Source organism: Pseudomonas sp. IC_126 (genome assembly GCF_004331835.1).
Taxonomy (GTDB): Bacteria; Pseudomonadota; Gammaproteobacteria; order Pseudomonadales; family Pseudomonadaceae; genus Stutzerimonas.
Genome location: NZ_SJSS01000002.1, coordinates 1 through 115,343 on the forward strand (window position 1 = coordinate 1; position 115,343 = coordinate 115,343).

General features: G+C 62.5%; 95 protein-coding genes and 1 tRNA gene (1 of these 96 running past the window's edge). 56 read left to right on the forward strand and 40 right to left on the reverse strand.

Going from position 1 to position 115,343, the window contains the following annotated elements:
* Positions 1-44: 44 nt before the first annotated feature.
* Positions 45-1,835, reverse strand: a complete 1,791-nt coding sequence (locus tag E0D86_RS05495) for an acyl-CoA dehydrogenase C-terminal domain-containing protein (protein WP_131648998.1) — start codon at positions 1,833-1,835, stop codon at positions 45-47.
* 2 nt (positions 1,836-1,837) lie between these two features.
* Positions 1,838-3,076 (reverse strand): 3-hydroxyacyl-CoA dehydrogenase, encoded by a 1,239-nt coding sequence (locus E0D86_RS05500; protein ID WP_131648999.1) that lies wholly within the window; start codon positions 3,074-3,076, stop codon positions 1,838-1,840.
* A gap of 101 nt (positions 3,077-3,177) precedes the next feature.
* Between E0D86_RS05500 and E0D86_RS05505 the strand changes: the two genes are divergently transcribed.
* From E0D86_RS05505 to E0D86_RS05515, 3 genes are all read left to right on the forward strand, one after another.
* The gene (locus E0D86_RS05505; protein ID WP_131649000.1) at positions 3,178-4,077 is read left to right on the forward strand and encodes a LysR family transcriptional regulator; all 900 of its coding nucleotides are present in this window, start codon (positions 3,178-3,180) and stop codon (positions 4,075-4,077) included.
* A 475-nt stretch (positions 4,078-4,552) separates the two neighbouring features.
* Positions 4,553-5,071, forward strand: a complete 519-nt coding sequence (locus E0D86_RS05510) for a hypothetical protein (protein WP_131649001.1) — start codon at positions 4,553-4,555, stop codon at positions 5,069-5,071.
* Positions 5,072-5,080: 9 nt separating this feature from the next.
* Entirely contained in the window at positions 5,081-5,521 is a 441-nt protein-coding gene (locus E0D86_RS05515) for a DUF421 domain-containing protein (protein WP_131649002.1), read from the forward strand.
* Here E0D86_RS05515 and E0D86_RS05520 read toward each other — a convergent pair.
* From E0D86_RS05520 to E0D86_RS05540, 5 genes are all read right to left on the reverse strand, one after another.
* Positions 5,508-6,620 carry an FUSC family protein gene (locus E0D86_RS05520; protein ID WP_131649003.1) on the reverse strand — a complete coding sequence of 371 codons (1,113 nt, stop codon included), beginning with the start codon at positions 6,618-6,620 and terminating at the stop codon, positions 5,508-5,510. The genes E0D86_RS05515 and E0D86_RS05520 overlap by 14 nt on opposite strands.
* Before the next feature lie 77 nt (positions 6,621-6,697).
* Positions 6,698-7,123 (reverse strand): HPF/RaiA family ribosome-associated protein, encoded by a 426-nt coding sequence (locus E0D86_RS05525; protein WP_131649004.1) that lies wholly within the window; start codon positions 7,121-7,123, stop codon positions 6,698-6,700.
* Positions 7,124-7,525: 402 nt separating this feature from the next.
* Positions 7,526-8,113: an Sbal_3080 family lipoprotein gene (locus E0D86_RS05530; RefSeq protein WP_131649005.1), complete on the reverse strand. Its 588-nt coding sequence runs from the start codon at positions 8,111-8,113 to the stop codon at positions 7,526-7,528.
* Positions 8,114-8,161: 48 nt separating this feature from the next.
* Positions 8,162-9,472 (reverse strand): NTP/NDP exchange transporter, encoded by a 1,311-nt coding sequence (locus E0D86_RS05535; RefSeq protein WP_131649995.1) that lies wholly within the window; start codon positions 9,470-9,472, stop codon positions 8,162-8,164.
* A 15-nt stretch (positions 9,473-9,487) separates the two neighbouring features.
* Positions 9,488-10,405, reverse strand: a complete 918-nt coding sequence (locus E0D86_RS05540; protein ID WP_131649006.1) for an aldo/keto reductase — start codon at positions 10,403-10,405, stop codon at positions 9,488-9,490.
* 283 nt (positions 10,406-10,688) lie between these two features.
* Here E0D86_RS05540 and E0D86_RS05545 point away from each other — a divergent pair, with 283 nt between their 5' ends.
* On the forward strand, positions 10,689-10,928 hold the full coding sequence (locus tag E0D86_RS05545) for a hypothetical protein (protein WP_131649007.1): 240 nt from the start codon (positions 10,689-10,691) through the stop codon (positions 10,926-10,928).
* Positions 10,929-10,967: 39 nt separating this feature from the next.
* Here the strand turns inward: E0D86_RS05545 and E0D86_RS05550 are convergent, their stop codons facing one another.
* Positions 10,968-12,896 (reverse strand): ATP-dependent DNA helicase RecQ, encoded by a 1,929-nt coding sequence (locus E0D86_RS05550; protein WP_131649008.1) that lies wholly within the window; start codon positions 12,894-12,896, stop codon positions 10,968-10,970.
* A 308-nt stretch (positions 12,897-13,204) separates the two neighbouring features.
* On the opposite strand from E0D86_RS05550, the gene E0D86_RS05555 reads away from it, so the two are divergent.
* Positions 13,205-13,456, forward strand: a complete 252-nt coding sequence (locus E0D86_RS05555; RefSeq protein WP_131649009.1) for a DUF2790 domain-containing protein — start codon at positions 13,205-13,207, stop codon at positions 13,454-13,456.
* Between the two features lie 317 nt (positions 13,457-13,773).
* Here E0D86_RS05555 and E0D86_RS05560 read toward each other — a convergent pair whose 3' ends face one another.
* The 4 genes from E0D86_RS05560 to E0D86_RS05575 all read right to left on the reverse strand — a co-directional run bounded on the left by E0D86_RS05560 (position 13,774) and on the right by E0D86_RS05575 (position 17,899).
* Positions 13,774-14,376, reverse strand: coding sequence for a nitroreductase family protein (locus E0D86_RS05560; protein ID WP_131649010.1), 603 nt, complete (start codon positions 14,374-14,376; stop codon positions 13,774-13,776).
* Positions 14,377-14,776: 400 nt separating this feature from the next.
* Positions 14,777-16,318, reverse strand: coding sequence for a phosphoenolpyruvate carboxykinase (locus E0D86_RS05565; RefSeq protein WP_131649011.1), 1,542 nt, complete (start codon positions 16,316-16,318; stop codon positions 14,777-14,779).
* A gap of 155 nt (positions 16,319-16,473) precedes the next feature.
* Positions 16,474-17,367 (reverse strand): Hsp33 family molecular chaperone HslO, encoded by an 894-nt coding sequence (gene hslO, locus E0D86_RS05570; protein WP_165914219.1) that lies wholly within the window; start codon positions 17,365-17,367, stop codon positions 16,474-16,476.
* Between the two features lie 136 nt (positions 17,368-17,503).
* Positions 17,504-17,899, reverse strand: a complete 396-nt coding sequence (locus tag E0D86_RS05575; protein ID WP_131649012.1) for an RNA-binding S4 domain-containing protein — start codon at positions 17,897-17,899, stop codon at positions 17,504-17,506.
* Positions 17,900-18,269: 370 nt separating this feature from the next.
* Here E0D86_RS05575 and E0D86_RS05580 point away from each other — a divergent pair, with 370 nt between their 5' ends.
* On the forward strand, positions 18,270-18,671 hold the full coding sequence (locus tag E0D86_RS05580; RefSeq protein ID WP_371924054.1) for an ATP-dependent zinc protease: 402 nt from the start codon (positions 18,270-18,272) through the stop codon (positions 18,669-18,671).
* Complete coding sequence (gene rimK, locus E0D86_RS05585; protein WP_131649014.1) at positions 18,668-19,573, forward strand: 30S ribosomal protein S6--L-glutamate ligase; 906 nt, start codon at positions 18,668-18,670, stop codon at positions 19,571-19,573. The genes E0D86_RS05580 and rimK overlap by 4 nt, the downstream gene beginning before the upstream one ends.
* A gap of 74 nt (positions 19,574-19,647) precedes the next feature.
* Here rimK and E0D86_RS05590 read toward each other — a convergent pair whose 3' ends face one another.
* Together E0D86_RS05590 and ompR are read right to left on the reverse strand one after the other, a co-directional pair.
* On the reverse strand, positions 19,648-20,967 hold the full coding sequence (locus E0D86_RS05590) for an ATP-binding protein (RefSeq protein WP_131649015.1): 1,320 nt from the start codon (positions 20,965-20,967) through the stop codon (positions 19,648-19,650).
* Positions 20,968-21,147: 180 nt separating this feature from the next.
* A complete protein-coding gene (gene ompR / locus E0D86_RS05595; RefSeq protein ID WP_131649016.1) occupies positions 21,148-21,885 on the reverse strand; it encodes a two-component system response regulator OmpR in 738 nt (245 codons plus the stop codon).
* 263 nt (positions 21,886-22,148) lie between these two features.
* On the opposite strand from ompR, the gene E0D86_RS05600 reads away from it, so the two are divergent.
* The 3 genes from E0D86_RS05600 (at position 22,149) to gshA (ending at position 26,557) form a co-directional block, all read left to right on the forward strand.
* On the forward strand, positions 22,149-24,464 hold the full coding sequence (locus tag E0D86_RS05600) for a Tex family protein (RefSeq protein WP_131649017.1): 2,316 nt from the start codon (positions 22,149-22,151) through the stop codon (positions 24,462-24,464).
* A gap of 1 nt (position 24,465) precedes the next feature.
* Positions 24,466-24,855, forward strand: a complete 390-nt coding sequence (locus tag E0D86_RS05605) for a PaaI family thioesterase (RefSeq protein ID WP_131649018.1) — start codon at positions 24,466-24,468, stop codon at positions 24,853-24,855.
* Between the two features lie 115 nt (positions 24,856-24,970).
* The gene (gene gshA / locus E0D86_RS05610) at positions 24,971-26,557 is read left to right on the forward strand and encodes a glutamate--cysteine ligase (RefSeq protein ID WP_131649019.1); all 1,587 of its coding nucleotides are present in this window, start codon (positions 24,971-24,973) and stop codon (positions 26,555-26,557) included.
* Positions 26,558-26,864: 307 nt separating this feature from the next.
* On the opposite strand, the gene argA is transcribed toward gshA, so the two are convergent.
* From argA to E0D86_RS05630, 4 genes are all read right to left on the reverse strand, one after another.
* Positions 26,865-28,163 carry an amino-acid N-acetyltransferase gene (gene argA / locus E0D86_RS05615; protein ID WP_131649020.1) on the reverse strand — a complete coding sequence of 433 codons (1,299 nt, stop codon included), beginning with the start codon at positions 28,161-28,163 and terminating at the stop codon, positions 26,865-26,867.
* Positions 28,164-28,251: 88 nt separating this feature from the next.
* Positions 28,252-29,409, reverse strand: coding sequence for an acetylornithine deacetylase (argE, locus tag E0D86_RS05620; protein ID WP_131649021.1), 1,158 nt, complete (start codon positions 29,407-29,409; stop codon positions 28,252-28,254).
* A 133-nt stretch (positions 29,410-29,542) separates the two neighbouring features.
* Complete coding sequence (locus E0D86_RS05625; protein WP_131649022.1) at positions 29,543-30,808, reverse strand: inorganic phosphate transporter; 1,266 nt, start codon at positions 30,806-30,808, stop codon at positions 29,543-29,545.
* Between the two features lie 38 nt (positions 30,809-30,846).
* Positions 30,847-31,524 carry a TIGR00153 family protein gene (locus E0D86_RS05630; protein ID WP_131649023.1) on the reverse strand — a complete coding sequence of 226 codons (678 nt, stop codon included), beginning with the start codon at positions 31,522-31,524 and terminating at the stop codon, positions 30,847-30,849.
* 104 nt (positions 31,525-31,628) lie between these two features.
* Here E0D86_RS05630 and E0D86_RS05635 point away from each other — a divergent pair, with 104 nt between their 5' ends.
* Together E0D86_RS05635 and E0D86_RS05640 are read left to right on the forward strand one after the other, a co-directional pair.
* A complete protein-coding gene (locus E0D86_RS05635) occupies positions 31,629-32,993 on the forward strand; it encodes an inorganic triphosphatase (RefSeq protein ID WP_131649024.1) in 1,365 nt (454 codons plus the stop codon).
* A gap of 342 nt (positions 32,994-33,335) precedes the next feature.
* Positions 33,336-35,117, forward strand: coding sequence for a GspE/PulE family protein (locus tag E0D86_RS05640; RefSeq protein ID WP_131649025.1), 1,782 nt, complete (start codon positions 33,336-33,338; stop codon positions 35,115-35,117).
* A 117-nt stretch (positions 35,118-35,234) separates the two neighbouring features.
* Here the strand turns inward: E0D86_RS05640 and E0D86_RS05645 are convergent, their stop codons facing one another.
* Positions 35,235-35,942 carry a murein L,D-transpeptidase catalytic domain family protein gene (locus E0D86_RS05645; protein WP_131649026.1) on the reverse strand — a complete coding sequence of 236 codons (708 nt, stop codon included), beginning with the start codon at positions 35,940-35,942 and terminating at the stop codon, positions 35,235-35,237.
* Between the two features lie 229 nt (positions 35,943-36,171).
* Here E0D86_RS05645 and E0D86_RS05650 point away from each other — a divergent pair, with 229 nt between their 5' ends.
* The 4 genes from E0D86_RS05650 (at position 36,172) to E0D86_RS05665 (ending at position 43,596) form a co-directional block, all read left to right on the forward strand.
* Positions 36,172-37,794, forward strand: a complete 1,623-nt coding sequence (locus E0D86_RS05650) for a murein L,D-transpeptidase (protein WP_131649027.1) — start codon at positions 36,172-36,174, stop codon at positions 37,792-37,794.
* A 192-nt stretch (positions 37,795-37,986) separates the two neighbouring features.
* Entirely contained in the window at positions 37,987-42,690 is a 4,704-nt protein-coding gene (locus tag E0D86_RS05655) for a PAS domain S-box protein (protein WP_131649028.1), read from the forward strand.
* A 78-nt stretch (positions 42,691-42,768) separates the two neighbouring features.
* Positions 42,769-43,077 (forward strand): DUF2388 domain-containing protein, encoded by a 309-nt coding sequence (locus tag E0D86_RS05660; protein WP_131649029.1) that lies wholly within the window; start codon positions 42,769-42,771, stop codon positions 43,075-43,077.
* Positions 43,078-43,170: 93 nt separating this feature from the next.
* Positions 43,171-43,596 carry an OsmC family protein gene (locus E0D86_RS05665; RefSeq protein WP_131649030.1) on the forward strand — a complete coding sequence of 142 codons (426 nt, stop codon included), beginning with the start codon at positions 43,171-43,173 and terminating at the stop codon, positions 43,594-43,596.
* A gap of 66 nt (positions 43,597-43,662) precedes the next feature.
* Here E0D86_RS05665 and E0D86_RS05670 read toward each other — a convergent pair whose 3' ends face one another.
* Positions 43,663-44,778 (reverse strand): TRAP transporter substrate-binding protein, encoded by a 1,116-nt coding sequence (locus tag E0D86_RS05670; RefSeq protein WP_131649031.1) that lies wholly within the window; start codon positions 44,776-44,778, stop codon positions 43,663-43,665.
* Between the two features lie 195 nt (positions 44,779-44,973).
* Here E0D86_RS05670 and E0D86_RS05675 point away from each other — a divergent pair, with 195 nt between their 5' ends.
* From E0D86_RS05675 to E0D86_RS05695, 5 genes are all read left to right on the forward strand, one after another.
* Positions 44,974-45,519, forward strand: a complete 546-nt coding sequence (locus E0D86_RS05675) for a TRAP transporter small permease subunit (RefSeq protein WP_131649032.1) — start codon at positions 44,974-44,976, stop codon at positions 45,517-45,519.
* Entirely contained in the window at positions 45,512-46,888 is a 1,377-nt protein-coding gene (locus E0D86_RS05680) for a TRAP transporter large permease subunit (protein WP_131649033.1), read from the forward strand. The genes E0D86_RS05675 and E0D86_RS05680 overlap by 8 nt, the downstream gene beginning before the upstream one ends.
* Before the next feature lie 93 nt (positions 46,889-46,981).
* Positions 46,982-48,214: a methyltransferase gene (locus tag E0D86_RS05685; protein WP_131649034.1), complete on the forward strand. Its 1,233-nt coding sequence runs from the start codon at positions 46,982-46,984 to the stop codon at positions 48,212-48,214.
* A gap of 75 nt (positions 48,215-48,289) precedes the next feature.
* A tRNA-Thr gene (locus E0D86_RS05690) sits at positions 48,290-48,365 on the forward strand.
* A 194-nt stretch (positions 48,366-48,559) separates the two neighbouring features.
* Positions 48,560-50,779 (forward strand): OsmC domain/YcaO domain-containing protein, encoded by a 2,220-nt coding sequence (locus E0D86_RS05695; protein WP_131649035.1) that lies wholly within the window; start codon positions 48,560-48,562, stop codon positions 50,777-50,779.
* Positions 50,780-50,931: 152 nt separating this feature from the next.
* On the opposite strand, the gene E0D86_RS05700 is transcribed toward E0D86_RS05695, so the two are convergent.
* Positions 50,932-51,669 (reverse strand): 2OG-Fe(II) oxygenase, encoded by a 738-nt coding sequence (locus E0D86_RS05700; RefSeq protein ID WP_131649036.1) that lies wholly within the window; start codon positions 51,667-51,669, stop codon positions 50,932-50,934.
* A 920-nt stretch (positions 51,670-52,589) separates the two neighbouring features.
* Between E0D86_RS05700 and E0D86_RS05705 the strand changes: the two genes are divergently transcribed.
* From E0D86_RS05705 to E0D86_RS05715, 3 genes are read left to right on the forward strand one after another with little or no spacing between them, the layout of a single operon-like run.
* Positions 52,590-53,918 (forward strand): flippase, encoded by a 1,329-nt coding sequence (locus tag E0D86_RS05705; protein WP_131649037.1) that lies wholly within the window; start codon positions 52,590-52,592, stop codon positions 53,916-53,918.
* Positions 53,915-54,973 (forward strand): nitroreductase family protein, encoded by a 1,059-nt coding sequence (locus E0D86_RS05710; protein WP_131649038.1) that lies wholly within the window; start codon positions 53,915-53,917, stop codon positions 54,971-54,973. Before E0D86_RS05705 ends, E0D86_RS05710 begins: the two co-directional genes overlap by 4 nt.
* Positions 54,974-54,981: 8 nt before the next feature.
* On the forward strand, positions 54,982-56,157 hold the full coding sequence (locus E0D86_RS05715) for a polysaccharide pyruvyl transferase family protein (RefSeq protein ID WP_131649039.1): 1,176 nt from the start codon (positions 54,982-54,984) through the stop codon (positions 56,155-56,157).
* Positions 56,158-56,408: 251 nt separating this feature from the next.
* Here E0D86_RS05715 and E0D86_RS05720 read toward each other — a convergent pair whose 3' ends face one another.
* Genes E0D86_RS05720 through E0D86_RS05750 form a run of 7 tightly spaced genes read right to left on the reverse strand, consistent with a single transcriptional unit; the run spans position 56,409 to position 63,258 of the window.
* Entirely contained in the window at positions 56,409-57,014 is a 606-nt protein-coding gene (locus E0D86_RS05720) for a DedA family protein (protein WP_131649040.1), read from the reverse strand.
* Positions 57,015-57,017: 3 nt separating this feature from the next.
* A complete protein-coding gene (locus E0D86_RS05725) occupies positions 57,018-58,223 on the reverse strand; it encodes a c-type cytochrome (protein WP_218568010.1) in 1,206 nt (401 codons plus the stop codon).
* A gap of 7 nt (positions 58,224-58,230) precedes the next feature.
* The gene (locus tag E0D86_RS05730; RefSeq protein ID WP_131649041.1) at positions 58,231-58,854 is read right to left on the reverse strand and encodes a cytochrome c oxidase assembly protein; all 624 of its coding nucleotides are present in this window, start codon (positions 58,852-58,854) and stop codon (positions 58,231-58,233) included.
* A complete protein-coding gene (locus E0D86_RS05735) occupies positions 58,851-59,264 on the reverse strand; it encodes a hypothetical protein (protein ID WP_131649042.1) in 414 nt (137 codons plus the stop codon). Before E0D86_RS05735 ends, E0D86_RS05730 begins: the two co-directional genes overlap by 4 nt.
* A complete protein-coding gene (gene ctaD, locus E0D86_RS05740) occupies positions 59,261-61,768 on the reverse strand; it encodes a cytochrome c oxidase subunit I (protein WP_256681141.1) in 2,508 nt (835 codons plus the stop codon). The genes E0D86_RS05735 and ctaD overlap by 4 nt, the downstream gene beginning before the upstream one ends.
* A gap of 8 nt (positions 61,769-61,776) precedes the next feature.
* Positions 61,777-62,793 (reverse strand): cytochrome c oxidase subunit II, encoded by a 1,017-nt coding sequence (coxB, locus tag E0D86_RS05745; protein WP_131649044.1) that lies wholly within the window; start codon positions 62,791-62,793, stop codon positions 61,777-61,779.
* Positions 62,794-62,850: 57 nt separating this feature from the next.
* Positions 62,851-63,258 carry a VanZ family protein gene (locus E0D86_RS05750; protein ID WP_131649998.1) on the reverse strand — a complete coding sequence of 136 codons (408 nt, stop codon included), beginning with the start codon at positions 63,256-63,258 and terminating at the stop codon, positions 62,851-62,853.
* A 324-nt stretch (positions 63,259-63,582) separates the two neighbouring features.
* Here E0D86_RS05750 and E0D86_RS05755 point away from each other — a divergent pair, with 324 nt between their 5' ends.
* From E0D86_RS05755 to dctM, 15 genes are all read left to right on the forward strand, one after another.
* Positions 63,583-64,725 (forward strand): MlaE family lipid ABC transporter permease subunit, encoded by a 1,143-nt coding sequence (locus tag E0D86_RS05755; RefSeq protein ID WP_371924055.1) that lies wholly within the window; start codon positions 63,583-63,585, stop codon positions 64,723-64,725.
* Positions 64,722-65,510, forward strand: a complete 789-nt coding sequence (locus tag E0D86_RS05760; protein WP_131649046.1) for an ABC transporter ATP-binding protein — start codon at positions 64,722-64,724, stop codon at positions 65,508-65,510. The genes E0D86_RS05755 and E0D86_RS05760 overlap by 4 nt, the downstream gene beginning before the upstream one ends.
* The gene (locus tag E0D86_RS05765; RefSeq protein ID WP_131649047.1) at positions 65,511-66,449 is read left to right on the forward strand and encodes an MlaD family protein; all 939 of its coding nucleotides are present in this window, start codon (positions 65,511-65,513) and stop codon (positions 66,447-66,449) included.
* Positions 66,446-67,081: an ABC-type transport auxiliary lipoprotein family protein gene (locus tag E0D86_RS05770; protein ID WP_131649048.1), complete on the forward strand. Its 636-nt coding sequence runs from the start codon at positions 66,446-66,448 to the stop codon at positions 67,079-67,081. Before E0D86_RS05765 ends, E0D86_RS05770 begins: the two co-directional genes overlap by 4 nt.
* A 158-nt stretch (positions 67,082-67,239) precedes the next feature.
* Complete coding sequence (locus E0D86_RS21555; protein WP_256681142.1) at positions 67,240-68,031, forward strand: cache domain-containing protein; 792 nt, start codon at positions 67,240-67,242, stop codon at positions 68,029-68,031.
* Complete coding sequence (locus E0D86_RS21560; RefSeq protein WP_256681180.1) at positions 68,007-69,119, forward strand: methyl-accepting chemotaxis protein; 1,113 nt, start codon at positions 68,007-68,009, stop codon at positions 69,117-69,119. The genes E0D86_RS21555 and E0D86_RS21560 overlap by 25 nt, the downstream gene beginning before the upstream one ends.
* A gap of 365 nt (positions 69,120-69,484) precedes the next feature.
* Positions 69,485-70,555 (forward strand): dTDP-glucose 4,6-dehydratase, encoded by a 1,071-nt coding sequence (gene rfbB / locus E0D86_RS05780; protein WP_131649049.1) that lies wholly within the window; start codon positions 69,485-69,487, stop codon positions 70,553-70,555.
* The gene (gene rfbA, locus E0D86_RS05785; protein ID WP_131649050.1) at positions 70,552-71,424 is read left to right on the forward strand and encodes a glucose-1-phosphate thymidylyltransferase RfbA; all 873 of its coding nucleotides are present in this window, start codon (positions 70,552-70,554) and stop codon (positions 71,422-71,424) included. Before rfbB ends, rfbA begins: the two co-directional genes overlap by 4 nt.
* Complete coding sequence (rfbC, locus tag E0D86_RS05790; protein ID WP_131649051.1) at positions 71,421-71,966, forward strand: dTDP-4-dehydrorhamnose 3,5-epimerase; 546 nt, start codon at positions 71,421-71,423, stop codon at positions 71,964-71,966. Before rfbA ends, rfbC begins: the two co-directional genes overlap by 4 nt.
* Positions 71,963-72,874 carry a dTDP-4-dehydrorhamnose reductase gene (gene rfbD / locus E0D86_RS05795; RefSeq protein WP_131649052.1) on the forward strand — a complete coding sequence of 304 codons (912 nt, stop codon included), beginning with the start codon at positions 71,963-71,965 and terminating at the stop codon, positions 72,872-72,874. Before rfbC ends, rfbD begins: the two co-directional genes overlap by 4 nt.
* 131 nt (positions 72,875-73,005) lie before the next feature.
* Positions 73,006-74,805: an ATP-binding protein gene (locus E0D86_RS05800; RefSeq protein WP_131649053.1), complete on the forward strand. Its 1,800-nt coding sequence runs from the start codon at positions 73,006-73,008 to the stop codon at positions 74,803-74,805.
* Between the two features lies 1 nt (position 74,806).
* Positions 74,807-76,198 (forward strand): sigma-54 dependent transcriptional regulator, encoded by a 1,392-nt coding sequence (locus E0D86_RS05805; RefSeq protein ID WP_131649054.1) that lies wholly within the window; start codon positions 74,807-74,809, stop codon positions 76,196-76,198.
* A 375-nt stretch (positions 76,199-76,573) separates the two neighbouring features.
* Complete coding sequence (dctP, locus tag E0D86_RS05810) at positions 76,574-77,566, forward strand: C4-dicarboxylate TRAP substrate-binding protein DctP (RefSeq protein WP_131649055.1); 993 nt, start codon at positions 76,574-76,576, stop codon at positions 77,564-77,566.
* 234 nt (positions 77,567-77,800) lie between these two features.
* Positions 77,801-78,427: a TRAP transporter small permease gene (locus E0D86_RS05815; protein WP_131649056.1), complete on the forward strand. Its 627-nt coding sequence runs from the start codon at positions 77,801-77,803 to the stop codon at positions 78,425-78,427.
* Complete coding sequence (gene dctM, locus E0D86_RS05820) at positions 78,427-79,707, forward strand: C4-dicarboxylate TRAP transporter large permease protein DctM (protein ID WP_131649057.1); 1,281 nt, start codon at positions 78,427-78,429, stop codon at positions 79,705-79,707. Before E0D86_RS05815 ends, dctM begins: the two co-directional genes overlap by 1 nt.
* Positions 79,708-79,759: 52 nt before the next feature.
* On the opposite strand, the gene E0D86_RS05825 is transcribed toward dctM, so the two are convergent.
* Positions 79,760-80,368 carry a 2OG-Fe(II) oxygenase gene (locus tag E0D86_RS05825; RefSeq protein ID WP_131649058.1) on the reverse strand — a complete coding sequence of 203 codons (609 nt, stop codon included), beginning with the start codon at positions 80,366-80,368 and terminating at the stop codon, positions 79,760-79,762.
* 149 nt (positions 80,369-80,517) lie between these two features.
* Between E0D86_RS05825 and E0D86_RS05830 the strand changes: the two genes are divergently transcribed.
* Complete coding sequence (locus E0D86_RS05830; RefSeq protein ID WP_131649059.1) at positions 80,518-81,294, forward strand: DUF2059 domain-containing protein; 777 nt, start codon at positions 80,518-80,520, stop codon at positions 81,292-81,294.
* On the opposite strand, the gene E0D86_RS05835 is transcribed toward E0D86_RS05830, so the two are convergent.
* The gene (locus tag E0D86_RS05835; protein WP_131649060.1) at positions 81,275-82,207 is read right to left on the reverse strand and encodes an alpha/beta hydrolase; all 933 of its coding nucleotides are present in this window, start codon (positions 82,205-82,207) and stop codon (positions 81,275-81,277) included. The genes E0D86_RS05830 and E0D86_RS05835 overlap by 20 nt on opposite strands.
* Before the next feature lie 86 nt (positions 82,208-82,293).
* On the opposite strand from E0D86_RS05835, the gene E0D86_RS05840 reads away from it, so the two are divergent.
* Both E0D86_RS05840 and E0D86_RS05845 read left to right on the forward strand, forming a co-directional pair.
* Positions 82,294-82,878, forward strand: a complete 585-nt coding sequence (locus tag E0D86_RS05840; protein WP_131649061.1) for a DUF6436 domain-containing protein — start codon at positions 82,294-82,296, stop codon at positions 82,876-82,878.
* A gap of 86 nt (positions 82,879-82,964) precedes the next feature.
* Positions 82,965-84,590 (forward strand): methyl-accepting chemotaxis protein, encoded by a 1,626-nt coding sequence (locus tag E0D86_RS05845; RefSeq protein WP_131649062.1) that lies wholly within the window; start codon positions 82,965-82,967, stop codon positions 84,588-84,590.
* A 66-nt stretch (positions 84,591-84,656) separates the two neighbouring features.
* On the opposite strand, the gene E0D86_RS05850 is transcribed toward E0D86_RS05845, so the two are convergent.
* The 8 genes from E0D86_RS05850 to E0D86_RS05885 all read right to left on the reverse strand — a co-directional run bounded on the left by E0D86_RS05850 (position 84,657) and on the right by E0D86_RS05885 (position 93,977).
* The gene (locus tag E0D86_RS05850) at positions 84,657-85,553 is read right to left on the reverse strand and encodes an ABC transporter permease subunit (protein ID WP_131649063.1); all 897 of its coding nucleotides are present in this window, start codon (positions 85,551-85,553) and stop codon (positions 84,657-84,659) included.
* Positions 85,550-86,431 carry an ABC transporter permease subunit gene (locus tag E0D86_RS05855; RefSeq protein ID WP_177493039.1) on the reverse strand — a complete coding sequence of 294 codons (882 nt, stop codon included), beginning with the start codon at positions 86,429-86,431 and terminating at the stop codon, positions 85,550-85,552. The genes E0D86_RS05850 and E0D86_RS05855 overlap by 4 nt, the downstream gene beginning before the upstream one ends.
* A gap of 11 nt (positions 86,432-86,442) precedes the next feature.
* Positions 86,443-87,594 carry a polyamine ABC transporter ATP-binding protein gene (potA, locus tag E0D86_RS05860; protein WP_131649065.1) on the reverse strand — a complete coding sequence of 384 codons (1,152 nt, stop codon included), beginning with the start codon at positions 87,592-87,594 and terminating at the stop codon, positions 86,443-86,445.
* Positions 87,595-87,701: 107 nt separating this feature from the next.
* Positions 87,702-88,787 carry a polyamine ABC transporter substrate-binding protein gene (locus tag E0D86_RS05865; RefSeq protein ID WP_131649066.1) on the reverse strand — a complete coding sequence of 362 codons (1,086 nt, stop codon included), beginning with the start codon at positions 88,785-88,787 and terminating at the stop codon, positions 87,702-87,704.
* Positions 88,788-89,037: 250 nt separating this feature from the next.
* Positions 89,038-90,135 carry a polyamine ABC transporter substrate-binding protein gene (locus E0D86_RS05870; RefSeq protein ID WP_131649067.1) on the reverse strand — a complete coding sequence of 366 codons (1,098 nt, stop codon included), beginning with the start codon at positions 90,133-90,135 and terminating at the stop codon, positions 89,038-89,040.
* Positions 90,136-90,356: 221 nt separating this feature from the next.
* Positions 90,357-91,715 carry an aspartate aminotransferase family protein gene (locus tag E0D86_RS05875; RefSeq protein WP_131649068.1) on the reverse strand — a complete coding sequence of 453 codons (1,359 nt, stop codon included), beginning with the start codon at positions 91,713-91,715 and terminating at the stop codon, positions 90,357-90,359.
* A gap of 112 nt (positions 91,716-91,827) precedes the next feature.
* Positions 91,828-93,186: a glutamine synthetase family protein gene (locus tag E0D86_RS05880; RefSeq protein WP_131649069.1), complete on the reverse strand. Its 1,359-nt coding sequence runs from the start codon at positions 93,184-93,186 to the stop codon at positions 91,828-91,830.
* A 44-nt stretch (positions 93,187-93,230) separates the two neighbouring features.
* Positions 93,231-93,977, reverse strand: coding sequence for a gamma-glutamyl-gamma-aminobutyrate hydrolase family protein (locus tag E0D86_RS05885; RefSeq protein ID WP_131649999.1), 747 nt, complete (start codon positions 93,975-93,977; stop codon positions 93,231-93,233).
* 252 nt (positions 93,978-94,229) lie between these two features.
* Here E0D86_RS05885 and E0D86_RS05890 point away from each other — a divergent pair, with 252 nt between their 5' ends.
* From E0D86_RS05890 to E0D86_RS05910, 5 genes are all read left to right on the forward strand, one after another.
* Positions 94,230-95,606, forward strand: coding sequence for a glutamine synthetase family protein (locus E0D86_RS05890; protein ID WP_131649070.1), 1,377 nt, complete (start codon positions 94,230-94,232; stop codon positions 95,604-95,606).
* Positions 95,607-95,858: 252 nt separating this feature from the next.
* Positions 95,859-96,737 (forward strand): N-carbamoylputrescine amidase, encoded by an 879-nt coding sequence (gene aguB, locus E0D86_RS05895; protein ID WP_131649071.1) that lies wholly within the window; start codon positions 95,859-95,861, stop codon positions 96,735-96,737.
* 109 nt (positions 96,738-96,846) lie between these two features.
* The gene (aguA, locus tag E0D86_RS05900; RefSeq protein ID WP_131649072.1) at positions 96,847-97,962 is read left to right on the forward strand and encodes an agmatine deiminase; all 1,116 of its coding nucleotides are present in this window, start codon (positions 96,847-96,849) and stop codon (positions 97,960-97,962) included.
* Between the two features lie 57 nt (positions 97,963-98,019).
* Complete coding sequence (locus E0D86_RS05905; RefSeq protein ID WP_131649073.1) at positions 98,020-98,697, forward strand: hypothetical protein; 678 nt, start codon at positions 98,020-98,022, stop codon at positions 98,695-98,697.
* A gap of 260 nt (positions 98,698-98,957) precedes the next feature.
* Complete coding sequence (locus tag E0D86_RS05910; protein ID WP_131649074.1) at positions 98,958-99,338, forward strand: hypothetical protein; 381 nt, start codon at positions 98,958-98,960, stop codon at positions 99,336-99,338.
* A 45-nt stretch (positions 99,339-99,383) separates the two neighbouring features.
* On the opposite strand, the gene E0D86_RS05915 is transcribed toward E0D86_RS05910, so the two are convergent.
* Both E0D86_RS05915 and desA read right to left on the reverse strand, forming a co-directional pair.
* Positions 99,384-100,382 carry a sensor domain-containing diguanylate cyclase gene (locus E0D86_RS05915; RefSeq protein ID WP_131649075.1) on the reverse strand — a complete coding sequence of 333 codons (999 nt, stop codon included), beginning with the start codon at positions 100,380-100,382 and terminating at the stop codon, positions 99,384-99,386.
* 141 nt (positions 100,383-100,523) lie between these two features.
* Positions 100,524-101,714: a delta-9 fatty acid desaturase DesA gene (desA, locus tag E0D86_RS05920; protein ID WP_131649076.1), complete on the reverse strand. Its 1,191-nt coding sequence runs from the start codon at positions 101,712-101,714 to the stop codon at positions 100,524-100,526.
* Between the two features lie 288 nt (positions 101,715-102,002).
* Here desA and E0D86_RS05925 point away from each other — a divergent pair, with 288 nt between their 5' ends.
* The 9 genes from E0D86_RS05925 to E0D86_RS05965 all read left to right on the forward strand — a co-directional run.
* A complete protein-coding gene (locus tag E0D86_RS05925; RefSeq protein ID WP_131649077.1) occupies positions 102,003-104,951 on the forward strand; it encodes a PAS domain S-box protein in 2,949 nt (982 codons plus the stop codon).
* A 154-nt stretch (positions 104,952-105,105) separates the two neighbouring features.
* Positions 105,106-105,492, forward strand: a complete 387-nt coding sequence (locus tag E0D86_RS05930) for a response regulator (protein WP_131649078.1) — start codon at positions 105,106-105,108, stop codon at positions 105,490-105,492.
* A gap of 44 nt (positions 105,493-105,536) precedes the next feature.
* Entirely contained in the window at positions 105,537-107,939 is a 2,403-nt protein-coding gene (locus tag E0D86_RS05935) for a PAS domain S-box protein (protein WP_131649079.1), read from the forward strand.
* Positions 107,936-108,325 carry a response regulator gene (locus E0D86_RS05940; protein ID WP_131649080.1) on the forward strand — a complete coding sequence of 130 codons (390 nt, stop codon included), beginning with the start codon at positions 107,936-107,938 and terminating at the stop codon, positions 108,323-108,325. Before E0D86_RS05935 ends, E0D86_RS05940 begins: the two co-directional genes overlap by 4 nt.
* The gene (locus tag E0D86_RS05945) at positions 108,318-109,955 is read left to right on the forward strand and encodes a diguanylate cyclase (RefSeq protein ID WP_131649081.1); all 1,638 of its coding nucleotides are present in this window, start codon (positions 108,318-108,320) and stop codon (positions 109,953-109,955) included. Before E0D86_RS05940 ends, E0D86_RS05945 begins: the two co-directional genes overlap by 8 nt.
* 147 nt (positions 109,956-110,102) lie before the next feature.
* Complete coding sequence (locus tag E0D86_RS05950; RefSeq protein ID WP_131649082.1) at positions 110,103-112,973, forward strand: ATP-binding protein; 2,871 nt, start codon at positions 110,103-110,105, stop codon at positions 112,971-112,973.
* On the forward strand, positions 112,970-113,359 hold the full coding sequence (locus E0D86_RS05955) for a response regulator transcription factor (RefSeq protein ID WP_131649083.1): 390 nt from the start codon (positions 112,970-112,972) through the stop codon (positions 113,357-113,359). Before E0D86_RS05950 ends, E0D86_RS05955 begins: the two co-directional genes overlap by 4 nt.
* The gene (locus E0D86_RS05960) at positions 113,356-114,486 is read left to right on the forward strand and encodes a YaiO family outer membrane beta-barrel protein (RefSeq protein WP_131649084.1); all 1,131 of its coding nucleotides are present in this window, start codon (positions 113,356-113,358) and stop codon (positions 114,484-114,486) included. Before E0D86_RS05955 ends, E0D86_RS05960 begins: the two co-directional genes overlap by 4 nt.
* Positions 114,476-115,343: the 5' portion of a HEAT repeat domain-containing protein gene (locus E0D86_RS05965; RefSeq protein WP_131649085.1), read on the forward strand. The gene runs 257 nt beyond the window's last position; only the first 868 of its 1,125 coding nucleotides appear in the window; its start codon is at positions 114,476-114,478; the stop codon falls past the right edge of the window. Before E0D86_RS05960 ends, E0D86_RS05965 begins: the two co-directional genes overlap by 11 nt.

Here is a 115,343-nt window from a genome sequence, read left to right on the forward strand (position 1 = left end):
GATGGTTGGGGTGAGGGGGGGGTGGGTAGCGCTCACAAGCAGCGCTAGAATGCGAAATCCGCCTCCGGCAACGCCATCAAACAATCCGCGCCGCCCTGGATCGCTTCACGATGACCACTGGCACGCGGTAATACACGGCGCAGATAGAAATCCGCGCTTGCCAGCTTGGCCTGGTAGAAGGCCTCTTCTCCGGTCCCTGCGTCCAACGCATCCTGCGCCCTTGCTGCGGCCTGCAACCAGAAGCCGGCCAGCAGCACATAGGCCGAATACTGGAGGAAATCCACCGAGACCGCGCCGATCTCCTGGGGGTCGCGCTGGGTCGCGGCGATGATCTCGGCGGTCAGCTCGCGCCATTCGCCGATGCGCGCCTGCACCCGGCTCGCCAGCTCGCGCAGCGCAGGCCGATCGAGCTGACCATCGCAAATCTCGCTGAATTCGGCCTGCAACGCTGACAACTCAGCGCCGCCGTCACCGAGCAGCTTGCGGCGAATATAATCCAGCGCCTGAATGCCATTGGTGCCCTCGTAGAGCTGGGTGATGCGGCTGTCGCGCATCAGCTGTTCCATGCCCCATTCGCGGATATAGCCGTGGCCGCCGTAGATCTGCACGCCGAGGCTGGCCACTTCCTGGCCCATGTCGGTGAAGAACGCCTTAACGATGGGAATCAGCAGCGCCGCGCGCTTGCTCGCCGCCTTGCGGCAGCTCGGCTCGGGATGGCCGTGCTCCAGGTCCAGCTGCCGCGCGCAGTAGGCCGCCAGCATGCGGCTGCCCTCCACCAGGGTCTTCTGCGTCAGCAACATGCGCCGTACGTCCGGATGAACGATGATCGGGTCGGCCGGCTTGTCCGGGTATTGCGCACCCGCCAGCCCACGCGACTGAAGTCGCTCGCGGGCATAGGCGAGCGAGCCCTGCCAGGCCTGTTCGGCGATACCCAGCCCCTGCAGCCCGACCTGGAAGCGCGCATCGTTCATCATGGTGAACATGCAGGCCAGGCCCTGGTTCGGCTCGCCGACGATCCAGCCGGTGGCGCCGTCGAAGTTCATCACGCAGGTGGCCGCGCCCTTGATGCCCATCTTGTGCTCGATGGCACCGCAGCACAGCGCATTACGTTCGCCCGGCGTGCCGTCGGCGTTGGCGATGAACTTGGGCACCAGCAGCAGGCTGATGCCCTTCACCCCAGCCGGCGCATCCGGCAGGCGCGCCAGCACCAGGTGCACGATGTTCTCGCTCATGTCATGCTCGCCGCCGGAGATGAAGATCTTGCTGCCGCTGACCCGGTAGCTGCCGTCCGCCTGCGGTTCTGCCTTGGTGCGCAGCAGCGCCAAGTCGGTACCGGCCTGGGGCTCGGTCAGGCACATGGTGCCGCTCCACTGGCCGCTGACCAGCTTCGCCAGATAGGCATTCTTCAGTTCGTCGCTGCCGTGCTTGTACAGCGCCAGCACCGCACCTTCGGTCAAGCCGGAGTAGATGCGAAACGACAGCGACGCCGCCATCAGCATCTCGTGGAAGTTGCAGGCGACCATTTGCGGAAAGCCCTGGCCACCGTATTCGGTGGGGCCGGTCATGCTGGCCCAACCATTATCGACGTACTGCTTGTAGGCCTCGACGAAGCCCTGCGGCGTCCTCACCTCGCCGTTTTCCAGGGTCACGCCTTCTTCGTCGCTGTTGCGATTGAGCGGGGCGATCTCGCCACCGGTGTAGCGCGCCGCTTCTTCCAGCACGCCATCGATCAGCTCGCGGTCCAGGCCGTTACCCAGCAGCTCGCAGTGAGCAGCGGCATCGAACAGCTCGTGCAGCACGAAGCGCATGTCACGCAGCGGTGCCTTGTACTCCATGCTCAGGCCTCCTTCTTGTAGTCGACGAAGCGACCGCCGAGGGTGGCCAGGCTGTCGATCAGCTCGGCCGGCTGCCAATGCGGTCCGTGGCGCTCGGCCAGCGCGTTCAAGCGGTCGCGGATGGCCGGCAGACCCTGGCGATCCGCCCAGGTCATCGGACCGCCGACTTCGGCCGGAAAGCCGTAGCCGTTGAGGTAGACGGTGTCGATATCAGTGCTCGATTCAGCCATGCCTTCCTGAAGGATCTTCGCGCCTTCGTTGACCAACGCCAGCAGGCAACGCTCCAGGATTTCCTCGCTGCCAATCTCGCGACGCTGGAAGCCGAGCCGCTCGGATTCACGCTGCACCAGCGCATCCACTTCAGGATCGTGCTCGGCCTGGCGGCTGCCCTCGGCGTAGCGGTAGTAGCCCATGCGCGATTTCTGGCCGAACCGGCCTAGTTCGCAGAGACGATTGTCGATCTGCACCTCAGGCTCGTCCTGGCCCTTGCCAGCCAGCTCGCGAGCGCGCCACTCCAGGTCGATGCCGACTACGTCATACATGCGGAACGGCCCCATGGCGAAACCGAAGCCCTGCAGCGCCGCGTCCACCTGATGTGGATACGCGCCTTCAAGCAGCATCGCCCGCGCTTCGCGCACGTAGGTGGCGAGCATACGATTGCCGATGAAACCCGGGCAGTTACCGGCGATCACGCTGACCTTGCCCATGCGCTTGCCGAGGTCGGTGGAAGCGTCCAGCACCGCTTGGGAAGTCTTCGCCCCGCGGACGATTTCCAGCAGCTTCATGATGTGCGCCGGGCTGAAGAAGTGCAGCCCTACGACCTGCTCCGGTCGCCCGGTGACGGCGGCGATGGCGTCGATATCCAGCGCCGAGGTGTTACTGGCGAGGATGCCGGTCGGCTTCACGATTCCGTCCAGCTCGCGAAAGATGCTCTGCTTCAGCTCGAGGTTTTCGTAAACCGCCTCGATCACCAGATCCACGTCCGCCAGTGCGTGATATTCCGCAGCCTTGCTGATGCAGGCGCGGCGGGCTTCGGCCTGCACCTCGTCGATACGCCCCTGGCGCACGTTGTGCGCGTAGGTGTCGGCGACCACGCCCAGCGCCTGTTCGAGCATCGCCGGGTTGTTGTCCAGCCACAGCACCTGCACACCGGCGTTGGCCAGGCTCATGACGATACCGCGGCCCATGGTGCCGGCACCGATAACGGCGGCGGTCTGGATATCGAATCGGGTTTGGCTCATTGCAGCAGTCCTCGTCGCAAGCAGAAAAATCAGAAGACCTACCTTAGATGAAGAAGGTACTATTTTTGAAATTTAGTCTTGTGATGATTAAGATTCATCAGATGAATATCTACAACTTCGACCTCAACCTGCTTCGCGTGCTGGACGCCCTGCTACGCGAACGCAACGTCTCCCGCGCCGCCCGGCGGCTGTCGCTCAGCCAGCCGGCGGTCAGCAATGCCCTCAATCGTCTGCGCGAGCTGCTGGATGACCCGCTGCTGGTACGCGTCGGCCGCGCCATGCAACCCACGCCGCGGGCGCTGAGCCTGGAGGCACCGATTCGTGATGCGCTGCAGCAGATCGAACACACGCTCAACGCCGGCGACTTCTTCGATCCGGCCACCAGCCAGCAACGCTTCGCCATCGCCGTCACCGACTACGTAGAGCTGATCTGCATGCCGCCACTGATGGCTCATCTGGCCAGGGTGGCGCCGGGAATTCAGCTGGCGATCGAGCACCTGAGCCCGACGCTGCCGGCCGAGGCGCTGGATAACGGCGAATTGGATCTGGCGTTGGGCCGTTTTCTCGAAGTGCCGACGCGTTTTCACCGCCGCCGCTGGGCCAGCGAGACATTGCAGGTCGCGCTGCGCAAGGATCATCCGCTAGTGGGTGAAGGGCTGGATCTGGACAGTTTCCTGCGCCTGCGCCATCTCTGGGTGCATGGCGGGCAGACGCGCGGCATGGTCGAACAATGGCTGGAAGAACAGGGTTTGAGCCGCGAAGTGGTGTACACCACGCCGAACTACCTGCAGGCCGCGCATATCGTCGCCAGCAGCGACCTGGCTGCAGTGCTACCGACCCAGCTCGCACGGCATTTCGTCAAGCTGCTGCCGCTGCAACTGTTCGCCCTACCGTTCGATCTCGGCATCTTTCAGCTGGACATCGTCAGCGTCGCCCAGCGGGAGCGGGATGCAGCGTTGCAATGGTTGATCGAGCAGATCGTGGCGGTGGCGCGTCAGTGATGTTTATCGCTGATTCGGGTTCGCGGTAAATGACGGAAGCGCCTGGGCGATTCCGCCTACGGGGAAATGGCGAATTCAGCCACGACGCTTTTTGCTGTTGGATAACGCTACGAAATTTTCTGCCAGACAAACGAAAAACCCGCCGAAGCGGGTTTTTCCTGACCATTTCAAATCCTTTGAAGTGCCTTCCTAGCGTGGTCGATCATCCTTGATCCTGAGCGCGTCCTGCGCTTCAGAGGTGTGCGTAGATTAAGCCCACCAGGGCGTCGGCTGAAGCGGAAATAAGCGCGACAGCTTGTAAGCCTTTCGCTATAGCTGGGTATTACGCGTGATCTAGCCAGTCCCGATTAATACCTCATCATCGCAAGATGTCGCCTATTCGGCGAATGCGGTGCCGTGCTCGCAACGTGCCTGATGAACTTCGCCGTGGGGCCCGGCTCTACCGTTCAGCGCCCGCCATCCAAGGCATACACCTATGTCTTCCGAATTGTCTGACCAAGATGAATTTCACAATCGGGACTACCCCATCAAGGAAGACATGCGCCTGCAGACGCGGCTGTGGACGCTGGAGCGGTTTGGCTGGATAGCCCTGTGCGGCCTCGTCGCGATCACTCTGCTCGGCGTGTTCGGCGCCGGGCCGTTGAGCCAGACCGAAGCTCGAACGGCCAACGGCGACCTGCTGATCACGTACGAGCGTTTCGAGCGCAACGGAGCGGCCAGCCAATTGCAGATCGAAGCCAGAGCAGGCTCCGACGGCCAAGTCTGGCTGAGCGTTGACGGTGCGCTCCTGGAGCGCTTCACCATCGAGGGCATTCATCCGCAACCGATCACTGCGGAGAGTTTCGGCAACGGCATGCGAGTGCAACTTCAGCCCGATGCGCAAGGCTGGGCAATCGTCTATCTCTCGCTACGCCCCGACGGGATAGGCCTGGCGCGAAGCGTGGCCCAGCTGAACGGACAATCCGTAACGCTGACACAGTTCATCTACCCATAGGAACATGCCATGGACTCCGTGCTTCGCGCCGCAGCGATTTATCTGGTGGTGCTGGTGGTGTTTCGGTTGGCCGGACGGCGCACGCTTTCGGAACTGACCACCTTCGATTTCGTGCTGTTGCTAATCATCGGCGAGGCCACGCAGCAGGCCTTGCTGGGCGACGATTTTTCGATCGCCAATGCAACGCTGGTGATCGTTTCGCTGGTGACCTTCGACATCGCCCTTTCACTGCTGAAGAACAAGTCGCAATGGTTCGCCAAGTTGATCGATGGGGAGCCGATGATCATCGTCGAGTATGGTCAGCTGCTCGAACGCCGGGTGCGCAAGGCGCGGATCGACGAAAACGACATTCTCGAAGCGGCCCGGCATTCGCAGGGCCTCGAACGGATCGATCAGATCAAATTCGCGATCCTGGAAAAGGACGGGAAGATTTCGATCATTCCTCGCTAGTCGCGTTCGACCGCCGTTCTAAACGCGCCGGAATCAGACGGCGCATCGGATCGCCAAACATCTGGCGAAAGCGTGGGCTATGCAGGCAGACGGCACCCACCAGCCCGACCAGGCAACCCAATACGGTGTCGTAGAAGCGTGCTTCGATCAGCGTAGAGGCCGAGCCGTGGCCCAGCGTCGCCGCCTCGGCCAGCAGAATGGTCATTGGCGTGATGAAAATCGCCGCGAAGGCGTAATGCCGGACCACCGCAGTCTCCACCACGAAACACAGCACCATCATCATCAGCGGGATGGTCCACTTGTCCAGCGGCAACAACAGCATGCCCCAGGCGACCAGCAGGCCGATCCCGGTGCCGAGGATGCGCTGCAACTGCTTGTTCCACACCGCGCGCAGCGAGACGCCCTGAATCACCGCCAGGCAACTGACCGGCACCCAGTAGGCCTTTTCCAGTTGCAGAGCCTGGGCGAGCGCCAGCGAGATGCCGACAAAAACGCCGATCAGCACCGAGTCGAATACCACGTAATCGAAGCTTGCCGGCGGCAGCGGCTCCACCGGTTTAGGCGCCTGCAACCGCAGCACGTACAGGCTGTAGAAGAAGGCGATCAACGCTGCCAGCAGCGTGCCCATGCTGATCAAGCCGACCATCAGCGGCACCTGCAGCACCTCCAGCGGGGTGTACATACCGATGGCGGCGGCCATGATGATGAACAGACTGCTCGGCATGCCGATCCGGTAGAAGCGGCAAACCATGGTCACCAGCACCGAGATAAATACCAGCACCGGCACCATGGTCCAGGGAAAGAAGTGGCTCATCAGGCCCAGGGTGTAGCAGGCGATCATGCCGAAGGCGCAGGCCATCAACGTGACCATGCGATGCGACAGCGGCGTGGCGGGCAGATTGAGAAAGACCAGGCCGCCCAGTGATGACACCAGGCCGTAATCGAGACGGTCGAACCAGGCGCCGACGAATAGCGGCAGGCCGGTGGCCAGCGCCGCGGCGAAGGGCATCTGCCAACGCCGGTCGCTGGGGTTGATGGTCAGCAACAGGCGCAGCTGTTCTTTCAGCGGCTCGATCAACCGCTGCCATCGATTTCGCATCGCCAAGGGTTCCAGTGGCGCGTCCCGCTAGTAAAGGCCACCCGGAAACGGAGCGGCCGTGAAGGGCTTCGGACGTACTAATCCTTGCCTCGTTCCTCCTGCTTGGCGAGGAATTCTTCCTGTAGCAAGGCATCGGTGACCTGCTGCGGTTCTTCATCCAACAGCGGATCATCGAGATGGCCGCTGGCGACCACCTTCGAATCAAGCTTGCCCATCAGATGACCGATGGCGTTGTGCATTTTCTCGGCGGCTCCGTCAACTGCCAGCTGCAGCGACTCGGCCTTGTGGGTGACGGACAACGGCTGATGGCCCTTGGGCCGTACCTCGATCTGGCAACGTTTGTCGGCGGCCCCCGCCTTCTGCGCGTTCTCGTCGCCGACGTGGATTTCCACTCGCATCAGAAAATCCTCGAAACGCTCGAGCCGCTCTTGTACTGCGGCACCGACCCATTCGTGGAGCTCGGCACTGCCTTCGATATGGTTGCTTCTCACCTGGACCTGCATAGAGAACTCCTCTTGATGACGTACCTGTTAGGTTCGAGGGGCCCACACCGCCGAGGTTCAGCGGCTTCGTCTGGTGGATTCGTTCTGAAGGGGCGGACCGGGCGTGATGATGGGGTAGATAGGGGGTGCAACAGGATGGCGGATGGGCTGGAGATTTTTGCGTGGATTGACTTAACCCCAGCCTCACCCAGAGAGACGAGGGAGGCGGTTGGCCCGGAATGTTGACTACGTTGCTGCCTTACTAGCTGGCGGATGTGGGGAAACAGAAGGCTGAGGATTGGTCTCAAGAGCACTCCCCAAAGCGTAAACCCCGCACCATCCAGTCCCCTCTCCCTTCGGGGAGAGGGCTAGGGTGAGGGTGAGGGTGAGGGGCTGTTGCCACAAACTGATCGCCAAGCAACCTTACTCGTCCATCAACTGCCGATAGCGATGCTGGTATTCGTCGTAGGACAAGCCCTCATTCATCAAGCGTTGCAATTGCTGTTGCCGGTAGGCCTCCCTGCTCAGCGGCGCCCTATCACCAGCCACCACCGGAGCGGGAGCACGGCCCAGACCGACCGACCCGTTGGGAAACAGCTGATGGGTCAGCTCGGCAATCTTCTCCTCGGCGCTGATGAACTTGTCCAGCCGCCCACCGCCCCAGCGTGCGTCATATTCCGCCTGGCCGACCTGACGGCCATTCTCGTAGACTCGGATATCGGCATATTTCATGTACAACGCCAGATCCCAGCCCCAGTGACCGGTATAGGTCGTGCTGAGCGGGCAGCGGTTCGGACTGCTGCCCGGCGCCATCTGGCGTGTCGTGAAGCCCTTGTCCCGGAGCAGCTGTTGGTATGTGGTGTTGAAACCGGAACGAAGTCCAATGGCCGGAATCATGCAGATTTCCGGTGCCAGCTCGGCGGACAGGGTCGTGGGGGTGACATTCTGCTTGATGCTGCAGCCACTGATGGCAACGGCGGCGATGAGGGTGAGCAGCGTTGCGGCGCGCATGGCGACCTCCTTGTCGATCGGAAGGAGGGCATTTTGCCACCAGCCGCGCTACGCGTCTTCAGGGTTTGCCGGGCGCCGGCTGCTGCCGTAGCGATCGGCCCGGCCGCCCAGATACCAGCCCAGCACCGCCCAGACCGCCGCGCAGCCAGCGCCCACCAGGCCGATCAGCATGGCGCCCTGGCCGAGCATGTCCAGCCATGCCTTGGCCCAACCGCTGAGCGCATCGCCGCCGCGATAGACCAGGGTGTCGATGAAATTCTTCGCCTTGTATTTACTTTCGGCATCCAGCGGCGCGAAGAGCATTTCGCGGCCCGGACGGACGAAGGCATACTCACCGATGCGCCGCACGATCATCACCGCCGCCAGCACCGCGAAGGTCGGCGCCAGCGCCAGCCCGATGAAACCCAGGCAGACCAGCGCCGGCACCACCGCCAGCAGCACCCGCACACCAAGGCGCTGGGCAACGCGACCTGTGATGAACAGCTGCGACAGCAAGGCGCCGGCCTGCACCACGAAGTCGATGGCGCCGAAGACTCGCACCTGCTCGGCGCGATCGGGAAACAGCTCGGCCACCAGCCGCGCCTGCTCGAAATACAGGAAGGTGCTGGCCGTGGTCAGCAACAGCACGAAGGCGGCAACTCCCAGCAGATAGCTCGAACCCAGCACCCGCGTCAGCCCGCTGAACGGGTTGCCCGCCACCGGACGGCGCGGGTTCTCCGCCTGTTCGGCACCGGGGCGCCCGGCGCCTGCCACTTCGCGCCACGCCATCAGGTAATGCTTGAGCACCACCGCCAACGCCAGCAGCAGCGCCGCCAGCAGCATCAGCCCGAACTGCCCGAGCACGCCCACCAGCAGCGCACTGGCGGCCGGGCCGACCAGGCCGCCGACGCTGGCACCGGCGGCGATGAAGGCGAACAGGCGGCGAGCCTGGGGCGCATCGAACACATCGGCCATCAGGCTCCAGGCCACCGACACCACGAACAGGTTGTAGACAGAGATCCACACGTAGAACACCCGCGCCAGCCAGATGCTCTCGTCCATGACGAAGAACAGCCCGGCGAACGCCAGCAGATTCACGCAGAAGAAGCCGTACACCCAGTCGATGTAATGGACGCGCGCCACCCGCGAGTTGAGCCAGGCGAACAGCGGCACCGCCACCAGCATGGCGCAGAAGGTCGCGGTGAAAAGCCACTGCAGATTCTCCACGCCGCCCTGGATGCCCATGGACTCGCGGATCGGCCGCAGCATGAAGTAGCCGCTGAACAGGCAGAAGAACAGCCCGAAGCCAGCCAGCGCCGCGCGCAATTCAGTGGGTCGGGCGTTGATCAGCCCGGCCAGGCGCAACCGGTTCGAGCCCATGGACATCAGCCAGGATCAACCAAAGGCATCGACGATCATCTGCCGCTGGCTGGCATCCGGCAGGCGGCCCTGCCCGGCCAGCAAGTTGTCGGCCATATAGCGCGGAGTCGAGGTCGCCGGAATCACCGTAGTCACTGCCGGCTCGGCGAGGATGAACTTGAGCGCAAGCTGCGCCCAGGACGTCGCATCGAGTTCAGCCGCCCAGTCTGGCAGCGGCCGGTCCTTGACGCGCCCGAGCAGGTTGCCACGAGTAAAGGGCCGGTTGATCAGCGTGGCGATACCGTTGTCGGCGCAGTACGGCAGCAGCCGCTTCTCGGCATTGCGCTCGCCGACCGAGTAGTTGAACTGGACGAAATCGACCTTTTCCTGCTTGAGCACGTCCAGCAGGCGGTCGTGGGCCGACTCCACATAGTGCGTCACGCCGATATAGCGGATGCGGCCCTGCTCCTTCAGCTCACGCAGCAGACCGAGCTGGGTGCTTGTGTCCTGCAGGTTGTGCACTTGGAGCAGGTCGATGCTGTCGCTCTGCAGCGCCTCGAAACTGGCCTCGATCTGCGCCAACCCGCGCTCGCGGCCAGTGGCGGAAACCTTGCTGGCGAGAAACACCCGTTCGCGCGCGTTCTGCCGCTGCACCAGCTCTCCAACCACACGATCAGCGTTGCCATAGCTCGGCGCGGTATCGATCAGCCGAGCGCCGCCGTCGACGAATATCCGCAACACCTCCAACAGCGCGTCCATCTGCGAATCATCGAGACCCACGTCATGGGTGCGCGAGGTGCCGAGCCCGATTACCGGTAGCTTCTCGCCGGTGGATGGAATCGGGCGCATCTGTAGTGGTTCGGCGGCATGTGCCACGAACGGCAGCAACGGTCCCAGTGCGGCGATAGCCGTCAGCACGGCGGAGTGGTGGAGGAGCTGGCGGCGCGTCTGCATCGGTGGGTTCTCCGTGTCGGTAACGGCTTCGACGCTTGAGTATGGTCGACACCAGCGGGCGCATCATTGGGCCGACGCACGGGAGCTTTTCAGTTTGTTTCAACGGGGCGCGGCGCGACGCCGCGCCGGTGCCCGCTGACCGAGCACCGCTGAAATTAGTTTGAGACATCGTCATGCTGGCAATGTGCCTTTATTTCGGTTTTACTTCGCCGCGCCTGATGACTATTGATCCTTGCGCCGCGCCCGCCGCTGCACGCACCGGCTCGCAACAATCGAGACACCCATGCCCAGCCACTCGTCCATGCCGCCCGGCCAACCATCGGCCGCCTTGCCTGATAGACCAGAGGAATCGACCCAGCAGATCAAGGCGCAGCGGCATCGACATCATCGGCTGATCAATCTTGCTTATGGGCTGGGCCTGCTACTGGTGTTTGCGCTCAGTCTCTTGCTGCTGCCCGACGATACGGGCCTGGGCAAGCTGCTGTGGAGCTGGATGCCGAGTCTCGCACCACACGGTGATTGATCACCTGGGCACATTCGAGCCCGGCTCTCTATGCGCAAGTTACGAACGCGCCACCTGCTCGCGCACATCTGCGTAAGGGTAAGCCTCCAGCGAGGCGAACCCCGGGATGCCACGCGCTTTCAACTTGGTAAAAAGCGGTACGCTGATGCCGCAGAGAAAACGCGTCAGGCACTCGGCACTGGGCTCGCTGTTTTTCAACTGCCGATAGCGCTGGCTGAAATCGGCGCAGCGGGCAGCAAGGTCGATCTGCGCCAGCGGCGGCAACGACGGCGGCTCGGGCAGCTGCGCGGTGCGGCCCTGGCAGACCGAACAATGGCCACAACGCTGCGGCGCCTGACGATCACCGAAATAATCGGCCAGGCGCCAGCTGAGGCACTCGCGCGACTCGAATAGTGCGAGCATCCTGTCGATGCGGGTGATTTCACTGGTTTCGTGCTGTTTGAAGTAGGCGTGCAGCTCGGCACTCAGCGCGGCGGCATCGAAGTGCGGATCGAGCAGCGCATAGACCTCGGTCATCTGCTTGCTCTCTAGCTCGATCCAGCCCTTTTCCTGAAAGTAATCCAGCGCCTTGACCACTCGCGCCCGGTCGGCGCCGTGCTGTTGGTAGAGCGCATCGAAGTCCAGCGTGCACCAGGTTCGCGCTCGCGCCGAGGTTTGCACGATGGCTTCGACGAACTGCCGACGCTCACCCTCGAAACGGGCGACCAACGCCTCGGGTTCCAGCAAATATTTGTAGCGATACTCGGCGAAATAAGCGAAACGCGGCGCGATGATGCCTTTGAGCTCAAGCTGTACCAGCAGGGTTTTCAACGGCAGCTGGCGGATGTTGCTCTGTTCAGAAAGCCGATTGAGCATCAGCTCCCATTGGCCATCCGGACCGACGCTCGCCAGCTCATCGAGCACATGGCGGATGCCCTCGCGTTCCGGCGTGTCGCCGTAGACGAAATTCTGCAGCACGTTGAGGCTGTCGCGGTTGGCCAATACCAGACAGTCGGACGGTTGCCCGTCGCGCCCGGCCCGACCGATTTCCTGGCTGTAGTTCTCCACCGATTTCGGCAGGTCGTAGTGCACCACGTTGCGGATGTCGGACTTGTCGATGCCCATACCGAAGGCGATGGTGGCGACGATGCAGTTCAATTCGCCGGCCATGAAACGCCGCTGGATGGTCTCGCGCAGTTCGTGAGCCATCCCGGCGTGATAGGCGCTGGCCGGAAAGCCACGCTGCGCCAGATGTTCGGCGATCTGTTCGGCGGTTTTCTGCTGGGTCACGTAGACGATTGTTGGCTGCACGCCTTTGCCGGCCAGCCATTCCACTAGCCGGCGCTGCTTGCGGGCGCCCGCGACCGGCTCGACCAGCAGGTTGAGGTTGGCGCGGTAGAAGCCGGTGGTCACCACATCCTCGGCGGCAATGGCGAATTTCGCCTGCATGTCGGCGATCACTGGCGGCGTCGCCGTCGCGGTCAGCAGCAGCACCTGAGGGATATTGAACTGACGCTGGTAGTCGGGGAGCTTGAGGTAGTCCGGTCGGAAGTTGTGGCCCCACTCGGAGATGCAATGCGCCTCGTCCACCACCAACAGCGAGATCGGCACCTGGCTGATGAAATGGCGAAAGCGCTCGTTCTTCAGGCGCTCCACTGAAATCATCAGGATCTTCAGTTCGCCGGATTTGGCGCGACTCATGGTGTCGCTAATCTGCTCGCGATCTTGCGCCGAATCGATGCTGGCTGCGGCGATGCCGTGCCGATGCAGAAAGGCCAGCTGATCCTGCATCAGCGCCAGCAGCGGCGAGACCACGAGCGTCAGGTGCGGCAAATGCAACGCCGACAGCTGGTAGCACAGCGACTTGCCGGAACCGGTGGGAAAGATCGCCGCCGCCGAACGGCCCGCCACCACAGCGCGGATGGTTTGTTCCTGGCCGGGGCGAAAGCCGTCGTAGCCGAAGGTCTGGGCGAGGGTTTGTTCGATCATCGTTAGTCACTCCTTTGACTGGGAGCCGGAGAGTAGCAAAAGGAGGGAGACGGTAAAGCAAAGCGGTCCACGAGGCGCGGTCAGCGGTCGGCAAGAACGCGAAAGTAGCTCATCGATGCCCTGAGCCAGTAACTAGCGAGGCGGCCACGCATTTCGCTCAATCACGTTCATTGGAATCCGCAATTATCGTTAGCGAGCTTACTAACTCATCATCGCCGGGCTCCTGAGAAAAATCACAAGCGAAGCCGGATCGGGTGATGCGGCTTGTCAACAGGAGGAATCCACGAACCAGAACAGGATGCCCTGCCATGCGCACTACCTTTGCATTTGCCACCGCCCTTTTGCTGTCCGCCGCCTCGCTTGCACATGCCAACGGCGCCGAAGCCGAGACCTATACCTACGGCACCAAGATCGATATCGCCTCGGTCCTGTCGATCAAAGTCGCGCCGACACCCTACTGCGAAGTCACCGATGCGGTGATGACTTATCGGGATTCGGCTGGTGAGATCCGCAAGCTCTCCTATCGGACCCTGGCCGAAAGCTGCAAGAACCAGAACTGAGCCTGTCGCCTCGTTAATCGCGACATCGACACGCCTGCCGTTCATAGAGTCAACGCTTCTGCGATCCATCGAGCGGCACCAGGGTGGATGAGCAAGGCGTCACCATCTCGTCTACCTGCGTCAAGCGAGATGCCATCCGTAGATAGGTCGGCGGGTTCCGCTTCAGCCCACAGGTAGCGCATTCCGCCATTCGATGGGCTGAAGCGGAGCGACGCCCGACCCACCTACGAGAGCTCGTCCCATGGAGCGGGCCGACAGACCATTACTGATCGAAGCCACGCCGCATATTCACCAGGGATGCGGCGCGCAAAGATTGGTCAGAACCGATCGCGAATGATCACTTCGTCGAACGGCAGCTTGCCGACACGCGGTTTGGGTTCCACGACACGCTTGCCCACCGCGACCATCATGGCGATGACGTGGTTATCCGGCAGGTTGATCAATTTGCCCACTGCATCGAAGTCGAAGCCGTCCATGGGGCAGGAATCCAGGCCCTTGCCGCGCGCGGCGAGCATCAGCGTCTGCGCCATCAGGCCGCAGCTGCGCATGGCTTCGTCACGCTGTACCTGCGGCTTGTCGCGGTAGTAGTTGTCGATGGCGCCGGCCATGTAGTCCTGCACTTCGGGCGGTGTACCTTCCCAGACGCGGCGGACATTCTTTTCCCAGCTGTCCACCTGCGCGCAAACCACTACCAGCATCGAGGCGTCGGTCATCTGCGCCTGGTTCCAGCCCACCTCGCGAATCTGCGCACGCAGCGCCGGGTCGCTGACCTCGACGAAGCGCACGTGCTGCAGGTTAAAGGCCGACGGCGCCAGCAGCGCCAGCTGCAGCAGTTCGTCCTTTTCTTCGCGGCTCAATTGAAAGTTGCTGTCGTAAACCTTGACGGCGCGACGAGTCTGGATGGCTTCTTCGATATGCATGGCATGGCTCCATTAGGCTGTAAACGTGGCCGCTATGCTATGCCCCGGAAACCATCGAATCCATCCGCCTTGGTTGATGGTATTTATCAGCGGGACCGATATGTCAGCCCTGCAAAGTCGCTGCAGGTAGCTTGAGATGCATAGCGCCGAATACACCATACGGTGATCGCTTGCGCCATTGGTGGGCTGAAGCCCACCCTACGAACCGATGCAGTTGGCCTTAAGACGCATGCTCTGTACATGCTGCCGTAGGGTGGGCTTTAGCCCACCGCCTGCACTATGGGTGGGCTGAAGCGGAGCTCCGCCCGGCCCGCCCTACAAAAAGCCTCACAAATTTTCTGGTGACCAGCCACGAAAAAGCCGCCCGAAGGCGGCTGATTCTGACGCGACGGCTTACAGCTTAGAGTTGCGGGCCGGCGGCCTTGATGGCGTCGGAGACGTCGAACTTCTTGAAGTTCTCGATGAACTTGTTCGCCAGTTCTTTGGCCGCTTCGTCGTAGGCGTTCTGGTCAGTCCAGGTATTACGCGGGTTGAGCAGTTGGGTTTCGACACCCGGAACGGCCTTCGGCACGTCCAGGTTGATGATCGGCAGGTGCTCGGTTTCCGTACCGATCAGCGCGCCGCTCTGGATCGCGGCGATCACCGCACGGGTGGTCGGGATGTTGAAGCGCTTGCCGACGCCATAACCACCGCCGGTCCAGCCGGTGTTGACCAGATAAACCTTGGAGCCGAACGCCTGGATGCGCTTGATCAGCAGCTCGGCGTAGACACCAGCCGGACGCGGGAAGAACGGCGCGCCGAAGCAGGTGGAGAAAGTGGACTTGATGCCGCTGCCCGAACCCATCTCGGTGGAACCGACCAGCGCGGTGTAGCCGGAGAGGAAGTGGTAGGCGGCCTGCTCGTTGTTCAGGATCGACACGGGCGGCAGCACGCCGGTCAGGTCGCAGGTTAGGAAGATCACAGCGTTCGGCTCACCGCCGAGGTTTTTCTCGGAACGCTTCTCGACGTATTCCAGCGGGTAGGCAGCGCGACTGTTCTGGGTCAGGCTGTCATCGGTGTAATCGGCGACGCGCTCGTCATCGAGCACCACGTTTTCCAGCACGGTACCGAACTGGATGGCTTTCCAGATCACCGGCTCGTTCTTCTCGGACAGGTCGATGCACTTGGCGTAGCAACCGCCTTCGATGTTGAACACCACGCCAGTACCCCAGCCGTGCTCGTCATCACCGATCAGATAACGCGATTCGTCGGCGGACAGGGTGGTCTTGCCGGTGCCGGACAGGCCGAAGAAAAGGGTGACATCACCTTCTTCGCCAATGTTGGCAGCGCAGTGCATTGGCAGCACGTCGGCCTCTGGCAGCAGATAGTTCTGCACCGAGAACATCGCTTTCTTCATTTCACCGGCGTAGCGCATGCCGGCAATCAGCACCTTTTTCGCGGCGAAATTGATGATCACGCAGCCGTCGGAGTTTGTGCCGTCGCGCTCAGGAGAGCACTCGAAATTGGCGACGTTGAGAACCTGCCATTCTTCCTTACCGGCCGGGTTGTACTGTGCCGGGTTGATGAACAGCTGACGACCGAAGAGGTTCTGCCAGGCCGTTGCGGTGGTCATCTTGACCGGCAGGTAGTGAGCTTCGGAGGAGCCTACGTGGACGTGGGAAACGAAGTGCTCCTGAGCCTTGTTGAAGGTCTCGACGCGATCCCAAAGGGCATCGAACTTGTCGGCAGGGAACGGACGATTGATCGGGCCCCAGGCGATGGAATCCTTGGTGCTCGGCTCTTCGACGATATAGCGGTCGGCTGGCGAACGACCGGTGCGGTGACCGGTTTTGACAACGAGCGCGCCATTGGCGGCCAATTCACCTTCACCACGCTTGACGGCTTCTTCGATCAATCGAGCGGTGCTGATATCAACGTACACGGCGTTAATAGCTTGCGTCATGAGTTTCCCGTCGGCCCTGGGCCGAATCCTCCATGCTGTTGTAGCCCACCTGACAGCGAACTACATCGAAAAAAAGTGCGCGCGATTATGACAGAAATGACGCTGCGCTGGGTATGAGGGCGTAATGGCGAAAAGGTTCTACGCCCCACGGCCTTTTAATGCCGCGTGCCGGAAGGCCCCTCGGTTCCCGCACCTGCGAACAGCTGGGCGATGTCGGCCGCATCGAATCGATAGCTGTGATTGCAGAACTGGCAATCAATGGTGATCGCGCCGCCCTGCTCGCTAAGCAGCTGCTCGGCATCGTGCTGGCCGAGGCTGATCACCGCGTTGGCCGAGCGCTCACGCGAGCAGCTGCAGCGGAAGGTGATCGGCCGTGGCTCGAATAGGCGTACCTGCTCTTCGTGATAGAGCCGGTGCAGCACGGTCTGGGTGTCGAGACCGAGCAATTCTTCGGCGGACAGCGTATCGGCCAGGGTGCGCAAATGCTGCCAGCTGGCTTCGCGTTCCTCTCCGTTACGGATGCGATCGACCGGTAGCTGCTGCAGCAACATGCCGCAGGCACGGCGGCCATCGGCGGCAAGCCAGAAGCGCGTCGGCAGCTGCTCGGACGAGGCGAAATAGCTCGACAGGCTTTCCGCCAGGGTCGCGCCATCCAGTGCGACGATGCCTTGATAGCGCTGGCCATTGGCAGGATCGATGGTCATCGCCAGCACGCCTTCGGGCATCAGCTCAGACAGTGTCGCACCGGGCGTCAGCTGCTCCTCGTGATAGCGAGCGATGCCGCGCACCTCGCGATCGCTGGAGCATTCGACCATCAGTAGCGGTACCGCGCCGGCCGAACGCGCCTGCAACACCATCAGCCCATCGAATTTCAGCGTACCGACGAGCAGTGCGGCTGCCGCGAGCAGCTCGCCGAGCAGCTGGGCGACCGGCTCCGGGTAGGCGTGTTTGGCCAGCACCTCGGCATAGCTGCGCTCGAGCCCGACCCACTCGCCCCGCACGTCGGTGTTATCGAAGAGAAAACGCTGGGTGTAATCGGAATCGAGCATGGGCATGACCAGAGCAGGTTGAAGGCCGGGGCCGTTGGCTGTGATACCGCGACTCATCGAATCTCGGAATCTGCATGGGCCCTTGGGAGAAGGGACCGCATTCTAGGGCGAAAGTGGCGACCGTCCAACCGGCGAGTCATTCGGCATCCGAGCGGAAGCGCTGCAAAGCGCGGCGCTGTTTCTTGCTCGGCTTGCCATCGGTTTCCACACCCAACGCACCCGCCTTGCGCATGGCCGCGGCATTTTCGCGCTTGGCCAGACTGTCGGCAGTTTCCTCATAGAGCAGTTGTGCTTCCGGCGCGCCCCGGCGCACAGCGGACAGCGCACGGATCACCACGGTGCGTTCATCGAAGCCTGCGCGGATCACCAGTTCCTCGCCCACTTTCGGCTCCTTGCTCGGCTTGCAGCGCTCACCGCGGCAATGCACCTTGCCGCCTTCGATGGCGGCCTTCGCCAAGGCGCGCGTCTTGTAGAAGCGCGCGGCCCATAACCATTTATCCAAGCGGACTTTACCGTCGTCTTTTTCGCTCATCGCTCAACTCGGCCAATCGTCGTGTTGTCATAGGGTCGTACAGGTAGATGCGGATGTCATGCTCGGCATCTAGCAGGCCGTTGAAAAACTATCTGCGTTGGCAATACTGCGTCAAAAGCAGCCTCAGAAAGTCGCTTGTGGCTAACGCGCTTCAGCGCGGCCCGGAGGGCGAACGCAGTGAGTAATGCTCATTTACAGCACGTAAACTCCGCTTCTTCGGCCGTTTTTTTCCTTGTCTTGCCTGCCTCACCAACGCTTTTCAACGGCCTGCTAGAATGCGCGGAAATCCAGTGGATACGCTTTCTTGAACAATCCCGACCCTCAGATAGTCATCGGTTTGCGCGAATGGATCGCCCTGCCCGAACTCGGCGTGGTCGGCCTGCGTGCAAAGATCGACACCGGCGCCAGCACCTCGGCGCTGCATGCCACCGAGATCAGCGAATTCGAGCGTGACGGCGAACGCTGGGTGCGCTTCACCGCGCATCTGGGCACGCTGGTGCAGCGTCGCCATCGCTGCGAGGCGCCGCTGGTCACACGAAAGACCATCAAGAGCTCCAACGGCCACGCCCAGACCCGTTACGTGGTGCGTACGCTGCTGGCGCTGGGTGATCACCTGTGGCCGGTGGAATTCACCCTGACCTGTCGCAAGACCATGCGCTATCGCCTGCTGCTAGGGTCAAAAGCCCTGATGGACGGCAAATGGCTGGTCGACCCTGCGCGCACCTATGTGCAGGAAAAACCTCAGACTCTCACTACTTCCGGTGCCCAATGAAAATCGCCGTGCTGTCGCGCAATCCACGCCTGTATTCGACCCGCCGCCTGGTAGAGGCCGGCCAGCAACGTGGCCATGAAGTGGTGGTGATCGACACACTGCGCGCGTACATGAACATCGCCAGCCACAAGCCGCAGATTCATTACCGCGGGCGCCCGTTGGAAGGCTTCGACGCGGTAATTCCGCGTATCGGTGCCTCCGTTACCTTCTATGGCTGCGCGGTGCTGCGTCAGTTCGAGATGCAGGGCGTGTTCCCGCTCAACGAATCAGTGGCCATCGCCCGTTCGCGCGACAAGCTGCGTTCGCTGCAATTGCTGGCCAGACGCGGGATCGGCCTGCCCGTCACCGGTTTCGCCCACTCCCCGGACGACATCGCCGACCTGATCCAGATGGTCGGCGGCGCGCCGCTGGTGATCAAGGTCCTGGAAGGCACCCAGGGCATCGGCGTGGTGCTGTGCGAGACCGAAAAGGCCGCCGAATCGGTGATCGAGGCCTTCATGAGCCTCAAGCAGGACATCATGGTGCAGGAATACATCAAGGAAGCCGGCGGCGCCGACATCCGCTGCTTCGTCGTCGGCGACAAGGTGATCGCTGCCATGAAGCGCCAGGCCAAACCCGGCGAATTCCGCTCCAACCTGCACCGCGGCGGTACCGCCAGCCTGATCAAGATCACTCCCGAGGAACGCATGACCGCCATCCGCGCGGCCAAGGTCATGGGCCTGAGCGTCGCCGGCGTCGACATCCTGCGCTCCAACCACGGCCCGCTGGTGATGGAAGTGAACTCCTCGCCGGGCCTGGCCGGCATCGAAGAAACCACCGGCAAGGACGTTGCCGGCCTGATCATCCAGTACCTGGAAAAGAACGCCGGCCCGCACCTGACGAGGACGAAGGGCAAGGGCTAAAAGGCAACTGCAAGTAAAAGCGCGACGGCAGGGCACTCCCTGCTCTTTCTTGCCGCTTAAGGCTTGCAGCTGCCTCAGTGCTTTATCGCATCCCTCGGCAGCAGCAACCCCAACGGCAGGCTGACCCGTGCTTCCAGCCCGCCGCCTTCGCGATTACGCAACTCGACCACACCGCCGTGCTGCGAAGCGATGCGTTTGACGATCGCCAACCCCAGCCCGGCTCCCTGACCGCCGCGCGCGCGGTCGCCGCGGATGAAGGGATTGAAGATTTCGCCGAGCTCTTTCGGATCGATGCCAGCGCCTCGGTCTAGCACGCTGAGCACCACGTAAGGCGCGCTGCCATCTCCAGAAACGTGGGCGGCAACTTCGACGCCGTGGCCGCCGTAGCGCAAGGCATTCTCGATGAGATTGACCAACAGGCGCTTGATCGACACGCGTCGCAGGGTCAGCTGTGGCATCGGTTCGACGCACAGCCGCACGGTTTCGCCGTACTGGTTGTAGGGCGCCACCACTTCACGCACCAGCTCGCCCAGATCGATACTTTCCACCGGTTCGTCACTGCCGTCGCGGACAAAGGCGAGGAACTGATCGAGGATCGCGTTCATGTCCTCGACGTCGCGGACCATGTCCTCGGTCAGCTCGGCCTCGCTGGACATGAGCTCCAGCGACAGACGTAGGCGAGTCAGCGGTGTACGCAGGTCGTGGGAAACCCCGGCGAGCATCAGCTCGCGCTCGCGCCCGGCCTGCTCGACGTCCTCCGCCATCTGATTAAAGGCGCGATAGACCTCGGTCATCTCGCTCGGCGTGTCGCTGATCGGCAAACGCACGCTGCGCCCCTTGCCGATCTGCCGGGCGGCGTAGACCAGGCGCTTGAGCGGCAGGTTGAGCTGACCGACGAAAACCCACGCGGCGGCGGTGGAAAGCAGCCCGATGCCGAGGAACCAGCCCAGCACGCTCCAGATCCGCTGCCCACGCAATGGATAGGCATAGAGCGGCACCTGCAGCCAATCCGGCCCCAGACTCGGAGCGCGCACCCAGAGCGCCGTTTCCGGCTGGATGCGCACCCGCACCTCGGTTTCGGGGCCCAGCTCGGCGCGCATCTGCTGCTGGAAGATTTCGGTGTAGGGCCAATGGTATTCACTCGGCGGCACGTCCGCCTCCGCCACCCGGTGCACCCCTGCGGCCTCGCCGATGCGCTCGCGATTGGCCTCGTCGGCGACCCAATAGGCGCGCAGCGTCAAGGCCGCGCCGTGGCTGTACTGACGATCGACGAGCATGTCGTCGTTCATCATCAGGTACACCAGCATCAGTACCTTGGAGAACAGCACGACGATCAGCACCATCCACAGGGTGCGAGCGAAGAAGCTTTGCGGGAACCAGAGTGGAGTCTTCATAAAATCAATAGCCGAATAAGAGCGCTGGAGGCTGGAAAGCGGTACGAAAATGCACAGCGCTATGGGCTCACCACCAAATCGACCGGGCGTGGTGGGCTGAAGCCCACCCTACGACACTGTAGGCCGGACGAATAAAGCGACCCTTCTCCAGCCTCCAGCGCTAGGCACTTCTAGCGCTTTTCAGCCCTTGTTGCCATCAGGTACGAACACGTAACCCACGCCCCAGACCGTCTGGATATAGCGCGGCTTGGACGGGTCGGGCTCAATCAGGCGACGCAGGCGTGAGATCTGCACGTCGATGGAGCGCTCCAGGGCGTCCCATTCGCGGCCACGGGCGAGGTTCATCAACTTGTCGCGGGTCAACGGCTCGCGGGCGTGCTGGACCAACGCCTTGAGCACGGCAAACTCGCCGGTGGTGAGCATGTGTATCTGGTCGCCCTTCTTCAGCTCGCGTGTGCCGAGAAACAGCTCGTAGTCGCCGAAGGTCACCGTCTCGTCTTCGCTGCCCGGCGCACCCGGCACCTGGGGTGCTTGGCGCCGCAGCACGGCGCGAATCCGTGCCAGCAGTTCGCGCGGGTTGAAGGGTTTGGCCAGATAATCGTCGGCACCCTGCTCCAGACCCTGGATGCGACTGGCTTCGTCACCCTTGGCCGTGAGCATGATGATCGGAATTCCATTGCCGCTTTCACGCAGGCGATGGCAGGCGGACAAGCCATCCTCGCCGGGCATCATCAGGTCCAGAACCACCAGATGGAACAGTTCGCGGCTGAGCAGACGGTCCATCTGCTCGGCGCTTTCGACGGTACGGACGCGATAGCCCTGCTCGTCGAGAAACCGCTCGAGCAGACGCCGCAGACGGGCATCGTCATCGACGATCAGGATTTTTTCACCTTCGCTGGCTGACGCAGTGCTGCTCATGGAAACTCCTGAATTTATCGACGGCGCATTATGCGCCTACGGATGACAAGGCAATTGACAGCCATTGTTAGCAGATTTTGCGAGAGAAGCAGTTGGAAGTGGCCAAAATCGCAGGGCGATGCAACCCGCTCCATGCGCCACTACCAAGGACAACGCCCGATGCTTTTTCTTCCAGCTTCCAGCCTCAAGCTCCCCGCTGCCTTTATAATCCCGCCCTTTCGCGCAGGCACGGCCTGCATGGTTTGACTGACCCAGGTAGGTTCATGGACAGCATCAATTCCCGCATCGCCAACGAGCTGGGCGTGCGCCCGCAACAGGTAGCCGCCGCCGTGGCGCTGCTCGACGAAGGTTCCACCGTGCCCTTCATCGCCCGTTACCGCAAGGAAGTCACCGGCAGCCTCGACGACACCCAGCTGCGCAATCTGGAAGAGCGCCTGCGCTACATGCGTGAGCTGGACGAGCGACGCACCTCGATCCTCGCTAGCATTGAGGAACAGGGCAAGCTGACGCCCGAGCTGGCCCGCGAGATCAACCTGGCCGACACCAAGACCCGCCTCGAAGACCTCTACCTGCCCTACAAGCAGAAGCGTCGCACCAAGGGCCAGATCGCCTTGGAAGCTGGCCTCGGCGAACTGGCCGACGCACTGTTCGCCGACCCGAGCCTGCCCCCGGAGAGCGAAGCCGAGCGTTTCATCGATGCCGAAAAAGGCTTCGCCGACACCAAGGCGGTACTCGAAGGCGCCAAGTACATCCTCATGGAGCGCTTCGCCGAGGACGCCGATCTGCTGGCGAAACTCCGTGATTTTCTCAAGCACAACGCCACCCTCAGCGCCCGCGTCGTACCCGGCAAGGAGAGCGAAGGCGCCAAGTTCAGCGACTACTTCGAGCATGACGAAGTGCTGAAGAACACCCCGTCGCACCGTGCCCTGGCGATCTTCCGCGGCCGCAACGAAGGCATCCTCAGCATTACGCTCAAGGTCGGCGACGAAGCCCCCGGCTCCATGCATCCGGGCGAAGGCATGATCGGTGAGCGCTTCGGTATCACCAACCAAGGCCGCGCCGCCGACAAGTGGCTCAGCGAGGTGGTGCGCTGGACCTGGAAGGTCAAGCTCTACACCCATCTGGAAACCGATCTGCTCGGCGAGCTGCGCGACAAGGCCGAGGACGACGCCATCGGCGTCTTCGCCCGCAATATGCACGACCTGCTGCTGGCCGCGCCCGCCGGCCCGCGCGCGACCCTGGGCCTCGATCCGGGGCTGCGCACCGGCTGCAAGGTCGCGGTGGTCGATGCCACCGGTAAGCTGTTGGATACCGCCACCGTTTATCCGCACGCACCGCGCAACGATCGGGACGGCACCCTCGCCGTTCTCGCCAAGCTTTGCGCCAAGCACGGCGTCGATCTGATCGCCATCGGCAACGGCACCGCCAGCCGCGAGACCGACAAGCTGGCGGCAGACCTGATCAAGCAGGTGCCGGGCCTGAAGCTCACCAAGATCATGGTCAGCGAAGCCGGCGCCTCGGTGTATTCCGCCTCGGAGCTGGCAGCGAAGGAATTCCCCGATCTGGACGTTTCGATCCGTGGCGCAGTCTCCATCGCCCGCCGCCTGCAGGACCCGCTGGCCGAGCTGGTGAAGATCGAGCCCAAGGCCATCGGCGTCGGTCAGTACCAGCATGACGTGTCGCAGCTGAAACTGGCGCGCTCGCTGGATGCGGTGGTAGAGGACTGCGTGAACGCCGTCGGCGTGGATGTGAACACCGCCTCCGCCGCCCTGCTGGCACGCATTTCTGGGCTCAACGGCACCCTGGCGCAGAACATCGTCGCCTACCGCGATGCCAACGGCGCGTTCAAATCCCGCAGCGAACTGAAGAAGGTGCCGCGCCTGGGCGACAAAACCTTCGAACAGGCCGCCGGCTTCCTCCGCGTAATGAATGGCGATAATCCGCTGGATGCCTCCGCGGTTCACCCGGAGACCTATCCGCTGGTCAAACGCATCGCCGCCGATACCGGCCGCGATATCCGCTCGCTCGTCGGCGACTCGACCTTCCTCAAGAAGCTCGACCCGGCGAAATTCACCGATGAGACCTTCGGCCTGGTGACCATCGGCGACATCCTCCAGGAACTCGAAAAGCCTGGCCGCGACCCGCGTCCCGAGTTCAAGACCGCCGAATTCCAGGAAGGCGTCGAGAAGCTCAGCGACCTGACGCCCGGCATGGTGCTCGAAGGCGTGGTGACCAACGTGACCAACTTCGGTGCCTTCGTCGACATCGGCGTGCATCAGGATGGCTTGGTGCACATCAGCGCGCTGTCGGAGAAATTCGTCAAAGACCCCTACGAAGTGGTCAAAGCCGGTGACATCGTCAAGGTCAAGGTCATGGAGGTGGATATTCCGCGCAACCGCGTCGGCCTGTCCATGCGCATGAGCGACACCCCCGGCGAGAAAACCGAGGGGCCACGTGGAGGCGGCAAGCCTCGCGGCAACGCGCCGCGCACCGAGCGTCACACCAAGCAGGACAAGCCCGCGCCGGCTAACGCGGCCATGGCGTCGCTGTTCGCCAATGCCAAGCAGCTGAGGAAATAATATGAGCATTCAAGTCGAGGCGGTGGGCAGTTCCAGCGCCTTCGGCCGCCTGCTCGGCCTAGAGATTCACAAGGCTGAAAACGGCGAGGCCGTACTCGGGCTGAGCATGCACGACGGCTTGCGCAACCTGCACGGCAAGCTGCATGGCGGTGCGCTGTTCTCGCTGATCGACACCGCCATGGGTCAGGCCAGCCACAGTCTCAACGACGGGCTGCCGAACAGCGTGACGCTGGAATGCAAGCTCAACTACATCCGCCCGGTGACCGAAGGCGAACTGACCTGCCGCGCCTGGGTGGTACATGCCGGGCGTCGTACCCAGGTTCTCGAAGCCGAAGTTCATCAAGGCGGCAAACTGATCGCCAAGGCACAATCGACCTTCGCCTGTTTGTAAGAAGCGGCAAGCTTCAGGCTGCAAGGGCGCGCCTGCTTTCTCTTGCAGCTTGTGGCTTGAAGCTTGCCCCTCGCAGCCCCATATTGGGCCGACTGATGCGTGAAGGAACCAGAACTTGAGCGACCTCCTCTCCCACCGCCTGGCATTGCTGGCCGAGCCCTCCCACCTTCCGCTGCTCTCGCAATGCCTGCATGGGATAGAACGCGAATGCCTGCGCATCGACAGCCACGGCGAGCTGGCCCTGACGCCACACCCGCGCGCGCTGGGTTCGGCGCTGACGCATCCGAAGATCACCACCGATTATTCCGAGGCGCTGCTGGAGTTCATCACCGGCACCGCAACCGATCCGCAACAGACCCTGGCCGAGCTGGACGCCATTCATCGCTACACCTACGGCAAGCTCGACGACGAATGGCTCTGGAGCCCCTCGATGCCGGGGCGCCTGCCGGAAGAGGCACTGATTCCCATCGCCGAATACGGCAGCTCCAATGTCGGCCGGCTCAAGCACGTCTACCGCCAGGGGCTGGCGCTGCGCTACGGCAAGACCATGCAGTGCATCGCCGGCATCCATTACAACTTTTCGCTGCCCGAGGGGCTGTGGTCGCTGCTGCAGGCCGAGGATGGCGACACCCGCAGCCGGCAGGATTACCAGTCCTCGCGCTATATCGCGCTGATCCGCAACTTCCGCCGCTACAGCTGGCTGCTGATGTACCTGTTCGGCGCCTCCCCAGCGCTGGATGCAAGCTTCATGCGCGGCCGCCCGCACCAGCTCGAACAGCTGGACGAAGACACCCTTTATTTGCCTTGGGCCACTAGCCTGCGAATGAGCGACCTGGGTTACCAGAGCAACGCCCAGGCCGGCCTGACACCCTGCTACGACAACCTGTCCAGCTACACCGATAGCCTGCACAAGGCCGTTTCGACGCCCTATCCGGCCTATGCCGAGATGGGCACCAAGGACGCCGACGGCAACTGGCTGCAGCTCAACACCAACGTGCTGCAGATCGAAAACGAGTACTACTCCAACATCCGCCCCAAGCGCGTCACCGAAAGCGGCGAGCGGCCGCTGCAGGCGCTGCGCGCCCGCGGCATCCAGTACATCGAAGTGCGTTGCCTGGACATCAACCCCTTCCTACCGCTGGGCATCGATCTTGACGAAGCGCGTTTCCTCGATGCCTTCCTGCTGTTCTGCACGCTGGAAGACAGCCCCTGCTTGGTCGCGGGCGAGTGCGGCGCCAGCAGCGACAACTTCCTCAAGGTAGTTACCGAAGGGCGCAAGCCGGGCCTCGAACTGCGTCGCGGCGGCGAGCAGGTCAGCCTGCAAGCCTGGGCGCAGGAACTGCTGGGTGAAATCGGTCAGGTCGCCGCGCTGCTGGACCAGGCCAAGGGCGGCGACCAACATGCGCGGGCGCTCGCCGCGCAACAGGCGAAGGTCGCTGACAGCAGCCTCACGCCATCGGCGCGGGTACTCGGCGAGTTGAAACGCAGCGGCGAGAGCTTTAGCCAATTCGCCCTGCGCCAGAGCCGGCGGCATGCCGAGCATTTCCGCAGCCAGCCCCTGAGCGCTGCCGAGCAGGCCGGATTCGAAACCGCCGCGCAGCAATCTCACAATGGACAGGCCGAGCTGGAAGCCCAACAGGAATCGGATTTCGACCAGTTCGTCGCGGCCTATCAGGCAAGCCTGTTGTCCATCGGCATCTGAGCGGCAGACTCGTAGGGTGGGCTTTAGCCCACCGCTTGCTTACGCCCCGCATCTACGCCTCGCCTGACGTATCGCCGCCGGTCCCGTTCTGGTGGGCTGAAGCCCACCCTACAAACTTACGCCCCCGCATCAATCTCCGCCTAGCGCGTTGCCGCCGGTCCCGCGCGAGCTGAAGCGGAGCGCCGCCCGGCCCACCCTACAGTTGTAGGTCGGATTAGCCGAAGGCGTAATCCGACGAACAAACCAACAAACAACCACGGCCTGCCTTTTCGTCCAGTCTTCCAGCCTCAAGCGCCTTTATCGTCTTCTACAGCTTCTTCTCGAACACCTTCGACTGCCGCTGGAAGTTGTATAGCGACGCCCGCGCCGCTGGCAGGCGTTCGACGCCACTGGGTTCAAAACCGCGTTCGCGGAACCAGTGGGCGGTGCGAGTAGTGAGTACGAACAAAGTTTTCAGACCCAGCTTGCGCGCCCGCGCTTCGATACGTTCGAGCAATTCATCGCCGCGACCGCCATGGCGATACTCCGGGTTGACCGCCAGGCAGGCCAGTTCGCCCCAGTCCGAATCGGGGATGGGATAGAGCGCGGCACAGGCGATGATCAGCCCGTCGCGCTCGACGATGCTGAACTGTTCCACTTCTCGCTCCAGCACCTCGCGTGAACGGCGTACCAGGATGCCCTGCTCTTCCAGCGGGGTGATCAGGTCGATCAGGCCGCCCACGTCCTCGATGGTCGCTTCGCGCAATTGCTCGAACTGCTCCTGGGCCACCAGGGTGCCGCCACCGTCGCGAGTGAACAACTCGTTGAGCAGCGCGCCGTCATCGACATAGCTGACTAGGTGGCTGCGCCGGACGCCGCCACGGCAGGCCTGCGCAGCGGCGTCCAGCAGCTCGGCTTGGTAATCGCTGCTCAGCCGCTCGACATGAGCGGGAATCTGCGGCGGGCGCAGCTCGCGCACCAGATTCCCGGCTTCGTCCAGCAGCCCGCGTTCGGCGCCGTAGAGCACCAGCTTGTCGGCCTGCAGGTCGATGGCCGCGCGGGTGGCGACGTCTTCGCAGGCTAGGTTGAAGATTTCCCCGGTGGGTGAGTAGCCCAGTGGCGAGAGCAGCACTATGGTGCGCTCGTCCAGCAGCCGGCCGATGCCCTTGCGGTCGATGCGTCGTACTTCTCCGGTGTGCTGATAATCGACCCCCTCGACCACGCCGATGGGCCGCGCGGTGACGAAGTTACCGCTCGCCACGCGCAGCCGCGCGCCCTGCATGGGCGAGGCCGCCATGTCCATCGACAGCCGCGCTTCGAGGGCGATGCGCATGTGCCCGACGGCATCGATTGCACACTCCAGCGCAGCGGAATCGGTAACGCGTAAGCCGCGATGAACGCGCGGCCCTATGCCGCGTGCGGCCAGTCGCGCCTCGATCTGCGGACGCGAGCCGAACACCAGCACCAGCCGCACGCCGAGGCTGTGCAACAGCACCAGGTCGTGGACGATGTTGCCGAAATTGGAGTGTTCCAGCCCATCGCCCGGCAGCATGACCACGAAGGTGCGCTCACGGTGCGAGTTGATGTAGGGCGAGGAGTCGCGAAGCCAGGTGACGTAGTCGTGCATGTTGCAGAAGCCTTCAAGTGACAGCTTAAAAATCGGTAGCCGGGTCGGGAGAGCGGGCGCGGGAGCAGATTCGATCCGAAATCTGCTCCTAACCTCGGCTGGCCGGCTGCAGGCAATAGTGATCGATCATGGCGCGCAGCAGCCTCACGGTGGGCTCGATTCTGTCGAGATCCAGGTATTCGTTCGGCTGGTGGGCGCAGGCGATGTCGCCGGGGCCTAGTACCAGTGTCTCGCAGCCAAGCTGCTGAAGATAAGGCGCTTCGGTAGCGAACGCCACCGCCTCGGCGGCATGGCCGGTCAGCCGTTCGGCAAGCTTGACCAGCTCGCCGCCCGCCGGCTGCTCGAAGGGCGGCACGCTGGGAAACAGCGGCGCCAGCTCGATCGTCACCTGGTGCTGCTCGGCCAGCGGCTGTAAACGCTGGCGAATGGCTGCGCGCAGCTGCTCGGGGTCCATACCGGGCAACGGCCGCAGATCGAACTCCAGTGCGCAATGGCCACAGATGCGGTTGGGATTGTCGCCGCCGTGGATGCAGCCGAGGTTGAGCGTCGGCTGCGGCACGTCAAACAGCGGATTGTCGTATTCGCCCTGCCACTCACGGCGCAGCGTCATCAGCTCGCCCATCACGCCGTGCATGGCATCCAGCGCGCTACGGCCGTAGGCGGGGTTGGAGGAATGCCCGCTCTGCCCGTGAATCTCGATGCCTTCCATCATGATGCCCTTGTGCAGACGCACGGGCCGCAACCCGGTGGGCTCGCCGATCACCGCGGCACGCCCCAGCGGCCGGCCGGCATCGACCAACGCCCGGGCGCCGGACATGGAGCTTTCCTCGTCGCAAGTGGCGAGGATCAGCAGCGGCTGCCTGAACGGCTGGTCCAACAGCGGCAGCACCGCTTCGATGATCAGCGCGAAGAAGCCTTTCATATCGCAGCTGCCCAGGCCGTACCAACGGCTGTCGGCTTCGCGCAGGCGCAGCGGATCGGACGTCCACAGCTCGGCATCGAAAGGCACGGTGTCGCTGTGTCCGGCCAGCACCAGTCCGCCGGGACCGCTGCCATGACTGGCCAGCAGATTGAACTTGCCGGGGGCTATTTCCTGCGTTTCACAGGAGAAACCAAGATCACCCAGCCAGCCGGCGAGCAGGTCGATCACCGGCCGGTTGGTCTGGTCCCAATGCGCCTGTGTGCAGCTCACCGAAGGCGCGGCGACCAGCGCGGCAAATTGATCCTTGAGTGAGGGAACGGGCACCGGCTACCTCCGTATCGAGATCGGAACAGAGCAGCCAGTGAAACATGAAACGCATCAAGACGGGACCCATGAACGAATACGCCCCGTCAGATCGACGGGGCGTATGAGGTGTCGCAGTCTGTCGCGCGGTAGATCAGGTGAAAATGGCGCGAAGAATCAGGAAGAACACGATCGCCAGGCCAGCACCGACCGGCAGGGTAACCAGCCAGGACATAAATATCTTGCCGACCACGCCCAGGTTCAGCGCGCCGATACCGCGCGCGATGCCCACGCCAAGCACCGCCCCAACCAGCGTATGCGTAGTGGAAACCGGCAAGCCAATCGCCGACGCGCCAACCACTGTGGTGGCAGTCGCCAGTTCCGCAGCGAAACCGCGGCTTGGAGTGAGCTCGGTGATCTGCTTGCCAATGGTGGCGATCACCTTGTAACCGTAGGTGGCGAGACCGATAACGATACCTACCGCGCCCAGCAGCAGCACCCAGCCCGGCACGGCCGACTTGGCAGCGACCGCAGCCGCGCCATCGGACTGCAGCACACCGACCACCGCAGCCAGCGGGCCGACTGCGTTGGCTACATCGTTGGAGCCATGGGCGAACGCCATGGAGCAGGCGGTGAAGATCATCAGAACGGCGAAGACCTTTTCTACGCTGGAAAAGTGGAAGGTTTTGTCCGCTTCGACGTCGACCTTGATGCGTGTCAGCAGCGCGATACCGATCAGCATCACCAGCACGCCGACGCCAACGGCGAGAAGAAAACTCTGGCCGCTGCTGAGGTCCAGACCGATGTGTTTGAGCCCCTTGGACAGGGTCATCAGCGCCACCATGAAACCGGTGAGGAACATGTACATCGGCACGAAACGCTTGGCGTTCTGGAAGGGATTCTCGGTGTCGATGATCAGGCGCTGCACACTCATGAACACACCGAAGGCGATGGTGCCGGACAGCACAGGCGAGACGACCCAGCTGGCAACGATCGGACCGACGCCCTCCCAGTGCACCGCATCCATCGAGACACCCACCGCCGCGAAACCGATCACCGCACCGACGATCGAGTGGGTAGTGGAAACCGGCCAGCCCTTCATCGACGCCACCAACAGCCAGGTGCCGGCGGCAAGCAGTGCCGACATCATTCCCAAGACCATCAGTTCCGGCGGGATCATCTCGGCGTCGACAATGCCGTTCTTGATGGTTTCGGTCACCTCGCCACCGGCCAGGTAGGCCCCGCAGAACTCGAAGACCATGGCGATCAAAATCGCCTGCTTGATGGTCAGTGCGCGCGAGCCCACCGAGGTACCCATGGCGTTGGCCACGTCATTGGCGCCAACGCCCCAGGCCATGAAAAAACCGAACGCGCAGGCGAGCACCAGGAGTACGAAGCCGTAATCCGAGATAAGAGACATAGAAAGTTACCTGTTGAACCCAGAAAGGAAACTGGCGCTCAACGCGCCAGCAATTGTTCCAGACGGTTACCGACGCGCTCGGCACGGTCGGCCACGTCACCGATCCATTCGATGATTTTGTAGAGGAACATGACGTCTACTGGTGGCAATTCCTTTTCCAGCTTGAACAGCTCACGGCGAACCGTGATCTGCATACGGTCGGTTTCACGCTCGATTTCCTCAACTTCCTCGACCATCTTCTCGACCAGCGTGGCCTCACGGCCGCTGAAGCCGGTCTCGAGCAGCGAATCCAGTTCTTTGAGCGCCTTCAGCGCCTGGCAGCTGGCATCGACGCTGCGCTGGACGAAGGCCAGCATCAGCGGCTGCAGCGCCACGGGGACGGTCATGCAGCGGCCCAGCATCAGGCCGGCGATGTCCTTGGCGCGGTTGGCGATCTTGTCCTGTACACTCAGCAGCTCCAGCAGATCGGAGCGCGGTACCGGCAGAAACAGGCTCTTGGGCAGATGCTGGCGAACGCTCTTCTTGAGCTTATCGGCCTCGTTTTCCAGGCGCGCCATCTCTTGCTGGATCTGCTCGACCCGCTCCCAGTCTTCTGCCGTGATCGCCTGAAACAGGGGTACCAGGTTGGCGGCACATTCGTGGGACTTGGCCATGTGCTGCTGCATCGGGCCGATGGGCGAGCGTCCGAACAGGCTGACGAATGGATTGATTGGCATAGGGAATACCCCGGCTTCAGAAGGCGGCAAGTATACGGATGAGCTTGAAACACCGCCACCGCGTGATATCAGTCACACTCAAACATAGGCATCACCTGGGCATCATGCAGAAAGAAACCGAAATCAAACTGCGCGCCAGTCGCGAAACCCTCGCGGCACTACGCGACCACCCGCTGCTGAAAAAGCGCAACAAGAGCGGCTGGCAACGCCACGAACTGTTCAATCAGTATTACGACACGCCCGAGCGCGAACTTGCTCAGGCGAAAGTTGCGTTACGTCTGCGGCGCGATGGCGAGCAGTTCATCCAGACGCTCAAGAGCCGTGGCCAGAGCGTGGCCGGCCTGTCCGAGCGCAACGAGTGGGACTGGCACCTCGACAAGGCCAAGCTGGACCCGAAGAAACTCACTGACGACTGCTGGCCGGCAGCCCTCGCCGAGCTGGACAAGAAAACCCTCAAGCCGATCTTCACCACCGACTTCGTCCGCGAGAAGGCCGAAATTGCCTGGGGCCGTGGCAAGGCCAAAGTCGTGATCGAAGCGGCGCTGGACCTGGGCAAGGTCGTGGTCGGCAAGCAGAGCGAGGACATCTGCGAGCTGGAACTGGAACTGCGCCAGGGCGAGCCCGAAGCGCTGCTGGAGCTGGCCACCGAACTGGCGGCCGACCTGCCGCTGATGCCCTGCGACATCAGCAAGGCCGAGCGTGGCTATCGCCTGCATGACGCCGACAGCTATGCGCTGAATCTGCCGGCGCCGATACTCGATACACTCATGCCGCTGGACGATGCCTTTGCCGCGCTGGCCTGGCATCTGCTGGGCAATAGCCAGCGCCTAGCCGAGCAGTACCGCTTCAACGGTCATTGGAAACTGCTCAGCCAATGGCTGCAGCAACTGGTCGACTTGCGCGCCCTGCTCGGCAGCCTCGGCCAGGCCGCTCCGCGCGCCAGTAGCCGCGAGCTGCGCGAACGGCTCGATGCGCTGATCCAAGACTGGCGTCCACGCCTCGAAGCCGGGCAGGACGACGAATCGATCCGCCAGGCAGCGCCGGACGAATTCGCTGCCGAACTCGATCAGCCACGCTGGGGCCTGTTCTCGCTGAAGGCCTCGCTATGGCTGCTGCAACGTGGCTGGACCGCTGAGCGCAACAACCGTGGCAATCGCCAAGGTGCAGCCGGACTGGGCAATTGGTTGCCGCGCCTGTTGGGTGAAGAAGCCGAGGCATTGCAGCTGTTGCGCTATCAGCAGCAGCCTGAAGACCTCGCCGAACAACGCCCACGCATGGAGCGGCTGCTGGTTTGGCTGCGCCTGGCACGCACGACGTTGGAAGTACCGGAAACCGACCGTCTCTATGGCGAACTGGCCAAGCTCTACGAACTGGCACAACAGCCGCTGAGCGACGAACTGCTCGATGCCCGCGTCGAACAGGCGCGTACTGTGTGGACGCTCAAGGCTTGGAAGGCGCTGACGAAGTAACCTTCGCAAGCTGCAAGTCACGCGTAGGGTGGGCTTTAGCCCACCGCTTATTCGTACTCACCGCCGTTATTACGCCTCGCCTGGCCTGTTACCCGTCAAGCCGATTTATGGTGGGCTGAAGTGGAACGCCGCCGGCTCACCTACAAGACTGTTCGATACCCGTGTCGAGCAGACGCGTACTGTGCCGACGCTCAAGGCCTGAAAGGCGCTGACGAAGTAAGCTGCTGGAAGCTGGAGCTAAATCCAAAGGTGCGTGCGGTGCCGGAGCGCTGCCAAGCTTCGGCTTTTAACTTCAAGCTTTCAGCATCAGGCTTCAAGCAGCTTATACATCCAGGAGTCCCCATGTCCGCCTTCGCCCCTTCCACCGCCGATCGCCTGCTCGACCTCAACGATCTGTTGCGAGACCTGGTGGCGCAGGGCCGGCTTTTGCAGGACACGGCCGAACAATGCCTGACCCTGCGGCGCAGCACGACAGCACAGCAACATCCGCTGGAGTTTCTCGCCGAGCAGCAACTCGACGATCTGGCACGACCCGGTAAGAAGCTCGATCTGGAAACCCTGACCTTCTGGCTCGCCGAACAAGCCGGGCAGCCCTATCTGCGCATCGACCCGCTGAAAATCAATGTCGCGGCCATCACGCCACTGATGTCCTACGCCTTCGCCCAGCGCCACAAGATCCTCGCCGTGGCGGTGGACAGCTCGGCGGTGACCATCGCCAGCGCCCAGCCCTTCGTGAAGAGCTGGGAAGCCAACCTGACCCACGTGCTCAAGCGCCCGATCAAGCGCGTGGTGGCCAACCCGTTGGAGCTGCAGCGCTTTACCGTGGAGTTCTACCGGCTGGCCAAATCGGTCAGCGGCGCCACCGCCACGGACCAGAAGGTCAGCGGCACCGGTAACTTCGAGCAGCTGCTCAACCTCGGCGCCAGCGACCAGGAGCCGGACGCCAACGACTCGCACATCGTCAATATTGTCGACTGGCTGTTCCAGTACGCCTTCGATCAACGCGCCAGCGACATCCACATCGAACCACGCCGCGAACAGGGCACCGTGCGTTTTCGCATCGATGGCGTACTGCACAACGTCTATCAATTCCCGCCCCAGGTGACCATGGCGGTGGTCAGCCGACTGAAGTCGCTGGGGCGGATGAACGTCGCCGAAAAACGCAAGCCGCAAGACGGACGGGTAAAAACCAAGACGCCGGATGGCGGCGAAGTGGAGCTACGCCTGTCGACCTTGCCGACCGCTTTTGGCGAGAAAATGGTGATGCGGATCTTCGATCCGGAAGTGTTGCTCAAGGGCTTCGACCAGCTGGGCTTTTCCGCAGAGGACCTGCGCCGCTGGCAGAGCATGACCGGCCAGCCCAACGGCATCATCCTGGTCACCGGCCCCACCGGCTCGGGCAAGACCACTACGCTGTACACCACGCTCAAGCAACTGGCCACGCCCGAGGTGAACGTCTGCACCATCGAAGACCCGGTCGAGATGATCGAGGGCGCCTTCAACCAGATGCAGGTGCAGCACAACATCGACCTGACCTTTGCCAGCGGCGTGCGCGCGCTGATGCGCCAGGACCCGGACATCATCATGGTCGGCGAGATCCGCGACCTGGAAACTGCCGAGATGGCGATCCAGGCTGCACTGACCGGCCACCTGGTGCTTTCTACCCTGCACACCAACGATGCGCCCAGCGCCATTACTCGCCTGCTGGAACTGGGCGTGCCGCATTATTTGCTGCGCGCCACCTTGCTTGGCGTGATGGCCCAGCGCTTGGTGCGCACACTCTGCCCGCACTGCAAGACGCCGGTTCAACTGGATGCCGATGACTGGCAGGCCCTGACCAAACCCTGGAACGCCCCGCTGCCGAGCCATGCACAGCAAGCCGTGGGCTGCATTGAGTGTCGGGATACGGGCTATCGCGGCCGCGCAGGCGTGTACGAAATCATGCTGCTCAACGATACGATCAAGCCGCTGATCACCGCCGACACCGACCTCATCGCCTTGCGTCGCCAGGCGTTCAAGGACGGCATGCACAGCCTGCGCCTGTCCGGCGCGCAGAAGATCGCAGCGGGGCTGACTACGTTGGAAGAGGTGTTGCGGGTAACACCGCAGAGTGAGCAGAAATAGAGCCGCAGGCGAACTGCTGACGCTTCGTTCGCGGCGCGCTGTCGCCGTAGGGCCGAATTCATTCGGCCGAGTTTGCGAAAGTCGAACAAGTTCGACCCTACGAGCCTTGCCGCTGAGTCACCCCTGCCGCGCCGCCAATATCCCCGCAACGCGCGAAGGCTCGCAATTGAGATAGGCCGAGGTCTGCAGCCAATCCTGATCCGGATACCAGGAAAACATGAACTGCCCGCCCTTGAGGCTATCGACCACCATGCGCGCCACTTCCGGGCGCACCGCCGGGCAGCCCTGGCTGCGGCCGATGCGGCCTTGAGTGGCGATCCAGGCCGGGTTCACGTAATCAGCCGGGTGGATGACGATCGCTCGTTCGCGGGCCAGGTCGTTCACGCCGGGTTCGAGCCCATCCATACGCAGTGAATAGCCATGCTTGCCGCTGTAGCTCTCGGCGGTGCGGAACAGGCCGATGCTCGACTGATGGCTGCCAAGCACGTTGGAGAAGCGCGTGGCGAGGTTTTCGCCAGACTTCATTCCGTGGGCGACGAAATCTTCAAGCAACAACCGCCGCTGCTGCAGGTCGAATATCCAGAGCCGGCGTTCCGACGACGGCAGCGAAAAATCGATCACCGCCAGCCGCTTCGCGGGGCTGGCGCCGTTATTCACAGCGCATTGCATGGCCGCTACGGCATGCGTGAGCACTTTGAGGTTTAACGTAGGCGCTATCAGTGACAAGTCATCCACAACCGGCTGGTAGGAAGGACTGGCCGCCAGGAGCGGAGCTGACAGGAGCAGACCTGCCACGAGGCAGAGGCGTCGGAACGAAACCATCATGTATTGAATTACCTCACCGACGCCAAAGCCGCATTTCCCTCTTGGCTAGCGTCCATACGCGCTGCAGCACCGAGCAGGCGGCAGCGAAACAGGTCAGACGGGAGCGAAAAAACTCCCACTTCGTCTGACAGAGCATTTTGTGGTGGTCCGGATGGGTCTGGTTTTCCCAAAGCCGCAGCCGGATTAGCGGCAAAGTCTAGCAGTCGGTGGGTTTGCCGGGAGTGAAGCATTGTATAAAAAACATGCAGTTCGTCTGGTTGGCATCTTCTGCCTCGCACCCGCATTGGCGTTCGCGCAGCCTGCCAGCAATCCAGTCAAACCTATCCAGAGCGCCCTGGAAAATCTCGCCAGCGCCTGCGCCAGTCCCCTTGCCGACATCGACCAGACGGCTTCTCGGCAGCTGACCGAGCTCTATAGTCGACAGCAGTTCGAAGCCTTGTGGACATCCTATGAGCAGATCGACACGCTGCTAGCGCAACTCGATGCGCTGGTCGACGACGGTCTGAATCCTGCTGCTTACCATCCCGCAGCCATTCGCCGAAGCCTGTATACGGCGACGGCCGAACCGCTGCATCGCGAGTGTGGCGACATTCTCGCGACGCACGCCTACCTGCTGGCACTGCGGCATCTGTCCCACGGGCGGCTGCCGCAGGATCGTCTGGAGCCGGTCTGGCGCAGCACCGACGCCGTGGCCCCGCAGCGGGCGGATGACCGGTTGTTGGACATCGCCGATGCCGGCCTGATGAACATCGGCCAGGCCTTCGATCAGGCGCGCCCGACGTTCGAGCAGTACCACAACCTGCGCAAGGCTCATGCCCGCCTGCGAGCCGAGCCCGCGCAACGCCAACTGCCGATCCCTGCCGGAGAGACTTTGCGTCCCGGTATGTCGGATGCCCGGGTTCCCTTGCTGCGCCAACGTCTGGCCGCCGGCGGCCATCTTCCCGACACCATCGCGGTGGAAAGCGTCCAGAACCGCTACGACCGAACCGTCGAGCAGGCGCTGAAAGCCTTCCAGGCCCGCCACGGCTTGCAGGACGACGGCATATTGGGCGTCGACACCCTGGCCGCGCTGAACGTCACCCCGAGTGAGCGACTGGACCAGCTGAAGATCAATCTGGAGCGATTCCGCTGGCTATCCCGCGACATCGAGGCGCGCTCGCTGTTGGTCGATATCGCTGGCGGGCGCGTCGTCTATTTCCGTGACGGGCGCGCGCAATGGGAGACACGCAGCCAGGTTGGCCGCGCGACGCGGCAGACACCGGAGATCAAATCGACCGTCACCCGGCTGACCCTCAATCCGACCTGGACCGTGCCACCCACCATCCTGAGCGAAGACAAACTGCCCAAGATCCGTGAGGACCTCGGCTATCTGGCCGAGCAGGATCTGCAAGTTTTCGACTACGAGGGCAACCCGCTGGACCCTGAGCAGGTCGAGTGGAACGATCCCGGCCGCATTCTGCTGCGCCAGGCCGCAGGACCGGACAACCCGCTCGGACGTCTGGTCGTGCGCTTCGACAATCCATTTGCGATTTATCTGCACGACACGCCGAGCCAGGGCCTGTTCGACCGTTCCCAGCGCGCGTTCAGCTCCGGCTGCGTCAGGGTCGAGTCGGTCATGCAGCTGGTCGACCTGCTGTTGGTCGATGGCGAACGCGAACGCTTCGCCCGGTTGCTGGAGACGGGCAAGACGCACGAGTTTCGCCTGGCCGAGCCCACCCCAGTGCTGCTGGCGTACTGGACAGCCGAAGCGGACAGCACCGGACAACCACACTATCGCCCGGACATCTATCAACGCGACCCAGACCTGATCGCCTCGCTGCGGATGGCTGACCAGAAGCTGCTGAAAGATTGATGAGGCCGCGCGTATCAAACCTCCCTAACCAGGCATTCGCCAGACCGGACCGGCGGCTCTGGCAGAGTGCCCGCAGACCGAGGTCTACTTGCGACAAAAGGCTCTTTCGCAGCGACAATATCTGCAAACAATCAGTAACGCCTCGCCACATGCAGGTGCTCGGACGCCTTATGCTGGGGATGTCTTGCCGCCATGGATAGCCGAGCAGAAATTTTGAACGTTGAAAATAAAGTCGACAGCCGGGTCGAAGCTGACCGAACGACAGCGCTGGCCCAATACCGCATTCTCGATACGCCACCGGAAACGGCGTTCGATGATCTGGTGACGCTCGCGGCCGAGCTGTGCACGTGCAACAGCGCCGCCCTCATATTTCTCGACCAGGGACGCCTCTGGATCAAGGCCTCGCTCAACCTTGACGATGACAGCCGAACGCTTGCCCAGGCGCTTGATGCCTGCAGCATGAGCGGCGCGGAAACGCAGGTGATCGAAAGCCCGGTCGAGGCATCCGCCTTCTATGCAGCCGCGCCGCTAAAGACCCCGGAAGGCCTGTTGCTCGGCGCACTGTGCGTGATCGGCGACCAGGCGCAGACCTTGTCGCAGCGCCAGCTCGGCCATCTGCAGGCATTGGCCCGGCAGGTCATGGCATTGCTCGAGTTGCGCCGCAGCTGCGAGCACGAGGAGCACAACCGGCAGATCATCGACAGCGCGCTGGATTACGCGATCCTCAGCACCGACTCCCAGGGCACCATCATCAGCTGGAACCGAGGCGCCGAGCAGATTCTCGGCTGGCAGCGGCAGGAGATCATCGGCAGCGCTATCGCCCGGATATTCACCGATGAGGATGTTGCCGACGGTGTGCCGGAGAGCGAGATGCAACGGGCCGTGCAGGACGGCTCGGCAAACGACGAGCGCTGGCACCGCCGCAAGGATGGCAGTCACTTCTGGGCGGCCGGCGTGTTGATGCAGCTCAGGACCGAGCAGGGGCAGCTGCAGGGCTTCGTCAAGATTCTGCGCGACCTGACCGAACGGCTGCATGAAAAAGCATCGATTCGCGAGGTCGAGGAGCGCTACCGCGCACTGGTCGATCTCAGCCCCCAAGTGATCTGGCAATGCGATGCCAGCGGTTCGTTGATCTTCTGCAATCGCTACTGGTGCGAACTCACCGGGCTGACGGAAAGCGAGTCCGCTGGCATGGGCTGGCTGGCCGCCGTCGCACCGGACCACCGGGACGCGGTGATGCAGCAATGGCATGGGGCATTGAAAAGCGGCAAATCCGGCAGTTTCGAAGTGCCACTGCTCAACGCCGCCGGCGAGCCACGCTGGTTCCAAGGCTGCGGCGCGCCGGTTTACGGGCATGACGGTCGCCTGCTGCATTGGGTATTGGTGGCGCAGGACATCCATGAACGCCGCCGCGCCGAGATCGAACGGCTGGAAAGCGAGGCGTTCACCCGCAGCCTGCTGGACTCGGCCAGTGAAGGCTTCTATTCCATCGATTCCCATGGCCTCGTTACCCTCTGCAACGAGGCGTTCGTCAAGCTGCTCGGCTTCGACAGCAAAGAGCAGGTACTGGGTCGCCAGCTGCATCATGTGATTCACCACAGCCACCCGGACGGCTCGCCGTATGCGGTGGAAGATTGCCCGATCCAGCGCACCGCCAAGACCGGCGAACCGGCACATGTCGAATACGAGCTGTTCTTCCGCCAGGACGGCAAAAGCCTGCCGGTCGAGTATCGGGTCGCGCCGCTGTACCGCGACGAACTATTGCAGGGTGCGATATGCACCTTTACCGACATCAGCGAGCGGGCCCGCGGCGACGCGCAGCAGACCTATCTGCTGGAGCTCAGCGACCGCCTGCACGACGCGGGTGACCGCATCGACCTGAGCGAGGTGATGCCCGAACGCCTGGTTCAACTGATCGGTATCGAGTGCCTGGCCTATGGTCATCTCGATGAGCACGATCATCTGGTGATCGTGCAGCAATGGCCATCGGTCAACGATGCGGGACGATTGATCCGATATCCGATTGGCGGCTGCGCCCGGACCCTGCGCCTGCGGCTGGCGCAAGGGATGATTGTGCCCTTCGAAGACTTGCTGGACGAGGCCAACTGCCGCGATGACTGCGGCGCCCTGCACGAGCGTCTCGGCTATAGCAGCCTGCTATTGGCACCGCTGCTGGCGCAGGCGCCGGATTGCGCGTTCATGTTGCTGGCTGATAAACAAGCGCGGCAGTGGAGCCAGGCGGACATCTCATTCGTACGCGAGATGGCCGAGCGCCTTCGTGCCGCGACCGAGCGTGCACGGGCACGTCGCGCCCTGCTCGAGGCCGAACAGCGGGTCAGCCTGGCCAACGAGATCGCCTCGATCGGCGTCTGGGAATATGACTATCAGCGCAACACGCTGCACTGGGATGCGCAACTCAAAGCACTCGCTGGCGTCGCTCCCGATGCGCCCGAATTGAGCGTGAGCGAATTTCTCGCACGTGTTCATGCCGACGACCGGACCGCCCTGCTCGACGCCTTTCGCAGTGCCCTCGAAGGCATCGGCGGTGGTGAGCTGAATCTCGATTACCGGGTCTACGACGAGGCGAGCGACCAGTTCCGCTGGCTGACCAATCGTGGGCGCCGCCTGCTCGACGCCGACGGCAGGATTCGCCTGCTTGGTACCGCCCGGGAAATCACCGCCGAGCGCAACGCGGCGTTGAAACTGTTGCGCATGAATGCTCTGCTCGAAGAGCAGATACAGGAGCGCAAGAGCACCGAGCAGCGCCAGACGGTGCTCATGGAGCTGGGTGATCTGCTGCGCGGACAGCCCGACAGCACCACCATCATTACGGCGGCCGTGCGCGCACTGGGCATGACACTGAACGTGACCCGCGCAGCGTTTCTTTCCGTAGACCCCGGCGGCCACTACGCCACCGTCGAGCGCTACTGGAGCGACGGTGCGCTGGGCGACTACAGCGAACGCATGTGCTTTACGGACTATGGCGACTTCATCTACGACCTACAGAACGACGAGCTGGTGGTCGTCAATGACACCCTGCACGACACCCGTACCGCCGCGCAGGCTTCGAGCCTGCGGCTGCGGCGTATCCAGAGTCTGGTCTGCGTGCCGCTACAGGAGCAAGGGCGCCTGAGTGCCGCCTTGATCCTGTTGCAGGAGCACCCGCGCCAATGGGCCGAGGAAGACATCTCGTTCATACGCGAAGTGGCCGACCGAGCCTGGACCACGGACGAGCGGATGCGCGCCGAACGCGCGCTGCGCGCCAGCGAAGAACAGTTCCGTACGCTGGCCGACAACATGAGCCAGTTCGCCTGGATGGCCGATCCGACCGGGCGCATCTACTGGTACAACAAGCGCTGGTACGACTACACCGGCACCACCATGGAAGCCATGCGTGCTCTGGGCTGGCGCTCGGTACATCACCCCGATCACCACGTTCGTGTCAGCGCCTCGATGAAACGCGCCGTGGCGATCGGCTCGACCTGGGAGGAAACCTTCCCGCTGCGTGGTAAGGATGGCCAGTACCGTTGGTTCCTCGCGCGCGCCGTGCCCATTCGCGATGATTTCGGCCAGGTCACGCACTGGTTCGGCACCAATACCGACGTCAACGCGCAGGTAGCGGCCGAAGAGGCGCTGCGCGAGCTGAACGACAATCTCGAACGGCGCGTTGCCGAGCGCACCCGCGAACTGGCGGAGATCAACCATCTGCTGCACCTGGAGATGGGCGAACGCGAGCGCGCCGAGGAAACCCTGCGCCATGCACAGAAGATGGAGGCCATCGGCCAGCTCACCGGGGGCCTGGCGCACGACTTCAACAACATGCTGACCGGCGTGCTGGGCGGGCTCGACCTGATCCAACGGCGGATTGCCAGCGGTCGGGTGAACGATCTGGGTCGCTATGTCGACGCCGCGACCAGCTCGGCCAACCGCGCAGCGGCGCTGACACACCGCCTACTGGCCTTCGCCCGTCGCCAATCGCTGGATCCGCAACCGGTGGACGTCAACCAGTTGGTGCTGTCGATGGAGGACATGCTGCGCCGCACCATGGCCGAACACATCCAGTTCGAGACGCACCTGCAGCCGGAACCCTGGCTGGCCTATACCGATGCGCACCAGCTGGAAAACGCCCTGCTCAATCTTGTGATCAACGCCCGTGATGCCATGAGCGACGGCGGCCGGCTGACCATCCAGACCGGCTGCGTACAGATCAGGGACACTCAGCCCGACAGTCCCGAGCCAGGTGACTACGTGACCCTGAGCGTCGCCGACAATGGCTCCGGCATGCCCGCTGAGGTGGTCGCCAAGGCGTTCGATCCGTTCTTCACCACCAAGCCCATCGGCCAGGGCACCGGCCTCGGGCTGTCCATGGTGTATGGCTTCGTCAAGCAGACCGGCGGCCATGTGCGCATCGACAGTACGCCCGGTCACGGCACCCTGATCACACTGTTCCTCCCGCGCAATCGAACGCAGGCCGAGCCGCAGGCAGAACACACCGGCGCGCCAGCGGCGGTACAGGGCGCGCAGACCAACGAAACCATACTGGTGGTGGAAGACGAAGCCGCGGTACGCATGCTGGTGGTCGAGGTACTGCAGGAGCTGGGCTATCGGGTGCTCGAAGCGGTCGATGGCAACACCGCGCTGCCCCATTTGCAGAGCGATCAGCGCATCGACCTGTTGGTCAGCGATTTCGGTCTGCCGGGCATCAACGGCCGGCAACTGGCCGAGATTGCGCGCCAGTATCGACCGGATCTGCGTGTGCTGTTTATCACCGGTTATGCCCCGAACGCCGAGGTGCGTGGAGAGTTTCTCGCTCCCGGCATGGACATGCTGGCCAAGCCTTTCAGTATCGAGATGCTTGGGGCCAAGGTCCGCCAACTGATCGAGCGCAGCGGATGAACCGCAAGGAACTCACGGCAAGGAACTCTGCCAAGCGCGGTGCACTCTCTAAAGGAGGATCAAGCGGAGGCACCTATCATGCGCAAATCAATACTGGCGGCAATCACCTTGAGCTGTGTCCCCTTTGGCGCGGCAATGGCTGACGGCGATTTCGTCCGACAGATTCTCTCTTCGGGCGCGACCACTGCCTCTACCTACATGACCTTCCGCGACGACAAGCTGGTCGCCGCCGCACGTGAAGACGCCGGTAGCTTCGTTGCCAGCGATGGCGCCATTCGCGGCCCTTATCTGGAAGCGATGCTGCTGAAGATGCGCAGCGAGCAACCCGAACTGCAGGCCAGTGATATGCAGCTGGCGAGCGCCATTCTCGCAGCCGAACAGCAGTAGCAAGCAGGCTAGCCGAACGCCCGGACGCATTGCCTGACACGGCACCGCGACCGACATCGCCATTCGTTCAACTCTAGGCATCCGGAGGAACCCATGAAAAAAACTGCATCCGCCGTCTGGCAAGGTGACCTGAAAAGCGGCAAAGGCGCCATTAGCACCCAGAGCGGCGCACTGAAGGACAATCCCTACGGCTTCAACACCCGTTTCGAAGACGCACCCGGCACCAATCCCGAGGAGCTGATCGGCGCGGCTCATGCCGGCTGTTTCTCGATGGCGTTGTCGATGATGCTTGGCCAGGCCGGCCTCACCGCCGAGCGCATCGATACCACCGCCGAAGTCACGCTGGACAAGGATGGCGAAGGCTTCTCGATCACGGCCATCGCCCTGACGCTGAAAGCCAAAGTCCCCGGCGCCAATGAAAGCCAGTTTCAGCAGATCGCCAATCAGGCGAAGGAAGGCTGCCCGGTATCCAAGGTTCTCAACGCGCAGATCAGCCTGAGCGCGACACTGGAAAGCTGATTCGGCAGGTTGAAACGAGAACGCCGCCCATCGGGCGGCGTTCTCGTTTCGGACGGCTTGCGGCCATCAGCCACGAATGTTGTAGATGTCCTTCTCGTTCAGCTCGGCATATTCGTACAGGCGCTTGAGATAGGCGCTTTGCTGTTCCCAGACCTTGGCGGCAACCGGGTCGGCAGCGGCAGAGGCATCGACCACTTCGGCGGCCACTTCCTTCAGACGCGCCAGTACGTCATCCGGCAGACGGCGAACTTCGACGCCCTGCTCGCGCAGTTGTTCGAGCGCTTCCATGTTCTTCGCGTTGTAGTCGTCGAGCATGTCGCCGTTGACCGCACGGGCCGCAGCCCGAACGATGGCTTTGAGGTCGTCCGGCAGGGTTTCCCAGGCCTTGAGGTTGACGTCCAGCTCGAAGGTCACGTTCGGCTCCTGCCAGCCCGGCGTGTAGTAGTACTTCGATGCCTTGTGCAGGCCCAGGGCCAGGTCGTTGTACGGGCCGATCCACTCGGTGGCGTCGATGGCGCCGGTCTGCAGCGCGGTGAAAATCTCCCCGGCAGGCATGTTGACCACGGTGCCGCCCATCTTGGTCAGCACTTCGCCGCCTAGGCCCGGGGTACGCATCTTCAGGCCCTCGAAATCCTGGACCGAATTGATTTCCTTGTTGAACCAGCCAGCAGTCTGCACGCCGGTCGCGCCGCAAGCCATCGGCAGAACGCCGTACGGCTTGTAAACCTCTTCCCAAAGTTTCATGCCGCCGCCGTAATGCAGCCACGCGTTCATTTCCTGGGCGTTCGGCCCGAACGGCAGTGCGCAGAAGAACTGCGCCGCCGGGACCTTGCCTTTCCAGTAGTAGGGGGCGCCATGTCCCATTTCGGCGGTACCGCGAGAGACGGCATCGAATACTTCCAGCGCGGGCACCAGCTCACCAGCGGCATAAACCTTGACCGTCAGGCGCCCACTGCTCATTTCATTGACCAGCTTGGCGAAGTTCTCAGCACCGACGCCCACGCCCGGGAAGTTCTTCGGCCAGGAGGTGACCATCTTCCAGTTGAATTTCTCGGTGCTTGCAGTGCCTTCGCTTGCACTGCCTTCGGATGGGGCAGCGGTCTCGGCTTCTTTATTGCAGCCGGCCAGCGCTGTAGCAGCCAGGCCAACGCCCGCGGCGGCCAGAATTTGACGACGTTTCATGGGTAACTCCTTGTTGTTGTAATGCTGAATATCGGAATGCCGTACTCAGGTGGTTCTAGCTATCATATGGCTATCTTTCGCTCAAGCGCCGCGACTACGTATAGCGACTACGTACGTAGTACTGCTGGTTGCGGCCTTGTCGCGGCGACGCCTAGAATCGCCGGCCGTCTGGGCCATAACAATAAAGGATCTGCCATGTCGAAACATGCCCCTCCCTTGCTCGGTGTCGCGCACTTTATCGACGCTGCGAACGCCCGCTTCGGTCAGGCCTGCGCCTGGCTGACCCTGTTTCTGGTCCTCGGCACAGCCTTGGTAGTGGTGCTGCGCTATGGCTTCGGTATTGGCGCAACCGCCTTGCAAGAAGCCGTTCTCTATGCCCACGCGCTGGTCTTCATGGGCGCCGCCGCCTGGGTCCTGCAACGCAACGGCCATGTTCGCGTAGATATCTTCTATCAGCGATTCAGCCCCCGCTACCAGGCCTTGGTCGAAGTACTTGGCACCCTTCTATTTCTTCTGCCCGTCTGCCTGTTTCTCGGCTGGGCCAGCTGGGATTACGTCGGCAATTCCTGGGCGACGCTGGAAGCTTCCAGCGAAACGGGCGGCCTGAAACTCGTTTTCCTACAGAAGAGCATCATCCTGGTTCTGGTTGTCAGCCTGGCCCTGCAAGGCATATCGGAAATCATCAAGGCTGCCTACATCGTTGCCGGACGCCTGCCGGAGCCGGAGGTGAAGCATGGCTGAGTTGATGGCGATACTGCTGTTCGTCAGCATTTGCGTGGCATTGATGGCCGGCTACCCAGTGGCCTTCACCCTGGGTGGCGTCTCGCTTCTATTTGCCGGCATTGGCATCCTCACCGGCACTTTCGATGCCGGCTACCTGAGCGCTTTGCCGAACCGCCTGTTCGGCATCATGAACAACCAGACCATGCTTGCCGTGCCACTCTTCGTGTTCATGGGCGTGATGCTGGAAAAAAGCCGAGTGGCCGAAGACCTGCTCGAGTCCATGTCGCGGCTGTTCGGCACTCTGCGTGGCGGCTTGGCAATCTCCGTCTGCGTGGTGGGCGCGCTGCTTGCCGCCAGCACCGGCATCGTCGGCGCTACGGTTGTGACCATGGGCCTGCTGGCGCTGCCGACCATGTTGCGCCGCGGCTACGACCCGGCCATCTCCACTGGCACACTCGCCGCCACCGGAACCCTGGGTCAGATCATTCCACCGTCTATCGTGCTGGTACTGCTGGGTGACGTGATGTCCAGCGCCTATCAGCAGGCGCAGCTAAAGATGGGCATTTTCTCGCCGAAGACCGTCTCGGTCGGCGATCTGTTCATTGGCGCGTTGCTTCCCGGCCTGCTGCTGGTCGGCCTGTATATCCTCTACATCATCGCCGTTGCCGTGCTGCAGCCGAAGAAGCTGCCGGCCCTGCCGCAGGAAGAACTCGGCCCGATCGAGTGGGGCAAGCTGATCAATGCGTTGGTGCCTCCGCTGCTGCTGATCAGCGCGGTGCTCGGCTCGATCCTCGCGGGCTACGCAACGCCCACCGAGGCCGCGGCTCTCGGCGCGCTGGGCGCGATGATTCTGGCCTTCTACAAGGGCAAATTGAATTTCGGCCAGCTTCGCGATGTCGCCTACGGCACCACCGAAATCACCGCGATGGTGTTTCTGATCCTGATCGGCGCTTCGCTGTTCTCGCTGGTGTTCCGCGGCTTCGGCGGCGAAGCACTGATCGAAGATGTGTTCGCACAGCTGCCAGGCGGCGTGCTCGGCGCATTCTTCCTGGTCATGGTGGTGATATTCCTGCTGGGCTTCATCTTGGACTTCATCGAGATCACCTTCGTGGTAGTGCCCATCGTCGGCCCGGTGCTGCTGGCCATGGGTCTGGATCCAGTGTGGCTCGGCGTGATGATCGCCCTGAACCTGCAGACCTCGTTCCTCACGCCGCCGTTCGGCTTCGCCCTGTTCTACCTACGTGGCGTGACACCGAAATCCGTGCCCACCAGTACCATCTACAAAGGCGTGGTGCCCTTCATCCTGATCCAGCTTCTGCTACTGGTGATCGCCTATCAGTTCCCCGGATTGGTCACCTGGCTGCCCGAGCAGATTTACGGCAAATAGCAGCACGCAGACGCCCGTTTCGACGGGCGTCTCGCTTTTCGGCAGCGGGTTTAGGCGCGATCATAGGCGCAAAGCCGCCATCGCCAATCGCCCATGCCCCCTCATTCCGCCAGCTACCCGCAACTTGCCGAACGCTTCGAGCAGCTCGACGCGTTCTTGTTGCGGCATCAGTCTTTGTGGCAACCGCGGCCGTTCACTCAGCACCACCTCGCGTGGGAAACAGATCATCCCGAGCTTGCGCGCTGGCTACGTGGCCGTTCGCTGGAAGCAGCCGAAGCGGCGCATAACCACCCCGCCGACCTGCCGGCGCCCGCCCCGTTTCGGCAACTGGCCGCGCAAGCCGTTGCGCTGAGCCACGTGGACGAACTGCCTCATTCACCACATCACCCAATCGACTCACGACAATCGGTTGACGTACCCGGGCGAAAATGGCTGCAGATCCAAGCGTTCGGCTCAGCATTGGCGTTCGCCGAAGCGCCTCGACACTGGCTCGACTGGTGCGCAGGCAAAGGCCATCTCGGGCGGCGGCTTGCCAGTGCCGACGACACCTTGACCTGCCTGGAATGGGACCCGGCTCTGGTCGCAGCGGGCAACCTGCTCAGCCAGCGTTTGGGTATCGACGCGCAGCATCGTCAGCAGGACGTGATGAGCGACGACGCAGCCGCATGGCTCGGCCCGACCGTAATCCCAGTGGCGCTGCATGCATGCGGTGATCTGCACGTACGCCTGATCGACCTAAGCATCACGCGGCATTGCCGTCAGCTGGCGATCGCACCCTGCTGCTACAACCGCATCCAGGCCGACCACTATCAGCCGCTGTCACAACTGGCCGCACGGACGGCGCTCGCTTTGTCGCGCGACGATCTCGGCCTCCCACTCAGCGAAACGGTGACCGCCGGCGCCCGCGAACGCCGTCAGCGCGACCATTCCATGGCCTGGCGCCTGGGCTTCGACCTGCTCCAGCGCGAGCTGCGCGGTGAGGACGATTACCTGCCAACACCGTCACTGCCGACCAGCTGGATGAAGAAAGGCTTCGAACGTTACTGCCGGGACCTGGCAGCCCTGAAAGCACTCCCCGAACCGCCCGCCCTGGACTGGAGCGCGCTCGAACGCCGCGGCTGGCAGCGCCTTGCTGAAGTTCGCAACCTGGAACTGCTGCGTGGCCTGTTCCGCCGACCGCTGGAGCTCTGGCTGTTGCTCGACCGCGCTCTATTGCTCTCTGAAAACGGCTATGAGGTACGGCTCGGCACCTTCTGCCCTTCCGAAATCACGCCGCGCAATCTGATGCTGCTTGCAGAGCTCGACGTACCAAGCGCAACCACTTGAAATAGGCGATGCAAACAAGCGCCAACAAACTGTTTACTCGCGCTAAGCAATCGCTATAATGGCGCCCATCTTTTAGCCGGTATAGCTCAGCTGGTAGAGCAACTGACTTGTAATCAGTAGGTCCCGAGTTCGACTCTTGGTGCCGGCACCATACAAAACAAAGGCTTGCAGCAATGCAGGCCTTTGTTTTTTCTGTCGTACGCAAAACGGCGTCGATAAACGGCTAAGCGGAAATCATCTCCGCGCCTCTTCGCTACCGCAGCCGAAACCACAGGTCCGCTCCAGACTCCAGACGAGGCTCCGCATCGTCGAGATTTGTTGGCAGAACCCTTGAGGGAATCCCGCATGGAAATCAAGGTTAATTTTCTCGACAACCTTCGACTTGAAGCCAAGTTCGATGACTTCACGGTGGTGGCTGATCAACCGATCCGCTACAAAGGCGATGGCTCGGCACCCGGCCCGTTCGATTACTTCCTGGCCTCGTCAGCATTGTGCGCAGCTTACTTTGTGAAGTTGTACTGCCAGACGCGCGATATCCCTACCGACAATATCCGCCTTTCACAGAACAATATTGTTGACCCAGAAAATCGCTATAACCAGATTTTCAAGATTCAAGTCGAGCTGCCGGCGGATATCTCCGACAAGGACCGCCAAGGCATCCTGCGCTCCATAGACCGCTGCACCGTTAAAAAGGTGGTGCAAACCGGGCCTGAGTTCGTCATCGAAGAAGTCGAAAACCTCGATGCCGATGCTCAGGCACTGCTGATGCTCGATACGGACTCCAATGCCAGCACCTATATCGCTGGCAAGGACCTCCCGCTAGAACAGACCATCGCCAACATGTCGGCCATTCTGGCGGGCCTCGGCATGAAGATTGAAATTGCCTCCTGGCGCAATATCGTCCCCAACGTGTGGTCGCTGCATATCCGTGACGCGCAGTCGCCGATGTGCTTCACCAATGGCAAGGGTGCTACGAAAGAAGCGGCCCTGGCCTCGGCATTGGGCGAATTCATCGAGCGGCTCAATTGCAACTTCTTCTACAACGATCAGTTCTGGGGCGAAGAGATCGCCGACGCGCCGTTCGTGCATTACCCAGATGAACGCTGGTTCAAGCCTGGCCGCAACGATGCGCTACCGGCAGAAATCCTCGACGAGTACTGCCTGACGTTCTACAACCCCGATGGCGAGCTGCGTGGGTCGCATCTGATCGATACCAACTCCGGCAACGAAGCGCGCGGTATCTGCTCGCTGCCCTTCGTACGTCAGTCAGATGGCGAGGTGGTGTATTTCCCGTCCAACCTTATTGAGAACCTGTACCTCAGCAACGGCATGAGCGCCGGCAACACGCTGGCCGAAGCACAGGTGCAATGCCTGTCGGAAATCTTCGAGCGTGCGGTAAAGCGCCAAATCCTCGAAGGCGAAATGGCCCTCCCAGACGTGCCGCAAGACGTGCTGGCGAAATATTCCGGCATTGTCGCGGGTATCCGGGGCCTGGAAGAACAAGGCTTCCCTGTGCTGGTGAAGGATGCGTCGCTGGGCGGAGAATTTCCGGTGATGTGCGTCACCTTGATGAACCCGCGTACCGGCGGTGTGTTTGCCTCATTCGGCGCGCATCCCAGTTTCGAGATAGCACTTGAGCGCAGCCTGACGGAGTTACTGCAAGGCCGCAGTTTTGAAGGGCTGAACGATCTGCCCAAACCTACCTTCGAGGGCTACGCATTAACGGAACCGAACAACTTTGTCGAACACTTCATTGATTCCAGCGGGGTCGTGTCGTGGCGCTTCTTCAGTGCCAAGGCAGATTTCGAGTTCGTTGAGTGGGACTTTTCGAGCCAGGGCGGCTCCAGTGAAAAAGAAAACGCCAACGCCGAAGAGGCCGCCACGTTGTTCGGCATTCTCGAAGCCATGGGCAAGGAAGTGTATATGGCGGTATATGACCAGTTAGGCGCAACCGCTTGCCGTATTCTGGTGCCGGATTACTCGGAGATTTACCCGGTCGACGATTTGATCTGGGATAACACCAACAAGGCGCTGTTCTTTCGCGAAGACATCCTGAATCTGCATCGCCTGGGCAATGACGAATTGCGTGCACTGGTCGAGCGATTGGTCGAAAGCGAACTGGATGACTACACCGATATCACCACCTTGATCGGTATTGAGTTTGACGACAACACAGCTTGGGGCCAGCTAACGATCCTTGAGCTGAAGCTGCTGATCTATCTTGCCCTGCAGCAACATGATGAAGCGAAAGAGCTGGTGGAAACCTTCCTGCAGTTCAACGACAACACCGTCGAACGCGGTTTGTTATATCAGGCCGTGAATGTAGTGCTTGAAGTACAACTGGACGACGAACTTGAGCTGGCCGATTACGAAGTCAACTTCCGCAGAATGTTTGGTAACGAGCGGATGGACGCTGCAATCGGCTCGGTGAACGGCAACGTTCGCTTCTTCGGCTTGACGCCGACCAGCATGAAACTGGAAGGCCTCGACAGGCACCTGCGCTTGATTGAAAGCTACAAGAAGCTGCACAGCGCCCGGGCAAGTGCTGCAGCGCTGGCTCGCTAACCGCTATGCGCAGTTCATGCGCCCTGTTCAGGTATGGGAAAGTCAGGCGACGCCTGGCTTTTTTGTAGGCCTTCCCCAACCAGGGCGTGCTTGTGCATCGCAATTGCCCGGCCTGTCAGGCCCGGCATCCCCGCGCCGCCGTGTAGCGATTTTCACGGCGCATCGTGAAAGATGATCCCTGTCGCGTAGCGGTTTCCAGAGCGGACCCGACTGACCCCGTGACGCATGCTGACCCGATAAAAGCCCCGTTTCCCGGGAACCGGGCGATGTTGAACGGCAAACACCACAGCGTCTCCTTGTTCGAGGGGGACGACTTCTACGCGCGACTGCATCCTGGGACGTTGCTCGGTCAATACGAACTCACCACCGGTGAAATCAACGCCCGGCCGAGACAGCAGACCCGTGGCCTGCAGAGAAAAGAAGTGTTCCGCATAGACGTCCTGGTGCAGGCAGTTGTAATCGTCCTGGCCGTAACGCAGCAGCAGAGGCGTAGGCCGCGGCTGCCCAGCAGCGTGGCACCCAGCAAGGAAATCGGACAGATCCTGTGGGTAACGTACGGAAAGACGTAAAGCGTGATTCCAGCGGTTGGCTATCGGCACTAAACGGGGATAGAGCGCCGCCCTCAGTTGGGATATGTACGGCACGAGTGGGTAACCAAAATACTTGTATTCGCCACGGCCAAAACCGTGACGCTGCATGACGACTCGGCTCCGAAAACAGTCGTCACGCTCATACAATCCGGCGAGCCACTCGCATTCACTCATCGACAGCAGGCCTCTGAAGACGGTGTGACCGCGCGCATCCAAGTCGTCTATGGCCTGCGGCCAATCGTACCCACAAATCCGTTGTGCGATCGTCTCAGCGCTTGAGTCATCTACCGGGTCAGCCATTTTCTGAGTTCTCCCTGCAGAGTGCTCGTCATGTGCAGCCAAGGCCTGGGCAATTCGACGCTCAGCAACGACGGGGAAACGGCGGTCTTTTCGACGTAAGGCTTAGATCGCGCTCGTCCACGCTACGCCGGGTTGGCCCTAGTGTGACCAGGTGCGCCTGCCCCTGTATGCCAGTTCTGGCTTTCGAAGCCGGGCACGAGGATGGCATTGAAAGAGGAAGCAGCTACGAAGCCCGCCGGAACGCATAGCCGGTAATGTCGTCAGGATTGCTGGCTGACGCTCCCGGGGGCAACACAAACAACACATACAAAAAAGCCCCGCATCAAACGATGCGGGGCTTTTCTGTTTGGCGCTGAGTCCTGTTCCTTTGAGCCGCTCCGAGCGGCAATTCCCTACGCCATCCAGGCGCTTGCGAGATCCTTCGCGGCAGCGTTGCCGACGGCCCGAACGTGGCGGGCCGTGAGCCGTGCTAGGTGATCCATGACGCGTCGAAACGGGTTATGGAGCGGCTAACAAGCGGCGCAGGGTTAAGAGCGGGCGTGATGGCAAAAGTTCAACTTTTGAAATGAAAAGGCCACCAGGATTAAGCGGCGCGATCAACCAGAGCCCATCTTCGTGACGATACCGCTGATCGGGGCACGCTCCGCAGGTCGGCGAATTCCTGTTTTTCCAAGCCCGCACGCCCCGCCAGGCGCTTTAGCCCGCACATGCCGCGAATGCTGGGTTCGGTCGGCATAGCCATTGGCCAGGCAGCAACAGCGCCGAACATTGGTAACGGTCTCGATACATTTCCGTTCCGCACATCACCGGAACATGAGGGGGTTACTGCGGTCAGCTGAGCGTCGCCGCACTCCAGCGCAACAAACCGGGCATATGACTGCCACCACGGAGCCAGCAGCCTTGAGGAGTTAGGCCATTCGATGACAGCGATCCATACTCTTTTCAACAAACTAAAGCTCTACCTCTTCAACGCCTCCTGGATGATGGCGGAGCGGCTTTTACACATCGGCGTAGGTTTTCTCACGGCGATACTGCTGGCGCGGTATCTGGGACCGGAGCAGTTCGGCATCCTCTCCTACGCGATATCGATGACGGCCATCTTCGCCTCCGCAGGGCATATGGGCCTCGCCGGGCTGGTGGTGCGCGAGGTGGTCCAGCAGCCGGATAAAATACCGGAAACACTCGGCACCACCTTCGTGCTGAAGCTGACCGGGATGACCATCGGCTTCACGCTGATCCTCATCTACTCGCTGCTGTTCGAAGAAATCGGCGGCACCGAATTCTGGATGCTATTGATCGTCTCCACGGCGATCTTTTTTCAGACCTTCGATGTGGTCGAGTACTGGTTCCAATCGCAGGTGCAGGCCAAGTACCCGGCGATCGCCAAATCCACCGCGATTTTGCTGTCGGCCGGTCTCAAGCTGTTGCTGGCCCTTGGCGGTGCCGGCGTGGTGGCCTTTGCCTTTGCCCATACCGCACAGTTCGTGCTCGCGGCGGTGATTCTGGCGATGCTTTACAAGGGCACGACGACCGTCTCGCTGATGACTTGGAAAGCCAGTTTCGCCAAGGCGAAGGAGCTGCTCAGTCAGGGCTGGATCATTTACCTCGGCTCGATCTTCGCGGTGATCTACATGAAGATCGATCAGGTGATGCTCAAGTGGATGGTCGGCGCCGAAGAGGTCGGCGTTTATGCGGTCGCCGCGCAGCTCTCCGAGGCTTGGTATTTCTTGCCGACGGCCATCGTCGCTTCCTTCTTTCCCAAGTTGATCAAGCTGCATGCGGCCGATGCGGCGCGTTTCAACCTGCGTTTCCAGCAATTGTTAGATGTGCTGTTCATCCTGGCCATCGCCGTTGCGGTGCTGGTGTCGCTCATCGCCGGGCCGCTGATCGCGCTGCTGTTCGGTGTCGAATACCAAAGCTCCGCATCGATTCTCACCATTCATATCTGGGGTGGCGTGTTCATTTTCATGCGCGCGGCGTTCAGCCGCTGGATCCTGATCGAGGGCGCGCTGGTGTTTTCGCTGATAACCCAAAGCCTCGGCGCGCTGGCCAATATCGGCCTGAATCTGGTGCTGATTCCCCAATACGGTGGTGAAGGTGCCGCCATGGCGACCCTGATTTCCTATGCCGTCGCCTCCTACGCCGCGCTGCTGGTGCACAAGAAGACCCGGCCGGTGTTCTACATGATGACCAAATCCATGTTCAGTCCATTCCGTTATGCATTCAGTGCCGTAGGAGCCAGTCGATGAACTTGAAATCACTTGCCAAGGCGCTGCCCGATCCGATCAAGACCGCGCTCAAGGCCGCCCGAGACAACGCCCGCCTGGCGCTGGTCCGGCTGTTCTCCGCCAATGGCTTCCTGTCCTCTGTTTATTACTGCCTGATCAGCCGCGAGTTCGACCGCGAGCACCGAGCGGTGCTGTTGGGACGCCTGCGATTCGCCCGATTGATGCGCAGCAAAGGCGAGAACGATGCTTTTTTGCGGCGCAACGTGCATCGCCTGGAGAAGGGGCTGATCATGCGCCCGCGCCGCTCGACCTTCGCCGAGGACTACATCGGTGCGACGGTACGCTGCTTCGCCGATGCGACTCAGGCCGGAGTGGTCAACGGCCAGCAGCGCTGGGCCAACGACGTGCTGGGCGATTACTTCTCTGCAGTCGGCAGCACGCCGCGCATCGACTCGGCCAAACAGGTCTTTGCCGACGCGCAACGCCCCGATGAATCCAGCCGTTGCGTGCCCTACCCGCATAGCCAGCTGCCGGCGTGCCCGGTCAGTTATGACGAACTGATGGTGCTGTTCCGCCGCCGCCGCTCGGTGCGTTGGTATCAGGACAAGCCGGTCGCCAATGAGCTGATCGAGCAAGCGGTCAGAGCCGCGGCGCTCGCGCCTTCGGCCTGCAACCGTCAGCCATTTCGCTTCTACGTCAGCAACGACCGGACCAAGGCCGCGAAAGTCGCCCAGTGCGCCGGCGGCACCGCGGGCTTTCACGACAACCTGCCCTGCGTGATCGCAGTGGTGGGCGATCTGGGCTGCTATCCGGAAGCGCGCGACCGCCACGTCATCTACATCGACGGCTCGCTGGCGGCAATGCAGCTGATGCTGGCGCTGGAAAGCCTGGGTCTGTCCAGTTGCTCGATCAACTGGCCGGATGTGGAAGAAAAGGAACGCCAACTGGCGAAAAAACTGGGCCTGGCCTACCACGAGCGCACGGTGATGCTGCTGGCGGTGGGCTATGCCGATCCAACTGGAGGGATCCCCTATTCGGACAAGAAGACCGAGCAAGATTTGATCGTATACAACTGAGGTAAGCGATGATTATCGAGATCCGAAAGGCAGGCTTCGTCAATAAAGGCGCAGAGCTGATGTTGCACGCGACGCTGCATAAGCTGAAGACCCGGTACCCAGACGCTACCTTCGTCATGGCGCCCACGCCGAAGAAGGCCGAGCAGCCGTTCCGCAAGCTGGTCCAGCTGGGCTTCTATCCCAAGGCGTGGCTGTGGCGCTACGGCATCCAGTGGGGCACGCTGGCCAACTTCGCGCCGCGTCCGCTGCGCGAGATGTACGGCGTGGTGCTGGACAAGGAAGTCGACGTGGTCATCGATGCCGCCGGCTTTGCCTACAGCGATCAATGGGGCGAAAGCCCTTGCGCGGAACTGGCGCAGTCGACCCGGCGCTGGAAGAAGAACGGCACCCGCGTGGTCCTGCTGCCGCAGGCGTTGGGTCCGTTCGAATCGGAGAAGAACCAGGCGGCGATGAAGTCCATGGTGGAAAACGTCGACCTGATCTTCCCGCGCGAACGCGTCTCCTACGAACACCTGACCCGACTGGTCGGCGAGCAGGCCAAGATCAAGCAATCGCCGGACTTCACCAATCTGGTGAGCGGCGTGCTGCCCCAAGGCTTCGATGTCGAGCAGAACCGTTTCTGCATCGTTCCCAACTGCCGGATGCTCGACAAGACCGATCAGAAGACGCGCGAGGCGTACCTGCCGTTTTTGATCACCTGCACCCGCTATCTGTTGAAAAAGAACGCCAAGCCCTTCGTGCTGGTCCACGAAGGCAAGGATGACCAGCGGCTGGCCGAACAGCTGTCAGCGGCCGTCGGCGGCATCCCGATCGTTCAGGAAAGCGGTGCGCTGGAAATCAAGGGCATCCTCGGTGCCTGCAGCGGCACCCTCGGTAGCCGCTTTCATGGCTTGGTCAGCGCTCTGTCCCAGGGCGTGCCAGCGCTAGCGACGGGCTGGAGCCACAAGTACCAGATGCTATTCGAGGACTATGGCTTCCCCGAAGGCCTGGTCGAAGTAACGACCGACGAGGCGGAAATCGAACGCAAGATCGATCTGGTGACTGACGATGCCGAGCGGATAAAAGCGCTGATTCAGGCCCGCACCGATCAGCTCAAGCAGCAGTCCGAGCAGATGTGGCAGGAGGTTTTCACGGTTATCGATCAGTGCCAGCACAGCAGCCGCTCCTGCGCCGGCGCAGCCTGAGCGCAGTAGGGCTGGCGAAGCATCCAGCAGCAGTTGAACAGCCGGTGGGCTAAAGCGGAACGCCACTCGGCCAGCCCTACCTGCGGCCTATGTGCCCTGTAGGGTGGGCTTCAGCCAACCAACAATCGGAGCCAGCGACAACACCCTGGCGGTGTTAAACCCTGTTTGTTCGGAAAGCGGTGGGCTGAAGCCCACCCTACGGGTTGAGGCTTTTGGTTGGGCCGGGCGGCATTCGCTTCCGCTCGTCCCGCTCAGCCACGCCGGGCAGAGCGTTGGCGGATCAGCCGGTACAGGTAGAACAGGACGAACGCCACCACCACGCCAGTGGAAACCGGGTCGATGTAATCGGCAACCTTCTCGTACTGCGATTCGAGCACGAAGCCAGCCAGTGCCAGCAGTGCGGTCCAGATCAATGAACCCAGCGTTGAATAGAGCAGAAACAGCGCCATCGGCATGCCGACGATCCCGGCCGGCACCGAAATGAGGGTGCGCACCGCCGGCACCAGACGGCCGAAGAACACCGCGCTTTTGCCATGGCGATCAAACCAGCGGCTCGCCGCGTCGACGTCCTCAGGCGACAGCGTAAGCCAGTGCCCCCAACGCTTGGCGAGGCGCTTTACGCGTTCCTGGCCGAGCTTGGCGCCGGCGTAATACCAGGGCAGCGCGCCCACCACCGAGCCGGCAGTGCCGGCAACGATCACACCGGCGAAGTTCAGTTCGCCGCGCGCCGCCACGAAGCCCGCCAGCGGCATGATCAGTTCGGACGGAATCGGCGGGAAGATATTCTCCAGCAACATGAGCGCGAACACGCCCAGGTAACCGAACGCCGAAACGATTTCCACGACCTTATCGAACATCGATTACCTCTGCGGTTGTAGTGTGGCGGCCGGCTCGGCAGTCAATGTCGCCATGTCCGTCGGCGGCAGCGACGCATAGTAATCCGCCAGTGCCTGTATCTGCTCAGGCGTGAGGCGCTGCGCGGCACTGTGCATGATGTGCACGTATTCGCTACCGCCGCGGGTGCCGGCAGTGAACAGGTCCAGCTGCTGCTTCAGATAGCGGGCGTACTGGCCGGCGATGTCTGGATACATCGGATTGCGCGGCGAACGTTTCGGTCCATGGCAATGGACGCAGGACGGTACGCCGCGCTCCGGCATACCGCGTTCGGCCAACACCTTTCCGTGTGCAAGGGTTTTAGGCGCCGCGGTGGAGTCGTCTGCGAGAGCAACCATCGGCAGCGCGGCATAGTGCTTGGCAAGCGCATTCAGCACCGGCGGCTCGAGCCCGGCCGCGACCGGCTGCATGATGCCGCTGTGGCGCGTGCCACGGGCGTAAGCCTGCAGCGTGCCGAGCAGATAGGCTTCGCTCTGTCCGGCCAGTCGCGGGACGGCGCCTTTTCCGCGTCCGCCGCCATCCGCACCGTGGCAGCGGCTGCAGTTGGCCAATACCGGCTCCAGCGTCTCCTCCGATGGGCCGAGGCGATCGCTGTTCGCTGATCCCCAATCATCGCCCAGCGCGAGCTCGCGATAGCGCTGCTCGGACATGTCTGGCAATGCCTGGAGAAACGCCACCATCGCCCAGATTTCATCATCCCGGTTGGCGGTCAGCCAGGCCGGCATGGCGGTGTATTTGACGCCGTTTTTGACAATCCAGAACAGCTCCTGCGGCTCCCATTGCTTGATTCGCGGCGATAGTAGCGGCGGTGCGGGAGTCATCCGCTGCGCGATCAGTGACCGCTCGCGCCCCGGTGCGCCATGGCAAGTGGCGCAACCGGTTTCGTAATGCCCGGCGCCCTTGAGCACCAGCGCCGGATCGTCCAGCGGCGGCACCTCGATGCCCATCGACTGAGTACTCACCGCGCGGCGCATGGCGTAGTGCAGCAACCAGCCGGTGGCCTTCCAGTGCCCGGAACTGGCGCTGATCGACACCAGCCCCAGCGAAACCAGCACGAAACCGCCCACACCCGCGAGCGCCGCCATCAGCGCCACCGCAGCCACCACGCGTTTCCAGGACCCACCCGTTAGCCAGCACAGCCAGCGCCGCAAGGGCGCTGAAGCTCGCTGCATGATTTGCCTAGCTGACCGAAACGGCATCGCGCTTGTCCTGTAGCAACCCGAAGAGCAGATACAGCCCGCCGATCAGGTAGGAAGTGCCGCCAAAGACCAGCATGATCACGCCGCCGATTTGCTGGTCTTCGAGCGGCGTCAAACTCGACAGCCCGCTGTGCTCGAACAGCGGTCGGCTGGACATCGTCAACAACACGCCGAGCAACGTCATGTGCATCGAGGTCAGCAACAACCCGGCGATGCCGGCCAGTGCGCGGTGATGCCGGGCGCCGCCGAAGGCCGCGAGCCACACCAGCAATCCGACGAATAGATAGCTGCCCTGCTCCAGCACCTGCGCGGCCTGCGATGTGCGTGCCGCGTGGTGCAGCGCCGGCATGTGCCAGGCCCAGACCACGAACAGCTCGATCACCGAGGCTAGAATTGGCGAGAACAGCGCAGGTACGCGGCTGGAAATATCCAGTCGCCCCCCGGCAAGTCCGATCGCCAGCAACGGCGCCGCGACGGCCACCACCATCACGTGCATGAGCATGTGCCCGACGAACATCCGCTCCGCCATCGCCGGTAGCGGGCCGAGCCAGACCGCCGCCAGCGTGGCCAGGCCGAGCATCAAGGCCAACGGGCGCCAGATCATTCGCAGCTCCTGATGAAGACCGCGCTCAGGGCCACGAATATCGTCGCAACGAAACTCAGGCCACTGAGCAGCAGCGTCGAAAAGCCAAGGAAGCGATGGCGGTCGGCGGGCGTATCGAAATCATGGGGCGCCGTGGCGTGACCGAAGGTGTGCATGCGCCAACCGCGCCAGCCGGTCAGGCCAATGCCGATGAGGGCCAAAAGCGTCAGCCCACCGACAATCAGGCGCAGGTCACCCAACGGCCCCGTACGCCCCGCGACCTTGGCGCACCAGACTGCAGCGACGACATAACACAGTAGAAAGTGCACGGCCCAGATGGTCGGCCCGAAGGTCAGCAGCCAGAGCGTGCTGCGCTCGTCGAGCGGCGCTTCGGATGTTTCTTCCGGTCGGGCTTCGGCTTGCTCGTTCATGCAACCTCCGGAAATCCGGCGATGACCGCAACGGTCACGCCAACGGTGATGGCCATGAAATGCCAGTACAGCGCGACATTGTGGATATCGATGTCGTGTTCGGCAGTCATCCGTCCAGCAGCGCGGCGTGCCAGACCGTAGAGCTGCATGATCAGGCCGACGCCAAGGTGCAACAGGCACCAGAGCACCAGCACCCAGACGGTCGCTGGATAGACGTTTGTGGTCGGATCGAGCCCACTGAAATGCGGCCCGGCGAACAGCGCGCCAGCACCGGCGAGAGTCAGCAAGGCGGCCAGCCCCAGCGCCAGATAGAACCCCGCCGCCTGATCGCGCCCATTGCAGCGGCGCGCCAGCAGGGTCAGCCCCCAGGACGCAAGAACAAGCCCCAGCGCGATCACCGGCCAGACCACGCCGGGGCCGGCGGCGTCCGCCGGCGGGAAATTTTCGTGCACCGTCCAGAAGAAAAAATAGCCGAATACCAGGCTGGCGAAGGCGCTCATGTCGCCGATCATGGTGATGAACATGGCCCACCAGCCCACGGACTTGGCGCCCGAGGCGTAGAGCGGCACCGACACGCCGAGGCCGATGTCCTTGCGCGGTTTTTCCGGAATCACCGCAGTGCCGGTCCACAACCAGACGAGGATGGTCACCAGCGCCAGAAAGCCGCTGGTCAGCGCCGCGACATACCAGCTGTAGGTCGCGAAGATGAACAGCCCGCCGGTGAACACCGCCGACCAGAAGGCGAGGAAGGTCGGTCCCGGCACGCGCAGGCATTGGATCGGCTCGGCGTCGATGATGCTGCTGATCAGCGTCTCGCGCTTGCCTTCCCCAGCATCGGGCAGATAGAAGCGCCCGGCATCGACGTCGCGCATCAGGTTCGGCTGGTCCCACAGCGGATAACGGCCCTTGATGATCGGAATTGAGCGCACGCCCCAGGACTTGCCGGGCATTTCCGCCAGCCATTCGAGGGTGCCGGCATTCCACGGGTTGCGCTGGCTGTAGGGCTGCTTACCCTTGGGCCGCAGCACGTCCCAGACCAGCACCGCGACGCCAGCGGCGAGGATGAAGGCGCCAACCGTGGAGACCATGTTGAGCACGTCGAAGCCCATGTCTGGGGCGTAGGTGTAGACCCGTCGCGGCATGCCCAGCAGGCCGGTGAAGTGCATCGGCAAGAAGCCAATGTTGAAGCCGATGAACATCAGCCAAAAGGCGATCCGCCCAAGCTTGTCCGAGAGCGTTTTGCTCATAGCCAGCGGGAAGAAGTAGTACAGCCCGGCGATCACCGGGAACAGCATCCCGCCGATCAGCACATAGTGCAGGTGCGCGACGATGAAGTAGGTGTCGTGCGCCTGGAAGTCGAACGGCGCCAGCGCCACCATCACCCCGGTCAGGCCGCCGAGCACGAAGATCGCCAACGCGCCGGCGACGAACAGCATGGGCACCGATTTGACGAAGCGCCCGGCCAGCGCCGTGGCGAGAAAGCAGAAGATCTGCACGCCGGTCGGGATCGCCACCGCCTCGGACGCCGCCGAGAAGAACGCCAGCGAGATGCCCGGCATGCCGGTGGTGAACATGTGGTGCACCCACAGTCCGAAGCTGATGAAGCCGGTGCCCACCGCCGCCAGCACGATAAAGCTGTAGCCGACGATGGGCCGCTGCGAGGCGGTGGGCACGATGGTCGCCACCAGCGCCACAGCGGGCAGGAAGATGATGTAAACCTCCGGATGGCCGAAAATCCAGAACAGGTGCTGCCACAGCAGCGGATCGCCGCCGCGGGTGTGGTCGAAGAATGGCCAGTCGAAGGCGCGCTCCAGTTCGAACAGTAGGTCACCAGCGATTAGCGGCGGGAAGGCGAACAGGATCATTCCCGCCACCACCAGGATATACCAGCAATACAGCGGGATCAGGTTGATGCGCATGCCGGGCGGCCGCGTCTTCAGCACGCCGACGATCAGTTCTACGGCCGCCGCGATCGACGCCACCTCGATGAATGACAACCCGAGTAGCCAGATATCCGCGCCGAGTCCTTCCTGATAGCTGGTGGTCAGCGGCGGATACATGAACCAGCCGCCCTGGGGCGCGACGCCAAAGAAGATCGAGCCGCAGACGAACACGCCGCCAATGATGAAACACCAGAAACCGTAGGCCGACAGTCGCGGAAACGGCAGGTCCCGCGCGCCCAGCATCTGCGGCAGGATAAGGATCGAAAACGCCTCGAAGATCGGCACGCCGAACAGGAACATCATTACCGAGCCGTGCAGGGTGAAGACCTGGTTGTAGGTTTCGGCGGACAGTAGATCGTTGTCCGGCACTGCCAGCTGGGCGCGAATCAGCATCGCCAGCACGCCGGCAAAGAGGAAGAACAGAAAGGACACGCCGGTGTACCAGAGTCCGACCTCGGTGTTGTTTACCGCTGACCAGTAGCGCCAGCCGGTGGGCGTCTTCCAGGCGGCGGCCAGGCGTTCGGCCTGCGCCTTGGCACGGGCTTGGTCGTGCGCGTCCATCGGCTCGCTCATTTCAATCCGCTCAGGTAATGCGCCATGGCGTTCAGCTGCTCTTCAGGCAGCATGCCGAAGGCGGGCATGCGCACGTCCGGCTTGATCTCGCCGGTGTGGCCGATCCAGCGCTGGAAGGCGTCGACATCTGCCGGCAAGGTCCCGGCACCGAGGCTTAGGCGACTGCCGACGTGGGTCAGATCGGGGCCGAGCGCGCCATCAGCCTCGGTGCCACGCACGCGGTGACAGGCGCCGCAGCCGTTGGCGAGAAACGCCTGCTGGCCTTGCCGCTGCAAAGCGGTTTGCGGTGCCTGCGCGGGCTCGGCCTGCCCGGCGAGCCAAGCGTCAAACGCCGCCGGCTCCATCACCACGACGGGGAAATTCATCAGCGCGTGAGCGGTGCCGCAATATTCAGCGCAAGCACCGCGAAAGGTGCCGGTGCGCGTCGGTTCGAGCACCAATTGGGTGGTGCGGCCGGGAATCATGTCGACCTTGCCGCCGAGCGAGGGAATCCAGAACGAGTGAATCACGTCCGGGCTGGTCAGGCTGAAGGCTACCCGCTGGCCGACCGGCAGACGAATCTCGTTGGCCAGCTCCACCTTGTCGCCGGCCTCGGTTTCGTAGCGCACCCGCCACCACCACTGTTCGCCCGAGACATCCACCTGCAGGTCGACACCGGCGGTCGAGCGTAGCGGCTGCATCAGCATCAACCCGTAGATCAGCAGCACAGTGAGCACCACGACGGGAAACACGATCCCGCCACCCAGGATCAGCCAGCGCGCGCTGCGAATGCCATGTGCCTCGGGGTGCGCCCGGGTGGCGTAGTAGGCGATGCCCATCACTAGCGCCCAGATCAGCAGGCCGCCGCCGCACATCCACCAGAAGAGTTCGGCGATGCGTTCGGCACCGGTGCCGGCGGGGTTCAGGGTCGACTGCTGACCGTCACAGGCGATCAACAGCGCCACGGGCAACAGAGCGAAGCCGCGTCGCCAGGGCCGCATAGGCGGGTTGTCGTTGGTCGGCTGGGGCCACATGGTCCGGCTCGTCGAAAGTCTATTGCGTGTGACCCACGACCAAACGGAAAAGTTGGCTCAGGGCCGCGCGGCAGTCTCGACACGCTCCGCCGCCTCGGGCGCTTCGGGATCGGTGGTGACGCCGATACGCCGCAGATACCAGAGATACGCCAGATGCGAGCAACCCCAGCCCAGCAGCACGCCCGCCGCATTGGCCAGCATGTCGCCCGGCGATGCCTGGCGATTGGGTAGAAAGCTCTGACCGGCCTCGATCAGCAAGGCCGCGCCAAGGCTGGCCAGAACGGTCCAGACCACCCGCCATTGCGGGAAGGCCAGGCGCAGGGTGAAGGTCAGTGCCGCGAAGCCCAGCATATGGTGCAGCTTGTCCTGTTGGTCGAACACCTGTGGCACCGGCTCGGGCCGCAGCCCGCTGAACAGGATGACGCCCAGGACCACGATGAATGGCAACGCACGCAAGCAATTGATAGACAAACGAAAACTCTCGCAGTGGTCGGGGTAAAGGTGAGCAGGACCCGAACGGGCAGAAGGAAGGCGTCACGACCAACGCATAAGTCACGTGACGCGATGCGTACCGGGTATGGCAATCCGGCTCGCACGCTATGGAGGCTGATTGCGGTCGATAGTTCGCGTCCGCCTGCAACAAATTGCTCGGCGGTCGTGTGCACCGCCCATTCATTCGGCTGTGCCGCCAAATTAAACCGAACCGCGCTGGCAGAGTCCCAACTGTTAGGATCGTCAAAAGCCGCGGCGCCTGAGCACTCGCTCCGACGCCATCGCATACGGATAAGAATATTGACTCAACCGACGTCTACGCCCGGCAGTTTGCAGCGTCACCCGAACAGCGACACGCTGGCGATCGGAGGCGATTGGACGCTGCAGCATTACGCGGCGCTGCGGCGTGAGGTCGAACAGGCACGCCGTCAGGGCAGTGACGCCGATTGCATCGAGCTCGACGCCATCGGCGAGCTGGACACCGCCGGCGCCGGGCTGCTGGTCGAGCTGCTCGGCACGGCGCGCATCGCCAGCCTGCCGGAATGGGCGCCGCAACTGCCACCGGAACGCCAGGCGCTGTTGCAGACCGTCGCCGCCGCGCTGGATCAGCCGCGAGCCAAGCAGGAGCCTGAACCCAACGGCCTCGCCGACGTCCTGGCGCATATCGGGCGCAGCGTTGCCGGCGTCTGGAACCAACAGCGCACCCTGCTCGGTTTCATCGGCCTGACGCTGCAGACGCTGTTCACCGTCATCCTCAACCCGCGGCGCTGGCGAATCACCGCGCTGGTCGCGCATATCGAGCAGACCGGCCTGGACGCCGTTCCCATCGTCGCCCTGCTGACCTTTCTGGTCGGCGCGGTGGTGGCTTTCCTCGGCGCCACGGTATTGGCCGATTTCGGCGCGACCATCTACACGGTCAATCTGGTGGCCTTTTCCTTCCTGCGCGAATTCGGCGTGCTGCTCGCCGCGATCCTGCTCGCCGGGCGCACCGCCAGCGCCTTCGCCGCGCAGATCGGCGCGATGAAGGCCAACGAGGAAATCGACGCCATCCGCGCCATCGGCCTGAGTCCCGTCGAGCTGCTAGTGCTGCCGCGGGTCCTGGCAATGCTGATCACCCTGCCGATTCTAACCTTCATCGGCATGCTCAGCGGCATCGTCGGCGGGCTGGTGGTCTGTTCGCTGGCGCTGGATATCTCGCCGGCGATGTTCTTTACCATTCTGCAGCGAGACATTTCCATCAACCACTTTCTGGTCGGCCTGGGCAAGGCACCTGTATTCGCCTTCCTGATCGCGGTGATCGGCTGCCTGGAAGGCTTCAAGGCCAGCGGTAGCGCGCAGTCGGTGGGCGAACACACCACCTCCAGCGTGGTGCAGTCGATCTTCATGGTGATCCTGCTCGACGCCATCGCCGCACTGTTTTTCATGGGGATGGGCTGGTGAGATCGGAAGAACCCGTCATCCAGGTCCGGGGCCTGGTCAACCGCTTCGGCAGCCAGGCGGTGCACGTCAATCTCGACCTGGATATCCGTCGCGGCGAAATCCTCGGCGTGGTCGGCGGCTCCGGCACCGGCAAGTCGGTGCTGCTGCGCAGCATCGTCGGCCTGCGCCAGCCCAACGCCGGCAGCGTCAAGGTGTTCGGCGAGAACCTGCTGAAGCTCTCGACGGAGCGCCGCTCGGAGATCGAGCGGCGCTTCGGCGTGCTGTTTCAGCGCGGCGCCCTGTTCACCTCGCTTAACCTGCAGGAAAACGTCGCGCTGCCGCTGATCGAACACGCCGGGCTCAAGCGCGCCGATGCCGAGCATCTGGCGCGGCAGAAGCTGGCGCTGGCCGGGCTGCCGCCCGACGCCGCCTGCAAGTATCCCGACGAGCTGTCCGGCGGCATGGTCAAGCGCGCCGCACTGGCCCGCGCCCTGGCGCTCGATCCGGAAGTACTGTTTCTCGACGAGCCCACCGCCGGCCTCGATCCCATCGGCGCAGCGGCCTTCGACCAGTTGATCCTGACCCTGCGCGATGCGCTGGGTTTCAGCGTGTTTCTGGTCACCCACGATCTGGATACGCTCTACACCATCTGCGACCGCGTCGCGGTGCTGGCGCAGAAGCGGGTGCTGGCGGTCGATACCCTGGAAGCGGTCGCTGCCTCCGACGACGACTGGATTCGCGATTATTTCCACGGCCCACGTGGCCGCGCCGCGCAGGATGCCGCGCAAAAGTTGGAGACGCCCTAAATGGAAACCCGTGCCCATCATGTTCTGATCGGATTATTCACCGTGGTCGCGGTCGGCTGCGCGCTGCTCTTCGCGCTGTGGCTGGGCAAGTCCAGCATGGACCGCGAATATAGCTATTACGATATCGGCTTCAGCCAGGCGGTCAGTGGGCTGTCCAGCGGTAGCTCGGTGGAATACAGCGGCATCAAGGTCGGCGATGTCACCGACCTGTGGCTCGACCCCGAAGACCCGCGCAAAGTCCGCGCGCGCATTCGCGTCTACGGTGGCACACCGATCAAGACCGACACTCAGGCGCGGCTGGCACTGGCCAACATCACCGGCAGCATGATCATCCAGTTGCACGGCGGCAAGCCGGACAGCCCGCGCCTTGAAGGCAGCCGGGCTGAGCCGCCACTGATCATCGCCGACCCGTCGCCACTCAGCGCGCTGCTGGAAAACGGCGAAGACCTGATGAGCAACATCAACAATCTGCTGCTCAGCGCCAACAAGATCTTTTCCGAAGAAAATACCGACCGTCTCAGCCGCACGCTGGAGCACCTGGAACAGGCGACCAGCGTGCTGTCCGAACAGCGCGGTGACCTGGCCCAGACGCTGCAGCAATTCAATCAACTGAGCCAGCAAGCCAATACCGTCATGGGCGAACTGTCGAGCCTGGCGCGCAACGCCAACGGCCTGCTCGACGATCAGGGCCGCAGCGTGCTGGACAGTGCCGAGCGGTCGATGAGCGCGCTGGATCGCACCACCTCCCGCCTGGATACGCTGCTCGAAGAAAATGAGGGCGCGTTGAACAACGGCATGCAGGGTTTCAACGACCTCGGCCCGGCGATCAACGAGCTGCGCAGCACGCTCGGTGCGTTGCGCCGGGTGACCCAGCGCCTGGAAGACAACCCGAGTGGCTTCCTGCTCGGCCGCGACAAACTGCAGGAGTTCACCCCATGAGCCTTCGCCACCTTCGCCAAACCTCGCTCCGCCTCGCCCTGTCCGGACTGATCATGGCGCTCGCGGCGTGTTCGATCCTGCCTGAGTCCGAAATCCTGCGGATCTTCCTGCTGCCAACCGCGACGACTTCTCAACAGCCCCGCGAGCCGGAGCTGCAGCACGCGTTGCGCATCAATACGCCGCAGGCCAGCCGCATCCTTTCCAGCTCAAGGATCGCCGTGGTGCCGCAAGGCAACCAGATCAGCGGCTATCGGGGCGCTCGCTGGAGCGATGCGGCGCCGATGCTGCTGCGCGACCGTCTGATTGAAGCCTTCCAGCGCGACGGGCGCATGCCTTCGGTGAGCAATGAAGAAGTGAACCTCTACGCCGATCTTGGCCTGCACAGCGATCTGCGCGCTTTTCAAACCGAATACATCGACGGCGAGCCGCAGATAGTGATCCGTCTCGATGCGCGCCTGGTGAACCTGCACGATCAGCACACCCTATCCAGTCGACGCTTCGAAGTCCGCCAGCCCAGCGCCGACCCCAGCGTGGAAAGCGTGGTCGAGGCGTTCGGCCAGGCCAGCGACACGCTGAGCCGCAAGGTGCTCGAATGGACCCTTTCCCACGCACGGCAGCTGCCGCAAGGCTGAGGCGCCTCCGCTACCCTGCTTGTAACGGCGGTTTGTGCTCCGAGCATGACCCATCCCTACCGTTCATCACACCAGCTACAGCTCGCACGCGGCCCGACGATAACAGCCGGTCAGTGCCTCTTTTCAATCGGGGCCGTATCAGCTTTTGAAGGTGTTCCATGTCGCTGTCACTGCGAAAGAAAATCGTGCTCTCCACCTGCGCCGCAGTGCTGCTCGCCGGCACCAGCCAGTTGTCGCTGAACTTCATCGAGAGCCGCAAGAGTCTGGAGAGCCATATCGCCGAGCAAGTCGCCATCGCCAGCAAGACCTTCAGCGCCAGCGTGCGCTACTGGCTGCAGAGCAAGGAAGCGGCGCTGCTGTCCGTACCGGTCGACGAAACGTCGGGTCTGCAGGGTGCGCTGGTGCAGGCGAAGGTCGCCGGCGGATTCGAGAACGTGTTCTTCGCTCGTGCCGACGGCAGCCAGATCAACGCCGACCAGGTCAGCCTGCCGGCGGACAACAACGATCCGCGCCGCTGGAAGTGGTATCAGCAAGCGCTGCTGACGCCGAGCGAGGTTTACATTTCCACCCCCAGCGTGGCGGCGGCGACCGGCCAGTTCGTGCTTTCGCTGGGGCGTACCCTGCAGCACAACGGGCAGGCGCTCGGTGTCGTGGGTGCCGACGTCGGTATGGGCGAGATTCTCGATCAGCTGAAACAGATCGAACTGCGGGCGACGGCCTGGCGTTCTTCATCGACAAGCAGGGCACCGTGCTTGGCCACCCGGACAGCGCCTACCTGGACAAGAAGGTCACGGCCCTCTATCCGGCGCTGGATCAGGCGACGCTCGCCGGCCTGGTTGCCCACAGTGGCACGCGGCATCTGCTCGACGGCGACGGCAAGCGCCTGTACGCCGCGCCGGTCGGCCATGCCGATCAGGTGCTGGTCATGGTGTTGGACGACGCCGTGCTAGCGGCGCCGCTGTATCGCCAGCTGTGGACGGGCCTCGCCGCCTTCGGCGTGATACTGATTATCTCGCTGACCGCCATCGGCCTGCTGTGCAGCTGGCTGCTGCGGCCGCTCGGCGTGGTCTCCGCGGGCCTGCAGGTAATCGCCGACGGCAACGGCGATCTGACCCAGCGCATCCCCGAAGCGAGCAACGACGAGTTGGGCAGCCTTGCTCGGCATTTCAACCAGTTCGTCGGCAGCCTGCATACGCTGGTCGGTCACATTCGCCGTCACGCTGAAGACATTGGTAGCGAGTCCGGTGACGTGCTGCAGCGCAGCAGCCTGTCGGTCGCCGAACTTGGGCGCTTGCAGCAGGAGCTGGCGCTGGTTGCCACAGCGGTGACCGAGATGGCCTCGGCCACCCAGGAAATCGCCGGCAATGCCGAGCGCACCGCGCAGTCGGCGCAGCAATCGACGCATAACAGCCAGCAGGGGCTGGAGTTGGTGCGCAATACCCAGCGCTCGATCACTGGCCTGGCCGATGAGGTCGCGCAGGCTACCGGTGTGATTGCCGAGCTGAGCCAGCACTCGCAGTCGATCTCCGGCGTGCTGGCCAGCATTCAGGGCATCGCCGAGCAGACCAACCTGCTGGCGCTGAACGCCGCGATCGAAGCCGCGCGCGCCGGCGAACAGGGCCGTGGATTCGCCGTGGTGGCCGACGAGGTGCGGGTGCTGTCGCAGCGCACGCATGCCTCGACGCAGGAAATCCAGGCGACCATCGCCACCTTCCAGCGCATCACCCAGAGCGCTGTGGACAAGATGGACAGCAGCCGCGCGCTGGCCGAACGCAGCGTGAACGACGCTCAGCAGGCGTCCGCCGCGCTGGAGGAAATCACCCAGGCGGCGCAGCAGATTTCCGATATGTCCATGCAGATCGCCGCCGCAGCCGAGGAGCAGTCCGCCGTCACCGAGGAGATCACCCGCAACGTGGTGACCATCAAGTCGCTGGGCGACACCCTGGCCACCAACTCGGTGGAAGGCGAACGGCAGGCGCACCTGCTGCAAGGGCATGCCAGCGAGCTGAACGACAAGGTCGGTCGCTTCATTCTCTAAGACGCTCCTCTTATGAGCGAGCCCGAACGGCGTCAGACTCCGTCTTCGGGCCGTCTCGGCGAACGGCACGCCCGAAGCCGGGCGTGCTCTTTGCCACTAATGTCTCCGACCTTCCTTTGCATCGCCACGCGCGTTGAACGAGCCAGGCGAGCCCTAGCGCAATATACGCACCCCTAGTCGCCATCTTGGTCGCTCCGCCGCGTAACGTGCCGACATCGTTGCCTGCCGAAGACGCCGGCCTCAGACTTACACCACCGCCTCACATCTCCAGACCGTGGCTGGGAATTTTTGTATTTTCAGCAGGTCTATCCTGCCGACATGCCAAGAGCCTGTTGCTCTGTAGCGCGCCAAGGAAGCCAATCATCATGCGCATTCTCGTAACCGGCGGAGCCGGATTCATCGGCTCTGCACTGATCCGTCACCTCATCCACGACACCCCGCACAGCGTCCTCAACCTGGACAAGCTGACGTATGCCGGCAATCTGGAGTCGCTGGCAGAGGTGCAGGGCAGCGATCGTTATCAATTCCTGCAAGCCGACATCGCCGATCGCGAGCGCGTGGCCGAAGCGCTGCTGGAATTCCAGCCAGACGCCATCATGCATCTGGCCGCCGAATCCCATGTCGATCGCTCCATCGACGGCCCGGCCGAATTCATCCAGACCAACATCGTCGGCACATATCAGTTGCTGGAAGCCGCCCGCGCCTACTGGCAGACGCTGCCCGAAGGCCGCCGCCAGGCCTTCCGCTTCCATCACATTTCAACCGATGAGGTGTACGGCGACCTGCACGGCGTCGACGACCTTTTCACCGAAACCACGCCCTACGCGCCCAGCTCGCCCTATTCGGCCAGCAAGGCCTCGTCGGATCACCTAGTCCGCGCCTGGCAGCGCACCTACGGCCTGCCGGTGCTGATCACCAATTGCTCGAACAATTACGGGCCGTACCATTTCCCCGAGAAGCTGATCCCGCTGGTAATCCTCAACGCGCTGGATGGCAAGTCGCTGCCGGTCTATGGCGATGGCGCCCAGGTGCGTGACTGGCTGTTCGTGGAAGATCACGCCCGCGCGCTGTTCAAGGTGGTCAGCGAAGGCCAGGTCGGCGAGACCTATAACATCGGCGGTCACAACGAGCAGAAGAACATCGACGTGGTGTGTGGCATCTGCGCCCTGCTCGAAGAACTGGCGCCGCAGAAGCCGGAAGGTTTGGCGCGTTATGAGGACCTGATCACCTTCGTCAAGGACCGTCCCGGCCACGATCTGCGCTACGCCATCGACGCCAGCAAGATCGAGCGCGAGCTGGGTTGGGTCCCGCGGGAAACCTTCGAGACCGGTCTGCGCAAGACGGTCGAGTGGTACCTGAACAATCTGGAATGGTGCCGTCGCGTTCAGGACGGCAGCTATCAACGTGAGCGCCTTGGCGCGCTGGAGAACGCATGAAAGGAATCATCCTCGCCGGAGGCTCCGGCACCCGTCTGCACCCCATCACCCTGGGCGTATCCAAGCAGCTACTGCCGATCTACGACAAGCCGATGGCCTACTACCCGATCTCGGTGCTGATGCTGGCCGGGATCCGCGACATCCTGCTGATTTCCACGCCGCAGGATCTGCCGCAGTACAAGAATTTGCTGGGCGATGGCAGCCAGTTCGGCGTCAATTTCAGCTACGCCGAGCAACCCTCGCCGGACGGTCTGGCCCAGGCCTTCCTGATCGGTGAAGAATTCATCGGCGACGACTCGGTGTGCCTGATCCTCGGCGACAACATCTTCCACGGTCAGCACTTCACCGAGAAGCTACAGCGCGCCTCGGCGCAGCAGAAAGGCGCCACGGTGTTCGGCTACTGGGTCAAGGACCCCGAGCGCTTCGGCGTGATCGATTTCGACGAGAACGGCAAAGCCCTGTCGATCGAAGAGAAGCCGGCGAAACCGAAGTCGAGCTACGCGGTGACCGGCCTGTACTTCTACGACAACGACGTGATCGAGATCGCCAAATCGATCAAGCCGTCGCCACGCGGCGAGCTGGAAATCACCGACGTCAACAACGCCTACCTCAAGCGCGGCGACCTGAATGTCGAGCGCTTCGGTCGCGGCTTCGCCTGGCTCGACACCGGCACCCACGACAGCCTGCTGGAAGCCTCGCAGTACGTGCAGACCATCGAGCACCGCCAGGGCCTGAAGGTCGCCTGCCTGGAAGAGATTGCCTACCAGCACAAGTGGATCGACCGCGAGCAGCTGCTGCAGCGCGCCGATGCGCTGGGCAAGACCGGCTATGGCCAATACCTGTTCAAGCTGGCGGGTGAAACCGCATGAAGATCATCGAAACCGACATTCCCGACGTGCTGATCATCGAGCCCAAGGTCTTCGGTGACGAACGCGGCTTCTTCTACGAGAGCTTCAACGCCGCGGCATTCGAAGCCGCGACGGGACTCAAGCGCACCTTCGTCCAGGACAACCATTCCAAGTCCCAGCGCGGCGTGCTGCGTGGCCTGCACTATCAAATCCAGCAGCCCCAGGGGAAGCTGGTGCGGGTCGTGGCCGGCGAAGTGTTCGACGTGGCGGTGGACCTGCGGCGCAGTTCGCCCAGTTTCGGCCGCTGGGTCGGTACCCACCTGAGCGCACAGAATCAGCGTCAGCTGTGGATTCCGGAGGGCTTCGCGCACGGCTTCGTGGTGCTCAGCGAGAGCGCCGAATTCCTCTACAAGACCACCGACTACTACGCGCCGGCCCATGAGCGCTCGTTGCTCTGGAACGATCCGCAGATCGGCATCGACTGGCCATTCAGCGAGCCGCCTCAGCTGTCACAGAAGGATATTGACGGCAAGGTACTCAGCGAGGCGGAGCTGTTCGCATGAAAATTCTCATCACCGGTAGCAGGGGGCAACTGTCTCGGGAGCTGCAACTGGCGCTCGCCGGTGAGGGAAAGGTACTCGCCCTGGGCCACAACGTACTGGACCTGGCCAAACCGGCGGAGATTCGCCGGCAGGTTCGCCTGCTGCGTCCCGACCTGATCATCAACGCGGCTGCCTATACCGCCGTAGACTCGGCGCAGGCTGATCGCGATCAGGCCTTCGCGGTGAACGCCGTCGGCCCCGGCATACTAGCCGAGGAAGCGGCCGCTCTTGGCGTGCCGCTGATTCACTACTCCACCGATTACGTCTTCGACGGTCGCAAATCCGAGCCGTATCGGGAGGAGGATCAGCCGGCCCCTCTGAGCGTGTACGGCGAGAGCAAGCTGGCCGGTGAACAGGCGGTTCAGGCGGTCGGCGGCAAGCACCTGATTCTGCGCACCAGCTGGGTCTACTCATCGCACGGTCACAACTTCTTACTGACCATGCAGCGCCTGCTGCAGGAGCGCGATTCGCTGTCGGTCGTCGACGATGAAATCGGTGCGCCGACCTGGGCCGGTACCCTCGCCACGGTCACCGCCGAGCTGGTGCGCAAATGGCGCAACGGCAGCGGCGGCCCCAGCGGGCTCTATCACCTGACCGCCAACGGCGAGACTTCCTGGTACGGCTTCGCCTGCAGCATCGCCGAACACCTGAGCCAGCAGGGCCGCCTGCGCGCCAGCCTCGAACCCATCCTGTCCAGCGACTACCCCACCGCCGCTCAGCGCCCGCTCAATTCGCGCCTCAACTGCTCACGCTTGCAGCGCGACTGGAACATCGAATTGCCAGACTGGGAGGACGCCTTGCATCAGTGCCTGAACAGCCCGCGCAACGCGCAGACCGGACAAGACGCCGTCGCTGCGCAGAACGTCTGATTCCGGATCGAAACCAAGCGACGGCCCTGCGGTGCTGTTCGAGTCCCTGACGCGCATGTCCCAAACGGGCACGTCCCTAACGCGCAAGGTCTGAACGTGCATAATGTCGCCCGGACAACAGGCACGTACGCATGACCCCATCCCTTTCTACTCGCCGCCCACGCTGGCGCAACCTGGCGTTGCTAGCGCTGCTGCTCGCGCCATTGCTCTGGCCATTGCAGCAGCTGACCGAGCGCTACTACCGCAACGAGCTGATCGAGCAGAACCGCCAGACGCTGGATCTCTACGTCGCCAACCTGCTCGGTACCCTGCGCCGCTACGAAGTCCTGCCGCGCATTCTGGGCGACCTGCCGGACCTGCGCAGCCTGCTGCGCGACGGCCAGAGCCCGGCCCTGATCGACCGGGCCAATCGTCTGCTGAACCGGCTGCGCCAGCAGACCGGCGCCGACGTCATCTACCTGATGGACACCAACGGCCAGACCCTGGCGACCTCGAATTGGAATGCCGAAGACAGCTTCATCGGCCGCAACTTCGCCTTCCGTCCGTATTTCCGCCAGGCCATGGACGGCCACCTTGGGCGCTTCTACGGCCTGGGCAACACCTCCGGCAAGCGCGGCTACTATTTCGGGGCGCCGGTGCGCGACAGCGAGGGAATTATTGGTGTGCTGGTGGTCAAGGTCGATCTGGACCACACCGAAACGCTCTGGGGCAATACGCCCGAGCAATTGCTGGTCACCGACAATTTCGGCGTGGTCATCCTTACCTCTCGGCCTGACTGGCGGTTTCGCGCCAGCCGCGCCCTGGATGCCGAAGAGCGCGAGCAGATCGCCTTCGACCAGCCCTACCCCACGATCACGCCACAGAACCTGACGCTGGACATCGAACGCTGGCTGATCCAGAGCCGCGAGCTGAAGGAAACCGGCTGGACGGTCCGCATCCTGGCACCCATCAACCTGGTTGAGCGCCCGGTGCGCACCGTGGTCGCCATCGGTGGCGCAACCCTCGCCGCGCTGCTACTGCTGCTCGGCCTGTGGATGCAGCGGCGGCGCCACTTGCTGGAACGCATCGCCCTGGATGCCAAGGCCCGGCAGCAGCTCGAACAGCGCGTGCAGGAGCGGACGCGGGATCTGGAAGCGCTCAACAGCCGGCTCAAGCAGGAAGTGCTCGAACGCGAGCAGGCCCAGCAGGAACTGGTCCGTGCTCAGGACGAGCTGCTGCAGGCCGGCAAACTGTCGGCGCTGGGCACCATGTCGGCCAGCATCAGCCATGAACTCAACCAGCCGCTGGGCGCCATCCGCAGCTATGCCGACAACGCCGGTGTGCTGCTCGATCATCAGCGCAACGAGGAGGCTCGCGACAATCTCAGGCTGATCAGCGAGCTCACCGCGCGGATGGCCTCGATCATCGCTCACCTGCGTGCCTTCGCCCGGCGCGACCGCCATGCGCCGGAACGGGTTGCCCTGCAACCGGCACTGGACGATGCCCTGGCACTACTGGCCAAACGTCGCCAGGCGATGGGCGTCGAACTGATCCGCGACATGCCCGACGCAACCCTCTGGGTTCAGGCGGGCGAGACACGGCTGCGGCAGATTCTGTCCAATCTGCTGGCCAACGCCCTCGACGCGCTCAACGAGCGACCCCCGGTGCGGCGCATCTGGCTGCGCGCCGAACGCACGGATGATGGCGTGCTGCTGACCCTGCGGGACAACGGTCCGGGGTTTACCGCCGCGGCTCTGGAACGCGCCCGAGAACCCTTTTTCACCACCAAGACAAGCGCCCAGGGCCTGGGGCTGGGGCTGGCCATCTGCGATACCCTGACCCGAGCCCTGGATGGCGAGCTGAAGATGGCCAACCATTCCGAAGGCGGCGCCCAGCTCAGTCTCTATCTGCGATCCGCCGATCCTGGCATCGCCTTCCCCAGCGAGGACTAGCATGACCAGCCAGATCGACCCGCAGTTTCAGGTAGTCCTGGTCGATGACGATCCCCATCTGCGCAAGGCGCTGAGCCAAACGCTCGACCTCGCCGGGCTCAAGGTCCTCAGCCTGGGCGATGCGCGCGGCCTGTCGACCCTGCTGCCGGTTAACTGGCCCGGCGTGGTGGTTACCGACATCCGCATGCCCGGTCTCGATGGCCTCGAACTTCAGCAGCAGCTACATGCTCTCGACAGCGAGCTGCCGGTTCTGCTGATCACCGGCCATGGCGACGTTCAGCTGGCCGTGCAGGCGATGCGTGCCGGTGCCTACGACTTTCTCGAAAAACCCTTCCCCAGCGAGGCGCTGCTCGACAGCGTGCGTCGCGCCCTGGCCCTGCGTCAGCTGGTACTCGACAACCGCAGCCTGCGTCTGGCACTGGCCGACCGGCAGCAGCTTTCGATGCGTCTGCTCGGTCAATCGCCGGCCATGCAGCGCCTGCGAGAACAGATCGGTGCGCTCGCCGGCACCCAGGCCGACGTACTGATCCTTGGCGAAACCGGTGCTGGCAAGGAGGTGGTGGCACGCGCGCTACACGACTTGTCCAGTCGCCGCGGTGGTCCTTTCGTCGCAATCAACGCCGGCGCACTGGCCGAGTCGGTGGTCGAAAGCGAACTCTTCGGTCACGAGGCGGGCGCTTTCACCGGCGCGCAGAAGCGCCGCATCGGCAAATTCGAATTCGCCAATGGCGGCACCCTGTTCCTCGACGAAATCGAAAGCATGAGCCTGGACGTGCAGGTCAAACTGCTGCGCATGCTACAGGAGCGGGTCGTCGAGCGACTGGGTGGCAACCAGATGATCCCGCTCGACATCCGTGTCATCGCCGCGACCAAGGAAGACCTGCGCCAGGCGTCCGATCAGGGCCGTTTTCGCGCCGACCTCTATTACCGGTTGAACGTCGCACCGCTGCGCATCCCGCCTTTGCGCGAGCGCAGCGAGGACCTGCTGTTCCTGTTCCAGCATTTTGCCGAGACCGCCGCCAACCGCCACGGGCTGCCGATCCGCGAACTGCGCCCGGAGCAGCGCGCGCAGTTGCTCAGACATCCATGGCCGGGCAACGTCCGCGAGCTGCAAAACACCGCCGAGCGCTTCGCCCTGGGGTTGGAACTGGGCCTCGATGATCGAGCCCGGCTTGCCGACGGCACGGCTGACGCGACGGGCAATGCGCTCAACGAGCAGGTCGATGCCTTCGAACGCGCACTGATTGCCGCCGAGCTGGCGCGACCGCACGGCTCGTTGCGCAGCGTCGCCGAGGCCCTCGGCCTGCCGCGCAAGACGCTGCACGACAAGCTGCGCAAGCATGGGCTGGTCTTCAGTGATACTGGCGGAACCTCGCCGGACGACGGCGAATAGCTGGCGGATTTCCGCCACCACGCTGTGCGCCAGTTCACAACGGACGTATCCAAGACTGGGTTGCCACGCCGCTGCAACAGTTGCCTGGGCTAGATAACTCGCGCCGCCGAATCCGGCCCGAATCGTTAAAAGCTACGAGATAGACATGTCGGCCTGAGAAATATTCGTCAGCATTTCGCCACTACACCAGTAAACTCTCGCACCGCGAGACAGGTGCGTGCTTCTGGCACAGCACTTGCTCTCGCTAATCCATGAGCCGGCAAGCGAGCCTAGCGCGCAGCGATTTTTTCAATGACGCCTAGACTGGTCTTGCTGACTTCACCGAGTTGCCTCGCCAACGCGGCGGCTCAATCCACAACAAGAGGAAACACAACAATGTTCAAGCTGACTGCCACGGCGCTTGCCTGCGCTCTGTCACTGGGTATCGCAGGTCTGGCCCAGGCCGCTGATCCGATCACGATCAAATTCTCCCACGTGGTCGCCGACAACACGCCGAAAGGCCAGGGCGCCAACCTGTTCAAGAAGCTGGTAGAGGAGCGTCTGCCCGGCAAGGTCGAAGTTCAGGTCTACCCGAACTCCTCGCTGTTCGGTGATGGCAAGGAAATGGAAGCCCTGCTGCTGGGCGACGTGCAGCTGATCGCACCGTCGCTGGCCAAGTTCGAGCATTACTCCAAGGGCGTTCAGGTATTCGACCTGCCGTTCCTGTTCGACGACATACAGGCGGTAGACCGCTTCCAGCAGAGCGAAGCCGGCCAGGGCCTGCTGCGCTCCATGGAAGACAAGAACATCACCGGTCTGGGCTACTGGCACAACGGCATGAAGCAGCTGTCGGCCAACAAGGAACTGCGCGAACCGAAAGACGCCCGTGGTATGAAGTTCCGCGTTCAGGCTTCCGCCGTACTCGACGAGCAATTCAAAGCCCTGCGCGCCAACCCGCGCAAGATGAGCTTCGCCGAGGTTTATCAGGGTCTGCAGACTGGCGTGGTCAACGGTGCCGAGAACCCCTACTCGAACATCTACTCGCAGAAAATGCATGAAGTGCAGAAGCACATCACCGAGTCCGACCACGGTCTGCTCGACTACATGCTGATCACCAACACCAAGTTCTGGAACGGCCTGCCCGACGATGTTCGCGGCGAGCTGGAAAGTATCCTGGCCGAGGTGACCGTCGAGGTGAACAAGCAAGCCGACGCGCTGAACCAGAAAGCCAAGCAGGACATTCTGGCTGCCGGTACTACCGAGATTCTGGTGCTGACTCCGGAAGAGCGTGCTAAGTGGCGCGAAGCCATGAAGCCGGTCTGGAAGAAGTTCGAGAACGAAATCGGTGCTGACCTGATCAAGGCCGCCGAAGCGTCCAACGCTCAGTAAGCCTGAAGAGAGGGCGGGCACAACTCGCCCTCTCCGTTGCGACAGCTACAACACCGATAGATCAGTGAAAAAAGAACCGACCAGGCAGTCATCGAGGCAAGGCGATCCCGAGCCTGAGGTCTGGACGAAAACAAGCGTTTTTCATTGCTCTATAAACCGGTCACCACACCGGCTCATGGCGAACGTTCTGTACGCCCGTCAAAACAAAATGCATTCCATCGGGAGATGTCATCCATGAACGCCCTCCGGCGCGTCTGGGACCACTTCGAGGAGGCCTTCATCGCCTTCCTGTTGGCCGCCATGACGCTGGTGACCTTTGTTTATGTGGTCCTGAACAACCTCTACACCATTTTCTACAGCCTCGCGGACAGCTTTCCAGCGGCTGAAGACTTCTTCTTCGCCATCGGCGATTTCGTCATCGGACTGGCCCAGTCGATGACGTGGAGCACCGCGTTGACCAAGGCGCTGTTCGCCTGGCTGATCTTTACCGGCCTCGCCTACGGCGTACGCACAGCTGGCCATATCGGTGTCGATGCGCTGGTCAAGCTCGCGTCGCGCCCGGTACAGCGCTACATCAGCATCGTCGCCTGCCTGTTCTGCCTGGGTTACGCCGGCCTGATGACGGTGGCCAGTTTCGAATGGATCCAGGCGTTGTTCGTCGCCAACATCGGCGCCGAAGACCTTGGCCATATCGGCGTCAAGCAGTGGCATATCGGCATGATCGTGCCCATTGGTTTTGCCATGGTGTTCATCCGTTTCGTTGAAATCTTCGTGCGCATCCTGCGTAACGAACAAACCGGGCTGGGACTCGCCGATGAGGCCGCCGAGGCGCTTAAGCTCGGTGAAGAGGAGCCGAAATAATGACTATCCTGTTCCTCTTCGTGGCGCTGTTCGCGCTGATGTTCATCGGCGTGCCGGTGGCCATTTCTCTCGGCCTGGCCGGCTCGCTGACCATCCTGCTGTTCAGCCCGGACTCGGTTACCTCACTGGCGATCAAGCTGTTCGAGACCTCCGAGCACTACACGCTGCTGGCCATTCCGTTCTTCCTGCTGGCCGGCGCCTTCATGACCACCGGTGGCGTGGCGCGTCGCCTGATCGATTTCGCTAACGCCACTGTCGGTCACATCCGTGGTGGTCTGGCCATCGGTGCGGTAATGGCATGCATGCTGTTCGCCGCGCTCTCGGGTTCGTCGCCTGCGACCGTAGCGGCCGTGGGTTCCATCGCCATCGCCGGCATGGTCCGCTCTGGCTACCCGCAGGCTTTCGGCGCTGGCATCGTCTGTAACGCCGGTACGCTGGGCATTCTGATCCCGCCGTCGATCGTCATGGTGGTCTACGCCGCCGCGACCGAAACCTCGGTAGGCAAGCTGTTCATGGCTGGTGTGGTCCCGGGCATTCTGCTTGGCGTCGCACTGATGGCCGCGATCTACATCATCGCGGTGAAGAAGAACCTTCCGGCAATGCCGCGCGCGACCTTCCGCGAGTGGCTGTCGTCGGCACGCAAGGCGCTCTGGGGCCTGCTGCTGATGGTGATTATCCTCGGCGGCATTTACTCCGGTATGTTCACACCGACCGAAGCGGCTGCGGTGGCTGCGGTGTATTCCGCCTTCATCGCGCTGTTCGTCTACAAGGACATCACTATCCGCGATTGCCCGAAAGTGCTGCTGGAGTCGGGCAAGCTCACCATCATGCTGATGTTCATCATCGCCAATGCGATGCTGTTCGCCCACGTGCTGACCACCGAGCAGATCCCGCAACAGATCACCGCCATGGTGCTCGAGGCAGGTCTGCAGCCTTGGATGTTCCTGCTGGTGGTAAACATCGTGCTGCTGGTTGCCGGTGCCTTCATGGAGCCGTCGGCGATCATCCTGATCCTGGCACCGATCCTGTTCCCGATCGCCGTGCAGCTGGGCATCGACCCGATCCACCTGGGCATCATCATGGTGGTGAACATGGAGATCGGTCTGATCACGCCGCCAGTGGGGCTGAACCTGTTCGTCGCCTCGGCCGTGACCGGTATGCCGGTGACTCAGGTAATCCGTGCAGTCATGCCATGGCTCGCGATGATGCTGGCTTTCTTGATCCTCATCACCTACGTGCCGTCCATCTCGCTCGGTCTGCCGAACCTGTTGGGAATGTAACCGTTCCAGACGCATCCAGCCCGGCCTTGTGCCGGGCTTTTTTGTGCGCGCTTCAGAGCGCCAACACGTCCGCCGGGCGACGACGGAACCAGCCGGTCAGCGAAAGCCGGTCGGCCTGCGTGACCAGCACTTCATGCGGGAAACTCCCCGATAGAAACACCACCAGATTGCCGGCCAGTGGTGGGATATCCAGGCTCGAACCATCGGCCAGGTACATGCGCAGCTCACCGCCATCGGCCGCTCGCCAATCCGGATTCAGATAGAGCACGGCGCTGACGCAACGGCTGTCGTCATCGCGGAAGCGGTCCAGATGCGTCTGATAGAAGGCGCCAGGCGGATATAGCGCGAAGTGGCACTCGAACTCTTCCAGGCCGAGAAACAGCTCGCGGTTGAGCGTCTGTCGCAACTCGTCCATCAGCGTCAGGTAGGCATCGCAGACTGCCGCCTGCCCTTCTTCCAGCCAGTGGATATGGTCGCCGCGAATGCCTTCGCGCACCGCCTGATCTTCACCGCGGCCAACCCCGGCCGGTGCCAGCGCACCTTCGGCGTATCGTCTGCGGCACTCATCGGCCAGCTGGCGGGTCACATCACTGGAAAGGAAAGCACTCTGCAACGACCAGCCGCGCGTGGCGAGGTCGTCGATGATGGTAGAGAACGGCAAGGACGTGACTCCAATGGGCTGATGGCGTTTCCCTACGGCCTTCGGCAGGCCGGAGTGAAACAGCGGATGAGTCTAGCAGCAGCGCTTTCGCTGCTCGACAAGCCCGGGTTGCGACGCCGAAAATAAACCGCCGCCACAAAGGAGCTTCCATGCGCGCCCTTATTGCTTGTGTATTGCTTGCCTTCAGTCTGAACGTTTGGGCCGATAGCTACGATGAACTTTACGAGGCGGCGGGCTGGACCGAACAACGCGCCAACTTTTCCGACGCGCTGACAGCCGCGCAGCAACGCTACAAGAACAGTCTGCCGCCGGCGGTTTACCAGGCGCTGGTGACCAACAGCAACCGACGCTTCGCCGTCGACGCCATCGACCAGCGCGCCAAGCGGGCACTGCGGCAGAATCTGTCCGACCCGCAGCCAGCGCTGGATTTTTTCCAGTCACCGCTGGGCCGCAAGGTGGTTTCGGCGGAAACCCTGGCGGGTCGTCGCGAACAGCTCACGCGCTATGAGAATGGCCTGCCGCGCATGGAGGCTGGCAGCAATCGGCAGTTGCTGATCCGCCATTTGGCCCAGGCCTTGCCGGCGGCCGAAGCGGGCGCCGAAGTCAGCCTGGCGTTGGCCGGTGTCGCAGCCGACAGCCTCAGCCAGATGATTCCCGGCCTGCTCGGCGGCGGGCAGGCACAGGGCCTGCTGGACAGCCAGCGCGAGCGCTTGCAGCAGCAGGTCGAGAGTGATCTGGACAATACCTTGCTGTACATCTATCGCGACCTCGAGGACGCCGAGCTCGAGCAATTCCTCGAATTCGCTCAGTCGCAAGCGGGCCAGGCTTACTATCAGGCCGCGTTCCAGGCGCTACGTGCCGGCCTGGCGGCTGATACCACCACCGCCGACGTTCAGGCACAGGCGACTACTTCAACCGTTCACTGAGAAAGTCGAAATATTCGCGGCGCAGTGCTTCGCGCTCATTGACCAGATGATGCCGCGCGCCAGGTAGACGCAAAATCTCAGGGGCGGTGAATTTACCTTCCAGAATTGGCAAGTTGTGCTGCCAATCGACGGTCATGTCCGCCTCGCCCTGAACGATGATCGGGCTATGGGGGCTCGGCAATGCACCCTCGATGCGCGGAATCCAGCGCGACAGCGCGCCGACCCAGGCGGTTGGCAAGATAGTCGGCTGCAGCGGATCGCTCGACTGAATGAACTTCAGAAATACCGGATCGCCCGAGTTTTCGCTAAAGCGTCGGGGGATCTGTTTGACGAAGCGGCGCACCACCTCGTAACTGAAGCGGGACCAACCCCAGGCACGCGGTCGCACCAGCGGTGCCAGCAGAATGCCGCGGCCCGGGTGCTCCGGCTCGCCGAGCAGATAATCCAGCACGATCGCAGCCCCGGTGCTCTGCCCCAGCAAATGCCAGGGCTGCGGCAGCTCCAGCTCGGCGGCTTCATGCAGCAGGCCCTGCAGCACCACCTGGTATTCGTCGAACTCGTTGATGCTGGCGCGCGGTCCGCTGGACAGCCCATGCCCCGGCAGGTCGCAGGCCAGTACCGCGAAGCCCATCCGCAGCCCCCAATCCACCACGTGCCGGTAGAGTCCCATGTGGTCGTAATAGCCGTGCAGGATCAGCAGTGTCGCCACCGGCTGCTCGGGGCACCAGGCCTGCACGGCCACCTCGTAACCATGAACCGGAAAGCAGCCAAGGCGGCGCTGGACGTTGCGGTGATGAGGCAGATCCAGGCCGTAGTAGGTCTGGTAGAAATGGGCATCGGCGGTCAGCTCGGCGCCGTGACTGATAGGACGCAGCTGCGCGCGCAGCGCGTCGGGATCGATTCGCGAAGGCATGTCGGGTTTTCTGGCTCGAATTAACGGCGATATTCAGCTCTGCGGCGCGACGTGGCAAGCTGGCGCCCCCACAGAAGAGCGCCGCCATGTCCGTACGCCACAAATACCTGATCGCAGCACTCATCGCCCTGCTCTGGGGCGGCGCCATGCTGGCGGCCTTCTGGTGGTTCGAAGCGCGCTATCTGCGCACCTTCGAAGGCGAGCGCGCCGAACTGTTCTCGGGCGATGCGCTGCAGCTGCCAGCCGAGTTGCAGGGCCCCGGCCCGGTGCGCTTCGTGCATTTCTGGGATCCTGGTTGTCCGTGTAACGTCGGTAACCAGCAGCATCTGGAGGAACTGCTGAAGCGCTTTGCCGGCGCCGGAGCCGAGTTCTATGCGGTACAGAAACCGGGCAGCACCGGACGCCTGCCGCAGCAACTGGCGGCGCTGAAACCGCTCGATAATCTCGCGGGTGCCGGCCAGCTGCCTGCCAGCCCGGCGGTGGCCATCTGGGACACCCAAGGCCGGCTTGCCTATATCGGTCCCTACAGCGAAGGCGCCGTATGCAGCTCGGACAACAGCTTCGTCGAACCCATTCTCGAGGCCGTGCTGGCTGGCCGCGAAGTGCGCGCGACGCACTCCCTGGCGGTGGCCTGCTTCTGTGATTGGGGAAAAGACATAACCGCTGAATGAGTAAGGATAAGTCGTCTATCCGTAGACATTTGCAGGGAACTGGATAAAACTGATGGCCATTGGACATAACAACACGGACCGCTACTATGGCCAACAAATTTCATCTGCAAGCCGACCGCATCATGCTCGGCGTACTCTGGACGATGGCGGTCTATGCCATTGGCCTGTCCTTCTGGAAGGATACGCTCGCCCTCTCCCTGATCGTAGCCGGTGGCACGGCCCTCACCATGAGCGTGCTCCGAACGCTGATCGGCGGCACTCGCGCTTATCGTTGCCTGATCGGCGGCGGTTTCATGGTGCTTTCCGCGCTGCACATCCAGCAGAGTCACGGCATGATCGAAATGCACTTCGGCATTTTCGTTCTGCTGGCGATCCTGGTGTATTACCGCGACTGGCTGCCGATTGTGGTGGCAGCCTCGGTGATCGCCCTGCATCACGTCGGCTTTTTCCTGTTACAGCAGAGCGGCGAAACCATACGCCTGGTTCATGCGGATGCCGGCTGGCCGGTGGTTCTGGTGCATGCAGGTTATGTGGTGGTCGAAAGCATGATTCTGGTGGTGCTGGCCCGTCATGGCGCTCGTGACGCGGCAATCGGCGAGCACCTGCAGCAGACCTCGGCACACCTGCTGCGCGAAGGTCGCCCGATCGACCTCAGTTACCGCAGCGAGGCAACCGATGATTCGGCGCAGCGTTTCAATCAGCTTCTCGGCGAACTTGACGGGCTGGTCAGCCGCGTCGTCGATGCGGGCACTGAGTTGCACGACACCAGCGGCCATCTGGCGCAAACCACCCGCCGCCTGAACCTGGGCGCCGAAGCCTTGCGGGACAGTACCGACCAGATAGGCCATACCGTAGGGCAGCTCAGTGCTGCGGTGACGCAGGTGTCCGAGGAGGCCGAACGGGCTGCGCAAAGCGCGCGGAAGGCCGACAGCGACGTCGCGGCCGGCATTACCGCAGTCGGCTCCGCACAGGCCGGGATCGGTGAGCTGGCCAATGAAATCGGCCTCTGCAGCGACGTCATACACGCTCTGGCGGCGGATACACAGCAAATCAGCCGGGTGCTCGATGTCATCCATGCCGTCGCGGCGCAGACCAATTTACTGGCGCTCAACGCCGCCATCGAAGCCGCCCGGGCCGGCGCCCATGGTCGTGGTTTTGCCGTCGTCGCCGATGAGGTACGCCAGCTTGCCCATCGCACCCAGCAGGCCACGGAAGAAATCCAGAGCATGACCGGCCAGCTGCGGGAACGTTCGGCCAACGCGGTTCGGGCCATGACCCAAAGCAAGGAAGGCGTCGAGCGCTGTGTCGGCCACACCGAGCAGATTGCCCAGCTGTTGCGAGAGATCGATCGATCCATGGAAGCCGTGCAGGACATCGGCGTCTCAACCCGCGAGCAACTAGCCAGCGCAAACGAACTGAGCCGGCTCGTCGAGCAGATTCGTGGCATTGCCGCGCAATCCACCGGCGATGCGGCCGGAGTGTCGGCGGACAGTCAGCGCCTGGAACGGCTGGCCGGGCATCTGCTCGACCTTTGTCGGCAATTCGAGGTAAGTGGCACGAATCAGACCGAGCATCCGGCGGTGCCCATCGCCGTCGAGCATCCCGCCTCGATGCCGAGAAACACCGTGCTACGAGCCGATGACACTTTTGAACCCGGTCATACTCGCTGGCCGGTCACGGCCGTAATGGGTCAGGCGCCGGCATTGCGCTGAGCGCACCCCACCTGAACCAGCCCGGCGCGCCAGGCTATCGCCCGAGCGCGCCGGATATCCTCTGCGTCAGCTATGCGCCGATGGCGGCGCCGCCACCGTGTTGGTGGCCGCCGGACGCCAGTTTTGTGTACTGGTTTCATCCATGGCCTGACGCATGGAGCGAACGCGGCGCTTCTCGGTACGACGGCTGACGTACCAGGCGATGAAGGTCGCGAACGACACCACCAACAGGATCAGACTGGCTACCGCGTTGATTTCCGGCTTCACGCCCAGACGCACGGCGGAGAAGATTTCCATCGGCAGCGTGGTCGAGCCGGGTCCGGAGACGAAGCTGGCGAGCACCAGGTCGTCCAGCGACAGGGCGAACGAGAGCATGCCGCCAGCCGCCAGCGATGGCGCGATCATCGGCATGGTGATCAGGAAAAACACCTTCCAGGGCCGCGCGCCGAGATCCATCGCCGCTTCCTCGATGGACTGGTCGAGCTCACGCAGACGCGCCATCACCACCACCGCGACATACGCCGAGCAGAACGTGGTGTGCGCAATCCAGATTGTCACGATGCCCCGTTGCGCCGGCCAACCCACCAGTTGCGCCATGGCGACGAACAGCAGCAATAGCGACAGGCCGGTGATCACTTCGGGCATCACCAGCGGCGCCGTTACCAAGCCGCCGAACAGCGTACGGCCGCGGAACACCGGGATGCGCGTCAGCACGAAGGCCGCCATGGTGCCGAGCGCCACCGCGGCGATGGCGGTGTACAGCGCGATCTCCAGCGAGCGCATCACCGCACCCATCAGCTGGCTGTTGTCCAGCAGACCGACGTACCACTTCACCGACCAGCCGCCCCACACCGTCACCAGGCGCGAGTCGTTGAACGAATAGATGACCAGGATGACCATCGGCAGGTAGATGAACAGCAGTCCGAGCACCAGGATCAGGTTGGAAAAGCTCCAGCGTTTCATAGCTTGCCCTCCAGTTCCTTGGCTTGATTTCTGTTGAACAGAATGATCGGCACCAGCAGGATCGCCAGCATCACCACCGCCAGAGCGGAAGCCACCGGCCAGTCGCGGTTGTTGAAGAATTCCTGCCAGAGCACCTTACCGATCATCAGCGTCTCGGGACCGCCGAGCAGTTCGGGAATGACGAACTCACCCACCACCGGAATGAACACCAGCATGCAGCCGGCAATGATGCCGTTCTTCGACAGCGGCACGGTGATCTTCCAGAAGCTGGTGAGGTTGCGAGCGCCGAGGTCCGAGGCGGCCTCGAGCAGGCTGAGGTCATGCTTCACCAGATTGGCGTAGAGCGGCAGGATCATGAACGGCAGGTAGGAATAAACCACGCCGATATAGACGGCGACATCGGTATTGAGGATGCGCAAGGGTTCGTCGATCAGCCCCAGCCCCATCAGCAGGCCATTGAGGATACCGTTGCTGCTGAGAATGCCCATCCAGGCGTAGACGCGGATCAGGATAGCCGTCCAGGTCGGCATCATGATCAGCAGCAGCAGCACGGTTTGCAGATCCTTGCGCGCCCGAGCAATGGCATAGGCCATGGGATAGCCGATTAGCAGGCACAGCAGGGTGCTGAAAAAAGCGATTTTCAGCGAGCCGGCGTAAGCGGCCCAGTAGAGACTGTCTTCACTGAGGAAGATGTAGTTGCCGAGGTTGATCACTATCTGCAGCTGCTGCTCGGCGTAGGCGAAAACCTCGGTGTAAGGCGGAATTGCAACGTCCGCCTCGGAGAAGCTGATCTTCAGCACAATGGCGAACGGCAACAAGAAGAACAGGAACAGCCACAGGAAGGGTACGCCGATGACCAGTCGGCGGCCGGTATTCAAGCGTGAGCGGCTCATGCCTGTAGCACCACGCCGCTGTCATCCCACCAGTACACGTAAATATCCTCTTCCCAGGACGGCCACTTCACGTGGCGCTCGGAGTTGGCGAGGAACGCCTGAACCAGATGCCCCGACGGCAGCTTGATGTAGTACACCGAGTGCCCGCCGAGATAGGCAATGTCATGCACGATCCCTTTCGCCCAGTTGTAGCCGGGCCGTTGCAGTTCCGGTAGCTCGGTGCCGATCAGCATTTTTTCGGGGCGCAGCGCGTAGGTAATCTGTTTGTCCTGAGCGCGGGTGCTGATGCCGTGACCCACGTAAATCGGGTTTTCGAGCCCGGGGCAGGCAATGACGGCATGGTCCTCGACATCTTCGATCAGCTCACCGTCGAACAGGTTGACGTTGCCGATGAACTCGCAGACCAGCCGGCTCGCCGGTGTCTCGTAAATATCCATCGGACTGCCGACCTGAGCGATCCAGCCCAGATGCATGATGGCGATGCGCTCGGCCATGGTCATGGCCTCTTCCTGGTCATGGGTCACCATCACGCAGGTCACACCGACGCGCTCGATGATCTGCACCAGTTCCAGCTGCATCCGCGAGCGCAGCTTCTTGTCCAGCGCGCCCATGGGCTCGTCGAGCAGCAGCAACTTGGGTCGTTTGGCCAGCGAACGGGCCAGTGCCACCCGCTGACGCTGGCCGCCGGACAGCTGGTGCGGCTTGCGCTTGGCATACTGGGTCATCTGCACCAGTGCGAGCATCTCGTTGACGCGCTCCTCGACCTCAGCCTTGGCCAGGCCATCCTGCTTGAGGCCGAAGGCGATGTTCTGCGCCACCGTCATGTGCGGGAACAGCGCGTAGGACTGGAACATCATGTTGATCGGCCGCTCATAGGGCGGCATATCGGTGATGTCCTGACCGTCGAGGAAGATCCGCCCTTCGGTAGGCCGCTCGAAGCCCGCCAGCATGCGCAGCAAGGTCGATTTTCCCGAGCCCGAACCACCGAGCAGCGCGAAGATTTCGCCCTGGTGAATGCTCAACGAGACATCATCGACCGCCACCGTTTCGTCGAATTTCTTGGTGACGCGGTCGATCTTCAGCAGCACCTGCTTGTTCTGGCTCTCTCCGGTGAGGGCCTTTTTGTAGGCGCTGGAGGCAACGGCCATGCGCGAACTCCCGATTGAAAGAAAAGGGCCCGGACAGCGCCGGGTGGTATCGATTCGAGTGAGCGCGGCAATACCGAGCCGCCGCGCCCGTGACCATTACCGACCTGTTACTGGCCGGACTTCACCTTGGTCCAGCTACGCGTTTTCAGACGCAGTATCTTCTGTGGCAGTTCGGCGGAGACATACAGCCGGTCCAGCACTTCTTGAGACGGATAGACCGAGGGATCGTTGCGCACTTCCTGATCCATCAACTCGCCCGCGTTCACGTTGGGGTTGGCATAACCCACATAATCGCTGACCTGCGCGATGACCTCCGGTTTCAACAAGTAGTTGATGAATGCGTGGGCTTCGTCGACGTTTTGCGCATCGGCGGGAATAGCCAGCATGTCGAACCAGAGGTTGCCGCCTTCCTTGGGAATCGAATAGGCGATGTCGACGCCCTTGCCCGCCTCGTCGGCGCGGGCCGCGGCCTGGAAGACATCACCGGAGAAGCCGGCGGCGATGCAGATATTGCCATTGGCCAGGTCGGAAATGTACTTGGAGGAGTGGAAATACCGCACGTACGGGCGCACTTCCAGCAGCTTGGCTTCGGCCTTGGCGTAGTCATCCGGATCCTCGCTGTTGGGGTCCAGCCCGAGATAGTTGAGCATCGCCGGAATCATCTCGTCGGCCGAATCGAGGAAGGCAATGCCACAACCGGCCAGTTTCTTGGCGTTTTCCGGCTCGAACAATACGGCCCATGAATCCACCTTCTCGATCCCCAGCGCGGCGGTGACCTTCTCGACGTTGTAGCCAATGCCATTGGTGCCCCAGAGATAAGGCGCCGCGTAGACGTTGCCGGGATCGTTCTTCTGCAATTGCTTGAGCAGGCCCGGGTCGAGGTTTTCCCAGTTCGGCAGTTTGCTCTTGTCCAGTTCGCGGAACGCGCCGGCGCGAATCTGCTTGCCTAGGAAATGGTTGGAAGGCACTACCACGTCATAGCCGGTGCGGCCGGCGAGTAGTTTGCCCTCGAGGGTTTCGTTGGAATCGAAGACATCGTAGACGGGCTTGATGCCGGTCTCCTTCTCGAACGCTTCCAGCGTCGTCTCACCGATGTAATCCGACCAGTTGTAGATGTGGACGGTGGCGGCCTGCGCAGAGGCGGCGCCGCCAACGGCAGCGGCGATGATGAGCGACTTCAGTGTCGAGTGCATGGGATTGTCCTCTTGTTACAGACCGCGCCTGCCACAGCGGGCGAAAGGCGGGCTGTTTATTGGAAAAACCTCTAAAAATCAACTGGCAGAACGCAACTGGCGTGCGTGACTGCCTCAGGATAAGAACAACGCATGAGGCGTGCCGGGCAGAAAACTGCGGTTGTGTGCATGACATCCCCCAATAAAGCACCGGCACAGCACCCAGGCCGCTCGCGCGAGCCAGCCTGAGCGCCCCAAGACCAACGACCCATCAACGGCCGGATTTGATCTTGGTCCAGCTGCGGGTCATGGTCCGCTGGGTCTTCGGGTCCAGGTCGGGGAAGGTGTAGAGCTTCTGCAGCACCGCCTGGCTCGGATAGATGCCCGGATCGGTACGGATCGCCTCATCCACCAATGGAGTCGCCGCTGCGTTGCCGTTGGGGAACTGGACGTAGTCGGTGATCGACGCCATCACCTCCGGCTTCATCAGGTAGTTGAGGAATACATGCGCGCTTTCGACATTCTTCGCATCGGCCGGAATGGCCAGCATGTCGAAGAAGGTACCCGCGCCTTCCTTGGGAATGTTGTAGCTAACCTTGACCTTGTTGCCAGCTTCCTCGGCACGCGCCTTGGCCTGGTAGATGTCACCGGAATAGCCGATGGCGACGCAGACGTTGCCGTTGGCCAGGTCCGAGATGTATTTGGAAGAATGGAAATAGGCCACGTTCGGGCGGATCTGCATGAACAGTTCCTCGGCCTTTTTCAACTCATCAGCCTTGCTGCTGTCCGGTGCGTGGCCGAGATAGTGCAGCGCCGCCGGGAGGATTTCGGTCGGCGAATCGAGGAACGAGACGCCGCAGGCTTTCAGCTTTTCCATGTTCTCGGGCTTGAAGACCAGATCCCAGGAATCCACCGGGGCGTCTTCGCCAAGCACGGCCTTGACCTTCTCGGCGTTATAGCCGATGCCGATGGTGCCCCACATGTACGGGACCGAATAGAGGTTGCCCGGATCGCTAGGCTGCAGGGCCTTGAGCAGGTCCTTGTCGAGGTTGTCCCAGTTCGGCAGCTTGGACTTGTCGAGCTTCTGGAACACGCCAGCCTTGATCTGCTTGGCCAGGAAGGGGTTGGAAGGCACCACTACGTCATAGCCGGAGCTGCCAGCCAGCAGCTTGGCTTCCAGCACCTCGTTGCTGTCGAAAACGTCGTAAACGACCTTGATGCCGGTTTCCTTGGTGAAGTTCTCCAGCGTGTCTTCGGCGATGTAGTCGGACCAGTTGAAAACGTGCAGTACCTTGTCTTCGGCCTGCGCAGCGCCAGCGACGGCACCAGCCAGCGTCATCGCGAGTAGGGTCTTGGCAAAGGGTTTCATCCGTGCAGCTCCTGTTGTTGTCATGTATCGGCTAAGGACAGGTCACGCTGAGGCCACCCTCATTGCACCTGGACAGCTAATGGCTGTGCCGGCATCGACACACCCCTCGGTAAGTCAGGCCTGAGCACGCGCGCAGTCTGGCAAGGTCGAGGGCTGTTTTTCAACAGCCCGAACGTTAGTTCACAGCGCTCAGACAAGACCGTCGCCTGCGCGCCCAAGAGTCAGCCCAGCGCGTCTTTGGCGGTTGCGTCCAGGCACTGCCGAACTTTGCCGATCAGCTCGTCGATCTGCTCTTCGTTTATCACCAGCGGCGGCGAAATGATCATGGTGTCGCCTACCGCGCGCATCACCAGACCGTTGCGGAAGCAATGCTCGCGACAGAGCATGCCCACGCCCGGATCGGCGAAACGCTCGCGGGTTTTCTTGTTCTTCACCAGCTCCAGCGCACCGAGCATGCCGACGCCACGCGCCTCGCCGACCAGCGGGTGCTCGACCAGCTCACGCCAGCGAGACTGCAAATAGGGTGCCGTCTTCGCCTTGACCCGTTCGACGATTTTCTCTTCGCGCATGATGCGGATGTTTTCCAGCGCCACGGCGGCGGCCACCGGGTGCCCCGAGTAGGTGAAGCCGTGATAGAACTCACCGCCCTCGTTAAGCGTGTGCACCACTTCGTCGCGCACCACCACGCCGCCCATGGGCAGGTAACCGGAGGTCAGGCCCTTGGCGATGGGCATCAGGTCCGGCGCATTGCCGTAATGATCGCTGCCGAACCATTCGCCGGTGCGGCCGAAGCCGCAAATGACTTCATCGGCAACCAGCAGAATGTCGTAGCGGTCGAGGATTTCGCGGATCTTCGGCCAGTAGCTGTCCGGCGGGATGATCACACCGCCAGCGCCCTGGATCGGCTCGGCGATGAAGGCGGCGACCTTGTCTTCGCCCACTTCACGGATTTTGTCCTCAAGCTGCTGCGCGACACGCACACCGAACTCTTCCGGATCGAGATCACCGCCCTCACCGAACCAGTACGGCTGGTCGATGTGTTCGATACCTGGGATCGGACCGTCGCTCTGCTCGTGCATGGCCTTCATGCCACCGAGGCTGGCGCCAGCGATGGTCGAGCCGTGATAGCCGTTCCAGCGCCCGATCACGACCTTCTTCTGCGGCTGCCCCTTGATCGCCCAGTAATGGCGCACCATGCGCAGCACGGTGTCGTTGGCCTCGGAGCCCGAGCCGGTGAAGAACACGTGATTCATGCCCTCGGGAGCGATCTCGGCGATCGCCTTGGCCAAGGCTAAGGCCGGCGGGTGAGCGGTCTGGAAGAACAGGTTGTAGTACGGCAGCTCGCGCATCTGCCGGGTCGCGGCCTCGACCAGTTCCTCACGGCCATAACCCAGGTTGACGCACCAGAGCCCGGCCATGGCATCGAGGATCTTGTGGCCTTCGCTATCCCAGAGATAAACCCCCTCGCCACGGGTAATGATGCGCGTGCCCTTGGCGTTGAGCGCCTTGAAGTCGGTGAACGGCGGCAGATGGTGGTCGCGGCTCAGGGCTTGCCATTGCAGGGTTTGCGAATCGCTCATCGGGCACCTCGTTTCAAATGGTTTTATGGTGCTTGCCGTTGCAAAACACCCCTCACCCCCACCCTCATCCCACAAGGGGAAAGGGAGCTGCTATGGCGTGGCTTCCAGCTTTTTAAACCGACAACATCAAAAATTCCCGCTCCCACGAGCTGATCACCCGGTGATAGTTCTCCTGCTCGGCGCGCTTGACCGCGACGTAGCCGGTGATGAATTTCGGGCTCAGGTATTTGACCAGCTCGCGGCAGTTCTCCATGCGTTCCAGCGCGGCTTCCAGGGTCAGCGGCAGGCGCAGGTTGCGGCGCTCGTAGCCGCGGCCCTTGACTGGCGGACTCGGGTTCAGCCCTTCGACCATGCCGATGTAGCCGCACAACAGGCTGGCGGCAATGGCCAGATACGGATTGGCATCGGCTCCCGGCAGGCGGTTTTCGACGCGGCGGTTCTGCGGGTCGGAATCCGGCACGCGCAAGCCCACGGTGCGGTTTTCCTCGCCCCATTCGACGTTCACCGGCGCCGAGGTATCGGGCAGGAACCGGCGGAACGAATTGACGTTGGGCGCGAACATCGGCAGCAGCTCGGGAATGTATTTCTGTAGGCCGCCGACGTGGTGCAGGAACAGCTGGCTCATGGAGCCATCGGCGTTGGAAAACACGTTACGCCCGGTTTCGATGTCCACCACACTCTGATGCAGGTGCATGGCGCTGCCCGGCTCGCCGGTCATCGGCTTGGCCATGAAGGTGGCAGCGACGTTGTGCTTGAGCGCCGCCTCGCGCATGGTGCGCTTGAACACTAGGATCTGGTCGGCCAGGTGCAGCGCCTCGCCGTGACGGAAGTTGATTTCCATCTGCGCGGTGCCTTCCTCGTGGATCAGCGTGTCCAGGTCCAGCCCCTGGGCCTCACACCAGTCATACATGTCTTCGAACAGCGGGTCGAATTCGTTGGCCGCGTCGATGGAGAACGATTGGCGGCCGGTCTCCTGACGCCCAGAACGGCCGATGGGTGGCTGGAACGGAAGGTCCGGGTCTTCGCAACGCTTGGTCAGGTAGAACTCCATCTCCGGCGCAACGATGGGCTGCCAGCCACGATCGGCGTACATCTTCAGCACGCGCTTGAGAATGTTGCGCGGCGAGATCTCGATGGGGTTGCCCATCTTGTCGTACGTATCATGGATCACCTGCGCGGTCGGCTCGATAGCCCAGGGCACCAGGAACACCGCGTCGGGATCGGGGCGGCAGAACATGTCGATGTCCGCCGGATCGAGCAGCTCGTAGTAAATGTCGTCTTCGACGTAGTCGCCAGTGACGGTCTGCAACAGCACGCTTTCGGGCAGGCGCATGCCGCGCTCGTCGAGGAACTTGTTGGTCGGTGAAATCTTGCCGCGGGCGATGCCGGTCAGGTCGCTGATCAGGCATTCCACTTCTGTAATCTTGCGTTCTTTGAGCCAGCCGGTGAGCTGGTCGAGCGTGCTAGTCATGATGACCTCAGAGTTGATGAAACGAGCGCCGGACCGGCCTGCGCTCAGCGCCGTCCCGCGCGTTCCTGGCAAGCGCGGGCAAAGCCCTGGAACAACGCCAGGTAATAAGGGTGCTCATGCACCTTCCATTCAGGATGCCATTGGACGCCGAGCGCGAAGGTCTGCGCCGCCTCGACGGAAAACGCCTCGATCAGCCCATCCGGCGCCAATGCCTCGATGCGCAGCCCCTCGCCAAGGCGCTCGACACCCTGGCCGTGCACCGAATTGACTTCCAGATGCAGCGGCAACCCGAGACGCTCCAGCAAGCCACCGGGTTGCACGTGCAGTGGATGACTGAGCCCGTACTGGATGTCGATCGGGTCTTCGGCGCGCTCGCGATGATCGGCATAGGGGCCGGCCTCGTGCACCTTCTGATGCAGACTGCCGCCGAACGCCACGTTCATTTCCTGAAAACCGCGACAGACGCCGAACACCGGAATGCCGGCATCTACCGCAGCGCGGATCAGGGGCAGGGTCAGCTGGTCACGGGGAGGATCGTGTGGCGTGCCTTCGGCACTGGCCGACCCGCCATAATGATGAGGCTCGACATTCGATGGCGAGCCGGTGAAGAGCAGGCCGTCTACGCTATCGAGTAGAGCTGTCGGATCGATGAGGTCACCCAGCGCCGGGATGACCAGAGGCAAGCCGGCGACCGCTGCGGCACGCAGGTATTTGTCACCGGCAATATGGAAGCTGTGGTGGCCGATCTGCCTGGTACAGGCGGAAACGCCGATCAATGGCACGCGAGGCATGTGATACTCGTCTTTCAGAAGGGTGCTCATCGGAGAGTAGTCTTGTTCATTTTTATAGACAATAGCCGACCCGGCGTCCTTCCGAAAGCAAACGCAGCGCCGTGAAAATTTTTCCGGCAGTGCCCCAAAACCGCCCTTAAAGGGCATTCATGGGGCGTTTTGAGGCGCTATTGACAGCGACTTGGCTTTCCGATTGACTCCAAGACATGTTGTTTGATGATTGAAATTTTTAACAATTAAGGTGTTTTCATCATGCTTCCGCCGCCGCGTGCCGTTCAGCTCAATGAAGCGAACGCGTTTCTGAAAGAACACCCGGAGGTCCAGTACGTCGACCTGCTAATCGCAGACATGAACGGTGTCGTGCGAGGCAAGCGCATCGAACGCGCCAGCCTGCATAAGGTGTATGAAAAAGGCATCAACCTCCCCGCCTCGCTATTCGCGCTCGACATCAATGGCATCACCGTGGAAAGCACCGGGCTCGGGATGGACATCGGCGACTCGGACCGGACCTGCTTCCCCATTCCCAACACCCTGAGCAACGAGCCCTGGCAGAAGCGCCCCACCGCGCAGCTGCTGATGACCATGCACGAGCGCGACGGCTCGCCTTTTTTCGCCGACCCACGCGAAGTGCTGCGCCAGGTCGTCAGCAAGTTCGACGAGCTGGGCCTGACCATTTGTGCGGCCTTCGAGCTGGAGTTCTATCTGATCGATCAGGAGAACGTGAATGGCCGTCCGCAGCCGCCGCGCTCGCCGATTTCCGGCAAGCGCCCGCAGTCGACCCAGGTCTACCTGATCGACGATCTGGACGAATACGTCGACTGCCTGCAGGACATTCTCGAGGGTGCGAAGGAACAGGGCATTCCTGCCGACGCTATCGTTAAGGAAAGCGCTCCGGCGCAGTTCGAAGTCAACCTCCATCACGTCGCCGACCCGATCAAGGCCTGCGATTACGCCGTGCTGCTCAAGCGGCTGATCAAGAACATCGCCTATGACCATGAGATGGACACCACCTTCATGGCTAAGCCCTACCCGGGCCAGGCTGGGAACGGACTGCACGTGCACATCTCGTTGCTCGACAAGAATGGCAACAATATCTTCGCCACCGACAATCCGCTGGAGAGCGAAACCCTGCGTCATGCCATCGGCGGTATCCAGCAGACCATGGCGGCGTCGATGGCCTTCCTCTGCCCCAACGTCAACTCCTACCGCCGCTTTGGCGCTCAGTTCTACGTACCGAATGCGCCGTGCTGGGGCCTGGACAACCGCACCGTAGCGCTACGCGTGCCGACCGACAGCGCGGATTCAGTACGCATCGAGCATCGCGTCGCCGGGGCGGATGCCAACCCTTACCTACTGTTGGCCAGCGTTCTCGCCGGCGTTCATCACGGCCTGACCAACAAGATCGCACCCGACCAGCCGATCGAAGGCAACTCCTACGAGCAGGTCGAACCGAGCCTGCCCTCCAACCTGCGCGACGCCCTGCGCGAGCTGGATGACAACGAAATCATGGCCCGCTACATCAGCCCGGAGTACATCGACATCTTCGTGGCCTGCAAAGAAAGCGAACTGGCCGAATTCGAGCATTCGATCTCCGATCTCGAATACAACTGGTACCTGCATACGGTCTAAAAGCTGGAAGCCGATCAAAGCGCTGGCGGGCAGAGAAGTAATCGTAGGGTGGGCTTCAGCCCACCAAGTCGGCCCCACCGAGGTGTCGGCGGTGGGCTGAAGCCCACCCTACGGCGGTCCGGCCCACCTACAGCCTCACTGAAGCGTTAGCGCCACGGTTTTCGTTCTGCCTCCAGCGCCTTTATCGTCTTTTCCAAACTTCACGCCTAAAATCCACTCCATTTCTAAACGCCCCAATTCCGCGAGGCCGCCATGTCCCGTACCGTTACCGTTGCCGCCACCCAAATGGCCTGTTCCTGGGATCGCCAGGCGAACATCACCAACGCCGAGAAGCTGGTTCGTGAAGCCGCCGCCAAGGGCGCGCAGGTGATCCTGATCCAGGAGCTGTTCGAAACCCCTTACTTCTGCCAGAAACCCAATCCCGAATATCTGCAGCTGGCTACCAGCGTGGAAGAAAACCCGGCGATCCAGCATTTCCAGAAGATCGCCGCCGAGCTGCAGGTGGTGCTGCCGATCAGCTTTTTCGAAGTCGCCGGCCGCGCACGCTTCAACTCCATCGCCATCATCGACGCCGATGGCAAGGTGCTGGGCGTCTACCGCAAGAGCCACATCCCCGACGGTCCTGGCTATCACGAGAAGTACTACTTCAACCCCGGCGACACTGGTTTCAAGGTCTGGAACACCCGCTACGCCAAGATCGGCGTGGCCATTTGCTGGGATCAGTGGTTCCCCGAAACCGCGCGCAGCATGGCACTGATGGGCGCCGAGCTGCTGTTCTACCCCACCGCCATCGGCAGCGAGCCGCATGACCCGAACATCACCTCGCGCGACCATTGGCAGCGCGTCCAGCAGGGCCACGCCGGCGCCAACCTGATGCCGCTGATCGCCAGCAACCGCGTCGGCACCGAAGAGCAGGACGGCTACGACATCACCTTCTACGGTTCCTCGTTCATTGCCGACCAGTTCGGTGCCAAGGTCGAGGAAATGGACAAGACCACCGAAGGCGTGCTGGTGCACGAGTTCGACCTGGACCAGCTGGAGCACATCCGCAGCGCCTGGGGCGTATTCCGCGACCGTCGGCCAAACCTATACAGCCCGATCAAGACCCTGGACGGCTCGCTGGAGTCCTGACCGAACAATTGACCCATCGTAGGAACGAGTTTGCTCGCGAACGCGCCTGCAAGGCCGCATTCGCAAGCAGGCCCGCTCCTACAGGCCGCGCTCTCTACGGAAAAGATCGATGACAACCCTGACCACCACGCCTCGCGCCGACGACTTCCATATGCCCGCCGAATGGGCGCCGCACAACCAGACCTGGATGGTCTGGCCGCAGCGTCCGGATAACTGGCGCGACCAGGGCACGCCGGCGCAGGCGGCTTTCACCGCTGTGGCAAAGGCCATAGCACGCTTCGAGCCGGTCACCGTCTGCGCCACCGCCGAGCAATACATGGCCGCACGAGAGCAACTCGATGACCCGCGCATTCGGCTGGTGGAAATCAGCAGCGATGACGCCTGGGTCCGCGATACGGGGCCGACCTTTTTGGTCAACGGCAAGGGCGGACTGCGTGGCGTCGACTGGACGTTCAACGCCTGGGGCGGCCTCGAGGGCGGGCTGTACGACAACTGGCAGCGCGACGACGAAGTGGCGCGTAAGATTCTCGAAATCGAGCGCTGCGACCGCTACCGCACCGAGGGTTTCGTACTGGAAGGCGGTTCGATTCACGTCGACGGCGAAGGTACCCTGATCACCACCGAGGAGTGCCTGCTCAACCGCAATCGCAACCCGCACCTGTCCCGTGAGCAAATCGAAGCGGTCCTGGCCGATTACCTGGCGATAGACAAGGTCATCTGGCTGCCGCACGGGTTGTACAACGACGAAACCGACGGTCACGTGGACAATTTCTGCTGCTTCGTTCGCCCAGGTGAAGTACTGCTGGCCTGGACCGATGATCGCGACGACCCCAACTACGAGCGCTGCCAGGCAGCCATGAGCGTGCTGGAGCAGGCTCATGATGCCTGGGACCGCAAGCTCGTGGTGCACAAGATGCCGATCCCTGGCCCGCTGCATGCCACCGAGCAGGAATGCGCCGGTGTGGTGCCGCTGATCGGCAGTCAGCCGCGCGATCCGTCGATTCGCCTGGCTGGCAGCTACGTCAACTTCCTGATCGTCAATGGCGGCATCATCGCCCCGTCTTTCGACGACCCGATGGACGCCGAAGCAGAAGCCATCCTCAGCCGGATCTTCCCCAATCATCAGGTGGTGATGGTGCCGGGCCGCGAGATCCTGCTCGGCGGCGGCAACATCCACTGCATTACCCAGCAGCAACCGGCGGCATCGAGCCAAACGCCGGTGTAACGCACCCGAGCTGTCCGTGCCGCCGACACGGGCAGCGCCTGAAGGAGCTTGCAGGCCGTGCAATACAAAGCCTTTCTGCTGTGCCTGCTGCTAGCGCCAACTGTGCAGGCTATCGAAGCCTATTCCTGCCGCAATGGCTTCTTTCCGGCGTTCGCCGGTCAGGTACAACCTGCAGAGGTGGTTGCCGGTACTGACTCACGAGTGCATTTCAGGGATGACGCCCTTGGCTGCCCCGCAGATGAATCCTGCATACGCAAGGCCTATCTCGTGGACGGCGACAAACTCTTGGTCGGCAAACATTCCGATGGCTGGGCCTGCGTATGGTACTTCGGCGAAAAGCGCGAATTCGTAGGCTGGCTGCCAGCACGTAATCTTGAAATCGACACTGCTTCGACGCCTCCCGCAGCGCAGGACTGGATCGGCCGCTGGCTGCCCACCGCCGGCGGCAACAGCATCGTCATTTCTCGAGCCTCGGCCAGCGGGTCGCTTGCGCTCGTAGGCGAGGCGATCTGGCAGGGCGGCGTGAATAGTTATGGCGAGCCGGTTGTCCACGTCGGCGCCTTTGAAGATCAAGCACAACCCTCCGGTGATCTGCTGAGAATTGCCGAGGGTGCGGAAGAATATGCCTGCCGCGTCACCCTGCAGTACGTCGCAGCGAACCTCGTAGTGACCGACAACAGCCGCTGCGGCGGCCTCAACGTTCGCTTCGATGACGTCTACCGCAAAGCGCCCTGACGCGCTTTTCGCCGTCTGCCATCGCTAGCTTGAAAGCCAAACGATCTGGTCTAGAGTTGAGGTCTTCTTGGCATGTGGCGCAAGTCATGTTGGGCATCACCAACCAGACCATACGGGCCGCGATCGCTCTGCACGAAGTCCAATGAACACGGAGTGCCGCTCAGCCGGACAAATGATGTGATGGGCAACCCAACGCCCCCGAGGTCAACCCTGGCCGAACCGCAGATTTTCGAGCAGCAAAACAACAATCAGGAACGAGCATGTCCTTACCAACCGAGTTGCGATACCTGTCCCTCATCAGCGCCGCCATGCTGATCAGTCTTCCGAGCCTGGCTCAGCAGCCGACTAATCCAATGATGGCGAACATGAACGCACAGCTGGCGAAACTGGGCGGCACGATGCAGGTCACGGCAGAGGTCTGTGGCGGCTATACGGACGAACAACTGGTCGAGCATAAACAGCAGCAGAAAGATCACCTGGCGCGCAACGGCATGGATGCCGCCAGCTTCGACAGGGACTTCGATGCCGGTGTCAAACAGGGCAAAGCGAAATGGGGCAGCATCCCGGCATCCGAACGGCAGGCCAAGTGTGACGAATTCAAACAGCAGATGGAGGAACTGGCGCAGCAATTCACCCGTTGATGGCTGATAGGTGACCGGTCCGATGGCGGCGACCGCGCCATCGACTCAGGCCATGATCACCTGGTTCTTGCCCAGACGTTTGGCGGTGTACATGGCCGCATCGGCACGAGCGAACAGCGCACCGAGATCTGGATCGCCGGCTCTGAGGCAGGTCACGCCGAGGCTGATGGTGACTCCGAAGCGCTGGCCGTCGGTGGTAGTGAACACCAGCCGCTGCACCTCCCGCTGCAGACGCTCGGCGATCTGCTCGGCGAGGTCCGGCTTGCAGCCCGGCAGCAGTAAGGCGAACTCTTCGCCGCCAATGCGACCGAATAGATCACCGCGCCGCAGCACGGACGTGCCGCACTCGGCGACGCGCTGCAGCACCTGATCGCCCATCTGATGGCCATGGGTATCGTTGATCCGCTTGAAGTCGTCGATGTCCAACAGCTGAAACGCCAGCGGGGTGGCGTATTGCCGGGCCAGGTCGAACTCACGCTTGGCGCACTCGAAGAAGTAGCGGCGGTTGCTGCTCTGGGTCAGGACGTCGACGGTGGCCAGGCGCTGCAGTTCGCCTTCGAGCTGCTTCTTATCGGTGATGTCTTCGGCGATCCCAACGATGATAGGCCCATGCGCGCTGTCGACGTTACGCGCGATGAAGCATTTGTCGCTCAGCCAGCGCAACTGACCGTCACCACGAATGATGCGGTACTCGCGCTCTTCGATGGCGCCCTTTTCGAGCACGTCGGTCAGGCTCTGCTGTGCATATTCCAAATCGTCCGGGTAGACGCTGTTGCGCCACTCGCCGAAGTCTGCCAGCAACAGCGCAGCCGAGCGCCCGAAGATCTGCTCGTAGGCCGGGCTGACATAGACCATCCGCTGGGCCTGCGAGTCGTACGCCCAGAGCACCGCATTGACTGCGCTCATCAACGTACTGAATAGTTGTTCGCGCTCGCTCAAGCGCTCGACTTCGGCCCGGGCATGCATCAACGCCAAAAGCGTCTGCCCTTCGGTCGGGGGAAGGATGCCAACCCCTTTTTCACTTCGCTGCTTCACCAGAGTCATACCTGCGTTCCCAAACGAGCGCCAGGTACCGGCGGGGGCCCGCTGAGCAGCTGTCGCTAAAGCACCAGAATGCTGTTGAGAGAACGCCGGTAGAGCAAAGTTCCAGTTGGCGCAATTACCGCTAATTGCGCCGATCAATGGTCATCCGTGGGCGACCGCAGGCCTGAGCGAATAGGTTCGCAGATGCTCGGCGAACTCACGCAGCGACTGGATGCCGCTGGCTTCGGCGTCCTGCACCCACTGCTTGATCGCAGCGAGCATTTCGTGACCATTGGCGCTGGTGCGGGTCCAGATCTGTTGCAGCGCCAGGCGCTGTTCGTAGATCACCCGCAGCGACTGGCTCTGCTCGAGGATCACCTCGATGCGCGCCTGTTGCTCATGCTGCAGCAGGCTCGGTTCGCGGGATAGCAGCCGCTTGGCACGGCGGAACTGATGGCGCACCGATGCATCGGCGCGTTGCAGTTCAAGGCGCACCAGCGGTTTGATCACCAGCTTTCGATACTGCGCCATGATCTGGAAACGGTTGTTGAGAATCGCCATGGCGCTGTCCATGTCCAGCTGATGCTTGGGCGTGACGCGGTGTGCGATGGGCGCGGTGCGGTTGACCTTCGCCAACCCGAACAGGCTGAATAGCTTGATCCAGGCCCAGCCCATGTCGAACTCCCACCTGCGCACCGACAGCTTGGCCGAGTTCGGGTAGGTATGGTGATTGTTATGCAGTTCCTCGCCCCCGATGAGGATGCCCCAGGGCACGAGGTTGGTCGCCGCGTCGCGGCATTCAAAGTTGCGATAGCCCACGGCATGCCCTAGCCCGTTGACCACCCCGGCGGCCCAGAGCGGAATCCAGATCATCTGCACCGCCCAGACGGTCAGACCGATAACACCGAACAGCGCCAGATCGACGGCGAGCATCAGCACGATGCCCAGGTTGGGGAAGCGTGAATAAAGGTTGCGCTCGATCCAGTCGTCCGGGCAATTCTTGCCGTAGATGCGCAGGGTTTCCTCGTTCTTCGCCTCTTCCATATACAGCTCGGCACCGCGCCGCAGCACCGTGCCCAGGCCCTTCTGTACCGGGCTGTGGGGATCGTCGGGGGTTTCGCATTTGGCGTGGTGCTTGCGGTGAATGGCGGTCCACTCGCGAGTATTCATCGCCGTGGTCAGCCACAGCCAGAAACGGAAAAAGTGCTTGAGGCCTGCGTTCAGCTCGAGCGAGCGGTGTGCCGAATAACGGTGCAGGTAGACCGTGACGGCAACGATAGTCACGTGAGTCAGAAGCAACGCGGCCGCAACCACCTGCCAAGCCGAGAGGTCGAGAAAACCGGTGTACCACATAGTGTTGAACCCTCGCGGTGTAAAAGTTCAGATCCGCAGCTGCGAATCTGTTTGCATTATCTACTCTGCCTAACTGGATAAGCGTCCGCCTGTCGTCCGACGTTTATTTTTCGTTTCGGCATCTGACAGAAAAAGCCCACGCGGCCGATACTCCGGACGATCCCATCTACCAGGCAACAGATGTAGCATAAGGCCACTATTGTTTCGCCACCCTACGTGGCACTGCTTGCAGTGCAGGACAGGTAGCGCGTCGCAGCACGCCCACGCAGTACGGTGCTCAGAATCGTCATGAAAACCATCCCCCACCCCACCGACCCGCGTTGGATATTCGGCCTCTGCAGCCTGCTTCTCGCGTTGCTGTTCGGTGGCCTTGCCATCAATGATCATCAGGCGCGCGATGCCGTCTGGACGCTGCAGACGGCGCAGCAGGGCGAACTCCAGGCGCTGGCGTTGCGCAGCGCTCAGCAGGGACTGGAAGAGCAGGCCCGGTTGATCGCCAGCGCCTTGAGCGCCAGTCCGGAGACGCTTCGGCTGGTTCGCCAGGCTGACCGCGCCGTGAAGGCCGGGGCTCAGTGGGACGGCCCTCGACTGGCCCGGATCCGCGAGCAGCTGTTCAGCTCGCTCACCCCGACCTGGACGGTCATGCAAGCCCACGGCGCGCTCCAGTTACAACTGTATCTGGGCAAAACAGGCATGGCGCTGCTGCGCATGCAGGATCCCGACGCGTTCGGTGATGCGGTCGCCGACCGCCGCCCTATGCTCTACCAGGCGTTGACCCACGACCGGATCGTTTCCGGGTTGGATATCGGTCGGCGTAGCGCGGGCAACCGGGCCATCGTGCCGATCCGCGCCAGCAGCAGCCCTGAAAGCGACGTGATCGGTGCCTTGGAGGTGGGATTCGGCATCCTTCCTAACCTGACCGAACTGGGTCACCAGCTGAACGCCGGCCTGGGCCTGCTGGTGAACCGTGACGAGCTCAAGAATGTGTTCTGGACGCCTCCAGTCGGGATTCAGCTGCAAGGCCTTCCCGGCTGGCTGCTCGACACCCATTCGGCGCCGCAGATCCTGCAGTGGGCGCAACAGCGTTCGTTGCCGGTGCCAGGGTCCGGACAAGCGCTGCGCCTGCTGGAGTCTGGCGGTCGCAGTTTCGTGCTCAATCAGGTGCCGCTGCACGACGTCAGGGCGGAACACAATCCAGGGCGTCTGCCTTTCGCCGTTGCGCTGGTCTGGCGAGACATCACCCTGGCGCTGCGGGAGCAGCAGCAGGCCGAACGCCGCATTCTGATCAAATGGGGACTGGCCTGGCTGACGACCGAAGTGCTGCTGTTGATACTGGCCTTCATGCTCCACCGCCGCGGCATCGTTCAGCGTATCCATCGGATTCGCTCGACGCAGCAAGAGCGCAACCGCAAACGTCTGCTCGAGCGCGGCCAGAAAATCGCCAGCCTGCTGCCCGGCATGGTCTACCAACTGAAGCGCTCGCCGGAAGGCGCCTACAGCATGCTCTATGCCAGTGAGGGGTCGCGCGAGCTCTACGGAATAGAACCCGAGCAGCTGATCGAAGACGCACGCCATGCCTTCGCCGTGGTGTATGACCCTGATCGTCCCGCATTGCGCGCCGCGATAGAACGCTCGGCGGCCAACCTGGGCGGCGGCTCCACGCGCTACCGGATCAACCACCGCGAAAAAGGGCTGATCTGGGTCGAAGTCAGGGCGACCGCCGAGCGCCTGCGTGACGGTTCGGTGCTCTGGCATGGCTTCATCGCCGATATCACGCCCGTCATGAATACCGCGATCGCGCTCAGTGAAAGCGAGAGCCGCTTCCGCAGCATGGTCAGCAATCTGCCGGGTGTGGTCTACCGGCGTGACGGCGACGCTAATCGTACGATTCGTTATCTCAGCGACGGTATAGAGCGGCTGACGGGTTACCCGGCCAGCGATTTCCTTGCCCCCGGCACACGCCGGTTCAGCAGCCTGATCCACCCCGAAGATCGTGCCGGCCTGCAGGGCAGCGAAGCGGATCATTTCGAACGCACCTACCGGCTGATCAATGCGCGCGGCGAAACGCTCTGGGTGCAGGAAAACAGCCGCGCGCTTCGCGACGCCGACGGGCGCCTGCTGTGGTACGACGGCTTTATCTCGGATGTCAGTGCCCGTGCCCTGGCCGAGCGCGAGGCCAACGAGCGTGAACGCTACGTGCGCCTGCTGATCGCCAATGTCGTCGACGCGATCATCATCATCAACCAGCGCGGCCTGATCGAAACCTTCAACCACGCCGCCGAACGCACCTTCGGCTATAGCGAAGAGCAAGTGCTCGGGCGCAACCTGTCGATGCTGATGCCCGAGCCGCACCGCGCCGCTCACGATGGCTATCTCGAGGACTACGAGCGCCGCGGCGAAGGCCGCAGCCTGGAGCAGAACCGCGAATTGCAGGGGGTACGCCGCAATGGCGAGCGGTTCACCATCGAATTGCGTGTCTCGGAAATCAGCCATCGAGGCGAACGCAAGTTCATCGGCCTGGTGCGCGACATCACCGAGCGCAAGCGCATCGAGCAGATGAAAAGCGAGTTCGTCTCCATCGTCAGCCACGAGCTGCGCACGCCACTGACGTCGATTTCCGGCGCCCTGGGGCTGATTAACGGCGGTGCCGTCGGCGAGGTCCCGCCAGCGATCGGGCAGTTGCTCGGCATCGCGCAACAGAACAGCCAACGCCTCGGCCTGCTGATCGATGACTTGCTGGACATGGAGAAGTTGATCGCTGGCCAGATGAATTTCCAGCTGCAGACCCAGCCTCTGGCGCCGTTGCTCGAAGATTCGCTTCGCTCGAATCAGGGCTACGCTGAACAACACCGGGTGCGTCTGGAATTGGGCGAGCAGGTGGATGTGCGGGTGTCGGTGGATGAGCATCGCCTGCAGCAGGTGCTGGCGAACTTGCTCTCCAACGCAGCGAAATTCTCGCCGACTGGCGAAGTCGTAGTCTTGAGTAGCAGCCGTCGGGGCGATCAGGTCCGCGTGAGCGTCCGTGACGTTGGCCCAGGTATTCCGCAGACGTTTCGGCAGCGGATTTTCCAGAAGTTTTCCCAAGCCGATTCCTCCGACACCCGCCAGAAAGGCGGTACCGGCCTTGGCCTGGCGATCAGCAAGGAGCTGATCGAGCACATGCACGGACGCATCGGTTTCGATTCCGAACTGGGCCAGGGTGCCTGCTTCTGGTTCGAACTGCCTGTTCAGGATTAGGGTTTGTTGACGTTTCGTTCGCGACCGTGACGAAACGTCAGCAGATGCTGGTGATGACAGGCTATTTTTTCATTGTGCCGCGTCAGTCGGCGGGCAAGCTGGCACACTGCTCGCCTGATCGTTCGCAAGGCGCACTGGCCGACGGAGGCACCGCATGACCGAGCTGAAACGGATACTCCACGTCGAGGACGATCCTTCCATACAGGCGGTGACGAAAGTCGCACTGGAAGCCATCGGCGGCTATCAGGTACGGTCTTGCTCGTCCGGCCTGCAGGCGCTGGAGGAGGTCGAAGAGTTCGATCCCCACTTCATTCTGCTCGATGTGATGATGCCCGGTATGGGCGGCGCCGAAACCCTGACCCGGCTCAGCGAGCGGATCGACCTGACTCAGGTACCGGTCGCCTTCATGACCGCCAAGGTCCAGCCGGGGGAAATAGAACATTTGCGCAAGCTCGGCGCGCGCGACGTGATTATCAAACCCTTCGATCCGATGCGCTTGGCCAGCCAGATTCGCGCAATCTGGGATTCCGGTCGCGCATGAGTCGACGGCGTCCAGCCCTCAAACAAGTGAGACAGGTCAGCCAGATGGAGCCACCGAAAGCGATGCCGGCACCCTCGCCACCGCGCGAGCTGTCTCGACTCGCCGCGCTGTTGCGTTACGAGATTCTCGACACGCCAGATGAATCCGCCTTCGACGATTTCACCCAACTGGCCTCGTATATTTGCGACACACCGATCGCGCTGATCTCGCTGGTCGACGACCATCGTCAGTGGTTCAAGAGCCGCCTCGGTCTGGACGTCAGCGAAACCCCTCGCGGCATTTCCTTCTGCACCCACACCATCGAGGGTGACGGCCTTTTCGAAGTCCATGACGCACAACGGGACCAGCGCTTTCGCCACAACCCGCTGGTGACCGGCGAGCCGCACATCCGCTTCTATGCCGGCGCGCCGCTAACCACGCCGGATGGCTACAACCTCGGCACTCTGTGCGTGATCGACCGGCAACCGCGCCGCCTGAGCGAAGGCCAGCGCGACGCATTGATGCGCCTGAGTCGGCAGATCATGCGCTTGTTCGAGGAACGTCTGCAGGGGCACCGCTACGCCGAGCAGGCGGCGCTGCACCAGGCCCTGCTCAACAGCGCCGCCAGTGCGATGGTGCTGACCACCGCTGACGGCCGAATTTCGGGCGTCAACCCGACCGCCGTGCGCCTGTTCGGGTATTCCGAGCGGATGCTGATCGACCGTTCACTGACCACGGCACTGTTCCCGCTGGATGCCCTGGTCCGACGCGCCGCCATTCTCAGCAACGAACTGGGTGAGACCGTCGAGCCGGGATTTGCCGTGCTCATCGCGCCGCTGATCGAAGGGCGGCGTGAAATGCGTGAGTGGCGTCTGTTGCACCGAAACGGCAACAGCGTGCCGGTGCTGCTGAACGTCTCGGCGATCCATGACGAACACGAACAGCTGCACGGTTATATCGTCAGCGCCTATGACCTGGCCCATCAGGAGAACCTGCAGCTACGTTTGCAGCAGATCGCCGCGCAGGTACCGGGCCTGCTGTTCCAGTTCTGCTGGCGCCCCGACGGCAGCAGCTCGTTTCCCTATCTCAGCGAAGGGCTCGAGGACATCTACGGATTGAGTGCCGCCGAAATGGCACCGAGCATCGCGCCGATCTATTCCCGGGTTCATTTGGATGATCGCGCGCGCGTGCTGGCGAGCATACGACATGCCGCCGCTACCCTGACGCCCTGGCATTTCGAGCACCGCATCGACCACCCGCGCAAAGGCGTCATCTGGGTCGAGGCGCGCGCCACGCCGATGCGCCAGGCGGATGGATCGGTGCTCTGGCACGGTCTGGTGACCGATATCACCGAACGCAAGGCCGAGCAGACCGAACTGGACAAACAGCAGGAAATGAACCGACGCCTGCTCGAAGCGCTGTCCGAAGCCGTGGTGGCCTGCGATGCCGAAGGCAACCTGACGCTGTTCAACAATACCGCGCGGCTCTGGTATGGCCTGGACGCAGCGCAGCTCTCACCGGAACAGTGGCCGGAGTATTACCGCCTCTTTCAGGCGGACGGCGTGACGCCGATGCCCTATGACCAGGTCCCGCTGCTGCGTGCGCTGCGTGGCGAACGCATCCGCAACCAGGAGATGACGATCGTAGTGCACGGCACGGCCCGGCACGTGCTGGCCAATGCCGATCCGATGTTCGCATCCGACGGCCAGCAGAATGGCGCGGTAGTGGTGCTGCACGACATCACCGAGCGCAAGCAGGTCGAGATTCTGCAGCGCGACTTCGTCTCGACCGTCAGCCACGAGCTGCGCACGCCGCTGACCTCCATTACCGCCTCGCTGGGGCTGATCTGTGGCGAGATCGTCGGCGAGGTGCCCGCGCATCTGCAGGAGCTGTTGGACATCGCTCACCAGAACAGCAAGCGCCTGAGTGCGCTGATCGACGACCTGCTGGATATCGACAAGCTCTATGCCGGCAAGATGCGTTTCGAAATGCAGCGGCAACCCTTGCAGCCGTTGCTGGAGCAGGCGCTGCGCAGCAACCAGGGCTACGCCGAGAGCTACACTGTCAGTATCGAGTTGGGGAGCTGCCCGGCCGTGTCGATCGAGGTCGACACGATGCGTCTGGAGCAGGTATTGAGCAACCTGCTGTCCAACGCCGCCAAGTATTCTCCGCCCGGCGAAACCATCGAGCTATGGGCCGAAACGGTCGATGACGCCAAGGTGCGTGTCAGCGTGCGCGACAAGGGGCCGGGGATCGCCGATACCTTCCGCGAGCGCATATTCAGCAAGTTCGCTCAGGCGGATTCGTCGGACACGCGCCAGCAAGGCGGCACCGGCCTTGGCCTGGCCATCAGCAAGGAGCTGATCGAGCATATGCACGGACAGATCGGTTTCGACTCGATACCCGGCGCAGGCGCCTGCTTCTGGTTCGAGTTGCCTTGCTATCCGCCGCAGGAGACTCGGCTGTGAGGCCATTGCAGCGGATTCTTCACGTCGAGGATGTGCCATCCATTCAGGTGGTGACCCGCATCGCCCTGGAGAAGCTCGGCGGCTTCGAGGTGCTCAGCTGCGCGTCCGGGCAGGAGGCGCTGGCGCGCGCCCAGCGGTTCGCGCCAGACATGATTCTGCTCGATGTGATGCTGCCGCAGATGGGCGGCCTGGAGCTGCTGCGCCAGCTCTCGTCATTGCTCGATCTGCAGCACACACCGGTCGTGTTGCTGACCGGGCAGCAGGAAGAGCCCGCCAGCCCTGCCGAGCTGCGCCAACTCGGCGTGCGCAAGCTGCTGAGAAAGCCCTTCGATCCCCTGCAACTGTCCGCACAATTAAAAGACGTATGGAATGCCGAACATGAGTGACAGCGCCCGCGAAGCGCTGCAAAGCCAATTGCAGGCGCTGAATGAGAAATTCGCCGAACGCCTGAGCGACGAGCTGGCGGAACTCGAGCACCTCGTCGAGCAGCTGTCGCAGGCTGACGAGCCGGAGCAACGCCGGCAGCGGATGCTCGACCTCCATGAACGCTTGCATCGCCTTGCCGGCACCGCGGGCACCTTCGGTTTCACCGCGCTGGGGCAGCGGTCACGGTTGCTGGAGCAGAGCGCGGACGGCTGGCTGCAAGCCGCCAACCCCGATCCGCAGCTGCTTGTCGAGTTCGCCCAGGCAGTTCGCCAGCTGGCCACCGATGCACCGCTCAGCGACTCGGCCAGCACCTCGCTCGACCAGCCCGAAGCGCACGAACCGCCGGCCGCTCATCGCATCTACCTGCTTGAAAGCGATCCCGCGGCGGGCCAGGAGATGTGCCAAACCCTCGGCAACTTTGGCTACGAGGTGCTGCTGTTTCAGGAAATCGCCTTGTTGCGAACGGCCATGAACGGACAGCTGCCGAACGCCCTCATCATCAGCCGGCACGATGGCGAACTCGAGCAGGTGAGCGCACTGCAGCAAACCCTGGAATCGCCGCTGCCGCTACTGGTGATCGATCATCGCGAGGATTTCGCCAGTCAGTTGGCCGCCGTACGGGCGGGCGCAAAGGGCTACTTCACGCGCCCAGTGGATGTCACACGGCTGGAGAATCGCCTCGAAAATTGCCTCAATCTACAGCTGAACGAGCCCTATCGCGTGCTTATCATCGACGACGACGTCGATCTGGCCGCTCGTTACAGCCTCGTACTGCGTAACTCGCAAATGCTGGTGCAGACCCTGACCGATCCCGGCGAGCTGTTCGAGGTCATGCGCACGTTCAACCCTGAAATCCTCTTGCTCGACGTCAACATGCCAGAGCTCTCCGGCCCGGAGCTGGCGCAGATCATCCGCCTGAACGACGATTGGCTACGGGTGACCATCATCTATCTGTCGGCCGAAACCGACGTCAATCGGCAAATGGCGGCCTTGCTCAAGGCCGGCGACGATTTCATCACCAAACCCATCAGCGACAACGCGCTGATCGCCGCCGTGTTCTCCCATGCCCAGCGCGCCCGATCGCTGAGCACGGCGCTTTCACGCGACAGCCTGACTGGACTGCTCAAGCACGCCGACATCAAGGAGCATGTGGCCCTGGAAGTGGAGCGCTCGCTGCGCAGCGGCAATCCGGCCAGCGTGGTGATGCTCGACCTCGACCACTTCAAGCAGGTCAACGACCAGTACGGCCATGCCGCCGGTGACAACGTGATCCGCTCGCTGGCCAATCTGATGCACCAACGGTTGCGCCGCATCGACAGCCTGGGCCGCTACGGCGGCGAGGAGTTCGTAGCGGTACTGCCCAACTGTACCGCTGAGCAGGCACGGCAGATTTTCGACGAGATCCGCCAGCGCTTCGCGGAGCTGCGCTTTCACGCGAGCGAGCGGACATTCAACGTCACCCTCAGCGCCGGTATCAGCGCCACCGATGGCCATGCGAGCGCCAGCACCTTGTTGGAGCACGCCGACCAAGCGCTCTATGCTGCCAAGCACAAGGGCCGCAACCGGATCGAAATCGCCCAGCCGAAGTGATCGCTGCGCCGGGGCGCGCGAACCGCTGCATGGCGATCGACTCTAACTAAAACTGCCTGAAGCTGGCGATTGGGTATCTTCACGCCGAATGCTGCGAACCCACTCGCCGCGACACTGACAAACGTTACCGGCGAAAGGAGCTCCGCTTTGCCTGCAAAGCCCGCGACAAGCTGGCATTCACTCGCTTTCCTGGTCGCTTTCGTTCTGCTCGTCGCACTCGGCTGGCAAGGCAAGCGCAGTCAGGAAGCGCTGCTGGAAGCCAACCAGTCGGTCAAACACAGCCTGGAAGTCATCACGGCTACCCAGGCGATACTGTCGTCGCTGCAGGATATCGAGACCGGCGTTCGTGGCTTCGTTCTAACCGGCGAGCGCACCTACCTGGAGCCCTACGAGCGCGGCCTGATGCAGCTGGAGCAGCATCGCCGCAGGCTACAGATGCTCACCCGCGATTCCACATACCCCGCCCCGCCATGGTTTGACCGGCTCGACGAAAAAATAGCCGAGCGCCTGCTGATCGCCGCCGACAATATCCAGACGCGCCGTGATACCGGCTTGCAAACCGCAGCCGCCTACCACGCGCAAGCCGGGGGCAAAGAGGTCATGGATCAGCTCCGAGTATTGCTCACCGCGGTGGAACAACACGAGCGCCGTCACCTCGCCGCGGGCAACCGCGCCGTGGCCGAGACCGTCGAGCACAACCGGCAATTCGCGCTGATCGGCAGTTTGCTGGTGGTCATCCTGTTTCTCGCCGCCATGTGGTCGGTCCGGCGCAATCTACGGCTGCGCCAGGCGCTGACGGTCAAGGCGCAAGCCGGCGAGGCGCGCCTGGGCGCGCTGTTGCAAGCGATTCCGGACAACCTCTACGCCGTTGATGACGCGCATCGGGTATCTGCCCTGTCCCAGCCGAACGACAGGCGCGGCCCATCGCCTGGGGCAATCGAGCCATTGCTGGCAGGGTTGCTGCCGCAGGCGGACGACGCTCCGAAGCTGCGCCATACAACCTGGTGCGAGCTCGAACGGCAACGGATATTCGAGGTACGGCTGGCGCCTACCGGGCTCGGCGACCACTTGGCCATCGCCCGCGACATCACCGAACTGCAGCGCAGCCGGGATACCCTCGAAGATCAAAAGACCTACATGCGACGGGTCGCCGATACCAATGAAAACTTGATTTTCGTACGCGACGAGACTGGCCGCTTCGTGCTCTGCAACCGCGCGTTTTCCGCTCTGCTCGATTATTCACCCGAAGCCATCGAGCAGCATCGAGCCGACGAGATTACCGGCGCACAGCTGTTGTTGCCGCTATTGCAAGGCGAAACCGAACTGTTGAGCGGCGGCGGCGAGTTGCGTATCACCGAAGTGAACATCACCGATGCGCACGGCCACGAGCGCTGGCTGCAAGTGGTCAAGCGGCCCATGACGATGACCAATGGCGCCTGCCATATCGTTACCGTTGCGGTCGATATTTCGCTGCGCAGACGCGTGGAACAGATGAAGGGTGAGTTCATCTCTACCGTCAGCCATGAATTGCGCACGCCGCTGACCGCCATTCGCGGCGCGCTGGGCATGCTGGTCGGCGGCGTGGCCGGTGAGATCGGTGAGGGCGCGCGGCCTTTGCTGGATATCGCGCACAAGAACAGCGAGCGTCTGGTACGCCTGATCAACGACATTCTCGACATCGAAAAGCTCGAAGCGGGGCATCTGTCGTTCCACTACAGCCGCTGCGATGTACGCGCGCTGTTAGAACAGACCCTGCTGGATCTCAAGCCATACGGCGATGACTATGGCGTCGGCCTGGCGCTCGTGGCCCCGGACGACACCGGGCCGATCGAGGCGACCGTCGACCCGGACAGATTCGCCCAGGTGATGGCCAATCTGCTGTCCAACGCGATCAAACATTCGCCTCACGGCGGCGTGGTCAGCGTCGATCTGCATCGCGACGGCAGTGACCTGGAGATCGGTATCCAGGATCAGGGACAGGGCATCCCGGAAAGCTTCCGCTCACGCATATTCGAACGTTTCGCTCAGGCCGATTCGTCCGATACGCGCCAGCGCGGCGGCACCGGGCTGGGGCTGGCGATCACCCGTTCGCTGGTACAGCAGATGCAGGGACAGATCGGCTTCGACTCGCAAGAGGGCCAGGGCACGCGGTTCTGGCTGCGATTACCGTTGCCGCCGCAACAGCCCGCGAGCCCGCCTGCGCCACTCCAGCCAATATCGGCCACCAGTGCGCAGCGTTCCGCGGCTCGCATTCTGGTACTCGAACCCGATGCGCCCGCTGCCGAACAGCTGGCCAATGCGCTGCAACACCATGGCTACTCGACCCTGATCGCCGAGACAGCAGTCCAGGCTCGCGACCTGCTGGCCGTATACAGCATCCAGGCGCTGACCTTGAGCCCCGCGCTGAGCGATGAGAACAGCATTGCCTTTCTGCACAACTTGCGCAGCCAGAGCGCCTATCGCCACCTGCCGGTGCTCATCGTCAGCCTGCAACCCCAGCGGCGCGACAATGACGACGGCGCGCTGCGCGGCGGCGCAGTGGGCGTGATCGACTGGCTGCACAAGCCGATCGACCCATCGCGGGTGATGGAGGTGGTTCGCGCCTGCCTGGATACCAGCGACGCTCGCCCGCGGATTCTGCACGTCGAGGACGACGAGGATCTGCGCATATTGCTGGCACGGCAGATCGCGCCGCTGGACATTGATCTGCAGGGCGCGGCCACCCTGGCCGAAGCCCGCGAGCGAATCGCCGCGCAACGCTACGACCTGGCGATCATCGACCTGATGTTGCCCGACGGTAACGGCAGCGAGCTCTTCGATCAGCTGGCCAAAACCGTCCCACCCCCGCCGGTCATCATCTTTTCCGCGCTGGACTCGCCTGTGCATGACAGTCGCCTGGCCATGCGCCAGCTGATCAAATCGCGCCACGACGGCCACGAGTTGGCCAACCTGATCCAGCACATGCTCCAACACTGGCCACCTGGCCATACTTCCGATTCTGACGAGGTCAACGCATGAGTGATTCCGGCACCCAGCGCATTCTGATGGTGGAGGACGAGGAGGATATCGCCTTCCTCATCCGTTTCATGCTCGAGCGGCACGGATTCACCGTCGAACATGCCGCAGATGGTCGCCAGGCCATCGAAAAGATCACTGCCTCGGCGCCACCCGACCTGACCCTGATGGATATCATGCTGCCCTACCACGACGGTCTCGAACTGATCGAACGGCTGCGGGCGCAACCTGGCTGGGACCGCGTGCCAGTGCTGATGCTTACCGCCAAGGCCCGCGAAGTGGACATCGTTCGGGCGCTGGAGCTGGGCGCCGATGATTACGTGACCAAGCCCTTCCAGCCGGAGGAGCTGCTGGCGCGTATCCGCCGCCTGTTAAGGAGGCCGCGATGAAACGACTGGCTCTTTTGGTAACCGTTTCCCTGCTGCCATCGCTGGCGATCGCCGATCTCTCCACTGCCCAGCGCCAGGTCGAGGCGCAGCAGTTCGATGCTGCCGAGGCGACCCTACAAGCTCATCTGGCACACCAGCCCGACGACAGCGAAGCGCAATTTCTGCTGGCACGCGTGCTCGCCTGGCAGGGCGCGCCCGAGCAGGCACTGCCGCTGTATGAAAGGCTGCTGCAACGCGCCCCAGACAATGCCGACTACCTGCTCGGTCAGGGCCAGGCGCTGCTTTGGGCCGGACGGCCGCAGAGGGCATTGATCTCGCTGGAGCGGGCAGCGGAGACAGCGCCAGATTACGTCGAAGTCCAACAGGTGATGCAGCAGGCACGTGCCGCGTTGACCTCTCCGGTTACCGCCACCGCGCCAGCTGCCACTGCGCCGACCCAGCGACGCCACGAACTCGAATTGTCGGCCCGCCAGGACTGGCTAGACAGCGGCTTCGACAACTGGCGCAGCCAGCGTCTGGATTACGCCTCGACGCAACCGGAAGGCCTCGGCTGGTACGGCGCGCTACTGCGCGAGCAACGTTTCGGCGAATGGGACCAGGGCGCCGAAGCCGGCGCGGTAATCCCGCTGGGCGAAAACTGGACGCTGCAATCGGAGATTGGCTATCAGCCATCGCCTTACTTCCTGCCTGAGTGGCACGCCGATGCCCGTCTGCAACGGCGCCTACCAGCCGGCTTTCTCGGTGCCGCCAGCGTTCGGCGTACCGAGTACGAAACGACCCGAGTCGATCGTCTGGCCCTTAGCGCCGAGCGTTACTGGAACTCCTGGCGCGCCGGTTACACGCTGAACGTCACCGACGTGGCCAACGCAGGAACGCCGATCGGTCACGATCTAGCATTGGATTACTACTACGCTGGGCTCAGCTATGCCGGCCTTCGCCTGACGGTCGGCGAGGAAGAAGCTGTCGAGGAGCAGCAGCTGATTACCAGCGATGTGCGTGCCATCAGCCTGCAAGGCCGCCATTGGCTGGACCGCCACTGGGCGCTGTCCTGGGAGCTCGGCCACCACCGCCAGGGTGACTACTACACGCGCCGCTGGCTGCAACTCGGCCTGCGGCATGCTTTTTGAGTTCGTGGCGAACTGCCCGACCTGGCTCTGCGAATCGCCGCGCCAGGCGTGGCGGGCGGTCTGGCCGGAAGATGCCATGCTGCAATTGGCGCTTTACTGTGCGCTAGGCTTGGCCGGGCTCACCTTGCTGGTGATGCTGCAGGTACTGCTGCTGGGCGAGGTGGCCCGCCGGCGCTCAGCGCGACGGCAACAGTTCAACGACCAATGGCGCCCTTTCTTCGCCCTTTGCAGCCTCGGCGATACGCTGCCCGAGCCTTTGCCTGTGCTACCACGCGGTCGCCAGCTGTGGTTTTTGCTGCAATGGAACCGCACCCAGCTTCAATTGCGCGGCGCGGCGCGGGAGCGGATGAATCGTGCGCTGGTCGCGCTGAACATGGACCGTAGGGCGCTGGCGCTGCTACGCGGGCGCGTGCAGCGCAAACTGATCGGCCTGACCTGCCTGCGCCATCTGGCCGACCCGGCCCACTGGGAGGCGGTGCAGCCATTACTCATGAGTCGCAACATGATCGTCTCGCTGGCCGCGGCGCAGACGCTGATCGCCATGGACGCCGCCCGCGCGATGCATCTGATCCTGCCCGCCGCCGCGGCACGTCCCGACTGGGCGCTGCCACGTCTGGCCAACCTTTGCCAGCAAGCCGGCGAACAGGCCGTCACCACGCCGCTGCTGATCACGCTGTCGAGCTCCGAAGACCCGCGCCGCGAGCGGCTGATCCCGCTGCTGGTCCATGGCGATCCCCGCCATGCGGCGCCCTGGGCACGGGTACGGCTCGAAGAGGACTCCGCGCCGGAGCAGCTGCAGATCGCGTTGCGCTGCCTTTGCGAACTGGGCGATCCGCGTGACCGTCCCCTACTGCTAC

Bases quoted from the DNA above. Each gene is read 5' to 3' on its own strand.
- E0D86_RS05865 (WP_131649066.1), bottom strand. From the start codon at position 88,787: ATGCACTCGACACTGAAGTCGCTCATCATCGCCGCTGCCGTTGGCGGC.
- E0D86_RS05910 (WP_131649074.1), top strand. From the start codon at position 98,958: ATGTCCTTACCAACCGAGTTGCGATACCTGTCCCTCATCAGCGCCGCC.
- argA (WP_131649020.1), bottom strand. From the start codon at position 28,163: ATGCACGACTACGTCACCTGGCTTCGCGACTCCTCGCCCTACATCAAC.
- E0D86_RS05765 (WP_131649047.1), top strand. From the start codon at position 65,511: ATGGAAACCCGTGCCCATCATGTTCTGATCGGATTATTCACCGTGGTC.
- E0D86_RS05540 (WP_131649006.1), bottom strand. From the start codon at position 10,405: ATGCAGACGCGCCGCCAGCTCCTCCACCACTCCGCCGTGCTGACGGCT.
- rfbA (WP_131649050.1), top strand. From the start codon at position 70,552: ATGAAAGGAATCATCCTCGCCGGAGGCTCCGGCACCCGTCTGCACCCC.
- E0D86_RS05670 (WP_131649031.1), bottom strand. From the start codon at position 44,778: ATGAAACGTCGTCAAATTCTGGCCGCCGCGGGCGTTGGCCTGGCTGCT.
- E0D86_RS05515 (WP_131649002.1), top strand. From the start codon at position 5,081: ATGGACTCCGTGCTTCGCGCCGCAGCGATTTATCTGGTGGTGCTGGTG.
- E0D86_RS05850 (WP_131649063.1), bottom strand. From the start codon at position 85,553: ATGAAACGCTGGAGCTTTTCCAACCTGATCCTGGTGCTCGGACTGCTG.
- coxB (WP_131649044.1), bottom strand. From the start codon at position 62,793: ATGTGGCCCCAGCCGACCAACGACAACCCGCCTATGCGGCCCTGGCGA.
- E0D86_RS05830 (WP_131649059.1), top strand. From the start codon at position 80,518: ATGCGCGCCCTTATTGCTTGTGTATTGCTTGCCTTCAGTCTGAACGTT.
- E0D86_RS05725 (WP_218568010.1), bottom strand. From the start codon at position 58,223: ATGCAGCGAGCTTCAGCGCCCTTGCGGCGCTGGCTGTGCTGGCTAACG.
- E0D86_RS05685 (WP_131649034.1), top strand. From the start codon at position 46,982: ATGCCCCCTCATTCCGCCAGCTACCCGCAACTTGCCGAACGCTTCGAG.
- dctM (WP_131649057.1), top strand. From the start codon at position 78,427: ATGACTATCCTGTTCCTCTTCGTGGCGCTGTTCGCGCTGATGTTCATC.
- potA (WP_131649065.1), bottom strand. From the start codon at position 87,594: ATGGCCGTTGCCTCCAGCGCCTACAAAAAGGCCCTCACCGGAGAGAGC.
- E0D86_RS05735 (WP_131649042.1), bottom strand. From the start codon at position 59,264: ATGAACGAGCAAGCCGAAGCCCGACCGGAAGAAACATCCGAAGCGCCG.
- hslO (WP_165914219.1), bottom strand. From the start codon at position 17,367: ATGCTCGATTCCGATTACACCCAGCGTTTTCTCTTCGATAACACCGAC.
- E0D86_RS05945 (WP_131649081.1), top strand. From the start codon at position 108,318: ATGAGTGACAGCGCCCGCGAAGCGCTGCAAAGCCAATTGCAGGCGCTG.
- E0D86_RS05630 (WP_131649023.1), bottom strand. From the start codon at position 31,524: ATGCCAATCAATCCATTCGTCAGCCTGTTCGGACGCTCGCCCATCGGC.
- E0D86_RS05565 (WP_131649011.1), bottom strand. From the start codon at position 16,318: ATGACGCAAGCTATTAACGCCGTGTACGTTGATATCAGCACCGCTCGA.
- E0D86_RS05845 (WP_131649062.1), top strand. From the start codon at position 82,965: ATGGCCAACAAATTTCATCTGCAAGCCGACCGCATCATGCTCGGCGTA.
- E0D86_RS05955 (WP_131649083.1), top strand. From the start codon at position 112,970: ATGAGTGATTCCGGCACCCAGCGCATTCTGATGGTGGAGGACGAGGAG.
- E0D86_RS05885 (WP_131649999.1), bottom strand. From the start codon at position 93,977: ATGCCTCGCGTGCCATTGATCGGCGTTTCCGCCTGTACCAGGCAGATC.
- E0D86_RS05550 (WP_131649008.1), bottom strand. From the start codon at position 12,896: ATGATCGAACAAACCCTCGCCCAGACCTTCGGCTACGACGGCTTTCGC.
- E0D86_RS05700 (WP_131649036.1), bottom strand. From the start codon at position 51,669: ATGGCTGACCCGGTAGATGACTCAAGCGCTGAGACGATCGCACAACGG.
- E0D86_RS05720 (WP_131649040.1), bottom strand. From the start codon at position 57,014: ATGTTCGATAAGGTCGTGGAAATCGTTTCGGCGTTCGGTTACCTGGGC.
- E0D86_RS05535 (WP_131649995.1), bottom strand. From the start codon at position 9,472: ATGGGCTCGAACCGGTTGCGCCTGGCCGGGCTGATCAACGCCCGACCC.
- rfbB (WP_131649049.1), top strand. From the start codon at position 69,485: ATGCGCATTCTCGTAACCGGCGGAGCCGGATTCATCGGCTCTGCACTG.
- E0D86_RS05500 (WP_131648999.1), bottom strand. From the start codon at position 3,076: ATGAGCCAAACCCGATTCGATATCCAGACCGCCGCCGTTATCGGTGCC.
- E0D86_RS05590 (WP_131649015.1), bottom strand. From the start codon at position 20,967: ATGAAGACTCCACTCTGGTTCCCGCAAAGCTTCTTCGCTCGCACCCTG.
- E0D86_RS05835 (WP_131649060.1), bottom strand. From the start codon at position 82,207: ATGCCTTCGCGAATCGATCCCGACGCGCTGCGCGCGCAGCTGCGTCCT.
- E0D86_RS05605 (WP_131649018.1), top strand. From the start codon at position 24,466: ATGAGCATTCAAGTCGAGGCGGTGGGCAGTTCCAGCGCCTTCGGCCGC.
- desA (WP_131649076.1), bottom strand. From the start codon at position 101,714: ATGTGGTACACCGGTTTTCTCGACCTCTCGGCTTGGCAGGTGGTTGCG.
- E0D86_RS05805 (WP_131649054.1), top strand. From the start codon at position 74,807: ATGACCAGCCAGATCGACCCGCAGTTTCAGGTAGTCCTGGTCGATGAC.
- E0D86_RS05600 (WP_131649017.1), top strand. From the start codon at position 22,149: ATGGACAGCATCAATTCCCGCATCGCCAACGAGCTGGGCGTGCGCCCG.
- E0D86_RS05840 (WP_131649061.1), top strand. From the start codon at position 82,294: ATGTCCGTACGCCACAAATACCTGATCGCAGCACTCATCGCCCTGCTC.
- rfbD (WP_131649052.1), top strand. From the start codon at position 71,963: ATGAAAATTCTCATCACCGGTAGCAGGGGGCAACTGTCTCGGGAGCTG.
- ctaD (WP_256681141.1), bottom strand. From the start codon at position 61,768: ATGGACGCGCACGACCAAGCCCGTGCCAAGGCGCAGGCCGAACGCCTG.
- rfbC (WP_131649051.1), top strand. From the start codon at position 71,421: ATGAAGATCATCGAAACCGACATTCCCGACGTGCTGATCATCGAGCCC.
- E0D86_RS05800 (WP_131649053.1), top strand. From the start codon at position 73,006: ATGACCCCATCCCTTTCTACTCGCCGCCCACGCTGGCGCAACCTGGCG.
- E0D86_RS05815 (WP_131649056.1), top strand. From the start codon at position 77,801: ATGAACGCCCTCCGGCGCGTCTGGGACCACTTCGAGGAGGCCTTCATC.
- E0D86_RS05530 (WP_131649005.1), bottom strand. From the start codon at position 8,113: ATGCGCGCCGCAACGCTGCTCACCCTCATCGCCGCCGTTGCCATCAGT.
- rimK (WP_131649014.1), top strand. From the start codon at position 18,668: ATGAAAATCGCCGTGCTGTCGCGCAATCCACGCCTGTATTCGACCCGC.
- E0D86_RS05770 (WP_131649048.1), top strand. From the start codon at position 66,446: ATGAGCCTTCGCCACCTTCGCCAAACCTCGCTCCGCCTCGCCCTGTCC.
- E0D86_RS05925 (WP_131649077.1), top strand. From the start codon at position 102,003: ATGAAAACCATCCCCCACCCCACCGACCCGCGTTGGATATTCGGCCTC.
- E0D86_RS05960 (WP_131649084.1), top strand. From the start codon at position 113,356: ATGAAACGACTGGCTCTTTTGGTAACCGTTTCCCTGCTGCCATCGCTG.
- E0D86_RS05660 (WP_131649029.1), top strand. From the start codon at position 42,769: ATGCGCAAATCAATACTGGCGGCAATCACCTTGAGCTGTGTCCCCTTT.
- E0D86_RS05625 (WP_131649022.1), bottom strand. From the start codon at position 30,808: ATGTCTCTTATCTCGGATTACGGCTTCGTACTCCTGGTGCTCGCCTGC.
- E0D86_RS05655 (WP_131649028.1), top strand. From the start codon at position 37,987: ATGGATAGCCGAGCAGAAATTTTGAACGTTGAAAATAAAGTCGACAGC.
- E0D86_RS05890 (WP_131649070.1), top strand. From the start codon at position 94,230: ATGCTTCCGCCGCCGCGTGCCGTTCAGCTCAATGAAGCGAACGCGTTT.
- E0D86_RS05665 (WP_131649030.1), top strand. From the start codon at position 43,171: ATGAAAAAAACTGCATCCGCCGTCTGGCAAGGTGACCTGAAAAGCGGC.
- aguB (WP_131649071.1), top strand. From the start codon at position 95,859: ATGTCCCGTACCGTTACCGTTGCCGCCACCCAAATGGCCTGTTCCTGG.
- E0D86_RS05880 (WP_131649069.1), bottom strand. From the start codon at position 93,186: ATGACTAGCACGCTCGACCAGCTCACCGGCTGGCTCAAAGAACGCAAG.
- dctP (WP_131649055.1), top strand. From the start codon at position 76,574: ATGTTCAAGCTGACTGCCACGGCGCTTGCCTGCGCTCTGTCACTGGGT.
- E0D86_RS05730 (WP_131649041.1), bottom strand. From the start codon at position 58,854: ATGATCTGGCGCCCGTTGGCCTTGATGCTCGGCCTGGCCACGCTGGCG.
- E0D86_RS05705 (WP_131649037.1), top strand. From the start codon at position 52,590: ATGACAGCGATCCATACTCTTTTCAACAAACTAAAGCTCTACCTCTTC.
- E0D86_RS05715 (WP_131649039.1), top strand. From the start codon at position 54,982: ATGATTATCGAGATCCGAAAGGCAGGCTTCGTCAATAAAGGCGCAGAG.
- E0D86_RS05645 (WP_131649026.1), bottom strand. From the start codon at position 35,942: ATGATGGTTTCGTTCCGACGCCTCTGCCTCGTGGCAGGTCTGCTCCTG.
- E0D86_RS05930 (WP_131649078.1), top strand. From the start codon at position 105,106: ATGACCGAGCTGAAACGGATACTCCACGTCGAGGACGATCCTTCCATA.
- E0D86_RS21555 (WP_256681142.1), top strand. From the start codon at position 67,240: ATGTCGCTGTCACTGCGAAAGAAAATCGTGCTCTCCACCTGCGCCGCA.
- E0D86_RS05545 (WP_131649007.1), top strand. From the start codon at position 10,689: ATGCCCAGCCACTCGTCCATGCCGCCCGGCCAACCATCGGCCGCCTTG.
- E0D86_RS05640 (WP_131649025.1), top strand. From the start codon at position 33,336: ATGTCCGCCTTCGCCCCTTCCACCGCCGATCGCCTGCTCGACCTCAAC.
- E0D86_RS05675 (WP_131649032.1), top strand. From the start codon at position 44,974: ATGTCGAAACATGCCCCTCCCTTGCTCGGTGTCGCGCACTTTATCGAC.
- E0D86_RS05575 (WP_131649012.1), bottom strand. From the start codon at position 17,899: ATGAGCGAAAAAGACGACGGTAAAGTCCGCTTGGATAAATGGTTATGG.
- E0D86_RS05680 (WP_131649033.1), top strand. From the start codon at position 45,512: ATGGCTGAGTTGATGGCGATACTGCTGTTCGTCAGCATTTGCGTGGCA.
- E0D86_RS05870 (WP_131649067.1), bottom strand. From the start codon at position 90,135: ATGAAACCCTTTGCCAAGACCCTACTCGCGATGACGCTGGCTGGTGCC.
- aguA (WP_131649072.1), top strand. From the start codon at position 96,847: ATGACAACCCTGACCACCACGCCTCGCGCCGACGACTTCCATATGCCC.
- E0D86_RS05555 (WP_131649009.1), top strand. From the start codon at position 13,205: ATGCGCACTACCTTTGCATTTGCCACCGCCCTTTTGCTGTCCGCCGCC.
- E0D86_RS05495 (WP_131648998.1), bottom strand. From the start codon at position 1,835: ATGGAGTACAAGGCACCGCTGCGTGACATGCGCTTCGTGCTGCACGAG.
- E0D86_RS05560 (WP_131649010.1), bottom strand. From the start codon at position 14,376: ATGCATATCGAAGAAGCCATCCAGACTCGTCGCGCCGTCAAGGTTTAC.
- E0D86_RS05710 (WP_131649038.1), top strand. From the start codon at position 53,915: ATGAACTTGAAATCACTTGCCAAGGCGCTGCCCGATCCGATCAAGACC.
- E0D86_RS21560 (WP_256681180.1), top strand. From the start codon at position 68,007: ATGGTGTTGGACGACGCCGTGCTAGCGGCGCCGCTGTATCGCCAGCTG.
- E0D86_RS05635 (WP_131649024.1), top strand. From the start codon at position 31,629: ATGCAGAAAGAAACCGAAATCAAACTGCGCGCCAGTCGCGAAACCCTC.
- ompR (WP_131649016.1), bottom strand. From the start codon at position 21,885: ATGAGCAGCACTGCGTCAGCCAGCGAAGGTGAAAAAATCCTGATCGTC.
- E0D86_RS05875 (WP_131649068.1), bottom strand. From the start codon at position 91,715: ATGAGCGATTCGCAAACCCTGCAATGGCAAGCCCTGAGCCGCGACCAC.
- E0D86_RS05510 (WP_131649001.1), top strand. From the start codon at position 4,553: ATGTCTTCCGAATTGTCTGACCAAGATGAATTTCACAATCGGGACTAC.
- E0D86_RS05505 (WP_131649000.1), top strand. From the start codon at position 3,178: ATGAATATCTACAACTTCGACCTCAACCTGCTTCGCGTGCTGGACGCC.
- E0D86_RS05520 (WP_131649003.1), bottom strand. From the start codon at position 6,620: ATGCGAAATCGATGGCAGCGGTTGATCGAGCCGCTGAAAGAACAGCTG.
- E0D86_RS05525 (WP_131649004.1), bottom strand. From the start codon at position 7,123: ATGCAGGTCCAGGTGAGAAGCAACCATATCGAAGGCAGTGCCGAGCTC.
- E0D86_RS05915 (WP_131649075.1), bottom strand. From the start codon at position 100,382: ATGACTCTGGTGAAGCAGCGAAGTGAAAAAGGGGTTGGCATCCTTCCC.
- E0D86_RS05695 (WP_131649035.1), top strand. From the start codon at position 48,560: ATGGAAATCAAGGTTAATTTTCTCGACAACCTTCGACTTGAAGCCAAG.
- E0D86_RS05935 (WP_131649079.1), top strand. From the start codon at position 105,537: ATGGAGCCACCGAAAGCGATGCCGGCACCCTCGCCACCGCGCGAGCTG.